The sequence below is a fragment of the Nocardia sp. JCM 38205 genome (assembly GCF_058222935.1).
The window spans coordinates 991,997-1,104,257 of sequence record NZ_JBYHFL010000001.1 but is presented as its reverse complement, the minus strand read 5'-3'; the positions used below and the strand labels follow the sequence as shown (position 1 = coordinate 1,104,257).

Sequence of the window (112,261 nt, the reverse complement as noted above, 5' to 3'; positions counted from 1 at the left end):
CCATCTACGGCCTCACCGAACAGCCCTACATCGTGTTCGTGGCGAACGCCTTCGCGCTGATGGGCCTGCGTCAGCTGTACTTCCTGATCGGCGGCCTGCTCGACCGGCTGGTGTACCTGTCCTACGGGCTGTCGGCCATCCTGGCCTTCATCGGTGTGAAGCTGGTGCTGCACGCCCTGCACGAGAACACGCTGCCGTTCATCAACGGCGGTGAGCACGTGTCGGTGCCGGAGATCTCCACCGCGTTCTCGCTGTCGGTCATCATCGGCATCCTGGTGGTGGCGACGGTGGCGAGCCTGCTGCGCACCAAGCAGACCAAACAGGCGGCAAAGTAGTGGCAACCCGGTGGTGCCGGTCGGGTTCCCGGCCGGCACCACCGGTGCTCATACCTGGCTCATGGCTCCGAAGATGGGCAGCCATTCGTTGACCCTGACCTCGGTGATCAGGTTCCTGCGAGCGAACGGATCCTCGGCCAGCAGGGTGCGCAGCGCGGTCTCGTCGTCGGCCCGGAACACCAGCAGGGCGCCCGAACCGTCCGGATACGGCCCGCTGGTCAGCAGCGTGCCTTCGGCCAGCCGATCGGCCAGCCAGCCGCGATGCTCGGGACGATGCTCGTCGCGCCCGGGCACGGTCTCGGCGGTGTAGGTGTAGTGGACGGCGAACAGCGGCACGTCGGATCGCTTTCTGTCGAAGGTGGGCGGGAGCCGCTCAGAGCGTGAGCAGCATCCGGGTGTTGCCGAGGGTGTTCGGCTTGACGTAGCTCAGGTCGAGGAATTCGGCGACGCCGGTGTCGTAGGAGCGGCACATCTCGGCGTACACCTCGGCGGTCACGGGCGTGCCGTCGATCTCGACGAATCCGTGCCGGGAGAAGAACTCCACCTCGAAGGTCAGCACGAACAGCCGGCTCAGTTCCAGCTCCCTGGCCACATCGATCAGCCTGCGCACGATGAGCTTGCCCACACCCTGGCCCTTCACATCCGGGTGCACCGCCACCGTGCGAACCTCACCCAGATCGGCCCACAACACATGCAGCGCGCCGCAACCGACCAACCGGCCGTCCTGCTCGGCAACCCAGAATTCCTGCACGGCCTCGTAGAGGTTGACCAGATTCTTTTCCAGCAGGATCCGGCCCGAATAGACGTCAACCAGGGCTTTGATCGCGGGGACGTCCGAGGTTCGGGCACGTCGCACCGTCGGGGCACGATCATGCGCGCCTGCCGATGCGGTGGCGGGCGCGCCGGACGGCGCCGCGCCTGCGGGATCGGCGGGCACCGCGGCGGGTGCGTCGCTGGTCGAACCACTCAGTGGTCCCCGTGAGGTCATGGGGTGCACAGTAGTCGGCCCCGCTACCGATAGTCTGGAGATGTGCCGCACACCCAGTCGTACCGCTCAACGCATCGCGCCGGGCAGCGCGACTGGATCCAGAGGCGGCCATGAGCGTGCAACCCGAGGAAATGGATCGTGGCTGGTCCGGTCCCGCGCCGCTGCGCCCGGGTCTGGTGCCGCCGCCCGCCGAGCCCGCCGTTCCGCTGTTGAACATCGCGAACGTGCTGACCATGGCCAGGATCGCGCTGGTACCGCTGTTCGTGCTCGCGCTGTTCGCCGGCGGCGGTCACGACACGGGGTGGCGGATCACCGCGGCGGCGCTGTTCGGGCTCGCCGCGATCACCGATCGCTTCGACGGGCAACTGGCCCGCAAATACGGCCTGGTCACCGACTTCGGCAAACTCGCCGACCCCATCGCCGACAAGGCGCTGATCGGTTCCGCGCTGATCGGGCTGTCGGTGCTAGGTGATCTGGCGTGGTGGATGACGATCGTCATCTGCGGCCGAGAGCTCGGCATCACGCTACTGCGGCTGGTGGTCGTGCGCCGCGGCGTCATCCCGGCCGGTCGCGGCGGCAAGCTGAAAACTCTGGTGCAGTCGCTGGCCATCGCGGTGCTGGTGCTGCCGCTGGCCGGTGGATTCGCCACCGCCGGGATGGCGCTGATGTGGCTGGCGCTGGTGCTGACGGTGGCCACCGGACTCGATTACGTCGGCCAGGCGGCGCGCGTGTGGTTCGCCGGATCTCCCCGTCACCGCAACGGATGAGCGATCCGCTCACCGCGCAGGTGCCCGCCGCCGAACTCGTGTCCGCCCTGGCCGCGGCCGGCCAGACCGTCGCCACCGCCGAATCGTTGACCGCAGGCCTGCTCAGCGCCACCATCGCGGGGATTCCCGGTGCCAGCGCGGTACTGCGCGGCGGGCTGGTGGTCTATGCCACCGATCTCAAACACAGCCTGGCCGGAGTCGGCGCCGAGGTGCTCGACACCGAAGGCCCGGTGGCCGCGAGCACCGCCGAACAGCTCGCCGTCGGCGCCCGCACCCGCTGCGGCGCCGATTGGGGAGTGGGCCTGACCGGGGTCGCCGGGCCGGACCCGCAGGGCGGATACCCGGTCGGCACGGTCTTCCTCGGACTGGCCGGTCCAGGGCACACCGAAGTGATGCGGTTGAAACTGTCCGGCGACCGGTGGAACATCAGACTGGGTGCGGCACGGACCGCGCTCGCCGAACTCCTGCGATGTGTGCGGGCTCCGGCGGCGGCGGACTGAATTCGCGGCGAGATCTCTCGCTCGGGAACCAACCGGACGCACCTGGACGTTGTGCCAGAAAGCGGCGCATGCGCGCCGACGCCTGGAAACAGGGAGTGAGGAGACCGAGATGACGCTGCTGCGAGAAGCGATCGGTGACAGTCTGCGGCGTGCGCGTCTCGCCCAGCAGCGAACTCTGCGGGAGGTGTCCACATCCGCGCGGGTGAGCCTTGGCTACCTGTCGGAGGTCGAACGAGGCCGCAAAGAGGCCTCGAGCGAGCTGCTGGCCGCGATCTGCGAGGCCCTCGATGTTCCGTTGTCGCGAGTGCTGTGGGACGTGAGCACGATCATGGCCGGGGTGGACGACGTGCGCGAGCCCGCCGTCGCGGTGCCGGCGGGCGCTGACGCGGCCGAGGCCCCGGCCGCCGCGGAGGAAGCCGAGGCCGCACCCGCCGAACCCGCCACCGCCACGATGTCGGTGGCCGGCCCCGAGGTACGCCCGCATATCGACGGCGAGACCAGGATCGTCATCCCCGCGCCGCGTTCGGACACCCTGGTTCTGGTGAAGAGCGCGTGAGCCCCGAATCGGCGGTGTGCCGTGGCAACGCTGCGGGCCACCGGCAAAAGCGGATAGATTCGTCATAGGCGGCGGAAGCAGACCGTGTCCGACCCTACTCGCGGGGTTGGCCCGGTCCAGGCGCCACGTAGTGGAGGATAGGCACATATCGGGTGCGTGACGGTCGCGCACTGGAGTCGCGCACAGCGGCGCAGCAGATGGAGGCGGGATCAATCGATGGCTAATCCGTTCGTCAAGGCCTGGAAGTACATGATGGCCCTCTTCGATTCCAAGATCGAAGAGCACGCGGATCCGAAGGTCCAGATTCAGCAGGCTATCGAGGAAGCGCAACGCCAGCATCAGGCCCTCTCGCAGCAGGCCGCGTCGGTCATCGGCAACCAGCGCCAGCTGGAGATGAAGCTGAACCGTCAGCTGGACGAGGTCGAGAAGCTCAACGCCAACGCCCGTCAGGCCGTCACCCTGGCCGATCAGGCGACCGCCGCGGGCGATACCGAGAAGGCGATCCAGTACACCAACGCGGCCGAGGCCTTCGCCGCGCAGCTGGTCACCGCCGAGCAGTCGGTGGAAGACCTGAAGGTGCTCCACGATCAGTCGTTGCAGGCCGCCGCGCAGGCCAAGAAGGCGGTCGAGCAGAACGCCATGCTGCTGCAGCAGAAGGTCGCCGAGCGCACCAAGCTGCTCAGCCAGCTCGAGCAGGCGAAGATGCAGGAGCAGGTCAGCGCCTCGCTGCAGCAGATGGACTCCACCCTGTCGGCCCCCGGCTCCACGCCGAGCCTGGATGCGGTGCGCGAGAAGATCGAACGCCGCTATGCCACCGCGCTCGGCTCGGCCGAACTCGCCCAGAACTCGGTGCAGGGCCGGATGCTCGAAGTGCAGCAGGCCAGCATTCAGATGGCCGGGCACAGCAAGCTCGAGCAGATCCGCGCCTCCATGCGCGGGGATGCCCTGCCCTCCGGCGGTGCCGCACCGGCGATCAACCCGGCGCAGGCGCAGGCCGATCCGGCGCAGCCGCAGCCGCAGATGAACAAGGGCCAGACCGCGCAGCAGTAGCGGCGAGGAAACAACCATGGTGGCGAGCGTGCGGGCGTCCGGTAGACCGATCGGCGCCCGCACCCGCCCCGAACGCCGACCGTCCGGCGGGGCGGTCGTAGTGGTGTCGGCGGAAGGATTGACATGAGCCGCAACGGTTCCCGCGGCCGCGTCGACGGCATGAACATCTTCGGATCACCGGCCTTCGGAACCGGGCAGACCAACCTGCCCGACACCTTGCGCGATGTGGGCGAGCACGCACTCGTGGCCGTGCGCCGCTGGGCGGATCCGCGTGAACGCGAACTACGCAAGCGCCGCCGGGCCCGCAGGCGCAGCATGCAATTGGGCACCGTTTCCGGTCTCACCACGGTGGGAACCGTTGGGCTGGTCATCATTTCGGCCCCCGCCTGGGCCGTGGTGGTCGTCGGCGGCGGCGCGGTGGCCTTGGTGACGGGCACCGCGCTCAGTGCGCGCCGCTATCTGCGGCTGCGCGGAAAACCGCTGCCGCAGGCGGCCTTCATCGCGCGTAAGGCGCCGGGCGTGCGTTCGGCGGCGCGGGCCCCGATCGTCGCTTTGGTCCGAGCCGAGCGGGCCATGCACGATCTCGGTGCCCAGATCGCGCGATCGCGCCGGCTGCCGCCCGACGAACTCGACGACCTGCTCGATACCGCTCGCTCCGGCGCGGCCGCCCTGCACGCGCTGGCCGCCGACATCGTCGCCATGGAACGCGCCGCGGCCACCGTCGGCCGCACCAATCCGCAGGCGGGCGCCTCGCTCACGGCCACTGTCGGCGCGGCGGTGCAGCGGCTGGAATCCGGTGTCGCCGAATACGAACAACTCGTCGCCGCCGCCGGTCGCGTACTCGCGGTGCCCGACAGCACCGTTGTCGCCTACCAGTTCAACGGCATCGTCGCCGAACTCCAGCACGCCGCCGACCGCCTCGACGGCTGGGCTCAGGCCCTCACCGAAATCGCCGACAAGCAGGCGCCCGCACCCCTGCCGCCGCACGGCGGTTAGCCGCCGAGCAACTCCCGCAGCCGCGCCAGTGACTGTGCGGTGGGTTCGGCGCCGTCCACCCGCAACGCCCAGTCGAATTCCGCGGTCGACCATCGGTGCACGCTGCCGGCCCAGCCCAGCTCCCACGGTTCGGCCGAACGCGGACGCCGCGCGAGCATCGACCAGAACGGCGGACGGCCGAGCGAAGCGGTGAACGCACCGGTCGCTTCGTCGAATTCGTGAACGGTCTCGATATCGAGCGGCACATCTACCTGAATCGAGAGTGGCTCCGGGGTGACGGTACGGGCGAACCACTCTCGGTGCTGTCGCTGCCGTTCCAGGGCGCGCTCCCGCATCCGGCGCTGTACATCGGCCCGCGTGCGTACCGGTCCGGGCCAGCTGAACACGTCATCGTCGATCGGCGCACCAACGCTCAGCTCGATCCATTCGTCACTGACCAGCCCGGCGTCGTCATTGCGCTGTTGCAGCACGAGTCCGGTTTCCTGATCGACCACCAGCTGTATCGGGAACGGTTTGTGCGGTGGCGGGCCGAGTTCCACCGCCCAGGCCGGACGGCCGAGGAAGACGGTCGTGGTGATGGGGCCGGTCGGGCGGGTGAAATCCTCGCCCACGAAATCGTTTGCGCTGCGCCGCACCACCAGCCGCACGGCGCTGCCGATGAACCGGACCGCCGACGCGTCATCCTCGAGCGGCGGTTCGCCCGGAGTGTCGAACCGCCACGATCGCACCCCATCGCTGAGGACCAGAGGTTGTCCGTCCTGGTTCTCGACGCGAATGCGCGCACCATGACGCCAGACCCGCCAGAGGGTGCGATCCGGGCCGGTCGCGCCGACGAACGTCGGCCTCTGCTGCCCGGCGAAGCTCACCCATCCGGCGCCGCCGGGTGCGGGGTCCGCGCTGGCGATGACTCCGTGGATCGGCGGCTCGGTGCCGGCTTCGCGCACCATCGCGTCGAGGACGCGGGCCCAGGACGGATGCTGGGGATCGTCGGTCATCGCGGGCTCCTCGCTCGGTTCCGGCCCCATCAGAGCCCGCGCCCGCGGCCGAGAGCAAGACGACGCGCGGAGTACGGCTCGATCGCTTCCGGTGTTCGCGGTGGCGAGCCGAAGGCGGTGGGGCGCCGGTGCGGCCCCACCGATGATCATCGGCGCTCAGAGGGAGCGGGCGATGATTTCCTTCATGATCTCGTTGGTGCCCGCGTAGATCATCTGCACGCGGTTGTCGACCCACATGCGCGAGATCGGGTATTCGGTCATGTAGCCGTAGCCGCCGTGCAGCTGCAGGCATTCGCTGGCCACCGACATCGCGCGCTCGGTGGTCCACCACTTGGCCATCGCGACCGTCGGGATGTCGAGCTCGCCTGCGATGTGCTTGGCGATGCAGTCGTCGGTGAACACCCGGGCGATCTTGGCTTCGGTGGCGACCTCGGCCAGCTTGAACTTGGTGTTCTGGAAACCGAACACCGGGCGGCCGAACGCCTCGCGCTCTTTGGTGTAGCGCAGGGTGTGCTCGAGCGCGACCTCCATGCCCGCCACCGAGCCGACGGCGATGATGAGCCGTTCCTGTGGCAGCTGCTGCATCAGCTGGATGAAGCCCTGGCCTTCCTGCGAGCCGAGCAGATTGCTCACCGGGATGCGCACGTCCTCGAAGAACAGCTCGGAGGTGTCCTGACCCTTCTGGCCGATCTTGTCAAGCACCCGCCCACGCCGGAAACCGGGCCGGTCGGCCTCGACCAGCACCAGGCTGATGCCGGAGGCGCCCTGGCTGGTGTCGGTCTTGACCACCACGATGATCAGGTCGGCCTGCGCGCCGTTGGTGATGAAGGTCTTCGACCCGTTGACGATGTACTCGTCGCCATCGCGGATGGCCTTGGTCTTGACGTTCTGCAGGTCCGATCCGGTGCCCGGCTCGGTCATCGCGATCGCGCCGACGACCTCACCGCTGGCCATCTTCGGCAGCCACTGCTGCTTCTGTTCCTCGGTGCCGTAGGCCAGCAGGTAGTGCGCGACGATGCCGTTGTGCAGGCTCTGGCCCCAGGCGGTGTCCACCACGCGGGCCTGTTCCTCGATCAGCACGGCCTCGTGCGCGAAGGTGCCGCCGCCACCGCCGTATTCCTCCGGGATCGACAGGCACAGCAGTCCCAGTTCACCGGCCTTGTTCCACAGGTCGCGGTCGACGTGGTGCTGCTCGATGTACTTGTCGACGTTGGGCGCGACTTCCTTCTCGAAGAAGGCCCGCGCGAGCTCGCGCAGCGCATCGAGGTCCTCGTTCATCCAACACGACCGGTAGGTGGTCATCGGGTGTGTCCTCCCGTTGAGCGGCCCCGGGGACGGTATTCGTTACCGGGAATAACGGGTACAGTGTGTCCCACACCGGCCGGTGTGACAAGCCCCACCTTCGTCGCGACGGCCCCGACCTGCGATAGCGTGGCGCGACGTGGAACGACAGCGATGGACCGACACCGCCGAGACCCGCCGTTCGGGTTCGGTTTCCGCAGCGCGCGACGAACGGCGCGCCGCGATCGTCGACGCCGCGATCGCCGCGATCGCCGAACACGGCCCCGACGCGCTGACCGGGCAGATCGCTGACCGCGCCGGCCTCAACCGCACCCACTTCTATCGTCACTTCGCCAGCAAGGCGGAGCTGGATTGGGCGGTGGCCAAGCGCGCACACCTGGAGATCACCGAGCGGATCCGCGCCGCGCTCGTGGTCGACGGCACTCCGCTCGACGCCATCCGCGCCCCGATCGTGGCGCATGTCGGCTGGGCGGGCGAACATCCGAACCTGTATCGGTTCCTGCTGGGGCGCAACTACTACCGGGGCAAGGACATGCCGCGCATCGGCGGCAGTGCGTTCGCCGCCGAGATCTCCGCGGCGGCGGTCCGCTACATCCCCCGGTTCGACGCCGATCCCGTGGCCGCGGACCGCTTGGTCGTCGCGCTGCTCGGCCTCATCGATGCCACGGTGCAGTGGTGGTTGTCCTACCGCGACACCTCGCGCGAGGAGTTGGTGGAGCTGCTCACCGCCCAGGCCTGGCTGCTGATCGACCACCACCTGCGGACCGTCGGCGTGGTGCTCGACCCGAATTCGCCACTGGAACGGCGCTGAACGCTCAGCGAGTGATCTCCAACGTCGCATGCACCGGGGTGACACCGGTGGTCAGATCCAGCACCGGGCAGTGCGCCTCCACCGCCTGCTGGAGTTCGGCGTAACGCTCATCGGTCTCCGGACCGCGCACCCGTACCCGCACCCGGACCTGCTGGAAACCCGGGCGCACCGAATCGTCCAGGCCGAAGAAGCCGCGCACATCCAGATCGCCCTCGGCCGTCAAGGACAGCTCGTCGACGGTGATGCCGAGCCGCTGGGCCCAGAACCGGTAGGTCACCACCTGGCACGACAGCAGTGCGGCCAGATACACCTCCACCGGATTGGCGGCCGTATCGTCTCCGCCGAGAGTCGGTGGCTCATCGACCACCAGGGTGTGCGACCGCGCCGTGATCGAACTCCCTACCCGGCCCTGCGGAACGGCCGAGGCGCGGAATACGACCTGAGCGTTGCGGGAATCCTGGGCCACCGCGGTGGCGGTGGCAGCGGCGATGTCGTTGAGCGGCGTGGCCGTGGGCGCCGGGGTAGTAGTCATGACCGCGACGGTAGGGGCCGACGGCACCGCCGACGAGGGTTGTGTTCGCCATGATTCTGACGGCGGATGCGCCGGCTGCCGCGGCTAGGGGTGAACCCTGAACTTCACCCCGATATCGGCTCTCACCTGGTGATTTATCGCCTACCCGGTGTCATGCTCGGAGGACGACGAATTGCTGGGAGGCACGAAATGCTGTGGAAGATCATCGGCGTGGTCGCCGTTGTCTGGATCGCACTGGCCGTCATCGGTGCGTTGATCAAGGGCCTGTTCCCGATCCTGATGATCAGCGCCGTGGTGTTCGGCCTCTACCTGCTGTACAAGGCGGTGTCGGGTTCGGACAAGAACACCGTGAGCAAACTCTGACCCACCACGCACGGGCCGTGCGGCTTCCCGATACGGAAGACGCACGGCCCGTTGCCGTCTCGGGGGCGTGTTTGAATGGCGGGTATGGAGCAGCTACCGGAAGACTGGCAGCGCGGTCTGGTCATCGTCGCGCATCCCGACGACATCGAATACGGCGCCGCCGCAGCCGTCGCCCGCTGGACCGGCCAGGGCAAGGACATTCGATATGTCCTGGCCACCTCGGGGGAGGCCGGCATCGCCGGGATGCCGCCCGCCGATGCCGGCCCGCTGCGCGAAGGCGAGGAGATCGCCTCGGCCGCCGTGGTCGGCGTCAGCGAGGTCGAGTTCCTCGGCTACCCCGACGGACGGGTCGAGGCGAGCCTGGCCCTGCGGCGCGACCTGGCCGCCGCCATCCGGCGCCACCGCCCGGAGATGGTGGTGCTGTTCAACTTCGGCGATGTGTGGGCGCCCGGCTACGTCAACAGCGCCGATCACCGCGCCGTCGGACGCGCGGCGCTGGATGCGGTGTCGGACGCGGGCAACGAATGGATTTTCCGTGAACTCGCCGAGCTGGAACCGTGGACGCCGCGCTGGGCGGCAGTGGTCGGGCCGAAGGTCACCCACGCCGTCGACGTCACCGACACCATCGACAAGGCCGAGGCCTCGCTGGCCGAGCACCGCCGCTACCTGGAGGCGCTGAGCGAGGAACCGGTGGCCGACCAGGTGCGGGCCGTCCTCGACATGACCACCGGGCGCATCGAGGGTTTCCCGGCCGAGCGTGCGGTGGGCTTCGAGCTGTTCCACTTCCGCGGCTGAGCCCACCGTGCGCCGTCGGCGTCGATGAGCGGTGTGGCAGGCTGGGCGGATGCGAGTAGCCGTCGTCGCAGGCCCGGATCCGGGCCACGCGTTCCCCGCTATCGCGCTGTGCCTGCGCTTCGCCGCCGCCGGTGACGAGCCGGTGCTGTTCACCGGGCCGCGCTGGTTCGACGCCGCCCGAGCGGCAGGCATCGGCGTGCGCAGGCTCAAAGGGCTGGCGCCGCGCGAGATCGATGACGATCGCGACGCCGGTCAGCGCATCCATGAACGCGCCGCCCACATTTCGACCGAGATCCTGCCCGAACTCAGCGCGATGCTGCCGGAACTGGTGGTCTCCGATGTGCTGACCGCGGGCGGCGGGATGGCGGCCGAACGGCTCGGCGTGCCGTGGGTGGAGCTCTCACCGCATCCGCTGTACCTGCCGTCGAAGGCCTTGCCGCCCATCGGTAGTGGGCTCGCTCCCGGTACCGGGCTGCGTGGCCGGATCCGTGACGGGTTCTTGCGGTCGATGACCGCCCGCGCCATCGAACAAGGACGCCGCCAGCGTGCCCGCGCACGGGAAAGCGTCGGGCTGCCGGGCGAGGACCCCGGCCCGATCGCCCGGTTGATCGCGACCCTGCCCGCCCTCGAGGTGCCGCGACCGGACTGGCCGGAGACCGCGCATCTGATCGGGCCGCTGCTGTGGGAGCCGACCGACTCCGTGCTGGAACCGCCGCCAGGTGACGGCCCGCTGGTCATGGTGGCGCCGTCGACCGCGCACACCGGTGTGGCCGGGATGGTGGAGACGGTGCTGGCCGGGCTGGACGGCACCGGCGTCCGAGTGGCGGTGTCGATGCTGGACGAGCCGCCCGCCGATCTGCCGCCGTGGGCCACCGCAGGACTGGGCCGCCAGGATGTTCTGCTGCGCCGAGCCTCGGTCGTCGTCGGTGGTGGCGGGCACGGTCTGCTCGCGAAATCGCTCACCGCCGGCGTGCCGGTGGTGACGGTGCCCGGCGGCGGTGATCAATGGGAGCTGGCCAACCGGGCGGCGCGCCAAGGAAGTTCGCTGCTGGTGCGTCCACTGACCGCCGCCGCCGTGCGCGAGGCGGTGCTGCGGATCCTCGACGGACCCGGCTTCGCCGCAGCCGCCGCCGAGGCCGCCGCGGGCCTGTCGGTGGTGACCGACCCGGTGCAGGTCTGCCACACGGTGCTCGCCACCGCCCGCTGACGCCGCCACTCGACGCGGGTATCTTCGGCACGGTGCGATTGACCGAATTCCAGGAGCTGTTGCACACCGAGTTCGGTGTGTCCCGCGGTGACACCCTCCTCACCGACCACGTCATCCCCTCCCTCGGCGGCCGCACCGGCGCCGCCGCCATCGAAGCCGGCGTCGACCCCCGCGACGTGTGGCGCGCGCTCTGCGCCGAATTCGACGTCCCCCGCTCCCGCTGGTGAGTGCGGCACCGGCCGGCTGGGAGGCGCCGCTGCCGCCGGCCATCGCTGCGCTCCTCGGCGATTCGCCCGACTGGTCGGATGCGCACGAGGGGATGAGCGGCGGTGTCGTCTTCGCCGCCGGGTATTGGGTGAAACGGGGCCAAGAGGCCGTCGCCGAGTACGAACGGCTGCGCTGGCTCGCCGGGCGGGGGATACCTGTGCCCGAGGTGGCGGCGTTCGACGAGGATGTGCTCGTGCTGGCCGACGTCGGGGTGCCGAGTCTGGCGCGGCGGGGTGGCCGAGTCGGTGGTGCTGTGATGGGGGAGGCGCTGCGCGTCTTGCATCAGGTGCCCGTCGCCGATTGCCCGTTCGACGGACGGCTCGAGGTGATGGTGCCGAAAGCTCGCCGGCGGGTATCGGAGGGGCTGGTCGATGCCGAAGACTTCGACGACGACCACCCGTTGACGCCCGAACAGGTGCTGCGGCGGTTGATCGACGAGCAGCCGGAGGACGAGGATCTGGTTGTCGCGCATGGTGATTTCACGCCGGCGAATGTGCTCGAGGGCGGCATCCTGATCGACGTCGGTGCGCTCGGGGTGGCGGACCGCCACCGGGATCTCGCACTTGCCGCGCGGGATCTGCGCGAGGACTTCGGCGATGCCGAGGTGGCCGAGTTCTTCGCCGCGTACGGGCTGGTCGAACCGGATCAGCGCACACTCGACTACTACCGGCTGCTCGACGAACTGTTCTGAGCCGGGCGGGATCCGGGACGGTCAGGACTTCTTGGCGTAGTGGCGCGCGGCCTTGGTGCGGTTGCCGCAGGTGGCCATGGAGTGCCAGCGGCGCGTGCCGTTCTTCGAGGTGTCGTAGAAGAACAGCACGCAGTCGGGATGGGCGCACTGGCGGATGCGGCCGGGGGCGGTGGCGAGCAGGCTCAGCAGGTTGTCGGCGGCCAGCCAACCCGGCAACCATGCCGGGTCGGTGATTTCGGGGGTGTCCACGGGTCCGGCGTCGGCGAGTGACCGGCGGATCCGGCCGTGGTTCAGCACGTCGTTGAGCGCGTCTCGGCGGCCGTCGCGTACGGCGTCGTAGATGGCGGCGCGGGCGGCGCGCACCGCTTCCAGCGCCGCGGCATCGGCGTCGCAACGCCCGGCCAAGCCGTTGGCCGCCAACCAGATCTCCAGCCCGGCGATATCGGTGAGCAGGTCCTGCGGTCCGTCGCCGCTCATCCACCGGGTGTTCAACAGATCCAGGGCCAGCGGTTCACCGAGGTGAGGGCGTGGATCGAGCATGCCTGAGGGTAACGGCTCAGTGCGGACGGACGTATCAACCACCTCCTACTAACTGTCTAACCCAAGATAGACGGTTGACAAGCTGTGGTCTTCTCCTTAGGTTCTAACCAGTCAAACAAATTATGACGGTTTGACCATTTCCCGAGGAGGATCCATGACCACGCCCCAGCTCGCCACCGGCCACATCGGGCTCAACGTCACCGACCTGACCCGATCGGTCGACTTCTACCGCCGCGCGCTCGGCTTCCAACAGCTGGCGGCCAGTACCGACGAGCACCGGAAATGGGCCTTCCTCGGCGCCGACGGCGCCCTGGTACTCACCCTGTGGCAGCAGAGCGACGGCGCATTCGCCGCCTCGAGTCCGGGGTTGCACCACCTGTCGTTCCAGGTCGACACCCTCGAGCAGGTGCGGGCGGTCGAGGCCACCCTGCGCGAGCTGTCGGTGGAATTCGCCTATGACGGCGTAGTGGCCCACGGCGAGGGGGCATCCTCCGGCGGCATCTTCTTCGCCGACCCGGACGGCATCCGCCTCGAGGTCTACGCACCCGGCGGCGCCGAGTCCGCGCCCGCTCCCAGTGGCGCCGCACCCACCTGCGGATTCTTCTGATCCATCGCCATCGACGGTTCGGGCAGTGAGGTAGGGAAACACGTGACTACGCCGTTCCATGCGGGAGAGCGCATGGTGCAGCAGCGGATGGGCCAGGCCGATATCGCCGGACGGGTCGGGCGCATGATCCGGCGCGACATCCCGGCGGTCGCCGCGGACTTCCTGGCCGAACAATCGATGGTGGTGCTCGGCGCCGCCGATGGCGAGGGCCGGATGTGGGCGAGCCAGCTGATCGGGCCGCCGGGATTCCTGCGGGCGACCGGAGCGGACACGGTCCTGGTGGATGCCATGCCCGCGCCCGGCGACCCGCTGCACGAGCCGACCACGCAGGCGCTCGGCGTCGGTCTGATCGCCCTGCAACCGCAGCGCCGCAGGCGCATGCGCGTCAACGGCACCGCCACACCCGAGGGCGACGGCCTGCGCATCGTCACCGACCAGGTGTATTCGAACTGCCCGAAATACATCTCGCGCAGAGATATTCGCTCATTCGACCCGCGAGCGCGCACCGCGCCGCGCCGCAGCGCCGCACTGGACGATCGGCAACGCGCCGCCGTCACCGCTGCCGATACGTTCTTCCTCGCCACCGCGGATACCGACGGCCATGCCGATGCCTCCCATCGCGGCGGCAATCCCGGATTTCTGGAAGTGCTCGCACCCGACCGGCTGCGCTGGCCGGACTATCGCGGCAACTCGATGTTCATGACCCTGGGCAATATCGCGGTGAACCCCCGCTGCGGCATCCTCGTCCCGGACTGGACCACCGGCGGCAGCCTGCAGCTCACCGGTACCGCGGAACTGATCTGGCCGGAGGCCGAGTTTGCCGCCGGCGCCCAGTGCTCGATCGAATTCACCGTCACCGAGGTCGTCGACACCTCGGCGGCCGGCCCGCTGCGCTGGGGTCCGGCCGAACTCTCACCCGTCAATCCCTGATCCGGCTCCATGAAAGGAATGGTCGATGCGACCCCCACTGCCCCCGTTCGATCGCAGCGCCGCCGAGGCCAAGGTGCGCGCCGCCGAGGACGCCTGGAATTCTCGCGACCCCGAACGGGTCGCGGCCGCCTACACGCCGGACTCGGTCTGGCGTAACCGGGACGAACACTTCGCCGGGCGCGCGGCCATCGTCGAGTTCCTGAACCGCAAGTGGGCCGAGGAGAACGGGTACGCGCTGCGCAAGGAACTCTGGGCGTTCGACGGCAATCGGATCGCCGTGCGCTTCCAGTACGAATGGCACGACGAGCAGCGCCGGTGGTGGCGCAGTTACGGCAACGAGCAGTGGGAATTCGCGCCGGACGGGCTGATGATGCGCCGGGAGGCGAGCATCAACGACGTTGCGATCGGCGAATCCGAGCGGCGCATCTTCGGGCCGCGCCCGGCGGAGGATCGGACGCCGCTGCCGCAGTGGTAGCCGCCGTCGGGCGCGTCGCTTGACTCGAACACCTGTTCGGCTAATCTTGTCGCCAGAACTTGTCGGTGCCGCCCTCTAATGTGGGCGCCAACCACAGAACGAGACTCACCCGTCGAAAAGGGGATCAGGACATGGCACCACAGGCGTACGACCGCGACAAGGCGCTCGAGCTCGCCCTGGCTCAGGTGGAGAAGAGCTTCGGCAAGGGCGCGGTGATGCGGCTCGGCGAGGAGGCCCGCCAGCCCGTGTCGGTGATCCCGACCGGATCGATCGCGCTGGATGTGGCCCTGGGTATCGGCGGTCTGCCGCGCGGGCGCGTGGTGGAGATCTACGGTCCGGAATCCTCGGGTAAGACCACGGTCGCCCTGCACGCGGTGGCCAACGCTCAGGCCGCCGGGGGCGTCGCGGCGTTCATCGACGCCGAGCACGCGCTCGACCCGGACTACGCCCGCAAGCTCGGAGTCGATACCGACGCGCTGCTGGTCTCCCAGCCCGACACCGGTGAGCAGGCGCTGGAGATCGCCGACATGCTGGTGCGCTCCGGCGCCATCGACATCATCGTCATCGACTCCGTGGCCGCCCTGGTGCCGCGCGCCGAGATCGAGGGCGAAATGGGTGATAGCCACGTCGGCCTGCAGGCCCGCCTGATGAGCCAGGCGCTGCGCAAGATGACCAGCGCGCTCAACAATTCCGGCACCACCGCCATCTTCATCAACCAGCTGCGCGAGAAGATCGGCGTCATGTTCGGCTCGCCGGAAACCACCACCGGCGGTAAGGCGCTGAAGTTCTACGCATCGGTGCGCCTGGACGTGCGGCGCATCGAGACCCTCAAGGACGGCAGCGACGCGGTCGGCAACCGCACCCGGGTCAAGGTCGTCAAGAACAAGGTGTCGCCGCCGTTCAAGCAGGCCGAGTTCGACATCCTCTACGGTCACGGCATCTCCAAAGAGGGCTCGCTCATCGACATGGGTGTCGAGCAGGGCTTCATTCGTAAGTCCGGCTCCTGGTACACCTACGAAGGCGATCAGCTGGGCCAGGGCAAGGAGAACGCCCGCAAGTTCCTGCTGGACAACACCGACGTCCGCGACGAGATCGAGAAGAAGATCAAGGAGAAGCTGGGCATCGGCGCCGACGTGACGGCGAGCGAAGAGGTCCCCGCCGATTTCTGATCCGAGGCCGGCCCGGCGCCCCGCATCCGGTGAGGTTGCGAACGGCGTGCCCGCTGATCCCGTCGCAGCTGTGCGGCAACAGTTGGCACGCCTCGGCGTCGAGGTCCCCGAATCCACCGGCTCACGGCCCGAAGGCCGGCAGCCGGCACCGGTTCGCCCGGCCGATGGTGGTTCGGCCGAGGCGAACGCACGGGGAACTCGGTCGGACGCGTCCGATCCGCAGCGGACACGTTCGACCGAGTTCCCCGGCACTCGTAGTCGCCGTGCGCGCACCAGCGGTGAGCGGGACCGCTACGGCGCACGGGACGACGGCGCGCCTGCCGCGACTCGACGTCGCCGCAGGCGCAGCGCCGAGGACACCGGGCCCGCGCCCGATGCCGACCACCGGCCGGCGCATCAGGACCGGGGTCCGGGAGGCGAGCCCAGCGGCGCCGTCACCCTGGAACGGCACACACGTAGTTACCGCTCCGCATCGGACGACGACTCCGGCACCCCCGGCGACGGCTCTCAGTCGGCAGCTCCGCCGCGCACAAGAGCCGCACGAGGCGAGGCGCTCGCGACCGGCTCCGAATCCGGGGGCACAGTCGAGCAGGCGAAGGACGCGTGTCTGCGGTTGCTCGCCGTCCGCGCCCGCAGCCGCGCCGAACTCGCACAGCGACTGGCCGCCAAGGGATACCCGGCCGAGGTGAGCGAACAGGCGCTCGATCGCCTCGCCGAGGTCGGGCTCATCGACGATGCCGCGTTCGCTCAGCAGTGGGTCCAGTCGCGGCACACCTACTCCGGCAAGGGCCGCCAAGCCCTCGCCCAGGAACTGCGCCGCAAAGGCGTCTCCCAAGACGACGCCGCCGACGCCCTCGCCGCCGTCACCGCCGACGACGAACACGACCGCGCCACCGAACTCGTCCGCCGCAAACTCCGCACCATGCCCGCAAACCTCGACCGCGACAAGGCAATCCGCCGTCTCGTCGGCATGCTCGCCCGCCGCGGCTACAACTCGTCCACCGCCTACGCCGTCGTCAAGGCAGAACTCGATACGGCCGATTCCGGCCTCGAATCCGACGAGTTGCCGCGCGAGTAGCTCGCGCAGGCGCCGAGCCGTGGCGATCTCGGCCACCTGACCGGCCGGGCGACCCCCGAAACGCGAACGGCGCGCAGATCGCGAAATGTGCGATCTGCGCGCCGGAAGGCGCTACGACTACGGAGCCTTGGTGATATCCACCCCCGGCGCCCCATCGGTGACGATGGAATCGGCGGCCACCACCGCGCCGCCACCCTTGCGGCGGCCCGCGCGCAGACGCCGCTCCAGCCAGGTCGCGACCTGCGACAGCGTCATGTTCAGCACGATCATGATGATCGCGACCACGATCAACGCCGGAATCGTATTGGAATCGGCGGCACCCAGCTGCAAGCCGTTGCGGACCACCTCTTCGTAGGTGATGACATAACCCAGCGCCGAGTCCTTCAACGCCACAACCATCTGCGAGATCAGTGCGGGCAGCATGGCGGTGATGGCCTGCGGCAACAGGATCAACCGCATCAACTGGCCCTTGCGCATACCCAATGCGGCCGCGGCCTCGGTCTGGCCCTTGGGCAGTGACCGGATACCGGCGCGCACGATCTCGGCGATGACCGATCCGTTGTAGATGGTCAGTGCCGTGACCACCGCGCCGAGCGCCAGATACTCGGACTCGAAAACGTTGTACTCGGAGTAGAGCGCGAACAGGAAGATCATCAGGATCAGCACCGGAACGGCGCGCGCGATTTCGACGACCGCGCCCGCCACCCACCGCACCGGGCGGTGATCGGAGAGCCGGGCGATGCCGAAGATCATGCCGAGCACCATCGCGAAGATGATCGACAGCACCGCGGCCACGATGGTGCCACGCAGACCCGGCAGCAGATAGGTCGTCCAGACATCCGCTTCCAGGAACGGCTTCCACTTCTCGGCGTCGAACTGCCCCTGACTGTCGAAGCCGCGGTAGACGAACCACGCCGCGAGCAGCACCACGGCCAGCACGATCACCGAGTAGATGATGTTGCGCACCCGCGCGGCGGGGCCTGGTGCGTCGAAGAGAACCGACGGTTCCCGCCTCATCGGGCCACCTCGAATCGTTTGGCGATATAACCGAACAGCAGACCCGTCGGCAATGTCAGGACCACGAAGCCGAGGGCGAAGATCGCACCGATCGACAGCAGCGCCGCCTCGGTGTCGAGCATCTTGGCCATCAGGAACGACGCCTCGGCCACACCGATGGCGGAGGCGACGGTCGAGTTCTTGGTCAAGGCGATCAGCACACTGCCCAGCGGGGCGATCACCGAACGGAACGCCTGCGGCAACACGATCAGCCGCAGGTTCTGCAAGAAGCCGAGGCCAAGCGATCGCCCGGCCTCGGACTGGCCCAGCGGCACGGTGTTGATACCCGCGCGCAGCGACTCGCAGACGAACGCCGCGGTGTAGACGCTCAGGCCGACGACCGCCCACCGGAAGTTGTTCTCGGCCAGCGAGTTCGGGCCGTCGGCGGCCAGTTTGACGCGCAGCGTCGAATACAGGCCGAGCGAGCAGAACACCAGGATCAGCGTCAGCGGGGTGTTGCGGAAGACGGTGACGTAGACGGTGCCGACCCAGCGCGCCACCGGGACCGGCGAGACCCGCATGGCAGCCACGATGGTGCCGAGCACCAGCGCGCCGATCGCGGACAGCACGGTCAGCTTGATGGTGACCCAGAACGCGTCGAGCAGTTGGGAATCGTACTCAGAGATCAAATCGAACACGGTGGGTGCGCGCCTCCGATCATGAGGTGAGGGCAGGGTCGGCGACCGGATGACCGCGCGGTGGGCGCATCATCGGCGCCCACCGCGGTCGATCATCGGATCAGTACCGGTCCACCTGCGGAGCCGGCGGAGTCGGGTAGTTCGCGGCGCGCCCGACCGAATCCTGGAAGGCCTTGTCCCAGGCGCCTTCGGTGATCATCGCCTCGATGGCGTCGTTGATCTTGTCGCGGCTCTCCTGATCGCCCTTCTTCAGCCCGATGCCGTAGTTCTCGGTGGTGAACGGCTTGCCGACCAGCTTGTAGCGGCCGGGGGTCTGCGCGGCGTAACCGGCGAGGATGATGTCGTCGGTGGTCATCGCGTCGACCGCGCCGCTGTTGAGACCCTCGAGGCACAGCGAGTACGTGTCGTAGGTCTGCAGCTGGGTGTCGGGGAAGTTCTTCTCGATGTTCTGCGCCGGGGTGGAACCCTTGACCGAGCAGACCGTCTTGCCCGCGATGGTCTCCGGGCCGGTGATGTCGGTGTTGTCGGCATTCACCAGCAGGCTCTGACCCGCGACGTAGTACGGGCCGGCGAAATCGACCTTCTCCTTGCGCTGGTCGGTGATGGAGTAGGTGGCGACGATGAAGTCCACCTGGCCGTTCTCGATCAGCGTCTCGCGCTGCGCCGACGGAGCTTCCTTGAAGGTGATGCCGTCGGGCTGGACGCCGAGCTTGGCCGCGACGAAGCGGGCCACCTCGACATCGAAGCCGCTGTAGGTGCCATCGGTGTTGCGCTGACCCAGACCCGGCTGGTCGAACTTGATGCCGATGGTCAGCTTGCCTTCCTTGGCGTGGTCGAGAGCGGTCTTGTCGTCTCCGCTACCGCAACCCGCGGTGGTGGCGGCGGCCAGGGCCAGGGCGATGGCCCCGACTCCGAGACGGAGCGCACGGTTGATCCTCATCGATTTCCTTCTTCCCTCATTCTGGTTTTCGATGGCCGTGGTCGGTGGGCGGTGCAGCGCTCAGTGGCTGAGAATCTTGCCGAGGAAGTCCTTGGCCCGGTCGGACTTCGGTGTGGTGAAGAACGTTTCCGGCGTGGCGTCTTCGACCACTTGACCGTCGGCCATGAACAGCACCCGGTTGGCCGCTTTGCGGGCGAAGCCCATTTCGTGGGTGACCACCAGCATGGTCATGCCCTCTTTGGCCAGCGACACCATGACGTCGAGGACCTCGTTGACCATCTCGGGGTCGAGCGCGGAGGTCGGCTCGTCGAACAGCATCACCTTGGGGTTCATCGCCAGGGCGCGCGCGATGGCCACGCGCTGCTGCTGGCCGCCGGAGAGCTGGGCCGGGTACTTGTCGGCCTGGTTGGCGATGCCGACGCGTTCGAGCAGGCCCATCGCTCTGGTGCGGGCCTCATCCTTCTTCAGCTTGCGCACCTTGATCGGCGCGAGCATGACGTTCTCCAGGATCGTCTTGTGCGCGAACAGGTTGAACGACTGGAAGACCATGCCGACGTCGGCGCGCAGCGCGGCCAGCCCGCGACCCTCGGCGGGCAGCGGGATCCCGTCGACGCTGATGTCGCCGGTGTCGATCGGCTCGAGCCGATTGATGGTGCGGCACAGCGTCGACTTGCCGGACCCCGAAGGGCCGAGCACGATCACGACCTGCCCTTTGGGCACCTCGAGGTTGATATCACGCAACACGTGCAGAGCACCGAAGTGCTTGTTGACGTTGCGCATCGAGATCATCGGTGGCGCGGTGGCGTCCCCGCTGTCGGCGGCCCCGGTCGTTCCGGGCGCGTCGGTGGCGTCGGTCATGGTCCATGACCTTAAGCGGAAATCCGGGATTTGCCCGGCTTTCCGTGACACACCGAGTCGCCACGCCGAATCGACATGTCGCCGTAACCTGGCGGTCAGCCGGTGTGGTAGCCGCGCGAACCGCGGGGTGCTGGACTCGGCGAGGTCCGGCGCGAGTCCGGTGACCTGCGCCCGCGGTGGCCGGGCGGGGCCGATGCGCCGCGAGCCCGCTACGAGCCAGCCCGTACCCTGGACGGGTGGATTCGATCGGACAGGCAGTAGCGCATCCCGCCCTGGTCCCGGCGCAGACGGACGCACGCAGTTACGAGGTCCGCACCTTCGGTTGCCAGATGAACGTGCACGATTCCGAGCGCTTGTCCGGCCTGCTCGAGGATGCGGGTTATGTGAAGGCGGCCGCGGGCGAGACGGCCGACCTGGTGGTGTTCAACACCTGCGCGGTGCGGGAGAACGCCGACAACAAGCTCTACGGCACCCTCGGCCATCTCGCGCCGATCAAGGCCGGGCGCCCCGGCATGCAGATCGCCGTCGGCGGCTGCCTGGCGCAGAAGGACCGCGACACCGTGGTGCGCAAAGCGCCGTGGGTGGATGTGGTGTTCGGCACACACAACATCGGGTCGCTGCCGGTGCTGCTGGAACGCGCCCGGCACAACGACGAGGCCCAGGTGGAGATCCTGGAGTCGCTCGAGGCGTTCCCGTCGACGCTGCCGGCCAAGCGGGAATCGGCCTACGCGGGCTGGGTGTCGATCTCGGTCGGCTGCAACAACACCTGCACCTTCTGCATCGTGCCCTCGCTGCGCGGCAAAGAGGTCGACCGGCGTCCCGGTGATGTGCTCGCCGAGGTGCAGGCGCTGGTCGATCAGGGTGTGCTCGAGGTGACGCTGCTCGGCCAGAACGTCAATTCCTACGGCGCCTCCTTCGCCGACCCGGAGCAGCCGCGCGATCGCGGCGCGTTCGCCAAACTGCTGCGGGCCTGCGGCGGCATCGAGGGCCTGGAGCGGGTGCGGTTCACCTCCCCGCATCCGGCCGAGTTCACCGACGACGTCATCGAGGCGATGGCGCAGACGCCGAACGTCTGCCCGCAACTGCACATGCCGCTGCAATCCGGTTCGGACCGCGTGCTCAAGGCGATGCGCCGCTCCTATCGGCAGGCCCGCTTCCTCGGCATCATCGAGAAGGTGCGGGCCGCGATGCCGCATGCCGCCATCACCACCGACATCATCGTCGGCTTCCCCGGCGAGACCGAGGAAGATTTCGAACAAACCCTCGAGGTGGTGCGGCAGGCGCGATTCACCAGCGCGTTCACCTTCCAGTACTCCAAGCGGCCGGGCACCCCGGCCGCCGATATGCCCGATCAGCTGCCCAAACAGGTCGTGCAGGAGCGCTACGACCGGCTGATCGCACTGCAGGAAGAGATCTCGCTCGAGGCCAACCGTGCGCTGATCGGCACCGAAGTGGAGTTGCTGGTCGCCGAAGGCGCGGGCAAGAAGAACGCCGCCACCGCGCGGATGAGCGGACGGGCCCGCGACGGACGGCTGGTGCATTTCCGGCCCGAATCCGCCGAGCCGATCCGGCCCGGCGACATCGTCACCGTCGACATCACCGGCGCGGCACCGCATCACCTGATCGCCGACGCACCGCTGCGCACCCACCGCCGCACCCGGGCGGGCGATGCCCACGAACGCGGCACCACCCCGAAGACCGAACCCATCGGCGTCGGGCTCGGCCTGCCCCGTATCGGCGCCCCCGCACCGGAGCCGGTCGCGGCCGCGGGGTGCGCCACCGGATGCGGGACATGAGCGAGGCCCCTCGCGATCCCGACGAGGCGGACCGCTCCGGCGATACCGGCACCGGTAGCCGCCCGCCCACCGGCGCCGGCGCCGACGCGCCAGACGCAGACTCGACGACGGACGTGTCCGCGGCCGACACGGCATCCGGCTCGGCCGACGACGGCGCCGCCCCGGCCCGCGGCGACTCCGCGGACGTGCCCGCGGTCGAGGGAACACCGGATTCTTCCCACGATGGTGGCCCGCCCCGCGATGGCGCTGCCGACCTGTCGCCGGCGGCAGGTTCTTCCGGCGAGGACGCCGGTGCCGAACCTCGCGACGACGCGGCCGGTCGGACCGCCGCACAGACCCCCGACACCACTGATGCAGCCGAAGGAAACGAGGACCACGTGAGCTCGGTCGAGCAGACTGACGAATTCGAACAGTTCCGCGACGATCTCGACGCCGTCGAGCGCCGGATCGCCGGCGAGATCGATCCGGGTGTGCGCGCCATGGTGGTGGCCGTTGCGGTGTTCGCCCTGCTGGTGTCGCTGGTGCTCTCGCATGCGGGCGCGGCGCGCGGTTTCGATGTGCTGCTCGGCTCGGATGTCGCCGCGACCGAGCACATCGGCCTGCCCTCGCGCATCTTCGTCTGGTTCGTCGTCGTGTTCGGCATCGGGTTCTCGCTGTTGGCGCTGATGACCCGGCGCTGGGTGCTGGCCTGGATCGCGGTGGCCGGTTCGGCCATCGCCAGTGCGTTCGGCGTGTTCTCGATCTGGCATCGGCAGACCCCGGGTCTCAACAACTACATCGGCGCGGGCCCCGGCATCGGCCTGGTCATCGGCACCATCGCCGCGGTCGTGCTGACGTTCCACTGGGTTCGCGTGGTGTGGAGCCGCACGGCCTTGCAGCTGGCCGCCGAGGAACAGCGGCGTATCGCGGCCGCCGCCGAGGAAGAGCGGGACCGGCGCAGGTTGCAGGGCGACGACTCCTGAGTGCTGCGGCGTCAGCGCGCTGAGTCTTACGGCATCGGCTGCCGCGCCATCGGCACGGTTCGTCTGGTCCGGAGCAGCATCTGACGGGCCACACGACCGATCAGCCTCGCCGTCGCCGGCCAGCTCCCGAGAGGTCGAGCGCAGCCGAGCTCGGTCTGCACACACCGGTTGGTTCACAACCGAGTGCGGTAGGGCTTACACGAGAAGGCGCACCCGGCTCTCTGCTCGGGTGCGCCTTCTCCTGTCCGCGCCGATCAGCGGTTGCTGACCGCGCCTTCGGCCGCTTCGGCCCATTCGCGCCACTGCTTGGCCTGCTCGAGCGCCTTTTCCGCGTCCCGGGTCTTGCCGGCGGCGGTGGCCTTGGCTGCCTGCTCCTCGAACTGCGCGACGCGTTCGCGGAACTGCGCGGCCCGCGCCATGGCCTCGGGGTCGGTGCGCCGCCACTGCGCGTCGGCCGCCTCGCGGACCCGCTTCTCGATGGCGCGCAGCCTGCCTTCCAGCTCCTGCATGCGTTCGCGCGGCACCTTGCCGATGGCGTCCCACTTGTCCTGCAATTCGCGCAGTGCGGCCCGTGCGTTGTCGAGCCCGTGCGCGGGATCGATGTGGGCGTAGGCGGCGAGCAGCTCCTCCTTGGCGGCGGCGTTCTGCTCGAATTCCGCGTCGCGTTCGGAGGCCGCGGCGTTGCGGGCGGCGAAGAACACGTCCTGGGCGCTCTTGAACCGGCGCCACAGCGCTTCGTCGGCCTCGCGCGGCGCGCGACCCGCGGCCTTCCATTCGGCCAGCAGATCCCGGAACACCGCGGCGGTGCCCGCCCAATCGGTGGACCCGGACAGCTCCTCGGCCCGTGCGCAGAGCTCTTCCTTGCGGGTCTTGGCGGCGGCGCGTTCGCGGTCGAGTTCGGCGAAGTGGGCGCCACGACGGCGGTTGAACGCCTCCCGCGCCTTGGAGTACCGCTTCCAGAGCGCGTCGTCGACCTTGCGATCAACCCCGCGGATGGATTTCCACTCCTCGAGGATCTCGCGCAGCCGATCACCCGCCGCCTTCCACTGGGTGGATTCGGCGGCGATGCGCTCGGCCTCGGCGGCGAGCGCCTCCTTGCGCTCGGTGTGCTCGTGCCTGGCGCGCTCTTTTTCTTCCTTGGCGTGCGCGGCCGCTTCCTCGGAGTGCTCGGCGATGGCCTGCAATCGGCGCGCGAGCCCGTCGATATCGCCGATCACGGCGGCCGTCGGCAACGATTCGGCGATCGCCAACGCGGCGGCCTTGGTCTTGCGGGCATCGGCGCCCGCCGCCAGCCGGGCTTCCAGCAGCGCGACCTCGGTGGCCAGATCGTCGAAGCGGCGGCCGAAGTGAGCCAGGCCCTCGGCGGCATCGCCTGCCTGCCAGGACCCGACGACGCGTTCGCCGTCGGCGGTCTTCACCCAGGCGGTGCCGTCTTCGTCGACGCGGCCCCATTCGCTGGGATCGGTCACGGTGGGGACGATGACCGGATGCGGGTGCTCGTGCGAGGCGCCGGGCGCCGGTTTGACCGCATGCGGTTTGGGGTGGGCCGAGCCGCCGGGTTTCGGCATTCCGGACGGTCGCGGGGTGGTGCCGGGGCCGGGTTTCGCGGTTCCGTTGCTGTCGGTCATTGCTCCTCGTCCCTGCCGCGCGTCACGGCTGCCTGGTTACGCCCTAGCTCATCCCATTGAACCCGGTCCGAGCCCTGGAAACCACATCGATCGAGCATGCACCGCGGTGTGGCGCCACGGACCCCGACCCGCGATGACCTGGGTTGGAGTACCTCGAACACTAGCAATTGTGGCCGGGTTTCCGGCAGAGACACTCGAACCCACGGTGGCGCACGGGGACTGGCAGGGCGCTGGGCCGCGGTGGCGGGCGACTACCGTTGACGGCGTGTTCTGTCTTGCGGCCCTTGTTCCCTCGCCGCCGATCCTGGTTCCCGAGCTCTGTGGTGGTCTCGGTGCGGGTGCGGCGGTCGACGAGGTGCGCGCGGCGGCCTCGGCCGCGGCGGCCGAGCTGGCGGCGGCGGCTTCGAGCTGGACGGTGGTCGGCGTCGGGGCGGGTGACCGGGTGGCCGGGCCGGAGCGCGCGGGCACGTTCCGTGGTTTCGGCGTCGACCTCGTGGTCGGTCTCAGCGGCAGCGCGCCGACCGGCGATCTCGATGCCGACCCGGATCTGCCGCTGCCCGTGCTCATCGCCGCCTGGTTGCGGCAGCAGGTCGCGCCGCATGCGGTCGCGCAGGCTTGGATCGTCGACGCCGACACTCCCGCGGGCGAGTGCGCGGAACTGGGCGCGAAACTGCGCGCGGAACTGGATGCCGACCCGCAGCCACAGGGCGTGCTCGTGGTCGCCGACGGCGCCACCACGCTGTCCACCGCAGCGCCCGGCTACTTCGATCCGCGCGCCGCGGACCGGCAGGCAGCGCTGGACAACGCGTTGCGCGCGGGTGACCGCGACGGCCTACTCGCCTTGGATCCGCTCGAATGCGCCGAGGTCGGTATCCGCGGCCGCGCCGCGTTCCAGGTGCTGGCCGGCGTATTCGGCGCGGACCCGGCGGCACCGATCGTCGACACGCGATACCAGGACGCCCCGTTCGGCGTCGGCTATCAGGTGAGCACGTGGCGACCGCGGACCGGAGACCGGCGGTGAGCGCACCGGCACGCACCCCGATCGCGGTGGTCGGCCCGACCGCCACCGGCAAATCCGATCTCGCGCTCGATCTGGCCGAACGCCTCGACGGCGAGATTGTCAATATCGACGCGATGCAGCTGTATCGCGGCATGGATATCGGCACGGCCAAATTGCCGCCGGAGCAGCGCCGCGGCATTCCGCACCATCAGCTCGACGTGCTGGAGGTGACCGACACCGCGACGGTGGCCGCCTATCAGGCCGCCGCGTCCGCCGATGTCGAGGCGATCATGGCCCGTGGGCGCACGCCCGTCATCGTCGGCGGTTCGATGATGTATGTGCAGGCGCTGCTGGACCAGTGGGATTTCCCCGCCACCGATCCGGAGGTCCGCGCCCGGTGGGAGGCATTGCTCGCCGACGGCGGAGTGGCGGCCGTGCACGAGGCATTGCGGGCCGCCGACCCGGCCGCCGCTGCCACCATCCTGCCCACCGACGGCAGGCGGATGGTGCGCGCGCTCGAGGTCGTCGAGCTCACCGGTAAGCCGTTCGCGGCGTCGGCACCGGTGATCGGGCGCCCGCGCTGGGGAACGATCATCATCGGCGTCGACCGCGACACCGCCGAACTCGACGAACGCATCGCCCGCCGCACCGACCTGATGTTCGACACCGGCCTGGTCGAGGAGGTGCGCGGGCTGGTCGAGCGTGGCCTGCGCAGCGGCCAGACCGCGCGCCGCGCCATCGGCTACGCCCAAGTGCTGGCCTATCTGGACGGGGAATACGACCTGGCACACGCCAGGGAGCGGACCTTCATCGGCACCCGCCGCTACGTGCGGCGGCAGCGTTCCTGGTTCCGTCGGGATGGGCGGGTGCGCTGGGTGGACGGCGCCGATCCGGATCTGGCCGCTACAGTCGCGTCGCTGCTCGCCACCGCCGAACCCGATGAACCGGGCGCGGCCACGACCCGGCCGAGCACCGGCATCGACTCCGAGGAGCGAACCCCGCAGTGACCCGACGCGTCAGTACCCGCAACGCCTCCGTGCAGGTGTGGCAGGCCTACCTGAACAATCGCACCAAACGTCATCGCGACCGCCGCTTCCTGGTGCAGGGCGTGCGCCCGATCACCCAGGCCGTCGCCAACGACTGGCCGCTGGAGACCCTGCTGTACCGGCTCGGTGGGCCGGAGCTGTCGCGCTGGGCGCGTGAGCTGCTCGCGACCAGCGAGGTGCCGCAGGTGGGCCTGGTGCCGGAACTGATGGCCGAACTGGGGGAGAAGGCCAGCGGGGTGCCCGAGGTCGTCGCGGTCGCCGAACAGCGGATCGTCGAACTGGATACGTTCGAACCGGGCGAACCCGGTGACGCGCCGGTGGTCGTGGTCTTCGACCGGCCCAATTCGCCGGGCAATCTCGGCACGCTGATCCGTTCGGCCGACGCGTTCGGAGCGGACGCGGTGATCGTCACCGGTCACGGCGCCGACCAGTACGACCCGCAGGCCGTGCGGGCCTCGACCGGTTCACTGTTCGCGATGCCGGTGCTGCGCACCGCGGGGCCCGCCCAGATCCTCGCCTTCCGGGATCGGCAGGTGAATCGCGGCATTCCCACGCGCATCGTCGGCACCGACGAAGGCGGTACGCATGCGGTGTTCGACCACGATTTCACCGAGGCCACCATCCTGGTGGTCGGCAACGAGACCAGCGGGATGAGCGCGGCCTGGGCACAGGCCTGCGACGATATCGTCGACATCCCGATGGGCGGGACCGCGAGCTCGCTGGGCGCGCCCTCGGCGGGAGCGGTCGCGCTGTACGAAATTTCCCGGCAACGCCGGACGTTTGCCAGATGACCACGACGAGAGGCGGCCGGCACGTGCCAGACACCGACAGCATCGAGTTCACCAAGGGCCACGGCACCCAGAACGATTTCGTGGTGCTGCCCGACCCGCAGGTGCGGCTCGAGCTCACCGTCGAGCGGATCGCGGCGCTGTGCGATCGGCAACGCGGACTCGGCGCGGACGGCGTGCTGCGGGTCGCGCGAGCCGGTGCGTTGCAGGCCGCGGGCGTGCTGGCCGAGCTGCCCGACGGTGTCGGCGATCAGGACTGGTTCATGGACTATCGCAATGCCGACGGCTCGATCGCCGAGATGTGCGGCAACGGCGTGCGGGTGTTCGCGCACTACCTGGCCGCATCGGGGCTGGAGACGCGCGGTGAGTTCGTCGTCGGGAGCCGCGCCGGTGCGCGCCCGGTGACGGTGCACACCGCCGGTCCGGTACACGGTGAGGTCACCGTCGCCATGGGGGAGGTCCGCGAGCTCGGCGAATCGACCGCGACCGTCGCAGGCTGGGGCTACCGCGGGATCGGCATCGACGTCGGCAACCCGCACCTGGCCTGCGTCGATCCGGAACTCACCGCCGACGCGCTGGCAAAGCTCGATCTGACCGTTGCCCCCGGTTACGACCCCGACCTGTTCCCGCACGGGGTGAACATCGAGCTGGTCACCGGCCTCGACGCGACGGGTGCGGTCGACATGCGCGTCTACGAACGCGGGGTCGGCGAGACCCGCTCCTGCGGCACCGGGACGGTGGCCGCCGCGGCCGCCGCCCTGGCCGCGGGTGGTTTCCGCATCTCCGCCGACACCGGCGAGGTGACCGTGCGGGTGCCCGGCGGCGCGGTGTCGGTCGGGCTCGAGCGTGGCCTGGCCTGGCTGCGCGGCCCATCGGTGCTGGTGGCGACCGGCCGGATCGCCGCCGAGTGGTGGCAAACCTGGTGACCGGACCGCGCCGGCGGATAACCACATGCGCTGTCCTGGGATTTCGTGGCAGCATGGATGGTGTATGAGGAATTCAGAGTCTTTCGATATGACCAACGGTAGCGATCTGTACGACGGCGCCGACGACGTGGACGGCGCCGAGTTCGACGGCACCGACGGCACCGCCGAGGCGCGACCGAGCCGCCGCGGCGGCTGGGCCCCCGAGCCCACCACCGGTGAACTCCAGCTCGAAGACCGCAGCGCACTGCGCCGCGTCGCCGGGCTGTCCACCGAGCTCACCGACATCACCGAAGTCGAATACCGGCAGCTGCGCCTGGAGCGAGTCGTACTGGTCGGGGTGTGGACCGAGGGCAGCGCCGCGCGTGCCGAGGCCAGCATGGCCGAACTCGCCGCGCTCGCCGAAACCGCCGGTTCCGAGGTGCTCGAGGCGCTGATCCAGCGTCGCGACCGGCCAGATCCGGCCACCTACATCGGTTCCGGCAAGGCCGACGAGCTGCGCTCGGTGGTACTCGCCAGCGGTGCGGACACCGTGATCTGCGACGGTGAACTCACCCCCGCCCAGCTCACCGCGCTGGAGAAGGTCGTCAAGGTCAAGGTGATCGACCGGACCGCCCTGATCCTGGACATCTTCGCCCAGCACGCCACCTCGCGCGAGGGCAAGGCGCAGGTCGCGCTGGCCCAGATGGAGTACATGCTGCCGAGGCTGCGCGGCTGGGGTGAGTCGATGTCACGGCAGGCAGGCGGCCGGGCCGGCAGCAACGGCGGTGTGGGTCTGCGTGGCCCCGGTGAGACCAAGATCGAGACCGACCGGCGCCGCATCCGCGAACGGATGGCCAAGCTGCGCCGCGAGATCCGCGAGATGAAGACCGCGCGCGACACCATGCGCTCGCGGCGCACCTCCAGCGGCATCCCGTCGGTCGCGATCGTCGGCTACACCAACGCCGGCAAGTCCAGTCTGATGAACGCGCTCACCGGATCCGGTGTGCTGGTCCAGGACGCGCTGTTCGCCACCCTCGACCCGACCACCCGACGCGCCGAACTCGACGACAGCCGCGAGGTCGTCTTCACCGACACCGTCGGCTTCGTCCGGCATCTGCCGACCCAGCTGGTCGAGGCGTTCCGCTCCACCCTGGAGGAGGTCACCGGCGCCGATCTGCTGCTGCACGTGGTGGACGGCTCGGATGCCCTGCCCTCGGAGCAGATCAAGGCGGTGCGCGAAGTGGTCACCGATGTGATCCGCGAATCGGGCACGCCCGCGCCGCCGGAATTGCTGGTGGTCAACAAGATCGACGCCATCGATCCGGTCGAGCTCACCAGGCTGCGCGCCCTGCTGCCGGGTGCGGTGTTCGTTTCCGCGCACAAGGGCACCGGCATCGACGAGTTGCGTGACCGGCTCGCCGAGGTGCTCGGCGGCCTCGATGTCGAGGTCAGCGTGTTGCTGCCCTACACCCGCGGTGACCTGCTCGCCCGCATCCACGCCGATGGCCGGATCGATAGCTCCAGCCATGAGGAAGCGGGCACCAGGGTGCACGCCCACGTGCCGCAAGCCCTGGCCGCGGCGCTGTCGGAGTACGCGCACGCGGGCACTGCCGTCGGCGACGGGGCGTAAAGACCGCCGGGTTTCCGGCACGTGAACAATGTCGCAGGTCAGCCCGTAGTGGCATATCCGATGCGACACAGTCGATTTCGTTGCGTTATCGTCATCGAATCGACATCAGGAGGGTTCATGTCGCACGACCGTTCCGGCTCGGCCGATTCCGGTGATCGGCCGGCCGGTGCTCTGCCGCGGGGGGCCGCTGCTCCGGCCGACGAGGCCGGGGCCCTGCGCGAAACCGCCGTGCTCAGCGACGGTGCGCCGCTGACGGTATCGCTGAGCGATACCGATCTGCGCATCATCGAGACCGTGCTCGCCCCGCTGCGCGCCTGGACCAGCCCGCGCTTCTACGGGCTGGAGAACATTCCGGCCGAGGGGCCGGTGCTGCTGGTGGGCAACCACAATCTGCTCGGCGGGATCGACGCGCCGCTGCTGTTGCCGGAGGTGCTGCGCCGGCGCGGCAGGCTCATCCGCGGGCTCGCGGAGAACGTCCTCATCGCGGTGCCCGGTGTCCGGCACCTGCTGCACCACTACGGTTCGGTGCGCGGCACCCGGCAGAACTGCTTGGCGCTGCTCGAGCGTGGTGAGGCCGTGATGGTCTTCCCCGGTGGCGGGCGCGAAGCGGTGCGCCGCAAGAACGAGAAGTACCACCTCAAATGGGAGGGACGCACCGGGTTCGCCCGGATGGCGATCGAGGCGGGCGCGCCCATCGTTCCGGTCGCGATGATCGGTGTGGACGACGCCTACGACATCATCGTCGACGGTGATCATCCGGTGCTGCGGCCGCTGCGCTGGGTGGTCGAGGCCCTCGGCATCAACCGCGAGCTGACCCCGCCCCTGGTGCGCGGCATCGGCCCGACGCCGCTGCCCCGGCCGGAGCGGTTCTACTTCGCCGCGGGGGCGCCGATCGATCCCGCGCCCTGGCGTGATGCCCCCGATCTGGGTGCCGCGGCGGTGGAATTGCGGGCAGTGGTGCGCAAGAGCCTGGAGGAGGAACTGCGGTTCCTGTTCGCCGAGCGCGACCGTGACGCCGGTCGCACCCTGGTGGGCCGGGTGCGCGGCGATCTGGGCGCGTTCGCCTCCGGTGCCATCGACCGGCTGCGGCGTTTTCGTTTGTCGTGAATCTCCTTTGATCATCTTCGTCCCCGATACTCGAGCAGGTGAGGCGACGAATTCGGGGAGTGAAGTGAACAGCCATTCTCATTCCGGGTACGGTGGGTGACAACGACGGACCGGTGCGGACCGGTTCGTGTGGTCACTAGGAGGTTGGTGTGGAGCGCACACTGTTCGAACCCGAGCACGACCTGTTCCGGGAGTCGTTCCGCAAGTTTCTCGACACCCATGTCGCGCCGAACCACGCGGCATGGGAAGAGCGGGGCATCGTCGACCGGTCGGTGTGGACCGAGGCAGGCAAGCAGGGCTTCCTCGGCATGGCCGTGCCCGAGCAGTACGGCGGCGGCGGGGTGAAGGACTTCCGCTACAACGCGGTGATCACCGAGGAGACGGTGCGCGGGCAGTACTCCGGTCTCGGCTTCTCGCTGCACAACGACGTCATCGCGCCGTACCTGCTGGAGCTGGCCAACGAGGAGCAGAAGCAACGCTGGCTGCCGGGCTTCTGTTCCGGCGAGATCATCACCGCCATCGCGATGACCGAGCCGGGCACCGGTTCGGACCTGCAGGGCATCAAGACCCGCGCCGTCCGCGACGGTGACGACTGGGTCCTCAACGGCGCCAAGACCTTCATCACCAACGGCATCAACGCCGATATCGTCATCGTGGTCGCCCAGACCGACCCCGACAAGGGCGCGATGGGGTTCAGCCTGCTGGTCGTCGAGCGCGATATGCCCGGCTTCGAACGCGGCCGCAACCTGGACAAGATCGGCCTGAAGGCGCAGGACACCGCCGAGCTCAGCTTCAATGACGTCCGGGTGCCCGCCGCCAACCTGCTCGGCACCGAGGGGATGGGCTTCATCCATCTCATGCAGAACCTGCCGCAGGAGCGCATGTCGATCGCCGTGATGGCGGCCGCCGCCATGGAGGGCTGCCTGGACATGACCTGCCAGTACGTGCGTGACCGCAAGGCCTTCGGCAAGCCGATCGGCGCCCTGCAGAACACCCGTTTCGTGCTGGCCGAGCTGGCCACCAAGACCACCGCGGTGCGCATCATGGTCGACCGCTTCATCGAAGACCTGAACGCCGGCACACTCTCCCCCGAGGACGCCGCCATGGCGAAGTGGTGGAGCACCGAGGAGCAGCTCGACCTCATCAACCGCTGCCTGCAACTGCACGGCGGCTACGGCTATATGAAGGAATACCCGATCGCCAAGGCGTACATGGACGCCCGCATCCAGACGATCTACGGCGGCACCACCGAGATCATGAAGGAGATCATCGGCCGGTCGCTGAAACTGGCCTGATTCCCGCGAAGGCCGCGCAGCACCGAGCGCCCCGTCCCGCCGATCACGGTGGGGCGGGGCGGTTTCCGTCGCTAGCCCGCGTGCCGGGCGGTGACCAGCCAGGTCGCGGCCGGATGCCGGACCACCCCGTCGACCAGATGGCGGCGCAGCTCGGCACGTACCTCATCCAGCAGCGCCGTCCACCCGGAGGCGCCCAGTTCGGGCTCGAGCACACGGCGAGCCTGCCGTCCGGTGGTGGTACCAAGGATGAGCGCCAGCCGCTGCGCCACCCCATCGCCGCCGTCGATGCCGTAGTCGCACAGGAAATCCACGGGGGTCGCGGCGATATCGGACCATCCAGCCGTCGTCAGGATCGAGGTCAGGCGCTCGGGATCGGCGAACGCCGTCGGGCCGGGTGCGCCGGGTTGCGGGTCGTCCGGCCGAGGGTCCATGCGATCGGTCAGCACGGTGGTGCCGAGGGTGAACATCGGGTTCTCCGCGTGCCCGCGCCAGCAGGCGAACGCCAACCCGGCCTCCGGTGCGGCCGCCCGGCCGATATTGGCGAAGGCCGCGACCGGATCGTCGAAGAACATCACGCCGAATCGGGACACGATCCGGTCGAACGGCGCGCCGGGAACCGTGGTCAGGTCCATGGTCTGCGCATCGCCGAGTACCACCGCGGCCTCCGGCACGCGCGCCCGCGCCGCCTCCACCATGCCGGGAGACACGTCGACGCCGGTGACCGCCGCGCCGGCCGCGCGACCGGCGGCCAGCAATGTGCCGGTCCCGCAACCGATATCGAGCATCGCACGACCGTCACCGAGCGCCGCCGCACCGGCGATGGCCTCGGTCACCGGCGCGTACAACGCGTCGAAGAGCTGCTCGTTCTCGGTCCATCCGGCCGCGCCCTCGGCCCAGTTCTGCCGCATCTGCTCATTCACCACATCGCCAACGGTAGAGGTTCACGACATGGTCCGGGGAAGGCTCATCCGGCGCAGGCGGGGCGACCGACGACCGGCACGGTCAGGTACGCGACGCCAGGCCGGTGCCGGTGATCAGCGGCAGGTCCAGGGTGGTGCGGATTCCGGCGGGTGCCGCGACCACCGCTGGGATCGCGTTGACCAGGCGCATCGCGGTGCCGACCAGGCTGGCGTGGTTGTGGTCGCCGTTGTCGCTGAACATGGCCAGGTCCAGGGCATAGTGCGGTTCGCCGGTGACCTCCACGCGGTAGGAGCCGCCCGCACGGGCCGGTTGCGGCCAGTCCGGGGCGAGGTCGGCCCGCAACCGGGTGACGTGTTCGAGCACCGTGACGGCCCGATCGCCGACCATGCCGCGCACCTCGAAGCGCAGCCCGGCCGCGGTGCCCTTCTCGATGGTGCCGGAATCGATCTCGAACGTTTCCGGAGCCGGGATCCGCTCATAGTCCTGGGTGACGGCATCGAGCTCGATATTCAGCCCCGCCGCCAGTTGCCGCACGACGCTGCCCCAGGCCAGCGACAGCACGCCCGGTTGCAACAGCAGCGGCGTCTCGTCCATCGGCTTACCGAAGCCCATGATGTCGAACATGACCGCGCGATTGTCGTAGGTCGAGTAGTCGACGATCTCCAGGCACCGCACCTGATCGACCCGGCGGCAGGTGCCGAGCAGCGCCATGGGCAGCAGATCGTTGGCGAACCCGGGATCGATGCCGTTGACGAACAGCGACGCATTGCCCGCCGCGGCAGCCTTTTCCACCGGCACCAGCAGTTCGTCCGGGATGACATCCCATGGGTACTGCAAGAACACCGGCGCACTGGCCACCACATTGATACCGGCGGCGAGCAAGGTCCGCAGGTCGTCGAGGGCCTCCATCAGCCGGTTGTCGGTCATGGCGGTGTACACCACGCAGTCGGGCTCCAGTGCGAGGATCCGCTGGGTGTCGGTGGTGGCCGTGATGCCGGTCGGGGCCGTCCCGACGAGTTCGCCCGCGTCCCTGCCGTCCTTGTCCGGCCCGGACACCCGCACGCCCACCAGTTCGAGTCGTGGATCGTCGAGCACGCCGGCGAGCGCGTGCCGCCCGACATTGCCGGTGCCCCAGTGCACTACGCGATAGACCATGGTCGTCACCTCACAGATCGGGAAGGGGGATGTCGAGATTCGGTGCGATGAGGCCGCCGTCGACCTCGAGCACCTTGCCGGTCAGGAAATCGCCCGCGGGGGAGGCGAGAAACAGTGCCGCCGAGGCGATGTCGACGGGATCTCCGAGGCGGCGCATCGGGGTGGCCTGTTCGAGCTTGCCGCGCATCTCGTCGTTGCCGGCCACGACGGACAGCGCCGAGGTGAGGATCGATCCGGGGGCGATCGCGTTCACCCGGATGCGCGGGCACAGATCCATGGCGGCACTGCGGGTGTAATGCGCCAGCGCGGCCTTCGCGGTGGCGTAGGCGGCGAACGCGCGGCCGGGCAGCCTGCCCATCGTCGAGGTGATGTTGATGATCGAGCCGGTGCCCGCCGTTTCCAGGATCTTCGGTACCGCGGCGTGCACCAGCGAATGCGCGGTACCGACATTGAAGGTGAACGCCTCGGCCAGTTCGGCGGCGCCGGTGTCCAGCAGCGGTTTCGGCATCGCTCCGCCGACGTTGTTCACCACGATGTCCAGGCGGCCGAACCGGGTCACCGCCGCGTCGGCGAGCGCGGCGGCGGCCTCGAGATCGGCGAGATCGGCCACCACGACATGCGCCTGCCTACCGGTCGCTGCCACCTGCGCGGCGACCTCGCGCAGATCTGCCTCGGTGCGCGCCGCGATCACCACGTCCGCGCCCGCCTCCGCGAATCCGAGCGCGATCGCGGCACCGAGGCCACGTCCCGCGCCGGTGATGATCGCTACCCGGCCATCGAGCCGGAATCGATCCAGAATCATCGCCGTATCCTTCCTGTGCCGAATATTCGACTACTATTCGGCGAATAGTCGATGCAGTGTAGGGCGCGGCGCGTCCGGCGACAAGGGGATGCGATGTCGATATCAGGGTCACCACCGACCCGCCGGGTGATCGCGGTGGTCGAGCTGCTGATCGAATCCGAGCGGGCGATGAACGCCTCGGAGATCGCGGCGGCACTGTCGTTGGCGCGCGCCACCGTCACGGCCGTCCTGGCAGAGCTCGCCGATGCGGGGTGGGTTCGCCGTGACGGTGATCTGCGGTACCGGCCCGGGCCCGCGTTGGCGCGGTTGTCACCGGGGCCGCCCGCTGACATCGGCGCGGCCCATACCGAACTGGCGGCATTGGCCGCGGCCGCCGGTTGCGGCGCCACCCTCAGCCGGATCGACAGTGACCGGCTGACGGTGGTGGCCAAGCAGTATTCGGGCGAGCGGGTGGTGCCCGGTTTGAGTGTCGGGCAATCGCTTCCACTGGCCTACCCGGCCGGAGCGGCGGTGATGCCGTGGCGCGCGGAAGCCGAACGCCGCGCATGGCTGGCGAGCGTGTCGGGTCCGGCTCGTCGCGCGGCACCGGCCCTGCTGCGGTTCGTGGCCGACAACGGCTATGCGGTGTTCCGGCCCGATGCCGACGATGCCGGACTGGTCGACGTCCTCGCCGATCTTCTCGGCGCGGTCGGTGCCGAGGTGCTGCAACCCCAGTTGCGATCGCGGGTGCTGCGGCAGCTGTCGCGGCTGACCGCGCGGCCCTACACCGCCGCCGATATCGACTCGGCGGAGGCGCTGCCGGTCAGTTACCTGTCCGCACCGGTGTTCGACGGTGCGGCGGCACCCTATGAGGTGCAGATCGGTCCGCTGTTGCCCGCCGTCGGCCCGGATGAGCGGGCGAGGTACATCGCCGCGATTCGCGCGGGCGCGCAGGCGATGTCGGCGGCGCTGGGGGAGCAGGCGAGGTAGCGCAGGGAGCAACATCGCGGGATCGGGTGCGCACTCGACGATGACACACCGCTTCCGGGCGAGAGCTCGTCAGCGGGACGGGTTCTCGCTGCTCCGGCCGGCATCCGGTGGTGGCGAGGTGGCGTCGTCGGTCAGCAATGCGACCACCGATTCGGTGGTCCAGGCCAGGTCGGCGCCGGGTCGGGAAGCGAGGTAGGCGGCGGTGCGCTGGATCGTCCAGCCGTGCGAGGCGATCAGTCCGTGCGCCAGGTGTCGCAGGTAGGCCGGGGCGGGCGGGTTGCCGGGCACGGCGTGGCTGGCCCAGGGCGCGGTGAAGGTGAGGATCGGGTAACCGTCGCGGACGCCGGCGTGCACCAGGGTTTCGTACCGGCCAGGGCCGAAGCTCGCGCGCCCGGTGCCGAGCGCGAGGGAGAAATCCAGGTCGGTGCCGGGTTCGCGGTACATCTCCTGCGCGGCGATATCGCTGAACTGGGCGGCGGTGAGCAGGTAGGCGTGGGCGGCGGTGTGGTCGGCGACATCCGGGTCGTAGAAGGCGCGCCCGCCGGTCCAGATGGCCGATTCGGTGGCGAAGTACAGCAGTCCGGGCAACAGCAGCGGCACCGACCGCAGTGGCGGACTCGGGTCCCGGCAGCCCGGCAGGGTCATCACCCCGCCGTTGGGTGCACCCCCGCGCAGGTAGTAGTCGAGGCGGCGCGGGTTCATATTCGAGCCGTAACTGGCGTACCAGACCAGCTCCGGTCTGCCGGTTTCCGCACTCCCGGCGGTCGCGTCGGCCATCACGCGCCCGCCGGGACCCTGCTCATGGCGTCTCAGATCTTGCGGATGACGGTGACGACCTTGCCGAGGATCTGGGCGTCGTTACCGGGGATGGGCTCGAAATGCGGGTTGTGCGGCATCAGCCAGACGTCCTTGCCCGTGCGCTTGAACGTCTTCACCGTGGCCTCGCCCTCGATCATGGCGGCGACGATATCGCCGTTCTCGGCGACATTCTGCTGCCGGACCACCACCCAGTCGCCGTCGCAGATGGCCGCGTCGACCATGGACTCACCGACCACCTTCAGCAGGAACAGCGAGCCGTCGCCGACCAACTCCTTCGGCAGCGGGAAGACATCTTCCACGGCCTGCTCGGCCAGGATCGGGCCACCGGCGGCGATCCGGCCCAGCACCGGGACGAAGGTGGGCACCGGACGATCGGAGTCGCCGGCCGCGAGGTCTTCGCCGCTGCTTTCCGCGCCCACCGCCGACAGGCTCGTCACGGCGCGCACCGCTTCGTCCAGGCCCCTGACGTCCACCGCGCGCGGACGATTCGGATCGCGACGCAGATAGCCCTTGCGTTCCAGGGTGCGTAACTGATGTGCCACCGAGGAGGTGGAGGTGAGTCCGACCGCATCGCCGATCTCGCGGATGCTGGGCGGGTAGCCGCGCTCGCTCACCGAGCTGCGGATCACCTCCAGCACCTTCCGCTGACGCACGGTGAGATCCGTTCCGGTCCCGGCTGTTTCGGCGCCGAGACCGCTCCCGTCGCCCGTGCCGTCTGTCTGGCTCACCGTTGCCGCCCTTTCGTGTCGGTGCCCGGCTCGACCGCGCCGTACCGGGAGTCGATGTCGTTCTCCGAATCTAGTCCGGTCGGCGCGATGTATCAAACATCTGTTCGAGCATGTCCGGCGTTTCTGCTGACTTTGTCGGTGCGCCGTGGTAGAAATCGAACATCAGTTCTTCGAACATGTGATCGAATGAGGGTCGGGCGAGCGGCGAGTCCGCTGGTAGAGCGACCGGTCGCCGCGAAGGTGCGGCGGATGACAGCAACGACGGGGTATCACCACGGAGGTTTGTCCGATGAGCACAGCGATCAGCGATATGGACAGGGTGGCGTCCGGGCCCGAGACGGGGGAGGCCGGACTCGGCCTCGTTCCCGGCGCGGGCGGCGGGGTGGCAGCGGGCCGGCGGCAGTCGCGGCGCGGTGCCACCGAGGGCGGGAGCGGCGAGCGAGGGTCCGTTGCCGTGCGGGTCCGCCCGGCGCGCGGCACCCTGCGCACCCGCCAGGCGATCCATCGGCCCGCCGAGCGACGCCCACGTGGAGCGGGCCCCCGGGCAGCGGTGGTGCGCTACGACTCTCGTCCGGCCCGGCTCGCTCGGGCGGGATACCCGGCCGACTCCGCGCAACGGGTCGAGCAGGCTCAGGTCGGGTTCGCCGTCCTGGCGATCGCGGCTGTGCTGAGCGCGCTGGTGGTGACGGCGCTGATCGGCATCGCGCACCTGCGGGCGGAGTCCGTTGCCCCGCAGCAGCATCCGCAAGGGCCCGCCGTCGTCGAGCCGGCGCTGCTGCCGGGTGATGTTTCGGCCGATGTGCCGCGCTGAATGCCCGAATGGCATCGAAGAACGGTCACCACGGGTGGCCGAATATATTGATCGACAACTGAAACACGTTGCTACTGTGCTGAACACCTGATCCAGGCACCACCGCCGACAACTGAACCGGGACCGCATGACGTATCAGCACACCGCCGGAGTCCGTCTCCGGTTCCTCGCCAGGACCGCAGTCGTCCTCCTCTGCACGGTGTTCGCGCTCGCTGCCGTTCCGGTCGCGCAGGCGGCGCCGGCGTACGCGGCCTACCTCGATCTGCCGGCCGTCAACGATGACGGCTCCGGTGCCGGTGGCCTGAATCCCGCTCTGCCGCTGGACGCGACTACCCTGCGCACCGCGCTCGATCAGGCCAGATCCGACGGCATCCCAGCGGACCGATACGCGACCCTGCTACACCAGTACTGGCTCGTCGTCGCGACCGACAACGCCGGCATCGAGCTCGCGGCCTGGGCCCCGAACCGCGGCCCGGCCGCGGGCGAACGAATCTTCAACCAGGTCTACGTCAACTACCTGCGCCTGGCCTCGCAGCATCCGGAATTCTGGTGGGCCGCGCTGGCCGGAATCGCGGGCGGCTCCTTCGCTTCCGGCTACTTCGACATGAGCGATGTGGGCCGGATGGTGGATCTGCCCGCCATCCATCAACTCGGCAACGCCGTCGCGGACCTGCTGCGCCACACGCCCGGCGAACTGGTGCGCGGACTACCCACCGATATCCACCTGCTCGCCACCGAAGGCCCGCGCCTGACCACCGACGATCTGATCTGGTACCAGATCCGGTTGATGACCATGCAGAAACACATCTTCGTGGATCTGGTGCCGATGCACGAGGCCTACCTCGCCGACGGCCTGGCGGGCATCGAGGAGATGCACCGGGCCGGAATCCTCGACGACGGCCTGCGCGCCGCCTGGCACTCGGTGGCCTCCGGCACCCGCGCCGGATTCGTCGACGCGCTGATCCGGATGACCGACCGCGAACAGAACCACATCGTCGCCGACCAGTGGGATGCCACCGCTACCGGACGCGGTGCCATGGGGCGCGTGCTCACCTACGTCAGCACCCTCGCCGGTAAGGCGGGCGTGCCCGGGGTTCGGGCTCCTGGCGTCTTCGGACCCGCTACCGTCACCGTCGCGGTGGGCGACCGCACGCTGTCGCTGCGCACACCGCTGCCGGACTGGAACTGGGCCGACCGGGACGCCCGCTGGGCCTACATCACCGGCGATCTGGTGCCGCGCCATATCGACATGAAGTCCGATCCGGCCCTGGCGGCCACCGTCCTGGCGGAGCCGTTCTGGGACAAACTGGCGCGCGGTCGCCTGCTCCAGCGCCTGCCCGATGTCCTCGCCGATATGACCACCCAGTGGCAGCTGAGCGGCTGACGCCGATAACCATCCGGTGCGCTCGCGGGGTGAGCAGCACCGGGGCGAACCCCGCGCGGGTATTCTCGAAGTGCTATGCGGGTATACCGGAGTTCGCCACGGGTGTACCCGCCGCCGGGTACCGTCCCGGCCCATGCGCTCGCCGGATGGCAGGCCCCGATCGGCCGGCGATCCGGACGCGAGCGTACGCATCGACGAAGGATCTCGGATGCACTGCCCGTACTGCCGGCACCCTGACTCCCGGGTGGTCGACTCGCGTGAGGCCGATGAAGGCGCGGCCATCCGTCGCAGACGTTCCTGCCCGGAATGCGGTCGGCGCTTCACCACGGTCGAAACCGCGATCCTGTCCGTGGTCAAACGCAGTGGTGTCACCGAACCGTTCAGCCGGGAAAAGGTCATTCGCGGCGTGCGCCGCGCCTGCCAGGGCCGCGAGGTCGACGACGACGCGCTGAACCTGCTGGCTCAGCAGGTGGAGGACACCGTCCGGGCCAAGGGTTCACCGGAGGTTCCGAGCCATGAGGTCGGACTGGCGATCCTCGGTCCGCTGCGCGATCTCGACGAAGTGGCGTACCTGCGGTTCGCGTCGGTCTACCGCTCCTTCACCTCGGCCGAGGATTTCGAACGCGAGATCCAGGGCATGCGTCAGGCGCGCGCCGCGGCCGTCGGCTCCGGCGACTGAGGGTTTCGGCCGACCGAGCGCTTCGCGGCTCAGATGCAGATGCCCGGCGGGCACGAGCAGCTGAAGCTGCCCATGTGCTGCCCGGGGCAGATCGTGATCGAGCCGGAGCCGACGAGGCCCGCCAGTGGACGCAACCACATCGTGAGGTTCGACGGCGACGCCACCGGCGCGGGCGCCTCCGCGGCCGCAGGGCCGGCACCCACAGTGGTCGCGAGCAGCAGACCCGCCCCGATTCCGATGCCGCCGATAACTTTTCGCATGACCAACACATCCTCATGACCGGGCACCGGGCACGGCCCGGGTGGCAGTGGCGCGGCGGCGGTATCCGTGGACTGCCGTTCGCCGAACGCGGTACACCGACGACGGTAGACCGGGCACCCCCGATCGGCGCGCCCCGTAATCCGCCGCCACCGATTCATGGGGCACGACCCGGGCCCGACGGCGGCTGGTGCGCGGCGATCGCTGACGGGATCGGCATCCGGCGATCCGTGGCAGTGACGTCCGGACGCCGATCAGGCCGCGCGTGCTCAGCGCCGGATGGCGCCGATGGCCTTCTGGATCCGCTTGGCCGACACCGGGTACGGCGTGCCGAGTTTCTGCGCGAAGAGACTGACCCGCAGCTCCTCGATCATCCACCAGATCTCGACCACGTCCGGCGCGTTCCTGCGCGGTTCGGGCAGCCCGGCCAGCAGCCGGTCGTAGGCCGCCAGTGCGGCGTCTACCTCGGCCATCGCCTGCCGGTCGCGCACCGCCGAACCGGGCAGCGCCTCGAGCCGCACCACCGCCGCCTGAAGATAGCGCGGCAGTTCACGCAGTCGCGCGCTGCCCCATTCGGAAATGAAGCCGTCGAACACCAGGTCCGCGAGCTGTGCCCGGACATCGTCGGCGATGTCGGCTTCGGTGGTGTTCGCCAAGGCCGTCGATACTCGGTGCGCCTGCGTGAGCACCGGCACCACCAGACGCACCATCCGCGCGGCCGCGCCGGCCAGCTCCGGCCGGACCTTCGCCACCAGAGCCTCGAACTGGTCGGGACCGCGCACCGGTCCGCCGGCGGCCGCGATGAGTTCGTCGGCAGCGGCCGCCCGGCAATCGGCGACCAACGCGTCCAGCGAGCCGTAGGGGTTCTGGCTCAGCACCAGGCGGTCGGCGGGGGACAGGCCTGTGGTGACCGTGCGCAGCGAGGTGGGAACGGCGCGCAAGATCAGCTCCCTGGTGCCGGCCCGCATGGCGGCCGCTTGCTCGGCGGGTGAGCTCAGCACTCGGACAGCGACGCCCTCGTCCTCGGGGACCAGCGCCGGATAGCCGGTGATGGTCTGCCCGGCGACCTCCCGCTTCACGGTCGCCGGCACCGTACCGAGCGATTCCGCGGTCCACACCACCGCGGGGGCGCGCTCGGCGCCCGCGGTGGCGCGGGCGACCGATTGCGACACCTGTTCCGAGAGCCGGGTTTTCAGCCGCGCGAGGTTCTTGTCACGGGCCACAACCGTGCCGTCGGTATCGACGGCGGCGAAGGTCATCCGCAGATGATCCGGCAGCGCCGACGGGTCCAGATCGTTCGGCGTGATGGGCACCGAGCCCAGCCGTGACAGCTCCCGCGCCAGCCCGGTGCGCAACGGTTCGGCCCTCGGGGTCAGCGCCGCCAGCGCCGCCGCCGCGAAATCGGGGGCGGGTACGACCGCACGGCGCAGGTTCTTGGGCAGCGTCTTGATCAGCGCGGTCGCCAACTCCTCGCGCATGCCGGGCACCAGCCAGTCGAATCCCATGGCCCGCACATGCGCCAGCTGCGCCACCGGGATCCGTGCGGTGACGCCGTCATCGTCATTGCCGGGCTCGAACTGGTAGGTGAGCGGGAAACTCAACTCGCCTTGGCGCCAGGCATCCGGGAAATCGGTCGGATCCAGTGGTGCCGCACCCTCATTGACGACGGTGTCGGCGGTGAAGTCCAGCAGCGTCGGATCTGTGCGTTGTGCGGTGCGCCACCAGCTGTCGAAATGCCGGACGGAGACGATGTCGGCGGGCACCCGCCGGTCGTAGAACTCGAACAGCACTTCGTCGTCGACCAGGATGTCGCGGCGGCGCGCACGATGTTCGAGATCGGCGACGTCGTCGAGCAGTTCACGATTGCGGTGGAAGAACCCGTGATGGGTCTGCCATTCCCCCTGCACCAGGGCATGGCGCAGGAACAACTCACGCGAAACGACGGGGTCGATGCGGCTGTAGTCGACCGGGCGCTTCGTCACCAGGGGGACGCCGTAGAGGGTGACGCGTTCATAGGCCCGGGCGACCCCGCGCTTGGACGACCAATGCGGCTCGGAATAGGTGCGTTTCACCAGATCACCGGCCAGGCGTTCGGCCCATTCCGGTTCCACCCGCGCGGCCATGCGGCCCCACAGCCGCGAGGTCTCCACCAGTTCCGCGGCCATCACCCAGCGCGGCGGCTTCTTCGCCAGCGACGAGCCGGGGAAGATCATGAACTTCGCCCCGCGCGCGCCGAGGAATTCGCGCGATTCGGCCTCCCGGACCCCGATATGCGACAGCATGCCCGCCAACAGCGCCTGGTGGATCGCGGTGACGTCCCAGGGCAGCGTGTCGTCGCCCTCGACGGCGGCGGCCTTCGCCGGCTTGCCGGAGGTCTTGCCGCGCGCGCCCGCCTTCGCCGCGTGCTGCGTGCGCGCCGCACGGGTGTCGGTGTGCGCCGACCAGCCGAGACCCTTGGTGATGGTGCGCAGCTGCCCGTGCAGGTCCTGCCATTCGCGAATGCGGAGGTAATGCAGGAACTCCTCGCGGCACATGCGCCGGAACTGATTGGACGACAACGATTTACGTTGCACCGACAGGTAGTCCCACAGGCGCAGGTACGCCAGGAAATCGGAATTCTCGACGACGAACCGTGCGTGCTTGGTGTCGGCGGCCTGCTGCTGATCGGCCGGCCGCTCGCGCACATCCTGAATCGACAGCGCCGCCACGATGATCAGTACCTCGGCCAGACAGCCATCACGATGGGCCTGCACCAGCATCCGCGCCATCCGCGGATCCACCGGCAGGCGCGCCATCTCGCGCCCGACCGGCGTGAGCGACAGGCCGCCCTCGTCCTCGGATCGACGACGCGAACCGCGAGCGCGCGGCGCGCGTCCCGCGGGCGACGATCCGGTCGGCTCGCCGGAGTCGGCGGGCACGGCTGCGCTGTCCGCGTCCACCGATGCATCCCGGCCGTGCTCGGTGCCATCGGCGGCGATGGCGCGGGCGCTACCCTGGGCCGTGCCCGCCGACCTGCGCGCAAGGGCGCCCAGCTCCTCGAGCAGCGCGATGCCGTCGCGGATCGCGCGCGAATCCGGCGGCTCCACGAAGGGGAACTTCTCGATATCACCGAGACCGAGCGCGGTCATCTGCAGGATGACCGCCGCCAGATTGGTGCGCAGAATCTCCGGATCGGTGAACAGCGGACGTGATTCGAAATCGTCCTCGGAGTACAGCCGGATGCAGATGCCGTCGGCCACGCGCCCGCAGCGCCCGGAACGCTGACGCGCCGAGGCCTGCGAGATCGGCTCGATCGGCAGCCGCTGCACCTTCGTGCGCATCGAATACCGCGAAATGCGGGCGGTGCCGGGATCGACGACGTAGCGGATGCCCGGCACCGTCAGAGACGTCTCGGCGACATTGGTGGCGAGCACGACGCGGCGGCCGGTGTGCGGAGCGAAGACCCGATGCTGCTCGGCCGCCGACAGCCGCGCGTACAGCGGCAGGATTTCGGTGCGCGGTAATTTCAGCTCACGCAGGGCGTCGGCGGCGTCGCGGATCTCGCGTTCACCGGACAGGAACACCAGCACATCGCCGTCGCCCTCGGCGAACAATTCGGTCACCGCGTCGCCGATGGCGTCGACCGGGTCGCGATCCAGGACGCGGTCCTCGTCGTCCTCGTCGGCGGCAGCCACCGGCAGTGCCAGCGGCCGGTACCGGATCTCCACCGGATAGGACCGGCCGGACACCTCGACGATGGGAGCAGGCGTCCCGGAGGCATCGGCGAAATGGCGAGCGAACAGCTCCGGATCGATGGTCGCCGAGGTGATGATCACCTTCAGATCGGGCCGGCGCGGCAGCAACTGTTTGAGGTAGCCGAGCAAGAAATCGATATTGAGGCTGCGTTCGTGCGCCTCGTCGATGATGATCGTGTCGTAGTTGCGTAGCAGCCGGTCGCGCTGGATCTCGGCGAGCAGGATGCCGTCGGTCATCAGCTTGACCAGCGTGTGTTCGGCGGCCTGATCGGTGAAGCGGACGGTGTAGCCGACGGCGTCGCCGAGTTCGGTGCCCAGTTCCTCGGCAATGCGTTCGGCGACAGCGCGCGCGGCGAGCCTGCGCGGCTGGGTGTGGCCGATCATGCCGCGGATACCGCGTCCGAGCTCGAGACAGATCTTCGGGATCTGGGTGGTTTTGCCCGAACCCGTCTCACCCGCCACGATCACGACCTGATGCGCGGCGATGGCCGCGGCGATGTCCTCGCGGCGAGCGGTGACCGGAAGCTGTTCCGGATAGCGGATCTCGGGTACGGCGGACCGCCGGTTCTCGATCCGCTGCTGGGCCACCGCGATCTCGGTCTCGATCCGTCCGAGGTCGCCTCCGCGTGCGCGGTCGAGCTGCCTGCGCAGCCGGTGCTCGTCGCGGAGGGTGAGAGTGGCCAGGCGGGTGCGAAGCTCACGCGGGGTGGTTGCGGTCCTGGTCATTGCGGCATCCAGCCTAATGGACGCGGTCCGCGGCGGTCCGCTGGTTTTCCGCCGGGGAGGTCAGGGGCATGCCGGACGGCCCAGCGTACGGGCTCACCCTGGCCCGGCGGGGTGACCCGACACACACGTGCCGGCGGGTCGGAGGTGGTGGACTCGGACCGGGCAAACGGGCGTCCAACGGGGTGAAGCTGCGTCACCGAGTGGGTTCGGGGACCCACCCATCGGGTTTGCCGTTCGTGTGCGCGCCTGCGATTCGCCGGGCCGCGCAGCCTGGGTTATGCGACGATCGGGCTCATGATCACCAGCGTGGGTACGCCGATGTGGATCCGGGTGTTGCGACTTGCCTTCGGTGTGCTGGGTGTCATCGCTTTGGCGTGGATCCCGGTCCGCAATATCGGCGAGTCCACCTTCTCGACCGCGAACTACTTCAGTTACTTCACCATCCAGTCCAATGTGATCGGGGTGGGGGTGCTGCTGGTCGGCGCGCTGATCGATCCGGCCGACCGCCGCTGGCAGGTGGTGCGCGCGGCGAGCACGTTGTACCTGCTGATCACCGGTGTGGTCTACGCGGTACTGCTGGCCGATATCGATGTGATGCTCACCGACCAATGGATCAACGTCATCGAGCACCGGCTGATACCGCTGGTGCTGATGGTCGATTGGCTGCTGGTGCCGGTGAGTCTCGGTCTCACCGGGCGGCTGGTGGGTGCGCTGCTGGCGTATCCGGCGGTGTACGGCGCGTACTCACTGATCCGAGGGCCCATCGTCGATTGGTATCCGTATCCATTCATCGACCCGCGCGAGCAGGGTTATGTGTCCATGGCGCTGGGCCTGGTGGTGCTCGCCGTCGTGTTCGCGATGCTGGCGATGGCCGTCATCGCACTCGGCGGGCTCGCGCGGCGCTGGCAGGATGGACGGCGCACGGCTGTCGAACCGAGGAGCGCCTGATGGGATCACTGTGGCATGGTTTCGCCGATATGGGCGCCGTCGAACGAGACGGCGCCTTTGTCGTCGCGCGGGGTGAGGGCGCCTACATCTGGGACGAGGCGGGCAACCGCTATCTCGATGCCACGGCCGGACTGTGGTTCGCCAATGTCGGCCATGGTCGCGCCGAGATCGCCGACGCGGTGGCCCGGCAGCTGACCCAGCTCGCGCACTACTCCAATTTCGGTGATCTCGCCGCGCCCGTCACCGGCGAGCTGGCCGAACGGCTGGCCGCTCTCGCGCCGGTGCCCGCCAGCAAGATCTTCTTCACCTCCGGCGGATCCGACTCGATCGACACCGCGGCGAAACTAGCCCGCCGCTACTGGCATGAGCTGGGCAAGCCGGACAAGTCGATCATCGTCGGGCGTCGGCTGGCCTATCACGGTATGCATGTGGCCGGCACCGCCCTATCGGGACTCGCGCCGAATCGGGAAGGGTACGGCGAGCTGATGGCCGATGCCCGCACCGTCGAATGGAATGACGCGAAGGCTCTGCTGGCGCTGATCGAGGAGATCGGCGCCGAACGCATCGCGGCGTTCTTCTGCGAGCCGATCATCGGCGCGGGCGGGGTGTACCTGCCACCAGAGGGCTACTTGAACGAGGTGCGCCGCATCTGCCGCGATCACGACATCCTGTTCGTCGCCGACGAGGTGGTCACCGGTTTCGGCCGGATCGGCGGCTCCTGGTTCGCCTCCACCCGGTTCGGCCTCGAGCCGGATCTCATGACCACCGCCAAGGGCCTGACCTCCGGCTACCTCCCGATGGGCGCGGTCTTCATCGCCCCGCGGGTCGCCGAACCGTTCTTCGGTGGTGGCGTGTGGTGGCGGCACGGCTACACCTACGGCGGTCACGCCGGTTCGGCCGCCGCGGCCATGGCAAACCTCGACATCATCGAGCGCGAAGAGCTGCTCACCGCCTCCGCGCACCTGGAATCGGCGCTGCACGCGCACCTCGCGCCGCTGGCCGAGCACCCGCGGGTCGCCGAGGTGCGCAGTGGGCTCGGTGCCGTCGCCGCGGTGCAGCTCACCGATCCCGGCGAAGCCCCCGCCATGGTGAAGGCGTTGCGCGCCCACGGCGTTTCCGCCCGCGCCGCCGGTGCGGGCGCCCTCCAGATCTCCCCGCCGTTCGTCATGACCGACGCGCAACTGGCCGAACTCGCCGAAGCTTTCACCCGAGCCCTCGGGTAACGGCGTCCGGCCAGGCGCAGCGGACGTCGCGCCGGTGGACGGGGAGATCGTGCTGGTCGACACCGCGGTGCCGCTCGCCAGTCACGGCGTCGTTGCGGGGTGCCGGGCGACTGGCCTAGGCCCGCGTCGGCGGTTCAGCTGCGTCGAATGCTTTGGCGCACCGGATGTTCGATGGCTGCTTTCGCAGCCGTAGGCCGTCCGGACGAAAAGTGCGCCGCATCGCTCGTCCTGATGCGATCATGGACAACGGTATCCACGGTCGCTGCGGCGAAAGGCGGTGCGGGGTGGCGGAATTCGTGCTCGAATACGCGGCGCTGCGGTGGACCGTGGTCGGCGCGTTCGTGCTCGCGGCAGGTGTGGTGCTCATGCGAGTGCTGGCTCCCATGCCGGTGCAGGCGGCCGGGGCGCCGGCATCGACGAGCTCACCCGACGCGCATCACCGGGAATCGGACGCGGCGCATCTGATCATGTGCGCGGTCATGCTCGCGATGCTGGTGTTCCCGGTGCACGCGCACGGGCCCGCCATGCGTGGCGTGCTGATCTCGATGACGGTGGCGTTCGCGATGTTGCTCACGGTTCGAATGGTGGAGTGGCAGGTCGAGGGCCGGCCGCTGCCGGTGGCACGGGCGGGGGCACTCGGCTACCACGTCGCCGCCGCGGCGGTGATGCTGTACGCCATGTCCGGCCATACCGCGAGCGGCCACGCCGGCGGGCCCGCGCCCGCGCCGGTGATCGCGTTGGCGCTGCTGTTCGCGGCGGACGCGGCCGTACTGATCGGCTGCGCGGCCACCGGACGGCAACTGCCCTGGCTCGACCATGCCGGCGCGCGGCCCGCCGCACTGGTGCCGCACCTCGTGATGGACCTCGGGACCGCGTACATGTTGATCGCCGCCGTGGCGGCCTGACGCGGACGGCGGCTACAGATCCACGAACGAATCGGCGACGACGCGCCCGCCCAGGCGCACCCAGCCGTCGGAGTCCCATTCGGTGAAGATCTGCGATCCCTGTCCCTGGGTGATCTTCAGGCCGCGCCGCAGCAACGCCGTCAGCGCGACCGCGGCGGCGCCGGTGGCCTCGTCCTCGGCGATCCCCATGGCCGGCGCGAACATCCGCGAGCGCACCGAACCGCGATGCTCATCGGTCCAGGCCCACAGGTAGTGCGAACCGTCGGAGAAGTCGGCGGGGTCGAGTGCGGCGAGCTCATCCGGCCGATCGAGCTGATGGAAGGTGAACGCGGGCGCCCAGGTGCCGCGCGCCTTGATCCACACCAGGCCGTCGGTCAGTTCCACCGGCACCGGTCCGGCCGGAACATCGAGAGTGTGCACCGGCATGCCGTGCTCGGCCAGCCACCAGCCGGTGCCGACGGAGGGGTGCCCCGCGAAGGGCAGTTCCACGGCGGGGGTGTAGATCCGGACCTTGGCGATCTCGGCGACGGGGTCCTCCACGAACACCGTTTCGCTGTAGCCGAGGCGGGCCGCGACGGCCTGCCGCTGCGGCTCCGCGACCTCGGTGGCCCGGACGACACCCAGCAGGTTGCCGAATCGCCCCGTCGTATCGGTGAATACCCGCAACACTTCAGCCTGTGTGCCCATGTCAGCCGAGCGTACTCGGCGCAGTCGCGGCCGTAAGGGGGTGAATGTCGCACATCACAGCAAATGTCCGGCAAACATGACTCCACGACGATGGCCCCGGCCACACGGGCCGGGGCCATCGAAACGGCGGGATACGGATCAGACCGCGGCCGTGGCCAGCGCCTCGGTGGTCTGCACGGCCTGGCCGACACCGGCCACGATCGCGGCCGCCCGCAGCGCCTCGAAGATCACCTCGCGGGACACGCCCTCCTCGCGCAGGGTGTGCTCGTGGGCCTCCAGGCAGTGCTGGCAGCCGTTGATCGAGGACACGGCGAACGACCACAGCTCGAAGTCGGCCTTGTCGACGCCGGGGGAGCCGATGATCTGCATGCGCAGGCCGGCCCGCAGGTCGTCGTACTTGCCGCCGAGGAATGCCTTACCGCGGTAGAACACATTGTTCATGCCCATGATGGAGGCGGCGCCGAGCGCGGCGTTGTACGCCTCCGCCGACAGGGTGTCCGCGGCCTCTTCGGCGATCTCGCGCAGCGTGGTGGCCGAGCGGGTGGCGGCGGCGGTGGCCAGCAGGGTGCCCCACAGCTGCTGCTCGTTCAGCACGGTGGTGCGCGCGATCGAGGACAGGTTGAGCTTGAGATCCTTGGCGTACTCGGGTAGCGAGTTCTTCAGATTATCGATGCTCATGGTGCTACCTCAGACGCTCGCGGCCAGCAGCTCGCCGGCGTTGATGGTCGGGTCGCCCTTCTTCCAGTTGCAGGCGCACAGCTCATCGGACTGCAGCGCGTCGAGCACCCGCAGCACCTCGTCGACATTGCGGCCGACGGAACCGGCGGTGACCGAGACGAACTGGATCTCGTTGTTCGGGTCGACGATGAAGGTGGCGCGGTCGGCGACGCCGTCGGCGTTGAGAACGCCGGTGGCGGTGGCCAGCTCACGCTTGAGATCCGACAGCATCGGGAACGGCAGGGTCTTCAGGTCCTCGTGCTGGGCCCGCCACTGGAAGTGCACGAACTCGTTGTCGACGGACACGCCCAGCACCTGCGCGTCGCGGTCGGCGAATTCGTCGTTGAGCTTGCCGAACGCGGCGATCTCGGTGGGGCAGACGAAGGTGAAGTCCTTCGGCCAGAAGAACACGATCCGCCACTTGCCCGCGTGGTCGTCGCTGGTGATCTGAGTGAAGTAGTCGTCTGGCTGCTGAGCGTCGACCTTCGACAGGTCACCGCCGATCACCGCGGTGAGGTTGTACGCCGGGAACTGGTCGCCGATGGTCAGCAGGGCCATGCTCATCTCCTCTTTCATGTCGGTAGCCGGCGGGTCGAGCGACCAGCCGGCGGTGCGAAAAAGCTCATCTGTGATCTTGCCCAACAACCGGTGAAAGGTAAAGGTGATAAGTCGCACTACACTGATAGGCGTGACTGATCAGACTTATCAGCCAACCCTGTCGCAGCTGCGTGCGTTCGTCGCGATCGCCGAGTATCGGCACTTCGGCACGGCTGCGGCCCGGCTCAATGTGAGCCAGCCCACGTTATCGCAGGCGCTGGCCGCGCTCGAACACGGGCTCGGATTGCAGCTGATCGAGCGCAGCACCCGGCGCGTGCTGGTGACCGCCGCCGGAATGCGGTTGCTGCCACAGGCGATGGCGACACTGGAGGCGGCCGACCGGTTCCTCGCCTCGGCGACCGGTGACGGGCTCGGCGGCACCCTGCGCATGGGCATCATCCCGACCGCGGCCCCCTACATTCTGCCGTCGTTGCTGCCCGCGCTGCGGCGCAAGCTGCCCGCGCTGGTGCCGCAGGTGGTCGAGGATCAGACCGCCCGGCTGCTCGAGGGCCTGCGCACCGGTGTCCTCGATGTCGCGGTGCTCGCGTTGCCCACCGAGGCCTCTGGCCTGATCGAGATCCCGCTGTACACCGAGGAGTTCGTGCTGGTCCTGCCCCGCGAACACGAACTGGCCGGCCGTACCGACATCCAGCCGGCCGCCTTGGACGCGCTGCCGATGCTGCTGCTGGACGAAGGTCACTGCCTGCGCGATCAAACCCTGGAGCTGTGCCGCTCGGCCGACGCCCACCCCGCCACGGTGGGTGACACGCGCGCCGCGTCGCTGACGACGGTGGTGCAGTGTGTGGCCGGTGGGCTCGGCATCACGCTGATTCCGGAGATGGCGGTGGCGGCCGAAACCGCGCGCGGCACGCTGGCGACGGCGCGTTTCGCCGCTCCGGCGCCCGGGCGGACCCTTGGCATGGTCTACCGCGCATCCACCGCGCGCGCCGACGACTACGCCTATATCGCCGAGATCATCCGCACCCAGCGCCCGGCGTGATCGGCGCCGCCCTCCCCGTCGGCGCCGGATTCGCCTGGGGGAGGGCCGGTCTCGATCTCAGTTCACCGCGCGCAGCGCGTACGGCTCGATCGCCCCGCGCGTCAGGGCGCGCGCGTCGATGGTGGAGGGTCGGTAGGGGAGCGTGCTGAGCCGGTCGAGCATGCCGGGTACCGGATCGGCGATCGGGTCGACCAGGCCGAACAGGAACGACCATTCGTGCTCATCGCTGCCGTAGTGCACGACGGTGCCGAAGTTGTCGTGGAAACGCTGCCAGGAGCGTTTGAGGGTGTCGTTGCGCCACATGGTCGCGCAGCCGGCCTGGGCGCTCAGCACGCCGCCGGGAGCCAGCAGGGCGCGACATCGCTGCAGGAATTCGGTCTCGTAGAGCCGGTTGTGCTGGGCGTCTTCGACGCGCTCGTCGGGCAGGTCGATGACGATGACGTCGTAGCGCACGCCCGCGGCGGTGGCGTCGGCGAGGAAGTCCCAGCCATCGGCGTAATGCACCCGCACCGGGCCCGAACCTTCGACCGCGGCGGCCAATTCGTCGGCGGTGTAGCCGTAGGGCAGATGTTCGGCGCACAACTGCACGGCCTCGCGGTCGATGTCGACGTGGTCGACCCGGGTGGCCCCTGCGGCCACCGACATCTGACTCGCCACGCCCTCGCCGGATCCGATGATGAGCACATTGTCGAGCTTCTCGGCCAGCACGAACGCCGGCACCATCATCGCCTCGTGATAGGTGATCTGGGAGAACTCGGTGGATTGGCGGTCGTTGTCGGAGAACAGGCTGATGCCCTGTTCGGTGCGCGCGATGAGCAGATGCTGGAACTCGGTCCTGGTGTCCACCAGGACATCCGACAGATCCCAGATCCGGGTCAGGCCCGGGCCCATGGGTTCCTCGACCCGCTGCCCGGCGCGTCCCCTGCGCACGGTCGACATGCGAACTTCCTTGGGCGACAAGGCGTCCCGCAGCAATTCCACCGTCTTCTCGGCGCCGTCACCGATGCTGCCGCAGGTGAACACGTCGACGAAGATGTCACCGGATTCGGGGTAGGTGTGGATCGAGGCGTGCGATTCCGACAGCAATGCGAGCACCGTCACGCCCTGCGGGGTGAATTGTTTACGCACCACATCGCAGATGGTGACGCCGGCACCGACCAGCGACCGGCGCAGGGCCTGGTCGAGTCGTTCCAGGTCGTTGCACAGATCCGCATCGACCCCGCCGAACTCGGCCAGCACATGCCAACCGGTGAACTCCGCCGTCATGGACACACACTCACTCTCCCTCAGCGCCCACGACATGCACGGTCAAGGGCGGGAAACCATTGAAGGACACCGACGAATAACTCGCGGTATAGGCGCCGGTATCGAGAATCTGTACCCGATCCCCGGCTCGCAACGTGGTCGGCAGAAGGACCCGCGTGCGTTGATACAGTACATCGTCGCCGTCGCAGGTCGGTCCCGCGACGACGGCCTCGTCCACCGGATCGCCGTCGCGTTCGGTGACGAAACGGTAAGCGATGTACTCGTTTTCGGTCTCGGCCAGGCCGTTGTAACGGCCGATGTCGAGATAGACCCAGCGCCGTCCGTCCGGTGCGGTCCGCACCGCGATCACTTCGGCGTGCACCACGCCCGCCGTGGCCACCAGCGCACGGCCCGGCTCCACCACCAGTTCGGCCGTCTCGGGCAGCAGCTCCACCGCCGCGCCGGCCGTCACCGGGGCGATTTGTTCGATGCCGGGCGCGGATTCGGCATAGGAGACCGGCAGGCCGCCACCGATGTTCACCGTCGACACCGCAATGTCCTTGTCGGACAACGCGTCGACGATCCGCGCCGCCTGCTCGATGCCGATCCGCCAGGCGTTCGGGTCGAGTTGCTGGGAGCCCACATGGAAGTAGGGGCCCGCGACGGTCAGACCGAGATCACGGGCGCGCACCAGCAGCCGCAGCGCCTCGCCGGGAGCGCAGCCGAACTTGGTGCCGAACGGGGTCTGCGATTGCGGTGCGGCCGCCAGGAACCGGCATTCGACCGCACCGCCGGGCGCGTGCTCGGCGATCCGCAGCAGATCGTCCTCGGTGTCGAAGGCGAAGCCACGCACCCCGAGTGCGTACGCGCGGGCGATGTCGGCGGCCTTCTTGATCGGGTTGCCGTAATAGAGCCGTCCCGGGTCGACACCGAGATCCAGGCACATCCGGATCTCGCCGACGCTGGCGACGTCGAACTGGGCGCCCTCGGCGTCGAGGACCCGCACCACCTGCGGCACCGGGCAGGCCTTGACGGCGAAGCGGATCCGGGCCCTGCGACCGGCCCGGAGCAGGGCGGCGTCGAGGGCGCGGTAGTTCTCGCGCACGCGCTCGGGGTCGACGAGCAGGTACGGGGATTCGGGCATCGGTGGATCTTTCGGTCGGGCAGCGGAGCAGAACAGTATCAGCGGCGCCTACCCGGAATCGAATCCGTCAAACCTTCAGTTCCGGTGATCGGTGCCCGGTCATCCCGCGACCACCGTGACCTCGTCGAATACCACTTCACCGGCCGCGTCGGACTCGGCCAGATCGACCACACCCACAATCGCCCAGCCATGATCGCCGGCCGGATCGTCGAGAGTCTGGCGTGCCTGCCAGAAGCCCGGGCGGGTCTCGACCCGGAACATCTGCGGCCCTCGCGCGTCGGGGCCGGTGCCGATGGTGTCGTACTCGGCGAAATAGGGCGCGAGCTCGGTCTCCCAGTCCGGTCCGGTGCCGAGGTCCGCCAGCGCCTGCCAGTTGCGCAGGGCTGCCAACTCCACCCGCCGGAACATGGCATTGCGGACCAGAACGCGGAAGGCGCGTTCATTGGCCGAGATCGGCCGAATGGTCTCCGCGCCGAAGGCCAGCTGCTCGGCGTCGGTCTCCGCGCCGGGGTTGGTGAGCTGTTCCCATTCGTCGAGCAGACTCGAATCCACCTGCCGGATCAGCTCACCCAGCCACTCGGTGATGTCGTCGAGTTCCTCGGTTCGCGCGGCCTCGGGCACGGTGCGGCGCAGCGCGCGATACGCGTCGGCCAGGTAGCGCAGCACCACCCCTTCGGAGCGGGCGAGCTCGTAGTGCGAGATGAGCTCGGCGAAGGTCATCGACCGTTCCACCATCTCGCGCACCACCGACTTCGGTGACGGCGCGAACTCCGAGACCCACGGGTGCCCCGCCCGGTAGGTCTCGAAGGCGGGTTCGATCAGCTCGGCCAGCGGCTTGGGCCAGGTGACCTCTTCGAGCAGCTCCATCCGTTCGTCGTAGTCGATGCCGTCGGCCTTCATCTCCGCGACCGCCTCGCCCCTGGCCTTGTGCTGCTGCGCCATCAGCAGCTGACGCGGATCCTCCAGCGTCGACTCGATGAGTGAGATCACATCGAGGGTGTAGGTGGGAGATTGCTCATCGAGCAGCTCGAACGCGGCCAGCGCGAACGGCGACAGCGGCTGATCGAGCGCGAAATCGCGTTGCAGATCCACCGTCAGCCGCGCCATGCGGCCCTGGCCATCGGGCTCGGAAAGCTGTTGCACCACACCGGCATCACGCAGCGCGCGATACAACCGGATCGCGCGCAGAATATGCCTGCGCTGCGCCGGGCGCGGTTCGTGATTGTCTTCGAGCAGATGCCGCATGGCGTCGAAGCAGTTGCCGGGGCGGGCGATCACGTTGAGCAGCATCGAATTGGTCACCGCGAAGCGCGACACCATCGGTTCCGGCGGGGCGGCTAGCAAACGGTCGAAGGTCTCCTCGCTCCAGGACACGAAACCTTCCGGGGGCTTGCGCCGCTGCACCTTGCGCAGCTTCTTCGGATCGTCACCGGCCTTGGCCAGCATCCTGGTGTTCTCGACCTCGTGGTCAGGGGCCTGCACGACCACCGTGCCCATGGTGTCGTAGCCGGCGCGGCCGGCCCGGCCGGCGATTTGGTGGAACTCGCGAGCCTTGAGCCTGCGTGTGCGCACACCGTCGTATTTGGTCAGCCCGGTCAGCAGCACGGTGCGGATCGGAACATTGATGCCGACGCCGAGGGTGTCGGTGCCGCATACCACCTTCAGCAATCCGTCCTGGGCCAGCTTCTCCACCAGCCTGCGGTATTTGGGCAGCATTCCGGCGTGATGCACTCCGATGCCGTGGCGGATCAGCCGTGCGAGGGTCTTGCCGAATCCGGCGGAGAAACGGAAGCTGCCCAGAGCCTCGGCAATGGCGTCCTTCTCGGCCCGGCTGGCGAAGTTCACGCTGGTCAGTGCCTGTGCCCGCTCGAGGGCGGCGGCCTGGGTGAAATGCACGACATAGACCGGCGCCTGATGGGTGGTGACCAGCTCCTCCAATGTCTCGGTGATCGGAGTGCGCGCGTAGGAGAACGTCAACGGGACCGGGCGCTCGGTCCCGGCGACGACGGCGGTGGAGCGGCCGGTGCGCCTGCTCAGATCGGTAGCGAAGAAATCGACCTCGCCCAGCGTCGCCGACATGAGCAGGAACTGCGCTCGCGGCAACTCCAGCAGCGGCACCTGCCAGGCCCAGCCGCGATCGGGGTCGGCGTAGAAATGGAACTCGTCCATCACCACCTGGCCGATATCGGCCTGCGCGCCCTCACGTAGGGCCAGATTGGCCAGGATCTCGGCGGTGGCGCAGATGATGGGCGCCTCCGGATTGACCGCTGCGTCACCGGTGACCATGCCGACGCGTTCGGCGCCGAACACCTCACACAGGGCGAAGAACTTCTCGCTCACCAATGCCTTGATCGGCGCGGTGTAGTAGGTGCGCTGCCCGCGCGTCAGCGCGAACAGATGCGCGCCCACCGCGACCAACGACTTCCCCGAGCCGGTGGGCGTGGCCAGGATGACGTTGGACTCCGAGGCCAGCTCCAGCAGCGCCTCATCCTGCGCGGGATACAACGGCGTGCCCTGCTCGGCCGCCCACGTTCCGAACGACTCGTACAGCGCGTCGGCGTCGGTTCCCGGTATCTCGAGCAGTTCGGTCAGATCCACTCCGACAACCCTACGGGCCGCCGGAGCCGGGACCGATCCAGGTCAGCGCGGGTCGTCCGCGCCGGTGCCGGAGCCGTTGTCGTCGTATCCGCCCTGTTCGGCGAGGAAGCGCTCGAACTCGGCGCCGAGCTCGTCACCGCTGGGCAGTTCACCGTCACCGACCAGCAGACTCGACTGGCGTTCCTGCGCGGACACGAACGTGTCGTACTGACGCTCGAGGGCGTGTACGACCGTCTCGACCTCGGAATTACCCGCGATGTGCTCGTTGACCTGCTCACGCACCCGCGCTGCGGCCTCACCGAGCGCGGCCAGCGGAATATCCAGGCCGGCGTTCTCGCAGACGTGCTCCAGCAGCGTCTGCGCGGCCTCCGGATAGGCCGTCTGCGCCAGGTAATGCGGCACATGCACCGAGAAGCCGAGCGATTCGTGCCCGTGCTGGGCCATCCGGTATTCCAGCAGCGAGGAGGCGCTGCCCGGCACCTGCAGCTCACCCGGCCAGCGCTGGTTCTCCTCGATCAGATCGCGATTGGACGAATGCGCGGTGATGCCGAGTGGGCGGGTGTGCGGAATGGCCATCGGGATCGCGCTCAGGCCGATGCTGCGGCGCACACCGAGCTGTTCGGCCAGCAAGCGCACGGCCGTGGTGAACTTCTCCCAGCGCAGGTCCGGTTCCAGACCCGACAGCAGCAGGAACGGGGTGCCCGCGGTGTCGCGCAGCGCCCACAGGTTCAGTTCGGGCTCGGCGTAATCGGCGAAGTGATCGGACTTGAACGTCATCAGCGGCCGCCGCGACCGGTAGTCGAGTAGCTCGTCCACGTCGAACGAGGCGACCAGTTCGCTTTCCAGGCTCTCGCGCAGGTGCGTGGTGGCCAGCCGCACCGCGTGCCCGGCATCGGTGAAACCCTCGAGTCCGTGCACCAGGACCGGACCCGAACCGTCGTCGGACGACAGCTGCGGAGCGGGGAACTCCAGTTCGTACATTCGCGACTCGTAGTCCATCGCGTACTCCTTCCTGCGCGGCGCACCCGACGTGTCGACGCCGACGGGCCAGTATCTCGCACCGGTCGCCGCGTCGCCTGGTGTACCACAGTCCATTGTCCCCCATGGGCGATGCACTGCTTCGCGCGCGGGCGGACATCGACCCTTCAGTGGAGGCAACAGCGTCGACGGCACAAGCATTCCCGCGTTACGCACGCACAACCGGGGTGGTCGGCGTGGCGTGGGCGGGCCGCCAGTGGAGTTTGGCAGAGTGGGGCGGGTGGGCGTGCCGGATTCGACGCACAGATCGTCGCTGAGCCGCGCGGTGGCCGGCGGCGCGCTGGCGGTGACCGTGCTGCTGAGCGCCGGTTGCGGGGGCGAGATGTCCGGCCGGGCGGTCCCTGCCGAGCCGACCGCAGTCACCCGGCAGCTCGAAGCACCCCTGTCGGCCCTGCTCCCCGAGACCGAGGCCTTCCCGGCCGGATACCCGGCCGTGGTGCTGCCCGCCGAGGCCGCGGGACAGGCCGCCGGTGATCTCGACGGAGTCGGAGCCGGTGCGAGCGTGCAGCCGGCCGAATGCACGCCACCCGAGGCCCGTCCGGGTGCCGACCGTCTCGCCGTCGCCGTCGGCACCGACGATGCGGCCCGCGCCACCCTGACCGTGGAGCTGACCCGCACGGATGCGCCGCTACTGCGGCTGCGCAATCAGCTGCAGCAGTGCGAGCGGATCCGGGTGTCGCGTTCGGGAGCGTCGAGCACGGTGATCACCGAGGTCGGGCAGGCGCCGGAGGTCGACGCCGACGATGCGATGGCGCTGCGGCGCACGGTGCGTCCGGACGTCGGCGCAGCCGGACTCACCCAGTCGATGAACACGCTGATCGGCCAGATCGGGGACGTGCGGATAACGGTGACCTATATGTCGTTCAGCGACGCCGAGCCGGATACGCAAGCGCTGGAGCAGTTGTTCGATACCGCCGTGAACAAGGTCGCGACCAGCTGAAACGTGGAGTTGTCCACAGGGGGAAGTTATCCACAGGCCGGGTGAAAGCCCAGGTCGTGTCCGCGTCGATGAAGCGGTGCCCGGGCAGGCTGCACCCATGACGACTCCCGCGACGCCCACCGAACCCACGAGGCGTGATCAGGCCCGCACCACGCGAACAGCGCATCCAGCGGCACCGCCGGGCGATTCCGGGCCGCCCTGCGCCCCAGCCCGGGCCGGCGGAATACGCAGGTCGCCGTCCAGTGCGGGTCGTTCGGGAAACTGCGGTGTCTGTCACCGAGCCAGGACGGCCGACGAACCGGCCAACAGCTGTGTCAACGCACAGGGCACCGTGGAACTCGGACCGCTGCGTCCGGCTCCGAGAACCGGTCGCACAACGGGACGGATCGAGACGGCCGGTTCTGTCGCCGAGGGGCTGGACCCGCCACGCACACCGCGGCCTGCCGCGCCGGAGCCGTGGCAGGCAGAGCGACACCGCACCGACGCGGCCGCATGTTCCGGCCCGCCGCGGGCCGTCGATGAATGGCCCGAATCGAGGATCCTGAGCTGCGCGGACGGTGTGGACACCGACGGTGACGACGCCGTCGACGAGGGCGCAGAACCCGGTTCCGGGCACCCGCGCAACGATGCGGGGCATACCGCCGACGACCTCGCGCATCCCGATGACTGCGTGGTGGATATGCGGCTCGGGGAGATCAGGCTCGCCGAACCAGGGGAGTTCCTGGCCGGGATTCCGGCGATTCTCGGATTCGTGCCGGTGCGTTCGCTGGTGGTCGCGGTCTTGCGCGCTGCGCCGCGCGATCCGGACAGCGCTGTGATCGATGTGGTGGCGCGATTCGACCTCACCCCGTCGCCGGCCGGCGACGGTTCCAGAACACTGGCCGCGACGGTGGCCGAGGTCTGCGATCAGCAGGGTGTGGTCGGGGTGCTGGCCGGCGTCATCGACGACCGCCGAAGCGAACCCGAGCCGGGGACAGCCGGGCGCGATTCGGTGGTCACGGCGCTGGCGGCGCGGTTGGAGCTGCGTTCGATACCGCTGTGCGGAGCGTGGGCGGCGCAGGCGATCGCGTCGGGCTACGGGTGGTGGAGCGTGTTGGGTGCGGACCGCCGCGGGGTGGTGCCCGATCCGGCCGCCTCACCGATCACGCTGAGCCATGTGCTCGACGGAAAACAGATTCGCCGGTCGCGCTCGGAACTGATCGCGGCGGTGGCGGTCGATCCGGCGATGCGTGAACAGGTCTGTGCGGAAATGAGTTCGGCGCTTGCGCGAGCTCATGAGCGTTTCGTCGACGCGGCCGGCGGTGGCGATCGGGTCGGCTACAGCAGGCGCGCCGCGCACTACCTGCTGTGGCAGATCGCGAATGTGGCATCAGGGGTGCGGATGTCGCCGGCCGAGCTCGCGGAATCAGCTGCGGCACTGCGGGATAAACACGCGCGCGATGCCATGTTCGCCCTGGCGGGCACCGATCACGCCGATGCCGCCGAACAGCTGTGGGCGATGATGACGCGCGGCCTGCCCGACACCGACCGCGCCGAAGCCGCCACCCTGCTCGGTTACTGCGCGTACGCCCGCGGTGACGGGCCCCTCGCCGGTATCGCGTTCGCGGCGGCGCTGGACGCCGACCCCGAGCATTCGCTGGCGGCGTTGCTGGACGCCGCGCTGAGTTCGGGAATGGACCCGCAGCGGTTGCAGCGGCTGATCACCTGCGGCCGCGAGGCGGCCATCGATCTCGGCGTCGACCTCGACCGATCATGGTGATCTGCCGCGGAGTGCGCCCGGGAGCCGGGCTATGGCGCGCTGTGTGCCCGCGGGCCGAGCTCGCGCAGGAAGTTCCAGGCGTCGGTGACGATCTCGTCGAGGTCGTTGTGTTCGGGCCGCCAGCCGAGTTCGGCGATCGCCCGATCGCTGGAGGCGATGAGCACGGCCGGATCGCCCGCGCGCCGCGGCGAATCCTTGGCGGCGATGGGCAGCCCGGTGACCCGCTCACAGGCCGAGATCACCTCGCGCACCGAGAAACCGGTGCCGCTACCGAGATTGAACACCCGGTGAGTGCCGGGCTCGGACGACCGGAGAGCGAGCAGATGAGCGTCGGCGAGATCGCGGATGTGAATGTAATCCCTGACGGCGGTGCCGTCGGGGGTCGGCCAGTCGGTGCCGAAGACCGCGATGGATTCGCGGTGACCGGCGGCGACCTGCAGCACCAGCGGAATGAGATGGGTCTCCACCACTCGGTTCTCGCCGAGCCCGCCGTAGGCGCCCGCGACGTTGAAATACCGCAGGCTGGTGGCCGCGAGGCCGTGTGCGACGGAATACGAGGTGATGGCGTGGTCGATCGCCAGTTTCGAAGCGCCGTAGGGATTGGTCGGCCTGGTCGGGGCGTCTTCGGTGATCGGCACCTGCTCGGGCTCGCCGTACACGGCGGCCGTGGAGGAGAACACCAGTCGTTGCGTGCCCGTGCGGCGCATCGCCTCCAGCAGCTCCAGCGTTTTCACCACATTGCCGTGCCAGTATTTCTCCGGCTGCTGCACCGACTCGCCCACCAGCGACTGAGCCGCGAAATGCAGGACGCCATCGAATTCTTCGGACGCGAGCAGATCGGGCCCGGCCTCGGCGATATCGCCCTCGACGAACCGCGCGGCGCCGGGCACGCCGTCGGCGTTGCCGGTGGACAGATCATCGAGGACGACCACCTCGTGACCGTCCTCGATGAGGACCTGCGCGCACACTCCACCGACATAACCGGCACCGCCGGTGACCAGAAGTTTCACCGGTCAGACCAGCTTCACCTGGACGGCGTGGGCCATTTCGTCCGACAGCTCGAACCCCTCGTGGCCGGGCACCGTGATCACCACCGAGCCGGGCTTGGTCTCGACGGTCACCCTGGCGTCGGGCACCACGCCGGCCTCACGCAGCCGGTTGATGACCTCGGGGTCGGTCTGGATGTGCTCGGCGAGCCTGCGGACCACGACCGCGTGCGTCTGACCGTGCGACAGCTCCGAGAGCCGGATCAGGTTCTCGTCGGCCGGCGCGATCGGGGCCACGCCCAGCTCGTCCAGACCGGGGATCGGGTTGCCGTAGGGGGAGGTGGTGGGGTGGTTGAGCACCTCGACGAGGCGTCGTTCGACGTCCTCGCTCATCACATGCTCCCAGCGACAGGCCTCGGCGTGCACGTTCTGCCAGTCCAGCCCGATGATGTCGACCAGCAGCCGCTCGGCCAGCCGGTGCTTGCGCATCACCGCGACGGCCATGCTGCGGCCCTTGTCGGTGAGCTCGAGATGCCGGTCACCGGCCACCAGGAGCAGCCCGTCGCGCTCCATGCGGGCGACGGTCTGGCTGACCGTGGGCCCGCTCTGCTCGAGGCGCTCGGCGATCCGGGCACGCAGGGGCACCACGCCCTCCTCCTCGAGGTCGTAGATGGTACGGAGGTACATCTCCGTGGTGTCGACCAGATCCTTCACCTGTTACCCCTTCGTCGGCACGAATTCTACCCACGCGACGTCTCGATTCGCGCACGCCACAGCGGCACGCGTCGCGTATCGGGAACCCTGTCGGCGCACGGCATACCGCCGTGTTCGCTCATGCTTGTATTTCTACTGCATATGAACGCCGAACGGGGCGCTGCGCTTCCCGCTAGCGTTGCGAGCATGGCCACTGCAGTGCCCGGCGCGCATCCAGGACCCGCCGACCCGGCGACGGTCGTGTGGACCGACCGGTTCCTCGACTACACCTGGACGCCGCAACATCCGATGAAACCGGCCCGGCTGGCGTACACGATGGCGCTGGCGCGCAGTCTCGGCGTGCTCGACGGCGTCGAATTGCTCGAGCCCGCGGCCGCGGGCACTCCCGAACTGCTGCGCATCCACACCGCCGAGTACATCGACGCCGTCGAGCACGCCGTCGCGCCGCCCATGCCGCACGGCGAACCTCCGCTCGCGCCGCCGTTCGGCCTGGGCTCCGCCGACAATCCGGTGTTCCCCGGCATGCACCGGGCGGCCTCGGTGATCGTCGGCGGCACGCTGGCCGCGGCCCGCGCGATCGCCGAAGGCCGTACCCGCCGCGCGGTGAGCATCGGTGGTGGCATGCACCACGCGATGCCCGCCTCGGCGGCCGGGTTCTGCGTCTACAACGATGCGGCGGTGGCCATCTCGTGGCTGCTCGACCACGGTTTCGATCGCATCGCCTATCTCGATGTCGACGTCCACCACGGCGACGGCGTCCAGCGCGCGTTCTACGCCGACCCGCGAGTGCTCACGGTCTCGATCCACCAGCATCCGGCGACCTTGTGGCCCAACACCGGCTGGCCGGAGGAGAACGGTAGCGGGGCGGGTACGGGCACATCGATCAACCTGCCGGTACTGCCGGGTACCCGGGACCCGCAGTGGTTGCGTGGATTTCATGCGGTGGTGCCAGGGGCGGTGGCGGCGTTCCGGCCGCAGATCGTGGTCAGCCAGTGCGGGGTGGACAGCCACCGCGAAGATCCCCTCGCCGACCTGGAACTGAGCGTGGACGGTCAGCGTGCGGCGTTCCTGGCCATGCGCGAGCTGGCCGACCGCTACGCCGAGGGTCGCTGGCTGGCGGTGGGTGGGGGCGGATACGGATTGGTCCGGGTGGTGCCGCGGGCCTGGACCCATCTGCTGGCCGCCGCGCTGGATCGCGACCTCGCACCCGAGACCGACATTCCGCAGGACTGGATCGATCTGGTGCAGGCTGCCGCACCACGGGTCGATCCACCGCGCACGATGAGCGACGGCGCCGATGTGTCGTTCCAGCGCTGGGACGGCCCCGGCGGGACCGCCGAAACCGGTGATGCCCGGACGGACCGAGCCCAACGCGCCATCGATACCGCCGTGCTGGCCACCCGCCGTGCGTGCTTCGGCCCGCTCGGCCTCGACCCGGAGGACCCCCGTGACTGAGATCGACACCCCGGACACCCCCGCGGTGCCGCCACCACCGCCGCAGCACTGGTTCGCCGATGTGCTGGCCTCCGACGGCGGTGTGGTGCGGCTGCGCCCGATCACACCCGACGACGCCGAACGGCTGCAGCAATTCCATGCCGCGCTATCGGATCGCACCAGGTACCTGCGCTATTTCGGGCCCTACCCGCGGATCTCGCCGAAAGACCTGTACCGCTCCACCCATGTCGATCATCACAATCGGGTCGGGCTGGTGGCCGAGCTGGGTGAGTCGATCATCGCGGTCGGGCGCTACGAACTGCTCGACCGCACCGGCCCGCGCGCCGCGGAGGTCGCGTTCGTGGTGGCCGATGGGCATCAGGGGCGCGGTCTCGGTTCCATTCTGCTCGAGCATCTGGCCGGCGCGGCCGCCGAGAACGAGATCGAGACGTTCGTCGCGGAGGTGCTGGCCGAGAACACGGTGATGGTGACGGTGTTCCGGGAGGCCGGCTATCAGGTGGAGCGCAGCAGGGACGGTTCGGTGCTGCACCTGGAGTTCGCGATCGACCCGACCGAGGCGCTGTTGTCGGTACGTGATGCGCGCGAACGCGCTTCGGAGGCCCGCAGTGTGGGCAACCTGCTGACACCGCGCTCCATCGCCGTCATCGGCGCAACGCCGAGCGCCGGGCGCGTCGGTGGCGCGGTGCTGACCAACCTGCTCTCGGGAGCGTTCCAGGGTCCGGTGTTCCCGGTGAATCCGGCCCGTCGTTCGGTGCGGGGCGTGCACGCCTACGCGACGGTGCGCGAAATCCCCGATGAAGTGGATCTTGCGGTGGTGGCGGTGCCCGCGGAGTCCATCGGATCGGTGCTCGACGACTGTATGGCCAAGGGCGTCAAGGGTTTGGTGGTGCTCACCGCCGGCTTCGGTGAGACCGGCGAGGCGGGGCTGGAGGCGGAGCGTGCCCTGGTCGCGGCCGCTCGCGGCCACGGTATGCGGGTGGTGGGGCCGAGCGCGCTCGGCATCGCCAACACCGATCCCGCGATCGCGCTCAACGCCACGCTGGCGCCGGTCCTGCCCGGGCGGGGGCGGATCGGATTCTTCTGTCAGTCCGGCCCCTTGGGGGCGGCGATCCTCGGTGAGGCCGCGGCACGCAATCTCGGGCTGTCCACGTTCGTCTCCGCGGGCAACCGTGCCGACGTGTCCGGCAACGACCTGTTGCAGTACTGGGACACCGACCCCGATACCGACGTGGTGTTGCTGTATCTGGAGAGTTTCGGTAACCCACGCAAGTTCTCCCGGATCGCGCGCCGGGTGGCACGGACCAAACCGATCGTCGCGGTCAGCAGCGGCCGGCTGGCGGCACGTGCCCAGCCTGCCGGTGACATGGACCGTTCGATCGTGCGGGACCTGTTCGCGCAGGCCGGAATCGTGCAGGTCGACTCTATTTCGGAGTTGTTCGACTGCGCCGCGCTGCTCGGCTATCAGCCACTCCCCGGGGGTTCCCGGTTGGCCGTGATCGGCAACAGCGCGGCGCTCGGCTGGCTGGCCGTGGATGCCGCCCGTGGTGAGGGTCTGGTGGCCGGTGAGCCGGTGGATCTGGGTCCGCAGGCCACGCCTGGCGATTATTTCGACGCGGTGCTCGCCCAATTGCGTAGCGCGGACGTGGATTCGGTGATCGTGGTCTTCGCCCCGCCGGTGCCGTTGCCGACCGGTGAGTTCGCCGCGGCGATCCGGTCCGCGTCGGAGGCCGTGCCGGAGGCGGGTAAACCGATCCTGACCACGTTCATCGCCGAGCAGGGTATTCCGAATCTGCTGGCGGTGCGGGGCGCGGGTGCCTCGGCGGTGCGCGGCTCGATCCCGTCGTATCCGGACCCCGAGCGGGCCGCACGGGCGTTGGCGCGGGTGCGCCGGTACGCGGAATGGCGTGATCGCCCGCAGTCGGCGGTGGTGCGGCCCGCCGGTATCGACAGTGTGCGCGCCACCGAGCTGGTCGCGGGGTGGATGGCCGAGTCCGGCGGACGCCGCCTGACCGACCTGGAGACAGTGGCGTTGCTGGAGTGCTACGGGATGTCGGTGGTGGAGTTCCGTGAGGTGCGCGATGCCGATGCCGCGGTGGCGGCCGCGGAGGAACTCGGCTATCCCGTAGCCGCGAAGGCCACCAGCGACGCCTGGCGGCGACGGCCCGATCTGAGCGGGGTGCGATTGGATCTGTGGCGGCCGGAGGCGGTGCGTCAGGCGTATACGGATCTCGTTGCACTCAGCGGCGATCCGGCACTGCACATTCAGCGGATGGCGACCAAGGGAGTGGGGTGCGTGCTTCGGGTGCAGGACGACCCGTCGTTCGGTTCGGTGATCGAGTTCGGCTTGTCGGGGTTGATCATCGAAATGCTGGGGGACCGCGCCTATCGCGCGCTGCCGTTGTCACCGGATGAGGCCGCGGCGCTGATCGACGCGCCACGCGCGGCCCCGCTGCTGTCGGGAACGCCGGCCAGCCCGCGGGTGGACAAGGCGGCGCTGGTCGAATTGGCGCAACGCATTTCGGCGCTGTTCGACGATCTGCCCGAGATGCGGGAGCTGTATTTCGATCCGGTGCTCGCTTCGCCGACGTCGGCCGAAATCCTGTACGCGCGAGCCCGAATCGGTCCCCAGCCCAGCCGCTTCGATACCGGCCCGCGCAGGCTCGGTTGAACGCGATGCCCGTCGTGTGCGGGGCTGCCGGCGCCCCGGTCGGGCGTCGGCGGCAGGCCGGCGGTTCGACGAGGCTCCGCGGCGCGTCCTGCACCCCCGCGCCGGGTCGCCTACCGCTAGGGCTGGGCCTGCGCGGTGACGTGCCGATCTGTCACCGCCGCCGCGGGTGTGGTCCGCTGAACCGTGCGTCGTGGCCCGTCGGCTGGGGACTCATCGGACCCCTGACCGGACGCGTCCGTTGAATACCGATCGGTGCGAGTTGAGGATGAAAGTGCCATCGTGCGCGAGCTCTCAGCGCTGGAATAGCCGCCCGCACAGACGTTTACGCCGACCGGCTCGCACGCTCCGGAGGGGGCGGGTACGTGCGGACACCGGTCGGCGTCGGGAAGGTGACCGTGGGTCACCGAGTATGGCTCGTGCCGGGAACACCGGCACGAGACGGATCAGCTGGCGTAGGCCCGCAGCCTGTCGGCGCGTTCGCCCTTGCGCAGCTTGGACATCACTTCGCGCTCTATCTGGCGGACCCGCTCACGCGAGAGTCCGAACAGCTTGCCGATCTGATCGAGGGTGCGCGGCTGGCCGTCGTCGAGGCCGAAACGCAACCGGATCACCTGCTGTTCGCGCTCGTCCAGCGTGGCCAGGACGCTGCGGACGTCGTGGTGCAGCAGACCGGCGATGACGGCGCTTTCGGCGGAGGTGGCCTCGGAATCCTCGATGAAATCGCCCAGCGGTGCTTCCTCGTCGTTGCCGACCGGCATGTCCAGGCTCACCGGATCGCGGCTGTGGTCGAGCAGATCGGCGATCTTCTCCACCGGGATGCCCGATTCGTTGGCCAGCTCGTCGTCGGTGGCCTCGCGGCCGAGCTGCTGGTGCAGTTCACGCTTGATCCTGGCGAGCTTGTTGACCTGCTCGACCAGGTGGACGGGAAGCCGGATGGTGCGGCTCTGGTCGGCCATGCCACGGGTGATGGCCTGGCGAATCCACCAGGTGGCGTAGGTGGAGAACTTGAAGCCCTTGGCGTAATCGAACTTCTCCATCGCGCGGATCAGCCCGAGGTTGCCTTCCTGGATGAGGTCCAGCAGGGGCATCCCGCGCCCGGTGTAGCGCTTGGCGAGGGACACGACCAGACGTAGGTTGGCTTCCAGCAGATGTGAGCGGGCGGCCTGGCCTTCGCGGACGATGATGGCCAGATCGCGCTTGCGGGAAGCCGACAATCGCTTGCCGGTCTCCAGCAGGTGCTGGGCATAGAGGCCCGCCTCGATGCGCTTGGCCAGCTCGACCTCGTCGGCCGCCGTGAGCAGCGCCGTACGGCCGATCCCGTTCAGGTACACGCGTACCAGGTCGGCGGCGGGGCTCTGGGCGTCGAGGTCCGAATCGCTGGCGCGCACTCGAGTGGTGGCGGGGCTTGTCATGACTTGCCTCCTGTCGGTGGTGTCTCACTCCGATCAACGGACCCGACATAGGGAAAGTTCCCTGACCGGGCGCGGGTAAACCGCTTCTGAACTGCGGTTTTCGCCACGTTCTGCTGAGAAGTTCCTGAGAACACCTCGCGACGGGAACGGCCATGCCCTGCGTCGGCCGATCCGGACCTCCCGCTACCCGGGAAGGATCAGCCCGTGGCGTACCAGTCCGGCCACCACTGCGAGGGCCTCCGCCGCGAACTCGGGCGTGACGGTGTCGGATCCGTGAGCGATGGCGAGCAGCTCGATCAATTCATGCAACGGCAGACCGTCCGGTCGCATTCCCGCGACCAGGGAGATCGTGGTCTCGTCCACTTCGTGCTGCCAGCGCGGGCCGTCACCGCGATGCAGCCGTGCCACCCGCTGCTCCCAGCCCTGTGGCCCGGGCAGATAGACCCGCTCCAGTGCGGTCGCGGGATCGACCCGGAAGCGGGCCGACCAGGCCAGGTCGTTGTCGGCGGCGACGGCGCGCAACCAGGCCGAACGTTCGAAGTAGCGGGTCGCTTCCGCGCCCAGCGGGTCGTCGAACCCGTGGGTCAGGTCCTCGGCGAGCAGCTCGGTGGGGCCGTCGATGGCACGCAGGTAGACGAATCCGAATCCGATGCCCTCGACCTCGGCGGCGGTGAAGGCTTCCAGCCACTGTTCGGCGCGCTGCTGGGCGTGCTGATCGCGCGGGTCCAGACCCGCGTCGCGCAGCCAGGTGCCCACATAGAGGGCGGGATCGGCGACATCGCGCTGCACCACCCACGCGTCGACACCATGCGCGGGCAGCCAGGAGGAGACGCGCTGGCGCCAATCCTCGCCGTCGATATGCACCCAGGCCGCCAGCATCGCCGCGGTGCCGCCCGGCGCGAGCAGCTGCGGTGCCTGAGAGATCACCAGCTCGCTGGCGCCGTCGAGGGCGAGGCCGGAATCACGGTAGGTGTGTTCGACGCGGGCCGGGCCGACCACGAACGGGGGATTGGCCACCACCTGGTCGAATCGGCGCCCGGCCACCGGCTCGAACCAGGAACCCGCCAGCAGCTCCACGTCCAGCTCGTTGAGCGCGGCGGTGGCCTCGGCCAGCCACAGCGCCCGCCGGTTGACGTCGGTGGCGGTGACGCGGCCCGCATAGGACGCGGCATGCACGGCCTGCACACCACAGCCGGTGCCCAGATCCAGCACCGAGCCCACCGGCTCGGTCGGCGTGGCCCGCAGCAGTGACAGCGACGCATGGCCGACACCGAGGACGTGGTCGGCGGTGAGCGTGCGCCTGCGCATCGAATCGTCCAGGTCGGACAGAATCCAGCGGGTGCCTGCACCTGTGTCGAGCGGACGCAGGTCCAGCGCCGCCCGCACCTGGTCGCCGTCGCGTTCCAGCAGGCCCGCCGTCACCGCCTGATCGAGCTCGACCGGCGCCAGCGCGGCGGCGACCTCGGCCTCGGGCAGCGCGTCACCGAGCAGCAGCAGGCGGATCAGCGTGCCGAGCTCACCGGCCGTCCGCGCGGCGCGGCGTACCGGTACCGGTTCGGAGCGGCCGAGGGCGGCGTGTGCGTCGTGGCCGAGGGCCTCCAGCAAGGTGTCGGCGTCGTAGCCGACCCGGATCAGCGCGGTGCGCAGGGCCGGGCACAGGGCGGTCAGCAGCGATCCCGTGGTGGTCGAACGATTCGTAGGCACATCGGTACTCTGCCACCGCGCCTGGTGGTGGCGGCCGCCACTACCCGCGCGGCCGGGTGCCCGGCTCAGCCGTCGATGGCGTTGTGCGGTCGCGATTCCAGCGCCGGACGTGGCCGATCCCAGCGGCTCGGCTCGTTCTTGTCCCGCGGCGGGCGGTCGTTGGCGATCAGGACCGCGATCCACGGCAGTGGAATCGAGGCGACGATGATCAGGATCGAGATCAGCGCATTGCTGAAGGCGCTGTAGGCGATCGCCGCCAGGATCAGCGCCGGAATGCGGAAGGACATGATCGTCAGATACCGGCGGACTCTGGCGCGGTGCTGATCCTCGAGCGACGGGGCGGCCTCGGTGATCAGGACCGGATGTTTGTCGTCTCCGGGGAAGTAGCCGGCAGAACGGCGGGGCCGGGGCGGCATCGGCGCGCCGGTCGGGTCGTCACGGCCGACGCTCTCGTCGGAAGAATCGCCGTGCTGCTGCATACCCCCGAGTCTTCCACTGTCCGCAGCGGGGCGCACACCCGGTGGTCACGACGCCTGCGACGGGATGCGGCATCATGGAAGGCGTGAGTACCGACACTCTGGTTCGCCCCGATACGACTACCGACGAGTCGACCGGCGATGACACCCCCAAGTTCTTCCACTACGTGAAGAAGGACAAGATCGCCGAAAGCGCGGTCATGGGCACCCATGTCGTCGCGCTGTGCGGTGAGGTGTTCCCGGTGACCCGTTCGCCGAAGCCCGGCTCGCCGGTGTGCCCGGAATGCAAGAAGGTCTACGAGCAGCTGCGTAAGGGCGACTGACCGCCCTCGCACCCCGCACCTGCGGTCCGGTCAGCGTTCGGGCCCGGTGCGTGAGGGCTGCGCGCTGTCCAGCGGAGGCTGCTCGCGTGCCCGGCCGTCGGGTAGTTCCGGATCGGGCGGCTGCTGCGCCCACGCCGGTTCGATTCCGGCCGATGCGCCGATGGTTCCCGGCGCCGGTTCGGCAGGTTCGCCGCGGACCTGCTCGGCCAGCCAGGCCTTCACCTGTTCCACCCGGGTGGCCCGCGCGGGCCAGAACTCCTGCACGGTCGCGTTGAACTCCGCGCCGACGATGACGGCGAAGGCGAGGAAGAACGTGAACAGCAGGAACGCGATCGGCGTGGCCAGCGCGCCGTAGCTGACGCCCGTGCGGGTGACCCACCCCAGATACCGGCGCAGTCCCTCGCTGGCCGCCATGAAGAACACGCCGGCCACCAGCGCCCCGCCGAAGAGCCGGTGCCAGGGCAGCGAGGTGTGCAGGGCCAGCTTGTACAGCGTGGTCAGGCCCACGATCAACAGCAGGCCGACGCCCGGGTAGTAGAACGCGTCGATCAACCGCAGCCCCGGCTCGCGCCAGCCGTCGGGCAGGGCCCGTCCGATCAGCACCGGGCCCAGCGCGATCAGCGGCAGGATGAACACCGCCGCCACCAGGAACTGCACATACAGCAGCAGCGCGAAGATCCGTTGCCAGACCGGGTGCCTGGCATCCTGTTGGTCGTGGGCCTCCACGATCGCGTCGACGAAGGTGGCCATGGCCGAGGACCCTGCCCACAGCGAGAGCACGAAACCCACCGAGACGAACGCCGCGCGACCCTGGCCGAGCACATCGCGAACCGTGGGTTCGATGAGGTCGTGCACCACCGTCGGGTTGAACAGGTCGCGGCTGAAGGTGAGGATCTTGGACTCGACGATCTCGACGGTGTCGGGGCCGAACCATCCGCCCACATAGCCGAGGCTGCCGAGAACGCCGAGCAACAACGGTGCCAGCGACATCGTCTGCCAGAACGCCGCCGCCGCCGATTTGGCGAAGATCGAATCCTGCCAGGCCTTGACCGCGACCCTGGCCACCAATTTCCAGGTCTGGCGCCCCGCACGTGCCACGCCGGCACCCGCACGGCGCGCGAGGGCGGCCGCGCTCGCGCGAGTGCCTGACGGGTTGCTCATGGTGTGACAAGCATCGCGCACCCGTGCCACATCGGCCGGACGGGGCGGGCATCGTGTCGGCGGGCAACAGGTGAACCGCTGGTTACCCGGGTGAGCGTTGTGATGCCGGTCGCGCCCGTCGCGTCGGTTTGGCGACTCGCGGCCTCCGACCGTTAGTGTTGGCTTCCGTGACAGGTTCGGGTGGCGCCACTGCGGCGGGAGGAGCGCTACGCGCCTGGCAGCGGCGTGCGCTCACCAAATACCTTGCGACAAAACCACGTGACTTCCTCGCGGTCGCCACGCCGGGCGCGGGTAAGACCACTTTCGCCCTGCGGGTCGCCGCGGAGTTGCTGGCCGACCGTACCGTCGACCAGATCACCGTCGTCGCCCCCACCGAGCACCTCAAGCATCAGTGGGCGCAGTCGGCGGCGCGGGCCGGGATCGCGCTGGACTCGCGGTTCTCAAACAGCACCGGCGGCACCTCCGGTGACTATCACGGCGTGGTGGTCACCTATGCGCAGGTCGCCTCGCATCCGTCCAGGCATCGGGTGCGCACCGAGAATCGGCGCACGCTCGTGATCCTGGACGAGATCCACCATGCCGGCGACGCCAAGAGCTGGGGTGACGCCGTCGCCGAAGCCTTCGGCGACGCGACCCGCAGGCTGGCGCTGACCGGTACGCCGTTCCGCAGCGACGACAGCCAGATCCCGTTCGTCACCTACGAACCCGACGAGGGCGGATTCCCCCGTTCGCGCGCCGACCATTCCTACGGCTACGCCGAGGCCCTCGCCGACGGCGTCGTGCGCCCGGTGGTCTTCCTCGCCTACTCCGGCGAAGCGCATTGGCGCGACAGCGCGGGTGAGGAGTACTCCGCCCGGCTCGGTGAGCCGCTCAATGCCGAGCAGACCGCGCGGGCCTGGCGCACCGCCCTCGACCCGGCCGGTGACTGGATGTCGGCGGTGCTGCGGGCAGCCGACATGCGGCTCGGGCAGCTGCGCGCCTCCGGCATGCCCGACGCCGGCGGCCTGGTGATCGCGACCGATCAGGAGCGGGCTCGCGCCTACGCCGAACTGCTCGAACATCTCACCGGCACACCGCCGGTGCTGGTGCTGTCCGACGATCCGACCTCCTCGGCGCGCATCGGTGAGTTCAGTGCGGGCACCCAGCCGTGGATGGTCGCGGTGCGCATGGTGTCCGAAGGTGTCGACGTGCCGCGGCTCGCGGTCGGCGTGTACGCCACCAGCGCCTCCACACCGCTGTACTTCGCGCAGGCGATCGGGCGTTTCGTGCGTGCCCGCAGGCCAGGGGAGACCGCGAGCGTCTTCCTGCCGTCGGTTCCGGTGCTGCTGGACCTGGCCGCGCAGCTGGAGCTGCAGCGCGATCACGTCATCGGCAAGCCGCATCGGGAGAAGGACGGTCTCGACGACGAGCTGCTCATCGACGCCAACAAGCAGAAAGACGAGCCGGGCGAGGACGAGAAGCCCTTCGTCGCGCTGGCCGCCGACGCCGAACTGGATCAGGTGATCTACGACGGATCGTCCTTCGGCACCGCCACCTTCGCCGGTAGCGCCGAGGAAGCCGACTATCTCGGTATCCCGGGCCTGCTCGACGCCGAGCAGATGCGCGCGCTGCTGCGGGAACGTCAGGCTCGGCAGATCGCCGACCGGGCACCGGTGGCGACGGCCGAACCGGCGCCGCAGGCGGGTGGGGCGGCCGAGCGGGTCGCCACCGCCGACCGGCTCGGCGAATTGCGGCGCGAACTCAACAGCCTGGTGGCCATGCATCACCACCGGACCGGTAAACCCCACGGGGTGATCCACGGTGAGCTGCGCCGTCAGTGCGGTGGTCCGCCGACGGCGCTGGCCAGCGCCGAGCAGTTGGGTGAACGCATCGCCGCACTAAGGCGCATGTGAGGGCCTTGCGCGCAGCGAAGTGGCCGCCCTGCGCCGCAGGGGATTCGGCGGCCGCTGTCGCTGATCAGCTCGTGGCGGCGGGTTCGGTGGCGGGCCAAGCCGCCATGGCCCGGTCGATCGAGCGCGTGAGTTCGTCGTGGCTCGCGCCGTCGCGGGCCTGCACCGACAGGCCGTAGAGCACAGTGGTGTAGAAGGTGGCCAGCCCGGCGGTATCGGTGCCCGCGGGCAGATCACCCTCAGTGACACCGCGGTCGAGCCGGGCTTCGATGTCGGCGCTGGTCTGCTTGCGCATGTCGATCAGGAATTCGCGCACCGACTCGGTGCGGGTGGTGTAGGTGGAGCCCGCGAGCACCACCATGCAGCCGTGCGGCTTGTCGGGGGCGGTGTAGGCCACGGCGTTGTCGCGCAGCATCGCCTCGATCGCGGCGCGCGCGGTGGGTTCCTCGCGCAGGGCACGGGCGGTGAGTCCGCCCTCGGTGCGGCCGTAGAGCTCGATGGCCTCCCGGAACAGTGCCTCCTTACCGCCGAAGGCGGCGTACAGGCTGGGGGAGTTGATGCCCATGGCCGAGGTGAGGTCGGTCATGGACGCGCCCTCGTAGCCGTGCTCCCAGAACACCTCCATGGCGCGACGCAACGCGACGTCGCGATCGAAAGCGCGTGGACGTCCTCGTTCGGCCATGCCGGACCCTTTCTGTGTCGATCATTAAATATACCTCTTGACGACGATCGGTCCGTGGGCTTAGCTATTTATGTACTGATCGACACATAAATGGAGGAAGCTCATGCCGGATCTGCACGGGACCGTGGCACTGGTGACCGGAGGCAGCCGCGGGATCGGCGCGGCCATCGCGCGGGAACTGGCCGCGGGTGGCGCCGATGTCGCCCTGACCTACCAGCACGCCGAAGAGCAGGCCAAGGGCGTGGTCGCCGACATCGAGGCACTCGGCCGCCGGGCCATCGCGGTGCAGGCCGACAGCGCCGACGCCGCCGCGGTGGTGGCCGCGGTACATCGCACCGCGGCCGAGCTGGGCGGGCTCGACATCCTGGTCAACAACGCGGGCATCTTCCCCAGCAAGCCGTACCAGGAATTCACGATCGAGGAGATCGACCGCGCGTTGAACGTGCACGCGCGCGCCGCGTTCGTCGCCGGACAGGCGGCGCTCGAGCATATGGGCGAAGGCGGCCGCATCATCAGCATCGGCTCCAACCTCTCCGAGCGTGCGCTGTTCGGCGGGCTGAGCCTGTACAACCTGAGCAAATCCGCCCTCAATGGCTACACCAAAGCCCTTGCCCGCGAACTGGGTCCGCGCGGCATCACCGTCAACCTGGTGCAGCCGGGCTCCACCGACACCGATATGAACCCCGCCGACGGCGCGCACGCACCCGACCAGCTCGCCCACAGCGCACTCGGCCGATTCGGTGCCGCCGAGGACATCGCCGCCACCGTCGCCTTCCTGGCCGGCCCGGCCGGTCGCGCCATCTCCGGTTCGTTCCTCACCGTCGACGGCGGCACCAACGCCTGATCACTCGGCGAAATACCGCCCCGGTGGCACCCCGACGACGCGGCGGAAGGCGGCCACATAGGCGCTGGTGGTGCGGTAGCCGACCCGTCCGGCGATCCGGGAGACCGGCAGGCCGTCGGCCAGCAGCGGTAACGAGGCGGCCAGCCGGATCTGAGTGCGCCACTGGCCGAAGGTCATTCCGGTCTCGGCGTTGAACGCGCGGGCCAGGGTGCGGGCGCTGGTGGCGACGTCAGCAGCGAATTCGTCGAGGGTGCGGGCATCGGCGGGGTCGCCCAGCAGCGCGGTGGCGACCTCGGCGGCACGCGGATCCCGTGGTGGTGTCGCGCCGACCGCGTCGTCGGCAACACCCACGTGCCGCGCGGGGTCTGCACGGTCACCACACCGTGTGCGGCCCAGGCGATCTGGTGCTGCGGGTGCTGGTGCGGCGGAAACCAGTGCCCGCGTGGCAACGTCCCCGCCCCGACCACCATGGCCGTCGCACCGGTCGCGGCGGGCATCATCAACGGTTGTCCGTCTTGCGACACAGATTGTCACCGTAGCCGGTCGTGGCCGCGGGCAGTGGTTCCTACCGTGAGGGCATGGCTATGAACCTCGTGCATCGCATGCTGTGCCGGTCCGCGCTGTGGGAGCGGACCAGCGCGACCAAGATCGTGCCGTGGGCGTTGTCCGGCCTCGAACTCGGTGGCGACACCCTCGAGATCGGGCCCGGCTACGGCGCGAATGTGAACGCTCTGCTCGCCCGCACGCGCGCGCTGACCGGTGTCGAGATCGATCCGGAGCTCGCCGATCGGCTGCGCGGACGGCACGGCGCCGCGATGACGGTGATCACCGCAGACGGCGCCGCTATGCCGTTACCGGACAGCGGTTTCGACGCCGTCGTCTGTTTCACCATGCTGCATCACGTGCCGACGGCCGATCAGCAGGACGCCGTATTCGCCGAGGCGTTGCGGGTTCTGCGGCCGGGCGGGGTGTTCGCCGGCAGTGATGGCCTCGACAGCCGGGCGTTCCGGCTGATCCACCTCGGCGACACCTGCGTTCCGGTGCCACCGGAAACGGCGGCGCGCCGCCTCGCTCGCATCGGGTTCACCGACGTCGAGATCGATACCGCGGCGAGCAGTTTCCGGTTCCGCGCACGCAAGCCCGTCTGACACCGGCGAGGCCTGTCCGGATCCGCGGTGGCGGCCGGCCGTCGCGGGGTTCAGCCCGGTACCGCGAACCATCCGACCGGGTCGAGGGTGTTGAGCGGGATCCAGCGTGCCGGTTCCACGGTGACCTCCGCGCCGGGCGGTGCGTCTGCGGCGGTGAAGTAGCCCTGGATTTCCAGGGCCAGCCGCGGTGTTTCGTCGACGCGGCGGGCCATGTCGTAGAGCACGGCCAGCACGTGCACGCACCGGTCGGTGCGGGCGGAGCAGGAACAGTCGACGGCTATCAGGGTGGGGGCCGGCGTGGTGCCGGCGTCGATGAGGCCGCGGTGCATTTCGTCGGTGAGCGTCACCGGGTCGGGGCCGATGATCGTGGCGATCGCATCGATGGCCGGCCGCGGCATCGGGGCCACCTCGAGGTGTGCCACCGAGGCCTGTCCGCCCCGGTGGATGTGCGCGCTGACGATCCGGCCGGTGACGGTGGCCTGTACGCCGTGGTTGCGGGCGACGCTGCGCGCTCGCGGCAGCAGTGGATCGGGGCGGGTCTGGCGCAGTGGTTCGGCGAGGCGCACCCAGTCCATGCCCCAGCGGGTGTAACCGAATTCGTTGTCGCCCATCAGTTCTCCCGTTTGCGGCGCAGGATCTCGATCAGCTGGTCGTCGTCCAGGCGGGCCAGTTCGGCGATGCCTGCCGCGTCACCGAGATCGGTCAGGGCCGACTTGCGTTGTTGCATGGTGGCGATGTGTTCCTCGACGGTGGTGCCCGAGGTGAGCGTGGTGACGGTGACGGTGCGGGTCTGCCCGATCCGGTGCGCCCGGTCCGAGGCCTGAGCCTCCACCGCCGGGTTCCACCAGCGATCGAAATGGATGACGTCGGCGGCGCGGGTGAGGGTGAGTCCGGTGCCGGCCGCGCGCAGGCTCAGGATGAGCACCGGCGGCCCGTCGGCGGCCTGGAAATCGCTGACGATCTGGGCGCGCTCGGCCTGATTCAGCCCGCCGTGGAAGAACGGCGCGCGCACCCCGAACTGGTCGGCGAAATGCTGTACGAGCAGCTCGCCGGTCTTGCGGTACTGGGTGAACACCAGCGTCGGCGCACCGAGATCGAGGTTGTTGGCCACGATATCGGTGCACAGGTCGAGCTTGCCGGATCGGCCGGCCAGCTCGTCGAGCTCACCGGTGATCAGGCCCGGGTGATTGCACACCTGTTTGAGGCCGGTCAGCGCGGCCAGGACCCGGCTCTGGCGTTGGGCGCCGTGGCCGAAGCCGTCATCGATGGCGCGGTCGAGCAGCTGATCGTAGAGCCGTTCCTGTTCGGCGGTGAGATCGCAGAGCAGATCGGAGTGGATCTTGGCCGGTAGGGACGCGGCGACCTGATCCTTGCGGCGGGCCAGCACCACCGGCTCGATCGCCTCACGCAGTCGCGCCGCCGCGGTCGCCGAACCTTCCTGGATGGGCCGGGCGAAGCGTCGCCGGAACTGGGTGCGATGCCCGAAAAGCCGTGGCGCGACCAGATTCAGCAATGCCCACAGTTCTTCGAGGTGGTTCTCCACCGGGGTTCCGGTCAACGCCACGGTCGCGGCGGCGTCGATGGACCGGGCGGCCTTGGACACCTGGGTGCGCGGATTCTTCAAGGCCTGTGCCTCGTCGAACACGGCGGTGGCCCAGCGGGTCTCGCGCAGGCCGGCGCCGTGCAGGCGCAAGATCGGGTACCCGGTGACGATGATCGTGCCCGGCTCGGCGTCGCATTCTCCGCCGCGCCAGGCGAGCGGTCGCAGGCCCGGCGCGAACCGCTGGATCTCGTGCACCCAGTTGCCCACCAGCGAGGTCGGGCATACCACCAGCTGCGGACCTTCGGTCGCGCGGCCGAGCAGGAAACCGATCGTCTGCACGGTCTTGCCGAGACCCATGTCGTCGGCGAGCACCGCGCCGCCGTGCTCGGCGACCGCAGCGCGCAGCCAGCTCACCCCACGGGCCTGATAGGGGCGCAGATCGGCCTTCAGCGTGTCACGGAGTTCGGTCGCGACCGCCCGGGTGGTGGCGAACGCGCCGCGTGCGTAATGGGCGGAGAGCATGGCGGTGCCGGTGGCGTTCGGTACCGCGTGCGCGGCGGGCGGCAGCGATATCTCCGCGGCGGGCAGATCATCGGCGAGGGCGTGGCGCCAGGCCCGCACCGAGGCGTCCGGCTCGGGGACGTCGACCGCGGTGAACTCCTCGGGTTCGAGCAACGTGCAGTCGACGTCGGTGATGTCGACCGTCGCGCTGCCCACCGCGGCCTGCGCCGCGGTACCGGTCGGGACGGCGAGGGCTAGCACCGCCGGTACGCCGAGCTCGCGCGGCGGACGTCCCGGACCGTGACCGGTCCACGTCCACATCGCGAACATGTTCCGGTCGGGCAGATAGGTGGCCTGTGTGCTGGGCAGAGCGGACCCCTCAAATCGTCGTATGGTGTACGGAGTAATCTGGTAACGCACACCGTAGCGGAATTGTTCCGCCGTTGGCACAAGGAGTTCGATGGCCGACCGTCCGTCACCGGCGCCTGTCGATCAGGCGGGGCAGCTGCTGGCCCTGCTGTGGCGTCGCGAGCTGCCGCTCCGCCCTGGCGGTCGCGGCCCCAAACAGGCCGTCAGCGTCGACGAGGTGGTGCGTACGGCCATCGCACTGGCCGACCGGGATGGGCTGGCGAAACTGTCGGTGCGCGCGGTGGCCGCCGAGCTGGGGCTGCGCCCGATGAGCCTCTACACGTATGTGCCGAGCATGCGGGCGTTGACCGTGTTGATGGTCGACGCGGTCGCCGTCGATGACGGACCGCTGCCCACCGATGCGCCACCCCGCACGCGCTTGGCCGCGGTGGCGCGGCAGGTGCGCGCCGAGGTGATCGCGCATCCGTGGCTGCTGGAGGTCTCACCGTGGCGGATGGTGCTCGGGCCGGGGCGGATGCGCCGGTACGAACGGCAGCTCGCCGCGGTGGCCGGGCTCGGGCTGACCGACGTAGAGATGGATCGGGTGGTCGCGGTGCTGACCGAATTCGCCACCGGCAATGCCCGCATGGCCGTCGCCGCGGCGCGGGAGGCCGCCGAGATGAGCGATGCGCGGTGGTGGGAGGTGCACGGACCGCTGCTGACGCAGGTCATGCCCGCGCACGAGTTCCCGCTCGCCGGGCGGGTGGGTGCGGCGGTGGGGGAGCTGTACCAGGCGCCTGCCGATCCCGACGGCGCCTTCGAGTTCGGGCTGGCGGCGTTGCTGGATGGGATCCTTGCTGACGGCTGACGGCTGACGGCTGACGGCTGACGGCTGACGGCTGACGGCTGACGGCTGACGGCTGACGGCTGACGGCTGACGGCTCACTGCGGCGGCGGTCCGGCTTTCGCCGGTGCTCGAGCGGCGGTCGGCCTCGGGGCCTGCTGCGGCCGGATCGCTGGCGAGTGCCCCCAGGACGCAGCACAGCGGGCGACCCTCGGGTCGCCCGCTGTGGTGTACGCGGTATCCGGTTGTTCGATGCTGTTGTGTCGGACGCGAGGAGCGGTCAGAGGGCGGGAGCCGATTCCGTGTCGATCACGGCGTCGAGCTCACGCAGCCTGTCCATGTGTTCATTCGCGTGGTGCTGGCAGAAGAGCAACTCTCCACCTGCGGGCAGAACGGCACGCACTCGGGCAGCCGCCCCGCAGCGGTCGCAACGATCGACCGCGGTCAGTGGGGTGCTTGTCAGGGTTCCTGGCATGACTCCTCCGTCCTGGCTCCCGGCACACAGACCGTTCACCTGGTGTGGGGCCCGTGGTCACTCCGCGGGCTCGCTACCGCTACTTCCCAGCAGTGGTATGACTACTCTGTCAGACGTTCGGGACGGGGGCTTTGTTCCCGCAAGCGAATCGATGTGTTTTCCCTAACACGACCAGTGCTTTTCGCTGTGCGCGAACGACACCTGCCAGGGGTGGGAAAGCCACTCGAATCACCGACTCGAACAGGCCGATCCAGTTGTCTACCGGGAGATTACCCGTGACCTATGACACTCACACTCTGGTTCACCTGTGCACCGGGACGGAATGGCTGGCCGCCCGGACCAGTGGTGCGCGTCGGCCGCCTTCGCTCGACGCCGAGGGCTTCGTGCATCTGTCCACGCCGCAGCAGGTGCACCTGCCCGCCAACCGCCTCTTCGCCGGACGGCGCGACCTGGTGCTGCTGCGGCTGGATCCGGCCCGGCTCGGCTCGCCCGTGCGGTGGGAGCCGGGCGTGCCGTCCGACGATCCCGGCATGCTGTTCCCGCACCTGTACGGCCCGTTGCCCGCCGCCGCGGTCATAGCGGTCGAGGATTACCGGCCAGGCGCGGACGGGACCTTCGCCGAGCTCGACCACTGACAGCCGCCGCCACTAACCGCCGCGCAGCTCACGCGCCAGGATCGCCGCCTGCACACGTGAGCGAACACCCAGCTTCGTGAGCACCCGCGAGACGTGCGTTTTCACCGTGGTCTCGCCGATGAACAGCCGGCCGGCGATCTGCGCGTTGGACAGCCCGTCGCCGAGGCATGCGAGCACCTCGAGTTCGCGCTCGGTCAGATCCGCCAGTCCGTCGGGCTCGCGGTGGACGGGGGCGCTGGGTGCGGCGGCGAAGGCGTCGATCACCTTCCGCGTCACCTCCGGTGCCAGCACACCGTCTCCGGCGGCGACCGCGCGCACCGAGGCCACCAGTTCCTGCCCGGAGACCGATTTGAGCACGAATCCGGAGGCGCCGGCGCGCAGCGTGCGGAAGACGTATTCGTCCAGGTCGAAGGTGGTCAGGATGAGTACCTTCGCGATACCGTCGGCGGTGATCCGCGCGGTGGCCGCGATGCCGTCGACCCCGGGCATGCGCACGTCCATGAGCACCACATCCGGTCGCAGCGCGCGAGCCTGCGCGACCGCCACGTCGCCGTCAGCGGCCTCACCCACCACCTCGATGTCCTCGGCCGCGTCGAGGATCATGCGCAGTCCCGCGCGGATGGCGCTGTGGTCGTCGGCGATCAGCACCCGGATCGTCATCGGCGCTCACCTCCGGTGACCGGTTCGGCCGACAGTGGCAGTTCGGCGTGCACCAGCCACTCGTGCGGTACCGCGCCTGCGGTGAACTCGCCGCCGAGGGCCGCGGCGCGCTCGCGCATGTTCATCAGGCCACGATGGGGCAGGCCGGGCTGATCGGCTCGGCCGTTCGTGCGGGGAAGCGGATTGCGGATCTCGACGGTGAGCGTCGTCGCGTCGGTGCCGATGTGTATGTCGACCTCCTGGCCGGGAGCGTGTTTCATGGCGTTGGTCAAAGCTTCCTGAATGATGCGGTAGGCGGCCTGATCGACCGCGCTCGGCAGGGGAGCCCGGTCTACACCTCCGTGCACCCGGACCGTGCTCCCCGCGGCGCGGGCGGCGTCCACCAGCAGCGACAGCTGCGCCAGCCCGCGCGGGGCGGCCAGATCCTCGGCGCCGTCGTCGCGGCGCAGCAGGCCGATCATGGTGCGCATCTCGTGCAGAGCGCTGACGCTATTGGCTCGGATGGATTCGACCACGCCGGCCAGCGCGGGGTCGCCGTCGTCGCGCCGCGCCAGCAGCCCGAGGGCGGCCTCGGATTGGATGGCGATGGCCGAGAGGTGCCCCGCGATCACGTCGTGCAGATCGCGGGCCATGGTTTTGCGTTCGTCGGCGATCGCGGCCCGCCGGTCGAGTTCGGCCACCAGTTCCAGCGCCCGCGCCTTCGCCCGTTCGGCCTGCGCGGTCTCCTTGTGCGCCCGCACGGTCAGCGCCCACCAGATCGACGTACCGAGGAAGGCCGACGAGGCCAGCAGAGTGATCACGATGGCGCGCCACTCGCCCGTCACGACCAGCGCGGTCACCGAGCCCGCGGCCGTGGCGATGATGGCCGCGCCGACCACGACGCGGGACTGGCGCCGGGTCCCGTACAGCACGCCCGCGTAGACGAGATCGGAGTAGACCAGCCAGATGGGAATCGTCGGCCCGAGCACGAAATCGATCAGCAGCGGGATCAGCCCGGCCGCCAGCGCCCACATCGGCTTGCGCCTGCGCCACATGCTCGTCGCGCACAGCAAGGCGAGCAGCGCCATCCGCAGCGTCAGCGGCGGCTGCGAGCTGTGTTCGGTCATGGCGTACAGGCCGAAGCCGTAGAGCGCCGCGCCGACGGTGAACACGAACGCGACGATCAGCGCCTCCTGCGCCGTCGCCGACAACGCCGCCCACCACTTCACCCACCCATCTCAGCACAGCTGCATGGCGGTGCGGGTCCGCCGAAGTGATGAGTCGCCGCACGCCGAGAATCGACGGGTCCGGCCCGGTCACAGCGATGCTCGAGGACGCAGGTGAGCGCGGTCGTGGTAGTGCATCGTGGCACGCTCGGCGGATCGTTCGGCGACGGTTAGCCTGGACTTGTGAATGTCGATGTCACTGCGTTACCCGGGATCGGGGTGCGAAAAGACTTCGAGGTGAAGTCCGGGCGCCGGATCGGCGTCGTCGCCCACCGCGACGGCGATATCGATCTGATCGTGTCCAAGCTCGAGGATCCGGACGCCTGTGCCGCGCAGGTCGCGTTGACCACCGACGAGGCCGCCGTACTGGCCAATCTGCTCGGCGCACCGCAGCTGGTCTCCCGGCTCAACGACGACCATCGCGACATGCCGGGCATCACCACGCGGCAGCTGCCGATCTCCGATGAATCGCCCTACAGCGGCCGCACCCTCGGGGAAACGCAGATGCGCACCCGCACCAAGGTGTCCATCGTCGCGGTGATGCGGGCCGGGCAGTTGCACCCCTCACCGGGGCCGGATTTCACCTTCACCGCTGGTGACCTGCTCGTCGTCGTCGGGACGCCCGACGGCCTTGACGCCGCGGCGAAGATTCTCACGCACGGCTGATCCGGTGTCCACGACCGCGCTCGCCCTCATCGAGCTGGGCGCGGTGTTGTTCGCACTCGGGGTTTTCGCCCGGGTGGCGGGCCGATTCGGGCTCTCGCCGATCCCGCTGTATCTGCTCGGCGGCCTCGCCTTCGGTCAAGGGGGCTTTATCCATCTCGGCGCCGCCAACGAGTTCGGGCATATCGCCGGGGAGATCGGTGTCGTCCTGCTGCTGTTGCTGCTGGGCCTGGAATACACCGCCGCCGAGCTGATGACCGGAATGCGCCGTTCCTGGCCGGTCGGCCTGCTCGACATCGTCGCGAACGCGACTCCCGGTGCGGTGGTGGCGCTGCTGCTGGGCTGGGGGCCGGTGGGCGCGCTGACCCTTGGCGGCGTCACCTACATCTCCTCCTCTGGCATCGCCGCGAAAGTCCTCAACGACCTGGGGCGGCTCGGTAACCGCGAGACGCCGGTGGTCCTGTCGATCCTGGTGTTCGAAGACCTCACGATGGCGGTGTACCTGCCGGTGCTCACCACGGTGCTGGCCGGTCTGAGCTTTGCCAGCGGGCTGAAATCCCTGGCCGTCGCGCTGATCGCGATAACGGTGGTGCTGGTGGTGACCTTGCGCTACGGACGCTATGTCTCGGCGGTGGTGGACAGCACCGACCGCGAGGTGTTCCTGCTGAAGCTGCTCGGTGCGGCCTTGCTGGTGGCCGGCGTGGCGTCGGCGCTGAACGTCTCGACCGCGGTCGGGGCGTTCCTGCTCGGCATCGCGATCTCGGGGTCGACCGCGCGGGAGGCGGTGCGGCTGCTGGAACCACTGCGCGACCTGTTCGCCGCGATCTTCTTCGTGGCCTTCGGACTCAATACCGATCCGACCGCTATTCCGCCGGTGCTGGGCTGGGCGGTGGCGCTGGCGGTGATCACCACCGTCACCAAGATCGCCACCGGCTGGTGGGGTGCGCGCAGGCAGGGCATTCGGCGGATGGGCCGGGCCAGGGCCGGGGTGGCGCTGGTGGCGCGTGGCGAGTTCTCCATCGTCATCGCGGGGCTCGCGGTCACCACCGGCGCCATCGACGGCAAACTCGCCGCGCTGGCCTCGGCCTACGTCTTGATCATGGCGGTGGCCGGGCCCATTGCCGCGCGAGTGGTGGAGCCGGTACTCGAACGGGTCTCGATCGCGCGGTGATCGCGCCACTACTGGGCCGCCGCGAGCCACGCCGATGGTGACCGGGACAGGCGCGGACGCGGCCTGCGGGGCCGCGCCGGCGGGTTGCCGGTGGCCTGCGTGGGACAACCCGGTGGACCGTCGCGGGGCTCGGGTGCAGGATCACCTGAGCGTCGTGGCAACGTTCGGGCGTGCTGCGCTCCGGCCTCCCGTTCTTCGGTCGAACCAGATTCCTGTTTAAAAGGAAATTATTACTGTAAATTCCCTACCTGCGGATCCTTGTTCATCTATGGCGCGGGTTCATGCTCACGCATGGCCCGGGCTCAGGCCAGCTAGGGAGCTCGTGTGCCCACGATCGATCACTTCAGCTATGGGTGGCTCACACCCGTCGTCGCCTATCTCATGTCGTTCACCGGGTCATTGCTAGGACTGCGCTGCATGGCCAGGGCGCGCTCGACCGCGCTGCGCGACGGCTGGATGGTCGCGGCCGCGGTCGCCATCGGCGGCACCGGCATCTGGGTCATGCACTTCATCGCGATGCTCGGCTTCACCATCGACGGCGCCTCGATCCGTTACAACGTGCCGCTCACCCTGATCAGCGCGCTCATCGCCATGGTGGTGGTGTGGATCGGGCTCGGCGTGGCGCAGCGTCGCAGCTGGGGCCCGGTAGCGCTGCTCGCCGGTGGCGCCATCACCGGCGCGGGCGTCGGCACCATGCACTACTGCGGCATGTACGCGATGAAATCCGATGCCGCGATGGACTACAACGGATGGATCGTCGCGATCTCCATCGTGATCGCCGTCATCGCCGCGACCGCCGCACTGTGGTTCACCCTGCATGTGCGCGGCACACTCGCGACCGTCGGCGCGGCGGCCGTCATGGGTGTGGCGGTCTCCGGCATGCACTACACGGGCATGTTCGCGATGCGGGTGCAGCATGTCGCGCACGCCCATCAACCCTCCGGTGCGGGTGCGGCGCAGCTGCTCACCCCGCTGACCGTCGGGGTCAGCATGGTGACGGTCGTGTTGCTGCTGCACCTGGCCATGACCGAAGCCGGCGAAGCGGAGGCCCGCACCACCCGATCCCGTCGACCCGCCCAGTACTGGCCGACCCGGGATTGACCCCCACCGACGACTACGGCCCGCGCACTGCCCCGAGAAGGGGCAGCACGCGGGCCGTAGCCGGGATTGCCTAGTCCAGATAGTCGCGCAGGACCTGGGAGCGGCTGGGGTGGCGCAGCTTGCTCATGGTCTTGGACTCGATCTGGCGGATGCGCTCACGGGTGACGCCGTACACCTGACCGATCTCGTCCAGCGTGCGCGGCTGGCCGTCGGTCAGGCCGAAACGCAGCCGGACCACGCCGGCCTCGCGCTCGGACAGCGTCTCCAGCACCGACTGCAGCTGATCCTGCAGCAGGGTGAAGCTCACCGCGTCGACCGCGACGACGGCCTCGGAGTCTTCGATGAAATCGCCGAGCTGGCTGTCGCCCTCATCGCCGATGGTCTGGTCCAGCGAGATGGGCTCACGCGCGTACTGCTGGATTTCCAGCACCTTCTCCGGCGTGATGTCCATTTCCTTGGCCAGCTCCTCCGGGGTGGGCTCACGGCCCAGATCCTGGAGCAGCTCGCGCTGGATGCGGCCGAGCTTGTTGATGACCTCGACCATGTGCACCGGGATGCGGATGGTGCGGGCCTGGTCGGCCATGGCGCGGGTGATGGCCTGCCGGATCCACCAGGTGGCGTACGTGGAGAACTTGTAGCCCTTGGTGTAGTCGAACTTCTCCACCGCGCGGATCAGACCCAGGTTGCCCTCCTGGATCAGGTCCAGGAACGCCATGCCGCGGCCGGTGTAGCGCTTGGCCAGCGAGACCACCAGACGCAGGTTCGCCTCGAGCAGGTGGTTCTTGGCTCGGTTGCCGTCGCGGATGATCCAGTTGAAGTCGCGGCGCACCGCCACCGGTAGCTTCTCGCCCTGCTCGGCGAACTCGCGCATCTTCTCCGCCGCGTAGAGCCCGGCCTCGATGCGCTTGGCGAGCTCGACCTCCTCCTCGGCGTTGAGCAGCGCGACCTTGCCGATCTGCTTGAGGTAGGCACGCACCGAGTCGGCGGAGGCGGTGAGCTCGGCATCCTTACGAGCCTGGCGCAGCGCCTCGGATTCCTCCTCGTCCCAGACGAAGTCGCCGGAGGCCTTGTCCGCGGCGGTGGGCTCCTCGGCTGCTTCCTCGGCTTCTTCGGCGACCTCTTCGACCAGGTCTTCACCCTCGTCGGTCAGGTCGTCCTCGGAGACCTCGAGATCGCCGAGATCCTCCACATCCAGCGACTCGTCGTCGAGGTGTTCCTCGGCGTCCTTGCCCTTGGGTGCGGCTTTCTTGGCGGCGGCCTTCTTGGCGGGCGCCTTTTTCGCGGCGGCCTTCTTGGCGGGAGCCTTCTTGGCGGCGGCCTTCTTCGCCGGAGCCTTCTTGGCGGCAGCCTTGCGAACCGGCCGTGCTTCGGTTACATCGGCGGAGTCGGCGTCGGCCGATTCGGCGGTCTGACGGGTATTCGTGGCTACCACGTACGCCCTTTCGTGACGGTCTCGTGCGGCGTCACGCCAGAGTAGATATCCGGCGGAGCGGTCTGTCGGGTTGCACCGGCCAGCGCCGGTCGGGTTTCACCGGCTCACCGCCGGGCAGTTCCATTGTAACGATCGGACCCGCGAGGTCTCGCCTGCGATGCCCGCAACCGCTAAGGTGCGATTCCCGCATCGATGGCCATGGCCGCGCCGACGATGCCAGCGGTGTTCTTCAGGTTCGCCGGGATCACCGGAGTCCGGTTGGTCAGCAAGGGGATCCACTGTGCGGCATCGCGGCTGATGCCGCCACCGGCGACGAACACTTTCGGCCAGAACAGGTTCTCCAGGCCGATCAGCACGGTACTCACCTGGACCGCCCACTGCTGGTACGACAGGCCGTCACGGTCCTTGATCGATGCGGCCGCGCGGTGCTCGGCCTCCATCCCGCCGATCTCGACGTGACCGAGCTCGCTGTTGGGTACCAGGGTGCCGTTGTAGAGCACCGCCGAGCCGATGCCGGTGCCGAAGGTCAGCAACAGCACGAGACCCTCGAAATCCTTTGCCGCGCCGTAGCGGTCCTCGGCCATGCCGGCGGCGTCGGCGTCGTTGAGCACGGTCACCGCGCGGCCGCCGAGCGCGGCGCTGAACAGCGTCCTGGCGTCGGTACCGATCCAAGCCGGGTCCACATTGGCGGCCGAGCGGGCCACACCGTCGAGCACCACGCAGGGCAGGGTGATGCCCACCGGTCCGTCCCAGCCGGCCTGGGCGACCAGATCGGCGACCGTCTCGGCCACGGCGTGCGGGGTCGCCGGCTGCGGGGTGGCGATCTTGATGCGCTGGTGCACGAGTTCACCGGTGGCCAGATCCACCGCGGCGCCCTTCACGCCGCTGCCGCCGATATCGATTCCGAATGCGTGCCCCCGAGCAGACATGACAGTTCCTCGTTCCCTGTGCCGGCCAGTACGGAATACGCGCCGTCGCACGGGGGCTTCGCGACCGCCATCCGGGGCGCGAAGGGGGTGCCCGACGACGGCGCTGTGTCGTGCACGACAAGAGTAGTGGGCGGTCGCGGCTGCGCGGTCCGCAGGATCTGTGGTGCGATGGAGGACGTGCCGCATTCGTCGTCCTCGCCCCAGCCCACCGTCCTGACCACCGAGAACTCCCCGATCGCCGCACCCGACGCCGCAGCGTTGCGCCGCCTCGCGGTCGAGCTGGCCGAGGCCGCCGCCGCGCATGTACGAACCCGCAGACCCGAGGTGTTCGGGCCCGCCGGTGACGCGGACGGCGCCGTGCGATCCAAGAGCACCCCCACCGATCCGGTGACGGTGGTCGACACCGAAACCGAGCAGCTCATCCGCACCATGCTGGCCCGGCTGCGTCCGGCCGATCACATCCTGGGTGAAGAGGGCGGCGGCGATCTGTGCCGCGCCGACGACGACACCGTGGTCTGGGTGGTCGATCCGATCGACGGCACCGTCAACTTCCTGTACGGGATACCGGCCTACGCCGTCTCGGTGGCCGCCATGCGCGGCGGGCGCTCGATCGCCGGCGCGGTGGTCGACGTCGCCGCCGAGCGGACCTATCACGCCGGGCTCGGCCTCGGCGCCGAACGCGTCGACGCCGACGGGTCGGTGCACCCGCTGCGCTGCACCCCGGTCGAGGAGGTGCGCATGGCGCTGGTCGCCACCGGGTTCGGCTATGGCGCGGCGCGGCGGGCGCGCCAGGCCGCGCTGGTCGCCGAGGTGCTACCGCGGGTGCGTGACATCCGCCGCATCGGTGCGGCCGCGCTGGATCTGTGCATGGTGGCCGAGGGCCGGGTGGACGCGCACTACGAGCACGGTCTCAATCCCTGGGACTGGGCCGCCGGCGCGCTGATCGCCACCGAGGCCGGGGCGCGGGTGGTGGCCCCGCCCGCGCATTCCACCGGCGCCGCGGGGGAGTTGTTCGTCGCGGCCGCGCCGGGAATCGCCGACGAACTGCTGGCCCTGCTGGACGAGCTCGGGGTCAGCGCGCCGATCCCCGAGCCCTGACCTGCCCCGCTCAGCAGCGGGCCTGCCTGGCCGCCTCGAGGAGATCGATATCGAGGGCCGGGGTCTCGCCGGAGGCCGGGTTCTTCAGCGAACGCAGCACTTCTTCGGCGTCGTTGGACGGCTGGATATCGCGGAACAGCGAGCCGAGCACCAGATCGACGGTGTCGTTCTCGCGCTTGTCCTCGATCAGTTCCGCGCACGGAACGGCCAGCTGCACCGAGGCCGCGGCCCGGCGGCCGTTCACCCCGAAGCGGATCTGGCCCATGCATTCCAGATCGCCGTTGACGTATATCGAATCGTTGCCATAGGCCTCATTCGGGACGCTGCCGAATCCGAGGTCGCCGAGCTGGGCGGCGGCATGGGCGGCCTGCCCGCGCTGGTTGTTGGCATTGAGGACGCGCACCTTCGTGTCGGCCAGCGCGGCCGGTTCCACGTTCTCGAGCCGGCTCGGCCCCACTCGCTGCCCCAGCGCGGGCTGCGGTTCGGCGCCCGGATCGGTGGCCGGGCTCGGCGAATTGCACGCCATCGCCGTGTAGTCGGTGTCCTCGGTGGTCAGCGCCTTGATCCACACGATCGTGCAGATGAGGGCCAATACCGCGACCAGGACGAGCCAGGGCTGCAGGCGCCGCCGGATGAAGGGTCGTCCCCGCGAATCCGTTGCGCTGCCTTCGGTGATCAGTGAAACCACCAGCACACTCTACGAAAATGTCCGGGCGAACCTTGCAGCCGCCGTGCCGTCGGTCTCGATTCGTGACGCCGATGGTGTCGATTCCCTGACGGTTTCGACTCGGCTGTGTTTTGATTGCGACTTTTGTCTGGGGGTCCGCTATTGTCTGGCGGCCCAGATCGAAACACCGGCCCGAAAATCGGTGGTTGGTCGCGGGAACAAGCAGGGCATGTTCAGCGTTGTCCGACTGCTATCCGGTGCAGAACCTCAGAATCTGCCCTGATAGGGGACCGGTACACGTGTGATGTGTGCCACCGGCGGGCGGTGTGGACAACCGCGAGGAATGTCCGCGCCGATCCGGGATATACGGAGTAAGGACGAGGGGAAGACGACATGGCAACCGACTATGACGCACCGAGGCGCACCGAATCCGACGACGTGTCGGAGGATTCGCTGGAGGAGCTGAAGGCTCGTCGCAACGAGGCTCAGTCCGCCGTCGTGGATATCGACGAATCCGATACCGCGGAGTCGTTCGAGCTTCCCGGCGCGGACTTGTCCGAAGAAGTGCTGACGGTCCGGGTGATTCCGAAACAGGCCGATGAGTTCACCTGCTCGAGCTGTTTCCTTGTGCACCACCGCAGCCGACTGGCCAGCGACAAGGGCGGTCAGCTGATCTGCATGGACTGCGCCGCCTGAGCGCGCGCCCGATATGGCGACGGCCCCGCGAACCGGGATCCGAGATCCCCTCGCCGGGCCGCTACACCGCGCTGTCGCACCGCGGTGTCAGTCCGCGCTCGGCAGTCCGAGCGCGGCGAGGACCCGTTCGGGCCGGCGGGTACTGATCAACCAGTACGGCGTCGGATCGTCCGGGTCGTCCAGCACGAGCAACACCATCGACCCGATCCACGGGCGATGTTGCACATAGGCGGCGGGGTCGAGTTGACGACCCAGCGCCGCGCTCTTGGCGCTCGCGGGCACCACGGCCGCGCGGGCGATGAATTCCACCGGTAGATGGGCGCGATCCACCCGCAGTTCCGGCGCACCGTTCGGATCGGCCGCCACCGCGATGCGGTGCCTACTCAGCCACAACAGCACCCACACCGGCACGGGGAACAGCAACACGTAGGGCAGCCAGGCCCGCACGCCCGGCGCGCCCATGTGGATTTCGGCGGCCAGCAGGCCTGCGATCGCGAACGCCACCGGCCACCACCACAGCGGCACCCACAGGCGCTCGGTGTAAGCGGGCGGACCGGACCGGGTCGAGCGCTGGGTATCGGCTGGTACGGGCTGGTCGGACACAACTCAAGAGTAAGCCAGCGGCTCGCCGGGATGGCGTGCAGGTACGGCCGGGAAAACGCGTAGGCTCGTGCTACGTGAGCGCACTTTCACCGATACCTCTGCTGCGGCTCGATCCCGGCATCCCCGTGCCGACGCGCGCCCATCCCGGCGACGCGGGCGTGGACCTGTGCACCACCGAGGACGTCATCCTGGAACCGGGAGAGCGGGTGCTGGTCGGCACCGGCATCGCGGTCGCCCTTCCGGTGGGCACCGTCGGATTGATCCATCCCCGTTCGGGGCTGGCGGCCAAGACCGGTCTGTCGGTGGTGAATACGCCGGGCACCGTCGACGCCGGCTACCGCGGCGAGATCAAGGTGTGCCTGATCAACCACGATCCGCGGACCCGGATCGAATTGCGGCGCGGCGACCGGATCGCCCAGCTGCTGGTGCAACGGGTGGAGCTGGTGGATTTCGTCGAGGTCGACCGGCTCGACGAGACCACGCGGGGTGCGGGCGGCTACGGCTCGAGCGGTGGGCACGCGAGCCTCGACGCCTCCGGTACGGCGTCGGCCGCGACCGGCAAGGAGGAATGACGCGATGTTCGGGAAGAAGAAGTCCACGCGCCGCGACAGATCCGTCGACGACGACCGCTACGACGAACCCGGCGATTACGCCGAGTTCGACGGCGACGAATACGACACCGACGAATACCCGGAGTACTCCGACGATTTCGCCGACGCGATCGCCGAGGACGATTACGACGACGACTCCGATTACCGTCCGGCCGAGCATGCCGCGCCCGACGACGAGGCGTCGGCCACCGGCCCCTACGACTACGAGGAAGTCGCCGAACTGCTCGAGTCGGTCGCCGATCAGCGCCTCGACCTCGGCTCGGTGATCCTGCCGGTGCCGCCGGGCGGTCAGCTCCAGGTGGAGATGACTCCCGAGGGCACCCCGCAGGCGGTGCATCTGGCCACCGAGCACGGGCGGATCACCGTCGCGGCCTACGCGGCGCCGAAATCACCGGGCCAGTGGCGCACGGTGGCCTCGGATCTGGCCGACTCGCTGCGCAAGGACGGCGCGAAGGTGGCCATCGAGACCGGGCCGTGGGGCCGGGAGATCTTCGCCGTCACCGAGGGCGCGGATCTGCGCTTCATCGGCGTGGACGGCTATCGCTGGATGGTGCGGCTGGTGGCCGCGGGCCCGTCGGGTGCCGCCGACGCCGACACCCCGCTGGTCACGGCCGCGCGGGCGATTCTCGCCGAAACGGTAGTTCGCCGTGGCACCGATCCGCTGCCCGTGCGCGAACCGCTGCCGGTGGTGCTGCCGCAGGAATTGGCCGATCAGCTCGCCGCGGCCCATCAGCAGCAGATCCAGGCCCAGCAGCAGGCGATCGCGGCCCAGCAGCAGGCGCTGGCCGCCCAGCAGGGCACACCGGGCGTGGTGCCGGGTATCGCGCCGGGCGCGGGCCGTCCGGTGATGCCCGATCAGCCGCGGCGCGGTGCCGACGGTTCGGCCATGCAGCAGCTCGGTCGCAACTAGCGGGCCGGCATCGGGCGGCAGCCCGGCGTGACAGCATCGCCGGGCTCAACCGAAGGCAGCCAGCCCCAGATGGCCGAGGACGGCCGGGTCGGCGCCCAGTTCGTCGAGGGTGAGTTCCTCCAGCACCGAAGTCGCGATCAGCCCGGCCCACTCCTGGGCGACCGGCCACGGGTGCACCGGATCGTCGACCGCGCCGAGCACCGCCACCGGCGTGGTCAGTGTCTCCAGGCGTTGCGGCTCCGGCCATTTGTAGGCTGCCGCCTCCTCCAGCGCCTGCGGCAGGTCCGGCCATTGGGATCGCCAGGAGCGATCCAGCGCCTCACCCAGCCATGCTGGACTGCCTGCCCGCATCCTGGCCACCACCTCGTCGAGGCCGTCGGCGCGCAGGGCCGCGGCGGTACCGGCGGCGCTGGCCGCGGCGGGACAGCCGATGCTGTCGGGTCCGGTCCAGGCAGGCAGCGCGGCGATGACCCCTGCCGCGGCCTCGGGGCGAGTGCTCGCCCATTCGATGGCCACCGCGGCTCCGAGTGAGATACCCGCCACCAGCACCGGGCCGCGGCGTGCGGCGTCGTCGAGGGCCGCGACATAGCTGTCGACGACGGCGCGAGGGTTCGGATCGACGGCGATCAGCTCCAATCCGCGAGCGGTGCACGCGGGCTCGAATGCCCGGCGCGCGAAGTGGGCGTCGGAGCCGGTACCTGGGAGCCCGACAACGACGGCGGGCGTGGGTGAGTCGAACATCGGAGGTGAGCGTAGCGGTGCGATGGTTGCCCATCTACAGTGGCGGTGTACGGCCGCAGACGGTCGTGCGAACAACGAGATGGTCGTGCGACCCACGTCCATCAGCTCTACAGGAGACCGAGCGATGTCTTCCTTCGGAGGAAGAAAGGCGGCTTCGAACCCCGCCTCGGGATATTTTCGCAGGCTCGGACGCAGACTGACCGAGGACATCGATCAGCTCGACGCCGAGGAGCTGGCCGAAACGGCCGACGCCTCGGGAGCCTGCCTGGCATCGGAGTGTCGCCGCGGCGACGAAGCGACGATGCTGGGGCGCCTTCGCAGTGTCGAGGCGTGCCCCCAGTCCGCCGGCGCGAGTGTGCAGGCGGAGTTCTACGACGGCACCGACGCCATCACCCTGGTGTGGATCGGTCGCAAGCGCATCCCCGGCATCGAATCGGGGCGGCGCATCATGGTCCGCGGTCGGGTCGGCGACCGTGACGGCCGCAAGGTCATGTACAACCCCTACTACGAATTGCGCGGGAACAGCTGACGTATGCCATCGAGCGACGAAAACCTACCGACGCCCGCCGAACTCGCCACCACCACCGCGCCGGAGCCCGCGCCCGCCGGCACCGCTGGTGAGGAGGTCGAGGCCGAGGTAGCCCGCCAGCAGACGCTGCTCGAACAGCTCGGTGGTTTCAGTGGCCTGATCTATTCGACCCTTCCGGTTCTGGTCTTCGTCCCGGTCAACACCGTGGCCGGGCTCACCGCCGCGATCTGGGCTTCGCTCGGTGTGGCCGCGGCGATCCTGGTCTGGCGGTTGGTGCGCAGGGATCCGGTGCAGCCGGCGATCTCCGGGTTCATCGGCGTCGGCATCTGTGCGTTCATCGCCTACCGGATGGGCGAGGCCAAGGGCTTCTTCCTGTTCGGCATCTACACCAGCCTGGTGTACGGCGGTGTGTTCCTCGCCTCGATCCTGGTGCGCTGGCCCCTGGTCGGCGTCATCTGGGGGGTGCTCAACGGCCACGGCAGCGAATGGCGCACCGACCGGCGGGTGGTCCGGCTCTACGACATCGCCACGCTGGCCTGGGTGCTGGTCTTCGGCTCCCGGTATCTGGTGCAGTCGCACTTCTACGACACCGACCACACGGGTTGGCTCGCTTTCGCGCGCATCGCGATGGGCTGGCCGCTGACGGCGGTGGCGCTCACGGTCACGGTGTGGGCGGTGCGCCGGGCCGGGCATCTGCCCGCCGCAGGCCGTCCCGCCGCCGGCCGTCATGCCAAGGCTTGATTCCGCGGGTCGGTCTCGACCCGCCGCGAAGGTGGGGCCCTACCCACCCTGGGGTATCTGTCGGCAGTCTCTGGATCGGCGCAGGATCGTTTCATCACCGCGAACGATCGCTGAGAGGACTGGCGAATTGGCTACCCAGCGCACCACCGCCACTACCCGTACGGGCCGCAGGCAGGACAATCCGGCCCTGTCGGAGAGCCGCCGGATCTCGGCCGAACTGAACAGCCTCATCGGTCCCGCCGCCGCGGGCGACAGTCGGGCCATCAGCGATGTGCTGCGACTGATCCATCCGCTGGTGTACCGCTATTGCCGGTCCAGGATGGGCAACACCGCACACCTTCAGGTCACCGCCGATGACGTCGTGCAGGAGGTCATGCTGGCCACCGTGCACGCTATCCCGCGCTACCGGGAGCAGGGCAAGTCGTTTCTGGCTTTCGTCTACGGCATTGCGGCGAACAAGGTCGCCGACGCCTTCCGCCGCGCCCAGACCCACCCGGTCTATCCGACCGACGACATGCCCGACGCCGCGTCACTGGCGGCCGGACCCGAGGAACGGGCCCTGGTGTCCGAACGCCAGCGCGCCACCCGGCAGCTGATGCAGGTGCTCGCCCCCGTGCACCGCGAGGTGCTGGTGATGCGGATCATCCTCGGCTGGACCGCGGCCGAGACCGCCGATGCCATCGGCACCAGCCCGGGCGTGGTGCGCGTGATGCAGCATCGGGCGTTGAACAAACTGCGCGCCGAATTGAAGGTGGCCTCCTGAGCGCTGTGTTCAGGAGGCGGCGCCGTGTGAGGCGAGGGCCGCGCGCAACTCTTCCTCGCCCTCCGGTGAGGTGACGAACAGCAATTCGTCCTCGCCTTCGAACGGGTCGTCGGCCTCGGGCACGATGACCCGTCCGCCGCGCAGGATCGTCACCAGCGCGGTGTCGCGGGGCAGTGTGAGGGTTCGCACCGGTTTGCCCGCCAGCGATGTGTCCGGCGGGAGAGTCAGTTCCACCAGGTTCGCCTGGCCCTGCCGCAGCGTCATGAGCCGCACCAGATCCCCGACCGACACCGCCTCCTCCACCAGCGAGGCCAGCAGCCGCGGGGTGGAGACCGCGACGTCCACACCCCAGGAGCCGTCGAAGAGCCATTCGTTGCGTGGATCGTTGACCCTGGCCACCACCCGGCGAACGCCGAATTCGGTCTTGGCGAGCAGGCTGTGCACGAGGTTGGCCTTGTCGTCGCCGGTGGCGGCGATGACGACCTCATAGGTTTCCAGGTCGGCGTCTTCGAGCAGGGCGAGCTCGCAGGCGTCGGCGTGTACCCAGATCGCGTCCGGGATGGCCGCGGGATCGATGTGGTCGAGCTGACGTTCCAGCAGCATCACCTGGTGCCCGCTGCGCAGCAGCTCCCTGGCGATGGATCGGCCGACGGCTCCGGCGCCGGCAATGGCCACCTTCATATCTCAGTCCTCGTTCGCTGGGGGCTTACCGGCGAGGGCGACGGCTTCGCCGACCGACCCGGATGTGGCGGCCACATAGATGATGTCGTCGGCCTGCACCACGGTCTTGCTTTCCGGCAGCACGCCCTGGCCGAAGCGGATGATGAAAGCCACTCGCGCGCCGACGGTGCGTTCCAGATCGCGCACCGTGCGCCCGTACCAGTCCTCGTGCAGGGTCAGCTGGGCGACGGCCACCGTGCCGGTCGGGTCGCGCCAGGTGGTGGTGCCCGCGTCGCCGATCAACGTGTGCAGGAACCGGTCGGTGGTCCACGGCACGGTGGCGATGGTGGGGATGCCGAGCCGTTCGTAGACGGCGGCGCGTTTGGCGTCGTAGATCCGCGCGACCACGCGTTCGACGCCGAACATCTCCCTGGCCACCCGCGCGGAGATGATGTTGGAGTTGTCGCCGGAGGAGACGGCGGCGAAGGCGCCGGCGCGTTCGATCCCGGCCCGGGTCAGCACGTCTCGGTCGAATCCGACCCCGAGCACCCGCTCACCGGGGAAGTCCGCGCCGAGGCGCCGGAACGCGCTCTGATCGCGATCGATCACGGCGACCTCGTGACCTATCCGGACCAGGGCGCGCGCCAGCGACGAGCCGACGCGTCCGCACCCCATGATCACTACGTACACCGTGCAACCTCGTTCCTGGAAACCGTGGCGTCCGGTCTGTTCGTCCGTCCGGGATCGAACCGTACTCGCCGCGTGTCCCCGCAGCCATGTTCCCCCCACCAGGTCACATCAAACATGTCGGCACCGCATCGAACAGGGGAACTACCGTGACGTCCCGGGGCGCAGCGTTTCAGCGGGGCCTATGCTCGCTCCAGTGTCCAAGTTGACGACAGCGGCGAAGCGGATGCTGCTCGGCAGGCCGTTCCGCAGTGATTCGCTCGGTCATACCTTGCTGCCGAAGCGAATCGCGCTGCCCATTTTCGCCTCCGATGCCATGTCGTCGGTCGCCTACGCGCCCGAAGAAATCTTCCTGGTGTTGTCGGCGGCCGGGATCTCGGCCTTCGTGTACGCGCCGTGGGTCGGCATCGCGGTGGCGATCGTGATGGCCGTGGTGGTCGCCAGCTACCGGCAGAACGTGCACGCCTATCCGTCGGGCGGCGGCGACTACGAGGTGGCCACCACCAATATCGGTCCCAACGCCGGTCTGACGGTCGGCAGCGCGCTGCTGGTGGATTACGTACTCACGGTCGCGGTCTCGATCTCCTCGGCGGCCTCCAATATCGGCTCGGCCATCCCGTTCGTCGCCACCCACAAGGTGCTGTTCGCGGTGGTGGCCATCGCCGTGCTGACCGCCATCAATCTGCGCGGTGTCCGCGAATCGGGCAAGACCTTCGCGATCCCCACCTATGCCTTCATCTTCGGCATGTTCTTCATGCTCGGCTGGGGGCTGCTGCGCATCTATGTCTTCGGCGAGGACCTGACCGCGGAGTCGGCCGGATTCGGACTGGAGGCCGAGGACGAGCACCTGTACGGCATCGCCTTCGCGTTCTTGATCGCGCGGGCGTTCTCCTCCGGATGTGCCGCGCTGACCGGCGTCGAGGCGATCAGCAACGGTGTGCCCGCATTCCGGAAACCGAAGTCGCGCAATGCCGCCACCACCCTGCTGCTGCTGGGCACCATCTCGATCACCCTGCTGATGGGCATCATCATGCTCGCCCAGAAGATCGGGATCGTGTACGCGCACAACCCGGAGCACCTGGTCGGCGCTCCCGCCGACTACCAGCAGAAGACGCTCATCGCGCAGCTGGCCGAAACCGTCTTCGCCGGTTTCCCGATCGGCTTCTTCTTCCTTACCGTGGTCACCGCGCTGATCCTGGTGCTGGCCGCCAACACCGCGTTCAACGGGTTCCCGGTGCTCGGCTCGGTACTCGCCCAGGACCGCTACCTGCCGCGTCAGCTGCACACCCGCGGTGACCGGCTGGCATTCAGCAACGGCATCCTGTTCCTGTCCGGGGCCGCCATCGCCTTCGTCGTGCTGTTCGACGCCGAGGTGACCAAGCTGATCCAGCTCTACATCGTAGGCGTGTTCGTCTCGTTCGTGCTGAGCCAGTTCGGCATGCTGCGGCATTGGACCAGGTTGCTGCGCACCGAAACCGACAGCGCGCAGCGATCGAGGATGAAGCGGTCGCGGGTGATCAATGCCGTCGGTCTCACGATGACGGGCACCGTGCTGGTGATCGTGCTCATCACCAAGTTCTTCGCCGGTGCCTACATCGCCATCTTCGTGATGATCGCGATCTTCGTGGTGATGCGGATGATTCGGCGCCACTACGATTCGGTGGCCCGCGAACTCGACGAACACGAGTGGGACGGTGTGCTGCCCAGCCGGTCGCATTCGATCGTGCTGGTCTCGCGGCTGCACCTGCCGACCCGCCGGGCCCTGGCCTACGCACGCGCCACCCGGCCGGACACGCTAGAGGCGATCACCGTCAACGTCGACGATCCCGATACCAGGGCCCTGGTGCGCGAATGGGAGCAAAGCGATATCAACGTGCCGCTGAAGGTGATCGAATCGCCGTACCGCGAGATCACCAAACCGGTGCTCGATTACGTCAAGCGGGTGCGCAAGGACGCACCGCGCGATGTCGTCACCGTGTTCATCCCGGAGTACGTGGTCGGCCACTGGTGGGAGCAGTTGCTGCACAACCAGAGCGCGCTGCGGCTCAAGGGCAGGCTGCTGTTCGAGCCCGGCGTGATGGTGACCAGCGTGCCCTGGCAGCTGAGCTCCTCGGCCAAGGCGCGCGCGGCCGGGGTGACCAACGCACCCGGCGCGGTGCGGCGAGGATATGAGGATCGCTCATGACCGCGCGAGGCGAGTACGGGCCGCGGCGATGAGCGACTGGTCCGGGCACACCGTCGAGATCCGGCTGGGCCCGCCCGGCCACGGCGGGTTCTGCGTCGGACGCCACGAGGGCCGGGTGGTGTTCGTCCGGCACGGCCTGCCGGGTGAGCTGGTGCGCGCCCGCGTCACCGAGGACGCCGGCGGATCGTTCTGCCGTGCCGATGCGATCGAGATCCTGGAGGCTTCGCCGGACCGGGTGCCCGCCACCTGCCCGGTGTCGGGGCCGGGTGGCGCGGGCTGCTGCGACTTCTCGCACGCCACGCCCGCCGCGCAGCGCGAACTCAAGGCCGCGGTGGTGGCCGAACAGCTCCGCCGGATCGCCGGGCTGGACCGGGAGATCGTGGTCGAGCCACTGGACGCCGGCACCGAGACGGGCGGCTGGCGGACCCGCGTGCGGCTACCTGTCGACGCGGCAGGCCGCGCGGGGGCCCACCGGTATCGGAGCACCGAGGTCATCGCCGATCTGCGGTGCCCGCAGCCGGTAGCGGGCGCGCTGGACGGGATCGCCGACCGGCTCTGGACCCCTGGCGCCGATCTGGTGGTGGCGGTCGACGGTGACGGCACCCGTCACCTCGTGGAACTGGCTCCGCCGGTCGAAACCGACCTGGGCCGCGACCGGGACCGCCGCGGCGATACCGCCGACCCTGGACGCGAAGGCCCGCGCCGTAGCCGTGCCGGCGACCGTCCGCATCACGGCAAGCGCGGGGGACCGCGCGGCCGCCGCGGCGAATCCCGCCCCGGCAACGCCGAACGTCAACGTGCGGCCGCGCATCGCGCCGCCGCGCACGCGGCCAGGGACGAATGGCTGATCGAGGGCAGCGGCCGGGCCGTCGAATACGTGGCGGGCCGGCGCTGGGAGCTATCGGCGACCGGCTTCTGGCAGGCCCACCGTGATGCCGCGCAACGTTATTCGGATGTGGTGGCGGGGTGGTCCGCCCTGGCACCGGGGGATACGGCGTGGGATCTCTACAGCGGTGTCGGTGTCTTCGCGGCCCGGCTGGCCGAACAGGTCGGTCCGTCCGGTTCGGTGCACGCGGTGGAATCGGGGCGCACCGCGGTGGCCGACGGCACGCTCGCACTGGCCGATCTGCCCTGGCTGCGGCTGGGTAGCGGCCGGGTCGAGCGCTGGGTGGCCCAGCACACCGGCGGCGCGCCTCGGGTCGTCGTGCTCGACCCGCCGCGCGCGGGCGCGGGCAAGGCCGTCGTCGGCGCGGTCACATCCGTCGCACCCGAGCGCATCATCCACATCGGCTGCGATCCCGCCTCCTTCGCCCGCGACGTCGGTCTCTACCGCGCGGCCGGCTATGAACTCACCGGCCTGCGCGCTTTCGACGCCTTCCCGGCGACCCACCATGTCGAATGCCTTGCGCTTCTGGAGCGTTGAGCCGGACCGCTGGAGCGTTGGGCGCGGCGCGGGTCACGAAGGTCGTCCGTCGTGCCACGGCTACGTGGCGATCGCCGATGGGGCCCGGTGCGTCCGGTCGACTACCGCGGCGCCGCCACTGGACGCGGACCTGCTCCCGCGCTCGGGACCGAGTACGCCGGAGTGTCGGCGGTTCAGTCGAGTTCCCAGGTGACCCGCACGTCGGCGGCGAGTTCGGATTCGCCGAGCTCCACCGGCACCGCTGCTGCGGCATAGGCGATTTCGCTCGCTCCACGCGCACGGGGGCGGGGAACCGGGACCGGCGCCGAGGTGTCCTCGGTGATCTCGACGACAGCACCGAGGGCGCGTCCGGCGCGCTCGGCGTACTGCTCGGCCTTGGCTTTGGCGTCGTCCCAGGCCGCGTCGCGGGCGGTGCCGAGCAGGGCGTCCGGGTCGGCGACGGTGAGTTCGAGCCCACCGAGACGGACATCGTCGCCGCCGGCGTCGACACAGTGCGCGATGATGGTGGCGGGGCCGGGGTCGGCATCCTCGCCGATCTCACGCAGCGTGATCGTCAGCGACGTGGTCGCCAGATAACCGGTGATCTTGTTGCCGCCGCCCTCCACCCAGACGGTCTCGGTCCGCACCGACAGCCCACTGGTGGCGATATCGGTGCTCGGCACGCCGTAGGAGCGCAGCGAGGCGGTGACCGCAGCGACCCGCTCCCCGGCGCGCCCATAGGCCAGGGCCACCTTGCTCGCGCGGCTTTCCACCGACAGGGTCACGCGCATGAGGTCGGGGGTCGCGTGGACGGTTCCGTGCCCGAACGTGGTGACCGCGCCCGACGACTTCTTCTTGCCCACGAGTTCTCCTGTCCTCGGTTGTTCGCGCACGCCTACGAGCCCACTCTAAGCTGGGCATCGTATGTCGAGTCTCACATTCGCCGGCCATGTCCGCTGGTGGGGATCCGTCGTCGTGTGAGGCACACAGAGTGGCTCCGTAGACTGATCGGATCAGATGCGCTATCCGGAGGGAGCGAGTTCAGGTGGGAATGCTTTCCCGGGTCGACACGCCCGAAGACCTGCGGCAGCTGACGGTGCCGCAGCTGCGCGAGCTGGCGGCGGATATCCGTGAGTTCCTGGTCCGCAAGGTCGCGGTCACCGGCGGTCACCTCGGCCCCAACCTCGGCGTGGTCGAATTGACCATCGCCCTGCACCGGGTCTTCGACTCGCCCGCCGACCCGCTGATCTTCGACACCGGCCACCAGGCCTACGTGCACAAGATCCTCACCGGCCGCAAAGACCAGTTCGACACCCTGCGCACCCAGGGCGGCCTGTCCGGCTACCCGAGCCGCGCGGAGAGCGCGCACGATTGGGTGGAGTCCTCGCATGCCTCCGCCGCGCTGTCCTACGCCGACGGTCTGGCCAAGGCGTTCGCGCTGACCGGCCAGGACCGGCATGTGGTCGCGGTAGTCGGTGACGGCGCCCTCACCGGCGGCATGTGCTGGGAAGCGCTGAACAATATCGCCGCCGCACCCGATCGCCCGGTGGTCATCGTCGTCAACGACAACGGCCGCTCCTATGCCCCCACCATCGGCGGTCTGGCCCAGCGGCTCACCGCGCTGCGCACCCAGCCCGCCTACGAACACGCCCTCGACGCCGGTCGGCGGCTGCTCAAGAGCATCCCCCGGGTGGGCGACTCGGCGTACTCGATGATGCACGCGGTGAAAGCGGGCATCAAAGACGCGGTCAGCCCGCAGGAGCTGTTCAGCGATCTCGGACTCAAGTACGTCGGCCCGGTCGACGGGCACGATATCGCCGCAGTCGAGGGCGCGCTGCGCCACGCCAAGGACTTCGGCGGTCCGGTGGTCGTGCACGCCGTCACCCAGAAGGGCCGCGGCTTCGAACCGGCCGAGAACCACGAGGCCGACCAGATGCACGCCTGCGGGCCGATCGACCCGCTGACCGGTGAGCCGGTGGGCAGCAGCAAGGCCAAGGACTGGACCTCGGTGTTCTCCGCCGAGCTGATCGAACACGCGCAGCGCCGCGACGACATCGTCGCCATCACCGCCGCCATGCCCGGCCCCACCGGCCTGGCCGCCTTCGGTGAGCGATTCCCGGAGCGGATGTTCGACGTCGGGATTGCCGAACAGCATGCGGTGGCCTCGGCGGCCGGTCTGGCGCTCGGCGGCATGCATCCGGTGGTCGCCATCTACTCGACTTTCCTCAACCGGGCCTTCGACCAGCTGCTGATGGATGTCGCGCTGCTGAAGCAGCCGGTCACCCTGGTGCTCGACCGCGCGGGCATCACCGGCTCCGACGGCGCGAGCCACAACGGGATGTGGGACCTGTCGGTGCTCGGCATCGTGCCCGGTATGCGGGTCGCCGCGCCGCGCGATGCGGTCACCCTGCGCGAGGAACTGGGTGAGGCGCTGGCCGTCACCGACGGGCCCACCGCGCTGCGTTTCCCGAAAGGCAGTGTGGTCGAAGAGATCACGGCGGTGGAGCGGCTCGACGGCGTCGATGTGCTGCGCCTGCCCGAGGGCGACGGCACCGCCCGTACCCAGCACGGTGACGTCCTGCTGGTCGCGGTCGGCTCGTTCGCGTCCATGGCCGTCGAGGTTGCCGAACTGCTGGCGCCGGAAGGTATTTCGGTCACCGTCATCGACCCGCGCTGGGTGCTTCCGGTCTCCGACACCATTGTCAAGCTGGCCGAGAACTACCGCATGGTGGTCACCGTCGAGGACAGCGGCCTGCACGGCGGCATCGGCTCCAGCGTGTCCGCGCGCCTGCGCACCGCGGGTCTCGACGTCCCCACCCGCGATATCGGTGTGCCGCAACAGTTCCTCGATCACGGCACCGTCGCCCAGGTCCGGCAGGAGCTGGGTCTCACCGCTCCCGACATCGCTCGCCGCATCGCGAGCTGGGTCGACGCGGGCTGAGCCGGAGTTACCCGCCCACCTCAGTCGCGGGTCGCGCTCGCGATGAACACCGGCACGGCGACCATGAGCCGATCGTGTGCTGTGACCGCGAGGATTTCACCCGCTGCCCGAGTTTCCGGTCCGCGATCGCCGCGACTGCGGCCGGGGGTGATCCGGGCGGTGTGGCGGCGAAATGCCAGGACCGACTGCCGCAATCAGGGTGCGGGAGGCGACTAGACCAGCTCGACTCCGTCGAACGCGACGGTCATATGGTGGCGCCGCTCGCGCAGTACACCACCTTCACGGTGGACGGTCCCTTCGCTGAATTCGATACGCATCCGGGCGCCACGGGCGTCGACCACGCCGCAGATCCCGCTGAACGGCCCGTGCGGAAAGTAGCCGACGTCACCCGGTGCGAATTCGGTAATCCCCACGCCGCCGACGTAATCCACTCAGTCGCCGTCTGCCGGTTCGTGCGGCGGCTCGGCGACGATCAGCGCGACGGTCAGGCGCGGCACGGCCAGTTCGCGCTGCCAGGGCCGGGCGCCGGCGGAGCGGAGGAACTCGTCGATCTGTTTGCCGAGCTCGGTGGCCGAATCGGGGCCGAAGTCGTAGCTGGGGAGCCCGTCCCAGCACAGGCGCCGCACCACGTCGGGGGTGAGCAGGTTTTCCACCGGGACCAGGACTTCGGTCGACAGCTCGCCCATGGCGGCACGGGCTCGGGTCAGGCGGGCGGCGGCCACCGGGTCACGGCGCTCCCAGCGGTTGACCGGCGGCGGCCCGTCGTAGGGCTGGGACAGCGGCGGTAGCTCGGTATCGGGCAGCGTCCTGGCGCGCTCGACGGCGCTGAGCCATTCCCGCGAATACCGGCGCTGGCGCGGCCCGCCGAAAACCGGCAATTCGCGCAGTTGGGCGATGGTGCGGGGCTCGGCGTTGGCGGCGGCGATGATGGCCGAATCGGGCAGGATGCGCGAGGGCGCGATATCGCGGTGGCGGGCCAGTTCGTCGCGGGTGGTCCACAGTTCGCGCACCGTCGCCAGCTGACGTGCTCGCCGCAGGGTGTGGATGCCGGAGGTGCGCCGCCAGCGGTCGGCCTTCGGCGCGGGCGGCTCGGTGAGCCGGACGTGCTCGAATTCCTGTGCCGCCCACTCGGTTTTGCCCTGCTGGTGCAGCGCGATCGCCACCGCTTCGCGTAGCTCGAGCAGTAGTTCCACATCGAGGGCCGCGTAGTTCAGCCAGGCCTCCGGCAGCGGCCGGGTCGACCAGTCCGCGGCGCCGTGCCCCTTGCGCAGCGCACGCCCGAGCAGCCGCTCGACCATGGCCGCCAGTCCGACCCGGTCGAACCCGGCCAGCCGCCCGCCGAGTTCGGTGTCGAACAACGCCGCCGGACGCAACCCCAGCTCGGCGAGACCGGGCAGGTCTTGGTCGGCCGAATGCAGCACCCACTCGAGATCGTTGATCGCCTCGGCCAGCGGTGCCAGCGCATCGGCCACCGGAATCGGGTCGATCAGGAAGCTGCCCGCTCCCGCGCGCCGCAGCTGGATCAGGTAGGCGCGAGCCGAGTAGCGGAAACCGGAGGCGCGTTCGGCGTCCACGGCCAGCGGACCGGTACCCGCGGCGATCCGGGTGGCGGCCTCGGCGATCTCGGCTGGAGTGCTGAGCACCGGCGGCACACCGTCGGCGGGGACGAGCAACGGCACCGCGGTCTCGGGCTCGGCGTCCGCCGAGACCTGCGTGGTCGTACTGTCCGTCTCGCCGCTGTCCACGTCGCGGCCAGCCCCGTCTGCTTCCGGCATAGAGGTGAACTCTACGTGGCGCTCAGCTGCGGTCGTTATTGGTGTACGACTGTGGCCGCAAATCTGTGATACCGGCCGGTGGCAGCCCGGCGGCGAAGGCCAGTACCTCGGCGAAGGCTTCCACGTGCGGACGCATCTCGGTGGTCATCGCGGTCCAGGAGGCGCGCAGCTCCAGCTGGTGGGCGCGCGGCGGGCCCGCGATATCGCCGTAACGGACCGAACTGGTGGAGGTGACGGTGCCGCCGAGCGCGGTGAACGGCTCCCCCCGCGATTCCAGCGCGTCCACCAGCCAGCTCCACGCCACCTCGGGCAGCAGCGGGTCGGTGGCCAGGGCGGCGTCGATATCGGCCTGGATGTAGGCGACCAGCCGGAACGTGCCGTGCCAGGCCTCGTCACCGTCGGGGTCGTGCAGCAGGATCAGCCTGCCGAACGCATCGCCCTCGGAGTCGATCGGCACCACACCGGTCTCGGGGTGTTTGACCTCGGCGCCGAGCGCATAGGAATACGGGGCCAGCCGTTGCGGCGGACGGATAGGGGCCAGCTCGATCCGGGGATGCACTGTTGCGGTGCCCATCGCCTCGACCGCGGCACGAAAGGAAGCTGGTTCGCCGTCGGAGCCCTCGGTCGATGCGGCGCCGTCGCGGTAGTCGAGCGGTGTCACGAGAGGTGACGGTAGACCTACCGTCCCCGGCGCAGTCGGAGGCGCGCCGCTGAGGGGAGGGTGGACCCGCCTACGATAACGATGGTGAGCACACAGACGCGCCGCCGGTTGACCGATGCCCCCTTCCTGGCCGCCGCCACCGGCGGCGAGCCGAGCCGGCGTCCGGTGTGGTTCATGCGCCAAGCCGGCCGCTCGCTGCCTGAGTACCGGGAGCTGCGCGCGGGCATCGGCATGCTGGAGTCCTGCTTCGATCCGGAACTGGTCTGCGAGATCACCATGCAGCCGATCCGCCGCCACGGCGTGGATGCGGCAATCCTGTTCTCCGACATCGTCGTTCCGCTCAAGGCGGCAGGCATCGACCTCGATATCGTGCCGGGTGTCGGCCCGGTGGTGGCCGCGCCGGTGCGCAGCACCGCCGATGTGCGGGCGTTGCCGCGGCTGCGGCCGGAGGAGGTCGGCGCCGTCACCGACGGGATCGGGCTGCTGCTCGACGCACTGGGGCAGACGCCGTTGATCGGGTTCGCGGGCGCACCGTTCACGCTGGCGTCGTACCTGGTCGAGGGCGGTCCGAGCAAGCATCACGAGCGCACCAAGGCGATGATGCATGCCGATCCGCAGACCTGGCACGAGCTGCTCGGCGTGCTCACCGACATCACCATCGCCTTCTTGCAGGCCCAGCTCGCGGCCGGAGTGGACGCGGTGCAGGTGTTCGACTCCTGGGCCGGTGCGCTCTCGCAGGCCGATTACCGCCGGTTCGTGCTGCCCCATTCGGAGCGGGTGTTCGCCGAGGTCGCCGCGGCCGGTGTGCCGCGCATCCACTTCGGGGTGGGCACCGGTGAGCTGCTGGGGGCGATGGGGGAGGCGGGCGCCGACGTCGTCGGAGTCGACTGGCGGGTGCCGTTGACCGAAGCCGTGCGCCGGGTCGGTCCTGGAAAAGCGTTGCAGGGCAACCTGGATCCGGCGATCCTGTTCGCCGGGTGGGACGCGGTGGAGGCCGAGGCGCGCCGCATCACCCACGAGGCCGACGAGGCCATCACCCTCGGGGCCGCCGGTCATATCTTCAACCTCGGCCACGGGGTGCTGCCCGATACCGATCCGGGTGTGATCACCGCGCTGGTCGAACTCGTCCACCAGTTGTGATGTCCGCCGCAGCCCGGCGCGTTGCACTGATCGCGCCGGGGCGGAATGCCTTTCTGCGATACCGATTCCACGGCGTAGCAGCAATTTCCGGCGATTGATACCGCGTTGCCGCATGCCCTGATCCGGCGCCTAAAAACCGCACGAATTCGCGTAATTAAGAACACCCGTCCGGAATTGGTTTCCGGAGTCCCGGGCTCGGTAGCGTCGATGCCATGCAGCTGACTCGCTTCACCGATATCGGGCTCCGGGCCCTGATGCGGTTGGCGGTGAGTGACGAGGCCGATAACCGGGTCACCACTCGGTTGATCGCCCGGCAGGTCAACGCGTCCGAACGTCATGTGGCGAAAGCGGTGACGCAACTGGTCGAGCTGGGTTTCGTGCAGGCGCAGCGTGGCCGCTCCGGTGGGTTGTTCATCACCGAGACCGGGCGCGGCGCGTCGGTCGGCGCGCTGGTGCGTGCCCTGGAAGGTGACCGCGAAGTTGTGCTGTGCGAGGGCGATCATCCCTGTCCGCTCGCCGGTTCCTGCCGGTTGCGCCGAATTCTCGCGGACGCCAAGGAAGCGTTCTATCGAGAATTGGATCGGTATACGGTCACCGATCTCGTCACCGGACCTGCCGTCGAATTGCTGCATCTGCTCACCATTCCCTCGGTGGGCGGTGGTTCCGAGGTAAAGGAAAGTCAGTGAACACCGACAGCGTCGTCCGTGCCCTACCCGAACTCGACCCCGAGCATGCCGAAACGATCCGCGCCACCCTGCCCTTGGTCGGTGCCCATATCGACGAGATCACCACGGCCTTCTATCGCCGGCTGTTCGGCAACCATCCCGAATTGATCCGTGATCTGTTCAACCGTGGCAACCAGGCGCAGGGTTCCCAGCAGCGTGCGCTCGCCGCCTCCGTCGCGTCCTTCGCCACCTACCTGGTCGATCCGCGGCTGCCGCACCCGTCGGCCATGCTGTCGCGAATCGGGCACAAGCACGCATCGCTCGGCATCACCGCCGATCAGTACCAGGTGGTGCACGACAACCTGTTCGCCGCGATCGTCGAAGTGCTCGGCGCCGACGTGGTCACCGACCCGGTGGCGGCCGCCTGGGATCGCGTCTACTGGTTGATGGCGGACTCGCTGATCGACCTGGAGAAACAGCTGTATGTGGCGGCCGGTGTCGAACCCGGCGATGTGTTCCGGGACGCGGTGGTCGTGGGACGTGAGGACGATCCGGCCGGTGCTGCGATCTTCACTGTCGAGTCGGCTGATCCCTCCGCGCCGTTCCCGGAATTCCTGCCGGGGCAGTATGTTTCGGTCGGCGTCCGGTTGCCCGACGGTGCGCGTCAGCTACGCCAGTACAGCCTGGTCAACAACCCGGGCGAAGGAAAGCTGACGTTCGCCGTCAAACGCGTGGACGCTGTCGCGGGCTGTCCCGCCGGCGAGGTGTCGAGCTGGTTGCACGACAACCTCACCACCGGCGACCACCTCGAGATCACCCTGCCCTTCGGCGACCTGACCGTCGACACCGACGCGACCACCCCACTGGTCCTCATCTCCGCTGGCATCGGCATCACCCCGATGATCGGCACCCTCGAATACCTGGCCGCCCACCGATCACCCCGGACCGTCCTGGCCCTGCACGCCGACCGCACCCCACGCACCCACCCCCTGCTGAACCGCATGCGCACCCTCATCGACCGCCTCGACGCGGCCACCCTCGAACTCTGGTACCAAGACGAGGCCGGCGAAGCCCACCAGGGCCTACTGGACCTGTCCACGATCACCCTGCCCGCCGACGCGGACATTTACGTCTGCGGAGCGGACGGATTCTTGGATGCGGTCCGGTCCCAGCTGACAGCCATGGGCGTCCCGAGCGATCGGGTGCACATCGAACAGTTCACCCCGACCGATTGGCGGACCGGCGTCTGCCCGGTCTGAGCGGGTTCCCGCCGTCGCCGCGACTGAGCGCGGCCGGGCCTGACATCAGGGCTCGGAAACCCTGACCGAAAACCGCATGACGGCGCCCCGTGGCCGATCTGGTGGTCACGGGGCCGTCGCAGATTTCTCGGCGCCGGTGGACTGTGCCGACCCTGGCCTGCGATTCGGTGGTCGGCCGAATCTGTCGGTGGTCTGCCATAAGATCACCGCATGAGACGGATTTTCGGTTGGGGCGCAACAAAATCCGAGGCGCCGGCGCGGGAGGAAAGTGGGGCCGTCGAGTCGGACGAGGCTCGTGGCGAACGTGCTGCGGCGACGGCCGCCCGGGCGGCGCGGGTGTCGCGGGAGCTGCGCGGTGTGCGCCGATACTGGCGGCGCAATAGACCCATCGAACGGTCGCCCTACTCGAACAACCCGTCCATGCCGGGATAGCTCTGCCGGGGCGCCCGCGGCTCGATCGTCGCGTCGCCGGGTGCCGCGCGCAGGCTGTGATCCTCACCGCGTCGCCAATGCGGTGACCAGCGGTTTCGCCGACCACCGTGACGGCCGGTCACGGGCGGGGATTACCGTCGTCGGTATGAGAATCGCGGTCGTCGGCGGTGGTATCAGCGGGCTGGTTTCGGCGTATCGGTTGCGTGGGCTGCTCGGGCCGCAGGCCGAGATCGTCGTGGTAGAGCGGGGGGAGCGGCTCGGCGGCATTCTCTACACCGGTGAGATCAACGGGGATCCGGTCGATCTGGGTGCCGAGGCGTTCGTCGGGCGGCGGCCCGAGGTCATCGCACTGCTGGCGGAGCTCGGGCTCGACGATCAGTTGGTGCGCCCGGCGGGGCTGCGTCCGCTGATCTGGGCCGAGGGGAGCACACACCCACTGCCTGCCCGGACGCTGATGGGAATCCCATCCGATGCCGACACGCTGCGCGGACTGGTGTCCGAGGAAACCCTGCAACAGGTCGCCACAGAACCCGAACGGCCATTCAGCTGGCAGCCTGGCTCCGACATCGACGTGTACAGCCTGGTGGCCGACCGGTTCGGTGCGGAAGTCGCTGACCGCAGCGTCGATCCGCTGCTCGGCGGGGTGTACGCGGGCAGCTCACGATCCATCGGGGTGCGCGCGGCCCTGCCTGGTCTGGCCGCCGCTCTCGACAACGGCGCCCCCAGCCTCACCGCCGCCGTCACCGCGGCCCTGCCGCCACCATCGGATGCACCCGTCTTCGGCGGAATCCGCGACGGCTATCAGGTCCTGCTCGAAGCGCTCGCGCAACGATCCGGCGCGACGTTCGTGACCGCGGAAGCCACCGAACTCACCAGGACGGCGACGGGGTGGCAGCTCGAACCGGTGGGTGCGGTGGACGCCGTCGTCCTCGCCACGCCCGCCCCGGTGACTGCCCGCCTGCTCGCTGCGGAAGCGCCCGCCGCGTCGTCGGCGCTGGCCGGAATCGAGCTCTCCTCCTCGGCCCTGGTCGCACTCGCCCTCCCGCGCGACACCCCGCTGCCGCAGAACTCCGGCATCCTCGTCGCCACCGGAGAACCGTTGAGCGCCAAGGCCTTCACCCTGTCCAGCCGCAAATGGCCGCATCTGGCCGCCCGCGAGATCGCGCTGGTCCGCGCCTCCTTCGGCAAATTCGGCGATGACGCCGTGCTGTCCTGGCCGGACGGCGAACTCGTCGCCGCCGCCGTCGCCGACCTCGCCACCGTCACCGGCGTCCCCATCTCCCCACTCTCGGCCACCGTCCAACGCTGGCCCGGCGCCCTCGCTCAATACGCCCCGGGTCACACCACCCGCATCGCCGAGATCGAAGCCGCCGCAGCCGAATTCGACACCCTCGCCCTCACCGGCGCCTACCTGCACGGCGTCGGCGTCCCCGCCTGCGTCGCCTCCGCCACCAGCGCCGCCCGGCATATCGCGGCAGCGCTCACCTGACCGCCCGCCATATCGCTGCGGCGCTCGCCTGGCCGGGCGTCTGTCGCTGCGGCTCGTCTCGTGGCGGGTGAGTCAGCGCGGCGAAGTCTCCCGGCGGCCATGGTGTCGAGGAGGAAAGCGGCAATGTCCGGGGAGCTCCTGGCCGGTGAAGCCGACGCGGAGACGATGATCTAGGCGAGTGCTTCCCGAAGCGCGTGCGGCAGGGGAAGGAATGCCGGAGACGTCAGTCGCAGCATTCGCAGTCGTGCCCTGCGGATCCCCTCGTGGCGAGCGCCGCGGCCGGTGCGGGGCAGCAGGTGTCGCCCTTCCAGGCGTTGCGGCCTTCTTTCACCGCGATGGCGGCGATGACGAGGGCGGCGATCGGGTCGGCCCACGACCAGCCGAACAGGCTGTTGAGCAGCAGGCCGACGAGCAGCACTGCCGACAGGTACGTGCACAGCAGGGTCTGTTTGGAATCGGCGACGGCGGAGGCCGAGCCGAGCTCACGGCCGGCGCGGCGTTGCGCCCAGGACAGCACCGGCATGACGACCAGGCTCACGGCGGCGAGTCCGATGCCGATCGGGGAGTGCTCGGCGTCGCCCATGCCGAGCAGGCCGCGGATCGACTCGACGGTGACGTAGGCGGCGAGGGCGAAGAAGGAGAACGCGATGACCCGCAGGGCGAGCTTCTCCCGTTTCGCTGGGTCGCGTCCGGCGAATTGCCACGCCACGGCGGCCGCAGAGGAGACTTCGATCACCGAATCCAGCCCGAACCCGATCAGCGCGGTCGACGACACCCGTGCGCCCTCGGTGAGCGCGATAATCGCCTCGACCACGTTGTAGGCGATGGTCGCCGCGACGAACCAGCGAATCCGCCGCGCCAGCACCGCTTTCCGGCTCGCGCTCGGCTTCGCCCGCACGGTCGGCGTTCCCGGCGAATCCATCAGCAGCACTCCTGGGTATCGGCGGCTGGGCAGCAGGCCGGATCCACGACAAGCACCAATCCGAGCAGATCAGACAGTGCGGCCGAAATCCTGGCATCGGCCAGCTCGTAGCGGTTGCGCCGCCCTTCCGGCACGGCGACCACCAGCCCGCACCCGCGCAAGCACGCCAGATGGTTGGACAGAATCTGCCGCGTGACCCCGATCTGCTCGGCCAGCTCCGACGGATAGCCGGGACCTTCACGCAGGCTCAGCAGGATTCGGGTGCGCGTCGGGTCGGACAACGCATGACCGAACCGGGCCAATGCATCGTGATGCAGCGAGGTCTCCATACCCGAACAGTACATGGAAATCTGTATTCAGAAAATAGTGAACATTGACGCTGCGCTTGCTCGTCGGCCGTCGCACGACCGGATCGCCGCGCGCCCTGTTCGCTGGGGCACGGTCATGGGGTTGCCGAGTCGTCCTTCGGCAGCGCACGTCTCGCGCTCGGTCCGGCGCGCGGCGCGGCACCGACGTCCGGGCGGGGATGGCGGCGGCGGGAAAAGCGCCGAGTGGCACGATGGGGGTATGGCGCGACTCGACTACCAGGCTCTCAATTCGACTATCCGGTACCTGATGTTCTCGGTGTTCCAGGTGCAACCCGGTGCGCTGGGTGACGACCGGGAGGCGGCGATCAAGGAGGCGCGCGCCTTCTTCGACGGGCTGGCCGATCGCGGGGTGGTGCTGCGCGGCATCTACGACGTCGCTGGTATGCGCGCCGATGCCGACTTCATGCTGTGGACGCACGCCGAACGGGTCGAAGATCTGCAGGCGGTCTACGCCGACTTCCGCCGCACCACCGCGCTCGGCAAGGCCAGCGCGCCGGTGTGGAGCAATGTGGCCATCCACCGGCCCGCCGAGTTCAACAAGAGCCATATCCCGGCCTTCCTGGCCGGCGAGGACCCGGGCAACTACATCTGCGTGTACCCGTTCGTGCGGTCCTACGAGTGGTACCTGCTGCCCGACGAGGAGCGCCGCAAGATGCTGGCCGATCACGGCAAGGCCGCCCGCGGCTACCCGGATGTGCGAGCCAACACCGTGAGCTCGTTCGCGCTCGGCGACTACGAGTGGATCCTGGCCTTCGAGGCCCCGGAACTGCACCGCATCGTGGACCTGATGCGCGATCTGCGCGCCACCGAGGCCCGCCTGCACGTGCGCGAGGAAGTACCGTTCTTCACCGGCCCGCGCGTCGAGGTCGAGCAGCTGATGACCGCGCTGCCCTGAACCCAGTACCGGGGGGGCCCAAAACCGTCTGTGGGGGGGCGTCGTGGTCTTGTTTTTTGTCG

The 112,261-nt window shown here is 69.3% G+C and carries 114 protein-coding genes (1 of these 114 only partly in view); 63 read left to right on the top strand and 51 right to left on the bottom strand.

All coding sequences use genetic code 11. The annotated features are described in order from the left end of the window. Window positions 1-335, top strand: the end of a protein-coding gene (locus tag AC4HOU_RS05130; protein ID WP_163811856.1) for a TerC family protein. The gene continues 652 nt to the left of window position 1, outside the view; only the last 335 of its 987 coding nucleotides appear in the window; its start codon lies beyond the left edge, outside the window; it ends in the stop codon at window positions 333-335. A gap of 48 nt (window positions 336-383) precedes the next feature. Here the strand turns inward: AC4HOU_RS05130 and AC4HOU_RS05125 are convergent, their stop codons facing one another. Together AC4HOU_RS05125 and AC4HOU_RS05120 are read right to left on the bottom strand one after the other, a co-directional pair. Further along, complete coding sequence (locus AC4HOU_RS05125; RefSeq protein WP_194990980.1) at window positions 384-671, bottom strand: YciI family protein; 288 nt, start codon at window positions 669-671, stop codon at window positions 384-386. A gap of 37 nt (window positions 672-708) precedes the next feature. Beyond that, window positions 709-1,323: an amino-acid N-acetyltransferase gene (locus AC4HOU_RS05120; RefSeq protein WP_163811860.1), complete on the bottom strand. Its 615-nt coding sequence runs from the start codon at window positions 1,321-1,323 to the stop codon at window positions 709-711. Window positions 1,324-1,433: 110 nt separating this feature from the next. On the opposite strand from AC4HOU_RS05120, the gene pgsA reads away from it, so the two are divergent. The 5 genes from pgsA to pspM all read left to right on the top strand — a co-directional run bounded on the left by pgsA (window position 1,434) and on the right by pspM (window position 5,192). Then, window positions 1,434-2,090: a CDP-diacylglycerol--glycerol-3-phosphate 3-phosphatidyltransferase gene (gene pgsA, locus AC4HOU_RS05115; protein ID WP_375139378.1), complete on the top strand. Its 657-nt coding sequence runs from the start codon at window positions 1,434-1,436 to the stop codon at window positions 2,088-2,090. Beyond that, window positions 2,087-2,590 carry a CinA family protein gene (locus AC4HOU_RS05110; RefSeq protein ID WP_163811863.1) on the top strand — a complete coding sequence of 168 codons (504 nt, stop codon included), beginning with the start codon at window positions 2,087-2,089 and terminating at the stop codon, window positions 2,588-2,590. The genes pgsA and AC4HOU_RS05110 overlap by 4 nt, the downstream gene beginning before the upstream one ends. A gap of 109 nt (window positions 2,591-2,699) precedes the next feature. Beyond that, window positions 2,700-3,146 carry a helix-turn-helix domain-containing protein gene (locus AC4HOU_RS05105; protein WP_195019685.1) on the top strand — a complete coding sequence of 149 codons (447 nt, stop codon included), beginning with the start codon at window positions 2,700-2,702 and terminating at the stop codon, window positions 3,144-3,146. 216 nt (window positions 3,147-3,362) lie between these two features. Beyond that, window positions 3,363-4,196 (top strand): phage shock protein PspA, encoded by an 834-nt coding sequence (gene pspA, locus AC4HOU_RS05100; RefSeq protein ID WP_104359183.1) that lies wholly within the window; start codon window positions 3,363-3,365, stop codon window positions 4,194-4,196. Between the two features lie 123 nt (window positions 4,197-4,319). Next, window positions 4,320-5,192, top strand: a complete 873-nt coding sequence (pspM, locus tag AC4HOU_RS05095) for a phage shock envelope stress response protein PspM (protein WP_163811867.1) — start codon at window positions 4,320-4,322, stop codon at window positions 5,190-5,192. On the opposite strand, the gene AC4HOU_RS05090 is transcribed toward pspM, so the two are convergent. Then, entirely contained in the window at window positions 5,189-6,187 is a 999-nt protein-coding gene (locus AC4HOU_RS05090) for a hypothetical protein (protein WP_195019684.1), read from the bottom strand. The genes pspM and AC4HOU_RS05090 overlap by 4 nt on opposite strands. 156 nt (window positions 6,188-6,343) lie before the next feature. Beyond that, window positions 6,344-7,489, bottom strand: coding sequence for an acyl-CoA dehydrogenase family protein (locus AC4HOU_RS05085; protein ID WP_194990978.1), 1,146 nt, complete (start codon window positions 7,487-7,489; stop codon window positions 6,344-6,346). A 139-nt stretch (window positions 7,490-7,628) separates the two neighbouring features. On the opposite strand from AC4HOU_RS05085, the gene AC4HOU_RS05080 reads away from it, so the two are divergent. After that, complete coding sequence (locus AC4HOU_RS05080) at window positions 7,629-8,300, top strand: TetR/AcrR family transcriptional regulator (protein ID WP_195019683.1); 672 nt, start codon at window positions 7,629-7,631, stop codon at window positions 8,298-8,300. A 4-nt stretch (window positions 8,301-8,304) separates the two neighbouring features. Here the strand turns inward: AC4HOU_RS05080 and AC4HOU_RS05075 are convergent, their stop codons facing one another. Further along, window positions 8,305-8,832 (bottom strand): OsmC family protein, encoded by a 528-nt coding sequence (locus AC4HOU_RS05075; protein ID WP_195019682.1) that lies wholly within the window; start codon window positions 8,830-8,832, stop codon window positions 8,305-8,307. A gap of 189 nt (window positions 8,833-9,021) precedes the next feature. Between AC4HOU_RS05075 and AC4HOU_RS05070 the strand changes: the two genes are divergently transcribed. The 5 genes from AC4HOU_RS05070 to AC4HOU_RS05050 all read left to right on the top strand — a co-directional run bounded on the left by AC4HOU_RS05070 (window position 9,022) and on the right by AC4HOU_RS05050 (window position 12,155). Then, entirely contained in the window at window positions 9,022-9,195 is a 174-nt protein-coding gene (locus AC4HOU_RS05070; RefSeq protein ID WP_194992222.1) for a hypothetical protein, read from the top strand. Between the two features lie 84 nt (window positions 9,196-9,279). Beyond that, window positions 9,280-9,990 carry a PIG-L deacetylase family protein gene (locus AC4HOU_RS05065; RefSeq protein WP_163811877.1) on the top strand — a complete coding sequence of 237 codons (711 nt, stop codon included), beginning with the start codon at window positions 9,280-9,282 and terminating at the stop codon, window positions 9,988-9,990. A 49-nt stretch (window positions 9,991-10,039) separates the two neighbouring features. Continuing rightward, window positions 10,040-11,197: a glycosyltransferase gene (locus AC4HOU_RS05060; protein ID WP_195019681.1), complete on the top strand. Its 1,158-nt coding sequence runs from the start codon at window positions 10,040-10,042 to the stop codon at window positions 11,195-11,197. Window positions 11,198-11,229: 32 nt separating this feature from the next. After that, window positions 11,230-11,424, top strand: a complete 195-nt coding sequence (locus AC4HOU_RS05055; protein ID WP_130917187.1) for a DUF3046 domain-containing protein — start codon at window positions 11,230-11,232, stop codon at window positions 11,422-11,424. Then, the gene (locus AC4HOU_RS05050) at window positions 11,421-12,155 is read left to right on the top strand and encodes a phosphotransferase (RefSeq protein ID WP_195019680.1); all 735 of its coding nucleotides are present in this window, start codon (window positions 11,421-11,423) and stop codon (window positions 12,153-12,155) included. The genes AC4HOU_RS05055 and AC4HOU_RS05050 overlap by 4 nt, the downstream gene beginning before the upstream one ends. 21 nt (window positions 12,156-12,176) lie before the next feature. Here AC4HOU_RS05050 and AC4HOU_RS05045 read toward each other — a convergent pair whose 3' ends face one another. After that, window positions 12,177-12,695, bottom strand: a complete 519-nt coding sequence (locus tag AC4HOU_RS05045; protein ID WP_163811884.1) for a CGNR zinc finger domain-containing protein — start codon at window positions 12,693-12,695, stop codon at window positions 12,177-12,179. Between the two features lie 154 nt (window positions 12,696-12,849). Between AC4HOU_RS05045 and AC4HOU_RS05040 the strand changes: the two genes are divergently transcribed. The 5 genes from AC4HOU_RS05040 to recX all read left to right on the top strand — a co-directional run bounded on the left by AC4HOU_RS05040 (window position 12,850) and on the right by recX (window position 16,954). Next, on the top strand, window positions 12,850-13,302 hold the full coding sequence (locus tag AC4HOU_RS05040; protein WP_195019679.1) for a VOC family protein: 453 nt from the start codon (window positions 12,850-12,852) through the stop codon (window positions 13,300-13,302). Window positions 13,303-13,374: 72 nt separating this feature from the next. Further along, a complete protein-coding gene (locus AC4HOU_RS05035) occupies window positions 13,375-14,232 on the top strand; it encodes a pyridoxamine 5'-phosphate oxidase family protein (RefSeq protein ID WP_195020803.1) in 858 nt (285 codons plus the stop codon). Window positions 14,233-14,257: 25 nt separating this feature from the next. Continuing rightward, the gene (locus AC4HOU_RS05030; RefSeq protein ID WP_195019678.1) at window positions 14,258-14,707 is read left to right on the top strand and encodes a nuclear transport factor 2 family protein; all 450 of its coding nucleotides are present in this window, start codon (window positions 14,258-14,260) and stop codon (window positions 14,705-14,707) included. Window positions 14,708-14,838: 131 nt separating this feature from the next. Further along, window positions 14,839-15,876, top strand: coding sequence for a recombinase RecA (gene recA / locus AC4HOU_RS05025; protein ID WP_036538104.1), 1,038 nt, complete (start codon window positions 14,839-14,841; stop codon window positions 15,874-15,876). Between the two features lie 439 nt (window positions 15,877-16,315). Next, entirely contained in the window at window positions 16,316-16,954 is a 639-nt protein-coding gene (gene recX / locus AC4HOU_RS05020) for a recombination regulator RecX (protein ID WP_195020802.1), read from the top strand. A 117-nt stretch (window positions 16,955-17,071) separates the two neighbouring features. Here the strand turns inward: recX and AC4HOU_RS05015 are convergent, their stop codons facing one another. The 4 genes from AC4HOU_RS05015 to gluA form a co-directional block, all read right to left on the bottom strand. Next, window positions 17,072-17,971 carry an amino acid ABC transporter permease gene (locus AC4HOU_RS05015; RefSeq protein WP_163811890.1) on the bottom strand — a complete coding sequence of 300 codons (900 nt, stop codon included), beginning with the start codon at window positions 17,969-17,971 and terminating at the stop codon, window positions 17,072-17,074. Further along, a complete protein-coding gene (locus tag AC4HOU_RS05010; protein WP_014351936.1) occupies window positions 17,968-18,648 on the bottom strand; it encodes an amino acid ABC transporter permease in 681 nt (226 codons plus the stop codon). Before AC4HOU_RS05010 ends, AC4HOU_RS05015 begins: the two co-directional genes overlap by 4 nt. Before the next feature lie 100 nt (window positions 18,649-18,748). After that, on the bottom strand, window positions 18,749-19,588 hold the full coding sequence (locus AC4HOU_RS05005; protein ID WP_036538100.1) for a glutamate ABC transporter substrate-binding protein: 840 nt from the start codon (window positions 19,586-19,588) through the stop codon (window positions 18,749-18,751). Window positions 19,589-19,648: 60 nt separating this feature from the next. After that, complete coding sequence (gene gluA, locus AC4HOU_RS05000) at window positions 19,649-20,377, bottom strand: glutamate ABC transporter ATP-binding protein GluA (protein WP_163812038.1); 729 nt, start codon at window positions 20,375-20,377, stop codon at window positions 19,649-19,651. Window positions 20,378-20,682: 305 nt separating this feature from the next. Between gluA and miaB the strand changes: the two genes are divergently transcribed. Further along, complete coding sequence (gene miaB / locus AC4HOU_RS04995) at window positions 20,683-22,242, top strand: tRNA (N6-isopentenyl adenosine(37)-C2)-methylthiotransferase MiaB (protein ID WP_175585822.1); 1,560 nt, start codon at window positions 20,683-20,685, stop codon at window positions 22,240-22,242. A 377-nt stretch (window positions 22,243-22,619) separates the two neighbouring features. Beyond that, the gene (locus tag AC4HOU_RS04990; protein ID WP_163812042.1) at window positions 22,620-23,204 is read left to right on the top strand and encodes an Rv2732c family membrane protein; all 585 of its coding nucleotides are present in this window, start codon (window positions 22,620-22,622) and stop codon (window positions 23,202-23,204) included. Window positions 23,205-23,458: 254 nt separating this feature from the next. Here the strand turns inward: AC4HOU_RS04990 and AC4HOU_RS04985 are convergent, their stop codons facing one another. Next, on the bottom strand, window positions 23,459-24,832 hold the full coding sequence (locus AC4HOU_RS04985; RefSeq protein ID WP_163811892.1) for a DUF349 domain-containing protein: 1,374 nt from the start codon (window positions 24,830-24,832) through the stop codon (window positions 23,459-23,461). 265 nt (window positions 24,833-25,097) lie between these two features. On the opposite strand from AC4HOU_RS04985, the gene AC4HOU_RS04980 reads away from it, so the two are divergent. From AC4HOU_RS04980 to AC4HOU_RS04950, 7 genes are all read left to right on the top strand, one after another. Further along, window positions 25,098-25,853, top strand: coding sequence for a class III extradiol ring-cleavage dioxygenase family protein (locus AC4HOU_RS04980; protein WP_163811894.1), 756 nt, complete (start codon window positions 25,098-25,100; stop codon window positions 25,851-25,853). Beyond that, on the top strand, window positions 25,850-26,839 hold the full coding sequence (gene miaA, locus AC4HOU_RS04975) for a tRNA (adenosine(37)-N6)-dimethylallyltransferase MiaA (RefSeq protein WP_175585823.1): 990 nt from the start codon (window positions 25,850-25,852) through the stop codon (window positions 26,837-26,839). Before AC4HOU_RS04980 ends, miaA begins: the two co-directional genes overlap by 4 nt. Then, window positions 26,836-27,669 carry a TrmH family RNA methyltransferase gene (locus AC4HOU_RS04970; protein WP_194992127.1) on the top strand — a complete coding sequence of 278 codons (834 nt, stop codon included), beginning with the start codon at window positions 26,836-26,838 and terminating at the stop codon, window positions 27,667-27,669. Before miaA ends, AC4HOU_RS04970 begins: the two co-directional genes overlap by 4 nt. A 41-nt stretch (window positions 27,670-27,710) precedes the next feature. After that, window positions 27,711-28,592, top strand: a complete 882-nt coding sequence (dapF, locus tag AC4HOU_RS04965) for a diaminopimelate epimerase (protein ID WP_163812044.1) — start codon at window positions 27,711-27,713, stop codon at window positions 28,590-28,592. Window positions 28,593-28,680: 88 nt separating this feature from the next. Next, window positions 28,681-30,201, top strand: a complete 1,521-nt coding sequence (hflX, locus tag AC4HOU_RS04960; protein WP_195019677.1) for a GTPase HflX — start codon at window positions 28,681-28,683, stop codon at window positions 30,199-30,201. Between the two features lie 117 nt (window positions 30,202-30,318). After that, entirely contained in the window at window positions 30,319-31,308 is a 990-nt protein-coding gene (locus AC4HOU_RS04955) for a lysophospholipid acyltransferase family protein (RefSeq protein ID WP_228815110.1), read from the top strand. A 149-nt stretch (window positions 31,309-31,457) separates the two neighbouring features. Then, window positions 31,458-32,603 (top strand): acyl-CoA dehydrogenase family protein, encoded by a 1,146-nt coding sequence (locus AC4HOU_RS04950; RefSeq protein ID WP_194992082.1) that lies wholly within the window; start codon window positions 31,458-31,460, stop codon window positions 32,601-32,603. A 71-nt stretch (window positions 32,604-32,674) separates the two neighbouring features. Here the strand turns inward: AC4HOU_RS04950 and AC4HOU_RS04945 are convergent, their stop codons facing one another. The 3 genes from AC4HOU_RS04945 to AC4HOU_RS04935 all read right to left on the bottom strand — a co-directional run bounded on the left by AC4HOU_RS04945 (window position 32,675) and on the right by AC4HOU_RS04935 (window position 35,481). Further along, window positions 32,675-33,526 carry a class I SAM-dependent methyltransferase gene (locus AC4HOU_RS04945; RefSeq protein WP_324197322.1) on the bottom strand — a complete coding sequence of 284 codons (852 nt, stop codon included), beginning with the start codon at window positions 33,524-33,526 and terminating at the stop codon, window positions 32,675-32,677. Between the two features lie 79 nt (window positions 33,527-33,605). Then, entirely contained in the window at window positions 33,606-34,679 is a 1,074-nt protein-coding gene (locus AC4HOU_RS04940) for an NAD(P)H-dependent amine dehydrogenase family protein (RefSeq protein WP_195019676.1), read from the bottom strand. 10 nt (window positions 34,680-34,689) lie between these two features. Beyond that, window positions 34,690-35,481 (bottom strand): SDR family oxidoreductase, encoded by a 792-nt coding sequence (locus AC4HOU_RS04935; protein WP_195019675.1) that lies wholly within the window; start codon window positions 35,479-35,481, stop codon window positions 34,690-34,692. 93 nt (window positions 35,482-35,574) lie between these two features. On the opposite strand from AC4HOU_RS04935, the gene AC4HOU_RS04930 reads away from it, so the two are divergent. After that, the gene (locus tag AC4HOU_RS04930) at window positions 35,575-36,450 is read left to right on the top strand and encodes a helix-turn-helix domain-containing protein (RefSeq protein WP_195019674.1); all 876 of its coding nucleotides are present in this window, start codon (window positions 35,575-35,577) and stop codon (window positions 36,448-36,450) included. Window positions 36,451-36,519: 69 nt separating this feature from the next. Here the strand turns inward: AC4HOU_RS04930 and AC4HOU_RS04925 are convergent, their stop codons facing one another. Next, window positions 36,520-37,227: a histone deacetylase gene (locus AC4HOU_RS04925; RefSeq protein WP_195019673.1), complete on the bottom strand. Its 708-nt coding sequence runs from the start codon at window positions 37,225-37,227 to the stop codon at window positions 36,520-36,522. 32 nt (window positions 37,228-37,259) lie between these two features. Continuing rightward, on the bottom strand, window positions 37,260-37,997 hold the full coding sequence (gene lexA, locus AC4HOU_RS04920; protein ID WP_175585824.1) for a transcriptional repressor LexA: 738 nt from the start codon (window positions 37,995-37,997) through the stop codon (window positions 37,260-37,262). A gap of 289 nt (window positions 37,998-38,286) precedes the next feature. On the opposite strand from lexA, the gene AC4HOU_RS04915 reads away from it, so the two are divergent. The 3 genes from AC4HOU_RS04915 to nrdR all read left to right on the top strand — a co-directional run bounded on the left by AC4HOU_RS04915 (window position 38,287) and on the right by nrdR (window position 40,871). Then, window positions 38,287-38,808: a hypothetical protein gene (locus AC4HOU_RS04915; RefSeq protein WP_195019672.1), complete on the top strand. Its 522-nt coding sequence runs from the start codon at window positions 38,287-38,289 to the stop codon at window positions 38,806-38,808. A gap of 199 nt (window positions 38,809-39,007) precedes the next feature. Beyond that, window positions 39,008-40,192 (top strand): hypothetical protein, encoded by a 1,185-nt coding sequence (locus AC4HOU_RS04910; RefSeq protein ID WP_280499230.1) that lies wholly within the window; start codon window positions 39,008-39,010, stop codon window positions 40,190-40,192. Between the two features lie 208 nt (window positions 40,193-40,400). After that, a complete protein-coding gene (gene nrdR / locus AC4HOU_RS04905) occupies window positions 40,401-40,871 on the top strand; it encodes a transcriptional regulator NrdR (protein ID WP_048834273.1) in 471 nt (156 codons plus the stop codon). Window positions 40,872-40,900: 29 nt separating this feature from the next. Here nrdR and AC4HOU_RS04900 read toward each other — a convergent pair whose 3' ends face one another. Together AC4HOU_RS04900 and hrpA are read right to left on the bottom strand one after the other, a co-directional pair. Then, complete coding sequence (locus tag AC4HOU_RS04900; RefSeq protein ID WP_194991279.1) at window positions 40,901-41,131, bottom strand: hypothetical protein; 231 nt, start codon at window positions 41,129-41,131, stop codon at window positions 40,901-40,903. A 267-nt stretch (window positions 41,132-41,398) separates the two neighbouring features. Continuing rightward, the gene (gene hrpA / locus AC4HOU_RS04895) at window positions 41,399-45,589 is read right to left on the bottom strand and encodes an ATP-dependent RNA helicase HrpA (RefSeq protein ID WP_195019671.1); all 4,191 of its coding nucleotides are present in this window, start codon (window positions 45,587-45,589) and stop codon (window positions 41,399-41,401) included. 294 nt (window positions 45,590-45,883) lie between these two features. Here hrpA and AC4HOU_RS04890 point away from each other — a divergent pair, with 294 nt between their 5' ends. From AC4HOU_RS04890 to AC4HOU_RS04880, 3 genes are all read left to right on the top strand, one after another. Further along, window positions 45,884-46,537, top strand: a complete 654-nt coding sequence (locus tag AC4HOU_RS04890) for a Pr6Pr family membrane protein (protein WP_163811921.1) — start codon at window positions 45,884-45,886, stop codon at window positions 46,535-46,537. After that, window positions 46,537-47,760, top strand: coding sequence for an aminotransferase family protein (locus tag AC4HOU_RS04885; RefSeq protein ID WP_194991280.1), 1,224 nt, complete (start codon window positions 46,537-46,539; stop codon window positions 47,758-47,760). The genes AC4HOU_RS04890 and AC4HOU_RS04885 overlap by 1 nt, the downstream gene beginning before the upstream one ends. Window positions 47,761-48,044: 284 nt before the next feature. After that, window positions 48,045-48,665 carry a DUF5134 domain-containing protein gene (locus AC4HOU_RS04880; protein ID WP_194991281.1) on the top strand — a complete coding sequence of 207 codons (621 nt, stop codon included), beginning with the start codon at window positions 48,045-48,047 and terminating at the stop codon, window positions 48,663-48,665. A 12-nt stretch (window positions 48,666-48,677) separates the two neighbouring features. Here the strand turns inward: AC4HOU_RS04880 and AC4HOU_RS04875 are convergent, their stop codons facing one another. The 3 genes from AC4HOU_RS04875 to AC4HOU_RS04865 all read right to left on the bottom strand — a co-directional run bounded on the left by AC4HOU_RS04875 (window position 48,678) and on the right by AC4HOU_RS04865 (window position 50,627). Next, window positions 48,678-49,352, bottom strand: a complete 675-nt coding sequence (locus tag AC4HOU_RS04875) for a PhzF family phenazine biosynthesis protein (RefSeq protein WP_194991282.1) — start codon at window positions 49,350-49,352, stop codon at window positions 48,678-48,680. 138 nt (window positions 49,353-49,490) lie between these two features. After that, entirely contained in the window at window positions 49,491-50,030 is a 540-nt protein-coding gene (gene ahpD / locus AC4HOU_RS04870; protein WP_138455001.1) for an alkylhydroperoxidase, AhpD family, read from the bottom strand. Between the two features lie 9 nt (window positions 50,031-50,039). Beyond that, complete coding sequence (locus tag AC4HOU_RS04865) at window positions 50,040-50,627, bottom strand: peroxiredoxin (RefSeq protein ID WP_036538064.1); 588 nt, start codon at window positions 50,625-50,627, stop codon at window positions 50,040-50,042. A gap of 130 nt (window positions 50,628-50,757) precedes the next feature. Here AC4HOU_RS04865 and AC4HOU_RS04860 point away from each other — a divergent pair, with 130 nt between their 5' ends. Next, window positions 50,758-51,666, top strand: a complete 909-nt coding sequence (locus tag AC4HOU_RS04860; RefSeq protein WP_195019670.1) for a hydrogen peroxide-inducible genes activator — start codon at window positions 50,758-50,760, stop codon at window positions 51,664-51,666. 57 nt (window positions 51,667-51,723) lie between these two features. Here AC4HOU_RS04860 and speD read toward each other — a convergent pair whose 3' ends face one another. The 4 genes from speD to AC4HOU_RS04840 all read right to left on the bottom strand — a co-directional run bounded on the left by speD (window position 51,724) and on the right by AC4HOU_RS04840 (window position 57,652). After that, the gene (gene speD / locus AC4HOU_RS04855) at window positions 51,724-52,932 is read right to left on the bottom strand and encodes an adenosylmethionine decarboxylase (RefSeq protein WP_163811931.1); all 1,209 of its coding nucleotides are present in this window, start codon (window positions 52,930-52,932) and stop codon (window positions 51,724-51,726) included. Between the two features lie 10 nt (window positions 52,933-52,942). Then, the gene (locus AC4HOU_RS04850; protein WP_163811934.1) at window positions 52,943-54,055 is read right to left on the bottom strand and encodes a type III PLP-dependent enzyme; all 1,113 of its coding nucleotides are present in this window, start codon (window positions 54,053-54,055) and stop codon (window positions 52,943-52,945) included. A 99-nt stretch (window positions 54,056-54,154) separates the two neighbouring features. Further along, entirely contained in the window at window positions 54,155-56,653 is a 2,499-nt protein-coding gene (locus AC4HOU_RS04845) for a DEAD/DEAH box helicase (protein WP_490724170.1), read from the bottom strand. Between the two features lie 42 nt (window positions 56,654-56,695). After that, a complete protein-coding gene (locus AC4HOU_RS04840) occupies window positions 56,696-57,652 on the bottom strand; it encodes a PAC2 family protein (protein WP_163811938.1) in 957 nt (318 codons plus the stop codon). A gap of 259 nt (window positions 57,653-57,911) precedes the next feature. On the opposite strand from AC4HOU_RS04840, the gene AC4HOU_RS04835 reads away from it, so the two are divergent. Further along, complete coding sequence (locus AC4HOU_RS04835) at window positions 57,912-58,631, top strand: sensor domain-containing protein (protein WP_194990020.1); 720 nt, start codon at window positions 57,912-57,914, stop codon at window positions 58,629-58,631. Window positions 58,632-59,190: 559 nt separating this feature from the next. After that, entirely contained in the window at window positions 59,191-60,390 is a 1,200-nt protein-coding gene (locus AC4HOU_RS04830; RefSeq protein WP_490724169.1) for a DUF4192 domain-containing protein, read from the top strand. Window positions 60,391-60,419: 29 nt separating this feature from the next. On the opposite strand, the gene galE is transcribed toward AC4HOU_RS04830, so the two are convergent. Both galE and AC4HOU_RS04820 read right to left on the bottom strand, forming a co-directional pair. Then, window positions 60,420-61,400 (bottom strand): UDP-glucose 4-epimerase GalE, encoded by a 981-nt coding sequence (gene galE, locus AC4HOU_RS04825; RefSeq protein ID WP_194990018.1) that lies wholly within the window; start codon window positions 61,398-61,400, stop codon window positions 60,420-60,422. Between the two features lie 3 nt (window positions 61,401-61,403). Continuing rightward, window positions 61,404-62,090: an iron-dependent transcriptional repressor DtxR gene (locus AC4HOU_RS04820; protein ID WP_163811946.1), complete on the bottom strand. Its 687-nt coding sequence runs from the start codon at window positions 62,088-62,090 to the stop codon at window positions 61,404-61,406. Window positions 62,091-62,276: 186 nt separating this feature from the next. On the opposite strand from AC4HOU_RS04820, the gene AC4HOU_RS04815 reads away from it, so the two are divergent. Then, window positions 62,277-63,545 (top strand): acetoin utilization protein AcuC, encoded by a 1,269-nt coding sequence (locus AC4HOU_RS04815; protein ID WP_194990016.1) that lies wholly within the window; start codon window positions 62,277-62,279, stop codon window positions 63,543-63,545. Further along, window positions 63,538-66,213, top strand: a complete 2,676-nt coding sequence (locus tag AC4HOU_RS04810) for a bifunctional acetate--CoA ligase family protein/GNAT family N-acetyltransferase (protein WP_195019669.1) — start codon at window positions 63,538-63,540, stop codon at window positions 66,211-66,213. The genes AC4HOU_RS04815 and AC4HOU_RS04810 overlap by 8 nt, the downstream gene beginning before the upstream one ends. Window positions 66,214-66,656: 443 nt before the next feature. On the opposite strand, the gene AC4HOU_RS04805 is transcribed toward AC4HOU_RS04810, so the two are convergent. The 3 genes from AC4HOU_RS04805 to AC4HOU_RS04795 all read right to left on the bottom strand — a co-directional run bounded on the left by AC4HOU_RS04805 (window position 66,657) and on the right by AC4HOU_RS04795 (window position 69,745). Then, the gene (locus AC4HOU_RS04805; protein WP_163814387.1) at window positions 66,657-67,625 is read right to left on the bottom strand and encodes a sigma-70 family RNA polymerase sigma factor; all 969 of its coding nucleotides are present in this window, start codon (window positions 67,623-67,625) and stop codon (window positions 66,657-66,659) included. Window positions 67,626-67,808: 183 nt separating this feature from the next. Next, complete coding sequence (locus AC4HOU_RS04800; protein WP_194990014.1) at window positions 67,809-69,329, bottom strand: DUF7782 domain-containing protein; 1,521 nt, start codon at window positions 69,327-69,329, stop codon at window positions 67,809-67,811. 65 nt (window positions 69,330-69,394) lie between these two features. Next, a complete protein-coding gene (locus AC4HOU_RS04795) occupies window positions 69,395-69,745 on the bottom strand; it encodes a DUF3099 domain-containing protein (protein ID WP_138455166.1) in 351 nt (116 codons plus the stop codon). A 146-nt stretch (window positions 69,746-69,891) separates the two neighbouring features. Here AC4HOU_RS04795 and AC4HOU_RS04790 point away from each other — a divergent pair, with 146 nt between their 5' ends. Further along, window positions 69,892-70,128, top strand: coding sequence for a DUF3039 domain-containing protein (locus tag AC4HOU_RS04790; RefSeq protein WP_036538019.1), 237 nt, complete (start codon window positions 69,892-69,894; stop codon window positions 70,126-70,128). Window positions 70,129-70,158: 30 nt separating this feature from the next. Here the strand turns inward: AC4HOU_RS04790 and AC4HOU_RS04785 are convergent, their stop codons facing one another. Then, a complete protein-coding gene (locus AC4HOU_RS04785) occupies window positions 70,159-71,289 on the bottom strand; it encodes a YihY/virulence factor BrkB family protein (RefSeq protein WP_194990013.1) in 1,131 nt (376 codons plus the stop codon). 167 nt (window positions 71,290-71,456) lie between these two features. Between AC4HOU_RS04785 and AC4HOU_RS04780 the strand changes: the two genes are divergently transcribed. Continuing rightward, the gene (locus AC4HOU_RS04780; RefSeq protein ID WP_175585927.1) at window positions 71,457-73,181 is read left to right on the top strand and encodes a DEAD/DEAH box helicase; all 1,725 of its coding nucleotides are present in this window, start codon (window positions 71,457-71,459) and stop codon (window positions 73,179-73,181) included. Between the two features lie 64 nt (window positions 73,182-73,245). Here AC4HOU_RS04780 and AC4HOU_RS04775 read toward each other — a convergent pair whose 3' ends face one another. Then, a complete protein-coding gene (locus AC4HOU_RS04775; RefSeq protein ID WP_195019668.1) occupies window positions 73,246-73,860 on the bottom strand; it encodes a TetR/AcrR family transcriptional regulator in 615 nt (204 codons plus the stop codon). A 103-nt stretch (window positions 73,861-73,963) separates the two neighbouring features. Between AC4HOU_RS04775 and AC4HOU_RS04770 the strand changes: the two genes are divergently transcribed. Beyond that, the gene (locus AC4HOU_RS04770) at window positions 73,964-74,704 is read left to right on the top strand and encodes an SDR family NAD(P)-dependent oxidoreductase (protein WP_163814382.1); all 741 of its coding nucleotides are present in this window, start codon (window positions 73,964-73,966) and stop codon (window positions 74,702-74,704) included. On the opposite strand, the gene AC4HOU_RS04765 is transcribed toward AC4HOU_RS04770, so the two are convergent. Further along, entirely contained in the window at window positions 74,705-75,055 is a 351-nt protein-coding gene (locus AC4HOU_RS04765) for a helix-turn-helix domain-containing protein (RefSeq protein WP_280213805.1), read from the bottom strand. A gap of 227 nt (window positions 75,056-75,282) precedes the next feature. On the opposite strand from AC4HOU_RS04765, the gene AC4HOU_RS04760 reads away from it, so the two are divergent. Next, the gene (locus AC4HOU_RS04760; RefSeq protein WP_195019667.1) at window positions 75,283-75,852 is read left to right on the top strand and encodes a class I SAM-dependent methyltransferase; all 570 of its coding nucleotides are present in this window, start codon (window positions 75,283-75,285) and stop codon (window positions 75,850-75,852) included. A gap of 50 nt (window positions 75,853-75,902) precedes the next feature. Here AC4HOU_RS04760 and AC4HOU_RS04755 read toward each other — a convergent pair whose 3' ends face one another. Continuing rightward, window positions 75,903-76,463, bottom strand: a complete 561-nt coding sequence (locus AC4HOU_RS04755; RefSeq protein WP_195019666.1) for a hypothetical protein — start codon at window positions 76,461-76,463, stop codon at window positions 75,903-75,905. Continuing rightward, window positions 76,463-78,226: a DEAD/DEAH box helicase gene (locus tag AC4HOU_RS04750; RefSeq protein WP_195019665.1), complete on the bottom strand. Its 1,764-nt coding sequence runs from the start codon at window positions 78,224-78,226 to the stop codon at window positions 76,463-76,465. The genes AC4HOU_RS04755 and AC4HOU_RS04750 overlap by 1 nt, the downstream gene beginning before the upstream one ends. A 130-nt stretch (window positions 78,227-78,356) precedes the next feature. On the opposite strand from AC4HOU_RS04750, the gene AC4HOU_RS04745 reads away from it, so the two are divergent. Further along, window positions 78,357-79,112, top strand: a complete 756-nt coding sequence (locus tag AC4HOU_RS04745) for a TetR/AcrR family transcriptional regulator (protein ID WP_195019664.1) — start codon at window positions 78,357-78,359, stop codon at window positions 79,110-79,112. A 256-nt stretch (window positions 79,113-79,368) separates the two neighbouring features. Here the strand turns inward: AC4HOU_RS04745 and AC4HOU_RS04740 are convergent, their stop codons facing one another. Continuing rightward, window positions 79,369-79,563, bottom strand: a complete 195-nt coding sequence (locus tag AC4HOU_RS04740) for a DUF7455 domain-containing protein (RefSeq protein WP_036538000.1) — start codon at window positions 79,561-79,563, stop codon at window positions 79,369-79,371. Window positions 79,564-79,838: 275 nt separating this feature from the next. Between AC4HOU_RS04740 and AC4HOU_RS04735 the strand changes: the two genes are divergently transcribed. Further along, a complete protein-coding gene (locus tag AC4HOU_RS04735; protein ID WP_163814378.1) occupies window positions 79,839-80,198 on the top strand; it encodes a DUF952 domain-containing protein in 360 nt (119 codons plus the stop codon). 12 nt (window positions 80,199-80,210) lie between these two features. Here AC4HOU_RS04735 and AC4HOU_RS04730 read toward each other — a convergent pair whose 3' ends face one another. After that, on the bottom strand, window positions 80,211-80,858 hold the full coding sequence (locus tag AC4HOU_RS04730) for a response regulator (protein ID WP_163814377.1): 648 nt from the start codon (window positions 80,856-80,858) through the stop codon (window positions 80,211-80,213). Further along, complete coding sequence (locus tag AC4HOU_RS04725) at window positions 80,855-82,066, bottom strand: sensor histidine kinase (RefSeq protein WP_324197321.1); 1,212 nt, start codon at window positions 82,064-82,066, stop codon at window positions 80,855-80,857. Before AC4HOU_RS04725 ends, AC4HOU_RS04730 begins: the two co-directional genes overlap by 4 nt. Window positions 82,067-82,246: 180 nt before the next feature. Between AC4HOU_RS04725 and AC4HOU_RS04720 the strand changes: the two genes are divergently transcribed. The 3 genes from AC4HOU_RS04720 to AC4HOU_RS04710 all read left to right on the top strand — a co-directional run bounded on the left by AC4HOU_RS04720 (window position 82,247) and on the right by AC4HOU_RS04710 (window position 84,998). Beyond that, window positions 82,247-82,729 (top strand): cation:proton antiporter regulatory subunit, encoded by a 483-nt coding sequence (locus tag AC4HOU_RS04720; protein WP_104359228.1) that lies wholly within the window; start codon window positions 82,247-82,249, stop codon window positions 82,727-82,729. Between the two features lie 4 nt (window positions 82,730-82,733). Continuing rightward, on the top strand, window positions 82,734-83,897 hold the full coding sequence (locus tag AC4HOU_RS04715) for a cation:proton antiporter (protein ID WP_163814376.1): 1,164 nt from the start codon (window positions 82,734-82,736) through the stop codon (window positions 83,895-83,897). Between the two features lie 324 nt (window positions 83,898-84,221). After that, on the top strand, window positions 84,222-84,998 hold the full coding sequence (locus AC4HOU_RS04710; protein WP_195019663.1) for an MHYT domain-containing protein: 777 nt from the start codon (window positions 84,222-84,224) through the stop codon (window positions 84,996-84,998). Between the two features lie 70 nt (window positions 84,999-85,068). On the opposite strand, the gene AC4HOU_RS04705 is transcribed toward AC4HOU_RS04710, so the two are convergent. Beyond that, complete coding sequence (locus tag AC4HOU_RS04705) at window positions 85,069-86,430, bottom strand: RNA polymerase sigma factor (RefSeq protein ID WP_104359231.1); 1,362 nt, start codon at window positions 86,428-86,430, stop codon at window positions 85,069-85,071. A 170-nt stretch (window positions 86,431-86,600) separates the two neighbouring features. Beyond that, a complete protein-coding gene (ppgK, locus tag AC4HOU_RS04700) occupies window positions 86,601-87,359 on the bottom strand; it encodes a polyphosphate--glucose phosphotransferase (RefSeq protein ID WP_163814374.1) in 759 nt (252 codons plus the stop codon). Between the two features lie 168 nt (window positions 87,360-87,527). On the opposite strand from ppgK, the gene AC4HOU_RS04695 reads away from it, so the two are divergent. Further along, complete coding sequence (locus tag AC4HOU_RS04695; protein WP_490724168.1) at window positions 87,528-88,457, top strand: inositol monophosphatase family protein; 930 nt, start codon at window positions 87,528-87,530, stop codon at window positions 88,455-88,457. A 10-nt stretch (window positions 88,458-88,467) separates the two neighbouring features. Here the strand turns inward: AC4HOU_RS04695 and cei are convergent, their stop codons facing one another. After that, complete coding sequence (cei, locus tag AC4HOU_RS04690; RefSeq protein WP_163814372.1) at window positions 88,468-89,145, bottom strand: envelope integrity protein Cei; 678 nt, start codon at window positions 89,143-89,145, stop codon at window positions 88,468-88,470. On the opposite strand from cei, the gene AC4HOU_RS04685 reads away from it, so the two are divergent. Together AC4HOU_RS04685 and AC4HOU_RS04680 are read left to right on the top strand one after the other, a co-directional pair. Continuing rightward, complete coding sequence (locus tag AC4HOU_RS04685; protein WP_163814371.1) at window positions 89,129-89,407, top strand: hypothetical protein; 279 nt, start codon at window positions 89,129-89,131, stop codon at window positions 89,405-89,407. The genes cei and AC4HOU_RS04685 overlap by 17 nt on opposite strands. A gap of 110 nt (window positions 89,408-89,517) precedes the next feature. Further along, on the top strand, window positions 89,518-89,820 hold the full coding sequence (locus tag AC4HOU_RS04680) for a DUF4193 domain-containing protein (protein WP_138447349.1): 303 nt from the start codon (window positions 89,518-89,520) through the stop codon (window positions 89,818-89,820). Window positions 89,821-89,907: 87 nt separating this feature from the next. Here the strand turns inward: AC4HOU_RS04680 and AC4HOU_RS04675 are convergent, their stop codons facing one another. Continuing rightward, the gene (locus AC4HOU_RS04675) at window positions 89,908-90,423 is read right to left on the bottom strand and encodes a DUF3093 domain-containing protein (RefSeq protein WP_490724167.1); all 516 of its coding nucleotides are present in this window, start codon (window positions 90,421-90,423) and stop codon (window positions 89,908-89,910) included. Between the two features lie 74 nt (window positions 90,424-90,497). On the opposite strand from AC4HOU_RS04675, the gene dut reads away from it, so the two are divergent. Together dut and AC4HOU_RS04665 are read left to right on the top strand one after the other, a co-directional pair. After that, window positions 90,498-90,995 (top strand): dUTP diphosphatase, encoded by a 498-nt coding sequence (dut, locus tag AC4HOU_RS04670; RefSeq protein ID WP_163814369.1) that lies wholly within the window; start codon window positions 90,498-90,500, stop codon window positions 90,993-90,995. 4 nt (window positions 90,996-90,999) lie between these two features. After that, window positions 91,000-91,944: a DUF3710 domain-containing protein gene (locus tag AC4HOU_RS04665; RefSeq protein WP_490724166.1), complete on the top strand. Its 945-nt coding sequence runs from the start codon at window positions 91,000-91,002 to the stop codon at window positions 91,942-91,944. A gap of 45 nt (window positions 91,945-91,989) precedes the next feature. Here the strand turns inward: AC4HOU_RS04665 and AC4HOU_RS04660 are convergent, their stop codons facing one another. Continuing rightward, entirely contained in the window at window positions 91,990-92,685 is a 696-nt protein-coding gene (locus AC4HOU_RS04660; RefSeq protein ID WP_490724165.1) for an alpha/beta fold hydrolase, read from the bottom strand. 124 nt (window positions 92,686-92,809) lie between these two features. On the opposite strand from AC4HOU_RS04660, the gene AC4HOU_RS04655 reads away from it, so the two are divergent. The 3 genes from AC4HOU_RS04655 to AC4HOU_RS04645 all read left to right on the top strand — a co-directional run bounded on the left by AC4HOU_RS04655 (window position 92,810) and on the right by AC4HOU_RS04645 (window position 94,718). Then, window positions 92,810-93,214 (top strand): OB-fold nucleic acid binding domain-containing protein, encoded by a 405-nt coding sequence (locus tag AC4HOU_RS04655; RefSeq protein WP_036537982.1) that lies wholly within the window; start codon window positions 92,810-92,812, stop codon window positions 93,212-93,214. 3 nt (window positions 93,215-93,217) lie between these two features. After that, window positions 93,218-93,955 carry a DUF3159 domain-containing protein gene (locus AC4HOU_RS04650; protein WP_228806827.1) on the top strand — a complete coding sequence of 246 codons (738 nt, stop codon included), beginning with the start codon at window positions 93,218-93,220 and terminating at the stop codon, window positions 93,953-93,955. A gap of 127 nt (window positions 93,956-94,082) precedes the next feature. Continuing rightward, window positions 94,083-94,718, top strand: a complete 636-nt coding sequence (locus AC4HOU_RS04645; RefSeq protein ID WP_163814366.1) for a sigma-70 family RNA polymerase sigma factor — start codon at window positions 94,083-94,085, stop codon at window positions 94,716-94,718. Between the two features lie 9 nt (window positions 94,719-94,727). On the opposite strand, the gene AC4HOU_RS04640 is transcribed toward AC4HOU_RS04645, so the two are convergent. After that, window positions 94,728-95,399 (bottom strand): potassium channel family protein, encoded by a 672-nt coding sequence (locus AC4HOU_RS04640; protein WP_163814365.1) that lies wholly within the window; start codon window positions 95,397-95,399, stop codon window positions 94,728-94,730. Window positions 95,400-95,402: 3 nt separating this feature from the next. Further along, the gene (locus AC4HOU_RS04635; protein ID WP_036537979.1) at window positions 95,403-96,068 is read right to left on the bottom strand and encodes a potassium channel family protein; all 666 of its coding nucleotides are present in this window, start codon (window positions 96,066-96,068) and stop codon (window positions 95,403-95,405) included. A 193-nt stretch (window positions 96,069-96,261) separates the two neighbouring features. Between AC4HOU_RS04635 and AC4HOU_RS04630 the strand changes: the two genes are divergently transcribed. After that, window positions 96,262-98,250, top strand: a complete 1,989-nt coding sequence (locus tag AC4HOU_RS04630) for an APC family permease (RefSeq protein WP_163814364.1) — start codon at window positions 96,262-96,264, stop codon at window positions 98,248-98,250. 28 nt (window positions 98,251-98,278) lie between these two features. Then, window positions 98,279-99,673, top strand: a complete 1,395-nt coding sequence (locus tag AC4HOU_RS04625; RefSeq protein WP_490724164.1) for a class I SAM-dependent RNA methyltransferase — start codon at window positions 98,279-98,281, stop codon at window positions 99,671-99,673. Between the two features lie 173 nt (window positions 99,674-99,846). Here the strand turns inward: AC4HOU_RS04625 and AC4HOU_RS04620 are convergent, their stop codons facing one another. After that, complete coding sequence (locus AC4HOU_RS04620) at window positions 99,847-100,515, bottom strand: SIMPL domain-containing protein (protein WP_194992157.1); 669 nt, start codon at window positions 100,513-100,515, stop codon at window positions 99,847-99,849. Window positions 100,516-100,697: 182 nt separating this feature from the next. Between AC4HOU_RS04620 and dxs the strand changes: the two genes are divergently transcribed. Continuing rightward, a complete protein-coding gene (gene dxs, locus AC4HOU_RS04615; protein ID WP_490724163.1) occupies window positions 100,698-102,593 on the top strand; it encodes a 1-deoxy-D-xylulose-5-phosphate synthase in 1,896 nt (631 codons plus the stop codon). Window positions 102,594-102,805: 212 nt separating this feature from the next. On the opposite strand, the gene AC4HOU_RS04610 is transcribed toward dxs, so the two are convergent. From AC4HOU_RS04610 to AC4HOU_RS04600, 3 genes are read right to left on the bottom strand one after another with little or no spacing between them, the layout of a single operon-like run. Next, window positions 102,806-103,006: a hypothetical protein gene (locus tag AC4HOU_RS04610; protein ID WP_490724162.1), complete on the bottom strand. Its 201-nt coding sequence runs from the start codon at window positions 103,004-103,006 to the stop codon at window positions 102,806-102,808. 18 nt (window positions 103,007-103,024) lie between these two features. Further along, window positions 103,025-104,368 carry an HRDC domain-containing protein gene (locus tag AC4HOU_RS04605; protein ID WP_490724161.1) on the bottom strand — a complete coding sequence of 448 codons (1,344 nt, stop codon included), beginning with the start codon at window positions 104,366-104,368 and terminating at the stop codon, window positions 103,025-103,027. 22 nt (window positions 104,369-104,390) lie between these two features. Continuing rightward, window positions 104,391-104,942: a DUF3000 domain-containing protein gene (locus AC4HOU_RS04600; RefSeq protein ID WP_048834261.1), complete on the bottom strand. Its 552-nt coding sequence runs from the start codon at window positions 104,940-104,942 to the stop codon at window positions 104,391-104,393. 168 nt (window positions 104,943-105,110) lie between these two features. Between AC4HOU_RS04600 and hemE the strand changes: the two genes are divergently transcribed. The 4 genes from hemE (at window position 105,111) to AC4HOU_RS04580 (ending at window position 110,014) form a co-directional block, all read left to right on the top strand. Beyond that, on the top strand, window positions 105,111-106,169 hold the full coding sequence (gene hemE, locus AC4HOU_RS04595) for a uroporphyrinogen decarboxylase (protein WP_163814359.1): 1,059 nt from the start codon (window positions 105,111-105,113) through the stop codon (window positions 106,167-106,169). A gap of 212 nt (window positions 106,170-106,381) precedes the next feature. After that, complete coding sequence (locus AC4HOU_RS04590) at window positions 106,382-106,855, top strand: RrF2 family transcriptional regulator (protein ID WP_194992190.1); 474 nt, start codon at window positions 106,382-106,384, stop codon at window positions 106,853-106,855. Further along, complete coding sequence (locus tag AC4HOU_RS04585) at window positions 106,852-108,093, top strand: globin domain-containing protein (RefSeq protein WP_490724160.1); 1,242 nt, start codon at window positions 106,852-106,854, stop codon at window positions 108,091-108,093. Before AC4HOU_RS04590 ends, AC4HOU_RS04585 begins: the two co-directional genes overlap by 4 nt. 577 nt (window positions 108,094-108,670) lie before the next feature. Then, window positions 108,671-110,014, top strand: a complete 1,344-nt coding sequence (locus tag AC4HOU_RS04580; RefSeq protein WP_490724159.1) for a protoporphyrinogen oxidase — start codon at window positions 108,671-108,673, stop codon at window positions 110,012-110,014. Window positions 110,015-110,237: 223 nt separating this feature from the next. On the opposite strand, the gene AC4HOU_RS04575 is transcribed toward AC4HOU_RS04580, so the two are convergent. Both AC4HOU_RS04575 and AC4HOU_RS04570 read right to left on the bottom strand, forming a co-directional pair. Beyond that, window positions 110,238-110,936 carry a cation efflux transmembrane domain-containing protein gene (locus AC4HOU_RS04575; protein ID WP_490724158.1) on the bottom strand — a complete coding sequence of 233 codons (699 nt, stop codon included), beginning with the start codon at window positions 110,934-110,936 and terminating at the stop codon, window positions 110,238-110,240. Continuing rightward, window positions 110,936-111,265 carry an ArsR/SmtB family transcription factor gene (locus AC4HOU_RS04570; RefSeq protein ID WP_163814354.1) on the bottom strand — a complete coding sequence of 110 codons (330 nt, stop codon included), beginning with the start codon at window positions 111,263-111,265 and terminating at the stop codon, window positions 110,936-110,938. Before AC4HOU_RS04570 ends, AC4HOU_RS04575 begins: the two co-directional genes overlap by 1 nt. Window positions 111,266-111,503: 238 nt before the next feature. Here AC4HOU_RS04570 and hemQ point away from each other — a divergent pair, with 238 nt between their 5' ends. Further along, on the top strand, window positions 111,504-112,199 hold the full coding sequence (gene hemQ, locus AC4HOU_RS04565; RefSeq protein WP_163814353.1) for a hydrogen peroxide-dependent heme synthase: 696 nt from the start codon (window positions 111,504-111,506) through the stop codon (window positions 112,197-112,199). Window positions 112,200-112,261 lie beyond the last annotated feature (62 nt).

Coding starts and splice junctions, on each gene's coding strand:
- AC4HOU_RS05120 (WP_163811860.1), bottom strand. CDS start 1,323: ATGACCTCACGGGGACCACTGAGTGGTTCGACCAGCGACGCACCCGCC.
- pgsA (WP_375139378.1), top strand. CDS start 1,434: ATGAGCGTGCAACCCGAGGAAATGGATCGTGGCTGGTCCGGTCCCGCG.
- AC4HOU_RS05110 (WP_163811863.1), top strand. CDS start 2,087: ATGAGCGATCCGCTCACCGCGCAGGTGCCCGCCGCCGAACTCGTGTCC.
- AC4HOU_RS05105 (WP_195019685.1), top strand. CDS start 2,700: ATGACGCTGCTGCGAGAAGCGATCGGTGACAGTCTGCGGCGTGCGCGT.
- pspA (WP_104359183.1), top strand. CDS start 3,363: ATGGCTAATCCGTTCGTCAAGGCCTGGAAGTACATGATGGCCCTCTTC.
- pspM (WP_163811867.1), top strand. CDS start 4,320: ATGAGCCGCAACGGTTCCCGCGGCCGCGTCGACGGCATGAACATCTTC.
- AC4HOU_RS05090 (WP_195019684.1), bottom strand. CDS start 6,187: ATGACCGACGATCCCCAGCATCCGTCCTGGGCCCGCGTCCTCGACGCG.
- AC4HOU_RS05085 (WP_194990978.1), bottom strand. CDS start 7,489: ATGACCACCTACCGGTCGTGTTGGATGAACGAGGACCTCGATGCGCTG.
- AC4HOU_RS05075 (WP_195019682.1), bottom strand. CDS start 8,832: ATGACTACTACCCCGGCGCCCACGGCCACGCCGCTCAACGACATCGCC.
- AC4HOU_RS05070 (WP_194992222.1), top strand. CDS start 9,022: ATGCTGTGGAAGATCATCGGCGTGGTCGCCGTTGTCTGGATCGCACTG.
- AC4HOU_RS05065 (WP_163811877.1), top strand. CDS start 9,280: ATGGAGCAGCTACCGGAAGACTGGCAGCGCGGTCTGGTCATCGTCGCG.
- AC4HOU_RS05060 (WP_195019681.1), top strand. CDS start 10,040: ATGCGAGTAGCCGTCGTCGCAGGCCCGGATCCGGGCCACGCGTTCCCC.
- AC4HOU_RS05045 (WP_163811884.1), bottom strand. CDS start 12,695: ATGCTCGATCCACGCCCTCACCTCGGTGAACCGCTGGCCCTGGATCTG.
- AC4HOU_RS05040 (WP_195019679.1), top strand. CDS start 12,850: ATGACCACGCCCCAGCTCGCCACCGGCCACATCGGGCTCAACGTCACC.
- AC4HOU_RS05035 (WP_195020803.1), top strand. CDS start 13,375: ATGGTGCAGCAGCGGATGGGCCAGGCCGATATCGCCGGACGGGTCGGG.
- AC4HOU_RS05030 (WP_195019678.1), top strand. CDS start 14,258: ATGCGACCCCCACTGCCCCCGTTCGATCGCAGCGCCGCCGAGGCCAAG.
- recA (WP_036538104.1), top strand. CDS start 14,839: ATGGCACCACAGGCGTACGACCGCGACAAGGCGCTCGAGCTCGCCCTG.
- AC4HOU_RS05015 (WP_163811890.1), bottom strand. CDS start 17,971: ATGAGGCGGGAACCGTCGGTTCTCTTCGACGCACCAGGCCCCGCCGCG.
- AC4HOU_RS05005 (WP_036538100.1), bottom strand. CDS start 19,588: ATGAGGATCAACCGTGCGCTCCGTCTCGGAGTCGGGGCCATCGCCCTG.
- gluA (WP_163812038.1), bottom strand. CDS start 20,377: ATGATCTCGATGCGCAACGTCAACAAGCACTTCGGTGCTCTGCACGTG.
- AC4HOU_RS04985 (WP_163811892.1), bottom strand. CDS start 24,832: ATGACCGACAGCAACGGAACCGCGAAACCCGGCCCCGGCACCACCCCG.
- hflX (WP_195019677.1), top strand. CDS start 28,681: ATGACCAACGGTAGCGATCTGTACGACGGCGCCGACGACGTGGACGGC.
- AC4HOU_RS04955 (WP_228815110.1), top strand. CDS start 30,319: ATGTCGCACGACCGTTCCGGCTCGGCCGATTCCGGTGATCGGCCGGCC.
- AC4HOU_RS04940 (WP_195019676.1), bottom strand. CDS start 34,679: ATGGTCTATCGCGTAGTGCACTGGGGCACCGGCAATGTCGGGCGGCAC.
- AC4HOU_RS04935 (WP_195019675.1), bottom strand. CDS start 35,481: ATGATTCTGGATCGATTCCGGCTCGATGGCCGGGTAGCGATCATCACC.
- AC4HOU_RS04930 (WP_195019674.1), top strand. CDS start 35,575: ATGTCGATATCAGGGTCACCACCGACCCGCCGGGTGATCGCGGTGGTC.
- AC4HOU_RS04925 (WP_195019673.1), bottom strand. CDS start 37,227: ATGGCCGACGCGACCGCCGGGAGTGCGGAAACCGGCAGACCGGAGCTG.
- AC4HOU_RS04915 (WP_195019672.1), top strand. CDS start 38,287: ATGAGCACAGCGATCAGCGATATGGACAGGGTGGCGTCCGGGCCCGAG.
- nrdR (WP_048834273.1), top strand. CDS start 40,401: ATGCACTGCCCGTACTGCCGGCACCCTGACTCCCGGGTGGTCGACTCG.
- AC4HOU_RS04900 (WP_194991279.1), bottom strand. CDS start 41,131: ATGCGAAAAGTTATCGGCGGCATCGGAATCGGGGCGGGTCTGCTGCTC.
- hrpA (WP_195019671.1), bottom strand. CDS start 45,589: ATGACCAGGACCGCAACCACCCCGCGTGAGCTTCGCACCCGCCTGGCC.
- AC4HOU_RS04890 (WP_163811921.1), top strand. CDS start 45,884: ATGATCACCAGCGTGGGTACGCCGATGTGGATCCGGGTGTTGCGACTT.
- AC4HOU_RS04885 (WP_194991280.1), top strand. CDS start 46,537: ATGGGATCACTGTGGCATGGTTTCGCCGATATGGGCGCCGTCGAACGA.
- AC4HOU_RS04875 (WP_194991282.1), bottom strand. CDS start 49,352: ATGGGCACACAGGCTGAAGTGTTGCGGGTATTCACCGATACGACGGGG.
- ahpD (WP_138455001.1), bottom strand. CDS start 50,030: ATGAGCATCGATAATCTGAAGAACTCGCTACCCGAGTACGCCAAGGAT.
- AC4HOU_RS04865 (WP_036538064.1), bottom strand. CDS start 50,627: ATGGCCCTGCTGACCATCGGCGACCAGTTCCCGGCGTACAACCTCACC.
- speD (WP_163811931.1), bottom strand. CDS start 52,932: ATGACGGCGGAGTTCACCGGTTGGCATGTGCTGGCCGAGTTCGGCGGG.
- AC4HOU_RS04850 (WP_163811934.1), bottom strand. CDS start 54,055: ATGCCCGAATCCCCGTACCTGCTCGTCGACCCCGAGCGCGTGCGCGAG.
- AC4HOU_RS04840 (WP_163811938.1), bottom strand. CDS start 57,652: ATGGACTACGAGTCGCGAATGTACGAACTGGAGTTCCCCGCTCCGCAG.
- AC4HOU_RS04815 (WP_194990016.1), top strand. CDS start 62,277: ATGGCCACTGCAGTGCCCGGCGCGCATCCAGGACCCGCCGACCCGGCG.
- AC4HOU_RS04805 (WP_163814387.1), bottom strand. CDS start 67,625: ATGACAAGCCCCGCCACCACTCGAGTGCGCGCCAGCGATTCGGACCTC.
- AC4HOU_RS04795 (WP_138455166.1), bottom strand. CDS start 69,745: ATGCCGCCCCGGCCCCGCCGTTCTGCCGGCTACTTCCCCGGAGACGAC.
- AC4HOU_RS04785 (WP_194990013.1), bottom strand. CDS start 71,289: ATGAGCAACCCGTCAGGCACTCGCGCGAGCGCGGCCGCCCTCGCGCGC.
- AC4HOU_RS04775 (WP_195019668.1), bottom strand. CDS start 73,860: ATGGCCGAACGAGGACGTCCACGCGCTTTCGATCGCGACGTCGCGTTG.
- AC4HOU_RS04770 (WP_163814382.1), top strand. CDS start 73,964: ATGCCGGATCTGCACGGGACCGTGGCACTGGTGACCGGAGGCAGCCGC.
- AC4HOU_RS04760 (WP_195019667.1), top strand. CDS start 75,283: ATGGCTATGAACCTCGTGCATCGCATGCTGTGCCGGTCCGCGCTGTGG.
- AC4HOU_RS04755 (WP_195019666.1), bottom strand. CDS start 76,463: ATGGGCGACAACGAATTCGGTTACACCCGCTGGGGCATGGACTGGGTG.
- AC4HOU_RS04750 (WP_195019665.1), bottom strand. CDS start 78,226: ATGTTCGCGATGTGGACGTGGACCGGTCACGGTCCGGGACGTCCGCCG.
- AC4HOU_RS04745 (WP_195019664.1), top strand. CDS start 78,357: ATGGCCGACCGTCCGTCACCGGCGCCTGTCGATCAGGCGGGGCAGCTG.
- AC4HOU_RS04740 (WP_036538000.1), bottom strand. CDS start 79,563: ATGCCAGGAACCCTGACAAGCACCCCACTGACCGCGGTCGATCGTTGC.
- AC4HOU_RS04730 (WP_163814377.1), bottom strand. CDS start 80,858: ATGACGATCCGGGTGCTGATCGCCGACGACCACAGCGCCATCCGCGCG.
- ppgK (WP_163814374.1), bottom strand. CDS start 87,359: ATGTCTGCTCGGGGGCACGCATTCGGAATCGATATCGGCGGCAGCGGC.
- AC4HOU_RS04695 (WP_490724168.1), top strand. CDS start 87,528: ATGGAGGACGTGCCGCATTCGTCGTCCTCGCCCCAGCCCACCGTCCTG.
- AC4HOU_RS04680 (WP_138447349.1), top strand. CDS start 89,518: ATGGCAACCGACTATGACGCACCGAGGCGCACCGAATCCGACGACGTG.
- AC4HOU_RS04665 (WP_490724166.1), top strand. CDS start 91,000: ATGTTCGGGAAGAAGAAGTCCACGCGCCGCGACAGATCCGTCGACGAC.
- AC4HOU_RS04660 (WP_490724165.1), bottom strand. CDS start 92,685: ATGTTCGACTCACCCACGCCCGCCGTCGTTGTCGGGCTCCCAGGTACC.
- AC4HOU_RS04655 (WP_036537982.1), top strand. CDS start 92,810: ATGTCTTCCTTCGGAGGAAGAAAGGCGGCTTCGAACCCCGCCTCGGGA.
- AC4HOU_RS04650 (WP_228806827.1), top strand. CDS start 93,218: ATGCCATCGAGCGACGAAAACCTACCGACGCCCGCCGAACTCGCCACC.
- AC4HOU_RS04640 (WP_163814365.1), bottom strand. CDS start 95,399: ATGAAGGTGGCCATTGCCGGCGCCGGAGCCGTCGGCCGATCCATCGCC.
- AC4HOU_RS04625 (WP_490724164.1), top strand. CDS start 98,279: ATGAGCGACTGGTCCGGGCACACCGTCGAGATCCGGCTGGGCCCGCCC.
- AC4HOU_RS04605 (WP_490724161.1), bottom strand. CDS start 104,368: ATGCCGGAAGCAGACGGGGCTGGCCGCGACGTGGACAGCGGCGAGACG.
- AC4HOU_RS04600 (WP_048834261.1), bottom strand. CDS start 104,942: ATGGGCACCGCAACAGTGCATCCCCGGATCGAGCTGGCCCCTATCCGT.
- hemE (WP_163814359.1), top strand. CDS start 105,111: ATGGTGAGCACACAGACGCGCCGCCGGTTGACCGATGCCCCCTTCCTG.
- AC4HOU_RS04590 (WP_194992190.1), top strand. CDS start 106,382: ATGCAGCTGACTCGCTTCACCGATATCGGGCTCCGGGCCCTGATGCGG.
- AC4HOU_RS04580 (WP_490724159.1), top strand. CDS start 108,671: ATGAGAATCGCGGTCGTCGGCGGTGGTATCAGCGGGCTGGTTTCGGCG.
- AC4HOU_RS04575 (WP_490724158.1), bottom strand. CDS start 110,936: ATGGATTCGCCGGGAACGCCGACCGTGCGGGCGAAGCCGAGCGCGAGC.
- AC4HOU_RS04570 (WP_163814354.1), bottom strand. CDS start 111,265: ATGGAGACCTCGCTGCATCACGATGCATTGGCCCGGTTCGGTCATGCG.
- hemQ (WP_163814353.1), top strand. CDS start 111,504: ATGGCGCGACTCGACTACCAGGCTCTCAATTCGACTATCCGGTACCTG.